Source organism: Dehalobacter restrictus DSM 9455, from assembly GCF_000512895.1.
GTDB lineage: Bacteria > Bacillota > Desulfitobacteriia > Desulfitobacteriales > Syntrophobotulaceae > Dehalobacter > Dehalobacter restrictus.
Genome location: NZ_CP007033.1, coordinates 1030085 through 1145427 on the forward strand (window position 1 = coordinate 1030085; position 115343 = coordinate 1145427).

Annotated in this window: 114 protein-coding genes and 2 pseudogenes (2 of these 116 running past the window's edge); 98 read left to right on the forward strand and 18 right to left on the reverse strand. The window is 45.5% G+C overall.

The genetic code is table 11. The annotated features are described in order from the left end of the window. Both rpe and DEHRE_RS04895 read left to right on the forward strand, forming a co-directional pair. On the forward strand, positions 1-506 hold the 3' portion of the coding sequence (gene rpe / locus DEHRE_RS04890) for a ribulose-phosphate 3-epimerase (RefSeq protein WP_019226420.1). The gene continues 199 nt to the left of window position 1, outside the view; 506 of the gene's 705 nt are visible here — the last part of the coding sequence; its start codon lies off the left edge, out of view; it ends in the stop codon at positions 504-506. Beyond that, positions 503-1162 carry a thiamine diphosphokinase gene (locus DEHRE_RS04895; RefSeq protein ID WP_019226421.1) on the forward strand — a complete coding sequence of 220 codons (660 nt, stop codon included), beginning with the start codon at positions 503-505 and terminating at the stop codon, positions 1160-1162. The genes rpe and DEHRE_RS04895 overlap by 4 nt, the downstream gene beginning before the upstream one ends. A gap of 96 nt (positions 1163-1258) precedes the next feature. Here DEHRE_RS04895 and rpmB read toward each other — a convergent pair whose 3' ends face one another. Beyond that, complete coding sequence (gene rpmB / locus DEHRE_RS14350; RefSeq protein WP_015044215.1) at positions 1259-1450, reverse strand: 50S ribosomal protein L28; 192 nt, start codon at positions 1448-1450, stop codon at positions 1259-1261. A 400-nt stretch (positions 1451-1850) separates the two neighbouring features. Between rpmB and DEHRE_RS15630 the strand changes: the two are divergent. Further along, a pseudogene (locus tag DEHRE_RS15630) lies at positions 1851-1943 on the forward strand (hypothetical protein); the annotation flags it as partial. Here DEHRE_RS15630 and DEHRE_RS15210 read toward each other — a convergent pair. Then, a complete protein-coding gene (locus tag DEHRE_RS15210) occupies positions 1923-2180 on the reverse strand; it encodes a hypothetical protein (RefSeq protein WP_068883406.1) in 258 nt (85 codons plus the stop codon). The pseudogene DEHRE_RS15630 and the gene DEHRE_RS15210 overlap by 21 nt on opposite strands. A gap of 50 nt (positions 2181-2230) precedes the next feature. Between DEHRE_RS15210 and DEHRE_RS14770 the strand changes: the two genes are divergently transcribed. The 7 genes from DEHRE_RS14770 to DEHRE_RS14360 all read left to right on the forward strand — a co-directional run bounded on the left by DEHRE_RS14770 (position 2231) and on the right by DEHRE_RS14360 (position 10197). Next, positions 2231-3166 carry an IS30 family transposase gene (locus tag DEHRE_RS14770; protein ID WP_242837040.1) on the forward strand — a complete coding sequence of 312 codons (936 nt, stop codon included), beginning with the start codon at positions 2231-2233 and terminating at the stop codon, positions 3164-3166. 406 nt (positions 3167-3572) lie between these two features. Continuing rightward, on the forward strand, positions 3573-3929 hold the full coding sequence (locus tag DEHRE_RS04905; RefSeq protein ID WP_025205365.1) for an Asp23/Gls24 family envelope stress response protein: 357 nt from the start codon (positions 3573-3575) through the stop codon (positions 3927-3929). A gap of 46 nt (positions 3930-3975) precedes the next feature. Continuing rightward, positions 3976-5700 carry a DAK2 domain-containing protein gene (locus tag DEHRE_RS04910; protein WP_019225662.1) on the forward strand — a complete coding sequence of 575 codons (1725 nt, stop codon included), beginning with the start codon at positions 3976-3978 and terminating at the stop codon, positions 5698-5700. A gap of 287 nt (positions 5701-5987) precedes the next feature. Further along, complete coding sequence (gene sdaAB, locus DEHRE_RS04915) at positions 5988-6665, forward strand: L-serine ammonia-lyase, iron-sulfur-dependent subunit beta (protein ID WP_025205366.1); 678 nt, start codon at positions 5988-5990, stop codon at positions 6663-6665. A 16-nt stretch (positions 6666-6681) separates the two neighbouring features. After that, a complete protein-coding gene (sdaAA, locus tag DEHRE_RS04920) occupies positions 6682-7548 on the forward strand; it encodes an L-serine ammonia-lyase, iron-sulfur-dependent, subunit alpha (RefSeq protein WP_019225661.1) in 867 nt (288 codons plus the stop codon). Positions 7549-7552: 4 nt separating this feature from the next. After that, positions 7553-9934 (forward strand): ATP-dependent DNA helicase RecG, encoded by a 2382-nt coding sequence (gene recG / locus DEHRE_RS04925; RefSeq protein WP_019225660.1) that lies wholly within the window; start codon positions 7553-7555, stop codon positions 9932-9934. Between the two features lie 128 nt (positions 9935-10062). Beyond that, positions 10063-10197 (forward strand): small, acid-soluble spore protein, alpha/beta type, encoded by a 135-nt coding sequence (locus DEHRE_RS14360; RefSeq protein ID WP_019225659.1) that lies wholly within the window; start codon positions 10063-10065, stop codon positions 10195-10197. A 185-nt stretch (positions 10198-10382) separates the two neighbouring features. Here DEHRE_RS14360 and gpr read toward each other — a convergent pair whose 3' ends face one another. Then, positions 10383-11378 carry a GPR endopeptidase gene (gpr, locus tag DEHRE_RS04930; RefSeq protein ID WP_019225658.1) on the reverse strand — a complete coding sequence of 332 codons (996 nt, stop codon included), beginning with the start codon at positions 11376-11378 and terminating at the stop codon, positions 10383-10385. Positions 11379-11687: 309 nt separating this feature from the next. On the opposite strand from gpr, the gene rsmD reads away from it, so the two are divergent. Together rsmD and DEHRE_RS04940 are read left to right on the forward strand one after the other, a co-directional pair. Next, positions 11688-12251 (forward strand): 16S rRNA (guanine(966)-N(2))-methyltransferase RsmD, encoded by a 564-nt coding sequence (gene rsmD, locus DEHRE_RS04935; RefSeq protein WP_019225657.1) that lies wholly within the window; start codon positions 11688-11690, stop codon positions 12249-12251. Positions 12252-12256: 5 nt separating this feature from the next. Beyond that, positions 12257-12745 carry an SPFH domain-containing protein gene (locus DEHRE_RS04940; protein WP_015044203.1) on the forward strand — a complete coding sequence of 163 codons (489 nt, stop codon included), beginning with the start codon at positions 12257-12259 and terminating at the stop codon, positions 12743-12745. 11 nt (positions 12746-12756) lie between these two features. Here the strand turns inward: DEHRE_RS04940 and ylbJ are convergent, their stop codons facing one another. Beyond that, positions 12757-13935 carry a sporulation integral membrane protein YlbJ gene (gene ylbJ, locus DEHRE_RS04945; protein ID WP_019225656.1) on the reverse strand — a complete coding sequence of 393 codons (1179 nt, stop codon included), beginning with the start codon at positions 13933-13935 and terminating at the stop codon, positions 12757-12759. Positions 13936-14164: 229 nt separating this feature from the next. Here ylbJ and DEHRE_RS04950 point away from each other — a divergent pair, with 229 nt between their 5' ends. From DEHRE_RS04950 to DEHRE_RS05000, 11 genes are all read left to right on the forward strand, one after another. Continuing rightward, positions 14165-15367 carry an acetate/propionate family kinase gene (locus DEHRE_RS04950; RefSeq protein WP_019225655.1) on the forward strand — a complete coding sequence of 401 codons (1203 nt, stop codon included), beginning with the start codon at positions 14165-14167 and terminating at the stop codon, positions 15365-15367. 66 nt (positions 15368-15433) lie between these two features. After that, positions 15434-15946 carry a YceD family protein gene (locus tag DEHRE_RS04955; RefSeq protein WP_015044200.1) on the forward strand — a complete coding sequence of 171 codons (513 nt, stop codon included), beginning with the start codon at positions 15434-15436 and terminating at the stop codon, positions 15944-15946. 5 nt (positions 15947-15951) lie between these two features. Next, positions 15952-16131, forward strand: coding sequence for a 50S ribosomal protein L32 (gene rpmF / locus DEHRE_RS14365; protein WP_015044199.1), 180 nt, complete (start codon positions 15952-15954; stop codon positions 16129-16131). Positions 16132-16217: 86 nt separating this feature from the next. Further along, entirely contained in the window at positions 16218-17213 is a 996-nt protein-coding gene (gene plsX / locus DEHRE_RS04965) for a phosphate acyltransferase PlsX (RefSeq protein ID WP_025205368.1), read from the forward strand. Positions 17214-17333: 120 nt separating this feature from the next. Next, positions 17334-17561, forward strand: a complete 228-nt coding sequence (gene acpP, locus DEHRE_RS04970) for an acyl carrier protein (protein WP_015044197.1) — start codon at positions 17334-17336, stop codon at positions 17559-17561. A 71-nt stretch (positions 17562-17632) separates the two neighbouring features. After that, positions 17633-18379, forward strand: a complete 747-nt coding sequence (gene rnc, locus DEHRE_RS04975) for a ribonuclease III (RefSeq protein ID WP_019225653.1) — start codon at positions 17633-17635, stop codon at positions 18377-18379. A gap of 4 nt (positions 18380-18383) precedes the next feature. Further along, positions 18384-21977 carry a chromosome segregation protein SMC gene (gene smc / locus DEHRE_RS04980; RefSeq protein ID WP_025205369.1) on the forward strand — a complete coding sequence of 1198 codons (3594 nt, stop codon included), beginning with the start codon at positions 18384-18386 and terminating at the stop codon, positions 21975-21977. A 528-nt stretch (positions 21978-22505) separates the two neighbouring features. Beyond that, on the forward strand, positions 22506-23432 hold the full coding sequence (gene ftsY, locus DEHRE_RS04985; protein ID WP_025205370.1) for a signal recognition particle-docking protein FtsY: 927 nt from the start codon (positions 22506-22508) through the stop codon (positions 23430-23432). Between the two features lie 2 nt (positions 23433-23434). Continuing rightward, positions 23435-24217, forward strand: a complete 783-nt coding sequence (mtnP, locus tag DEHRE_RS04990; RefSeq protein ID WP_019225650.1) for an S-methyl-5'-thioadenosine phosphorylase — start codon at positions 23435-23437, stop codon at positions 24215-24217. Between the two features lie 43 nt (positions 24218-24260). Beyond that, positions 24261-25295 carry an S-methyl-5-thioribose-1-phosphate isomerase gene (mtnA, locus tag DEHRE_RS04995; RefSeq protein WP_019225649.1) on the forward strand — a complete coding sequence of 345 codons (1035 nt, stop codon included), beginning with the start codon at positions 24261-24263 and terminating at the stop codon, positions 25293-25295. Between the two features lie 114 nt (positions 25296-25409). Next, positions 25410-26708, forward strand: a complete 1299-nt coding sequence (locus tag DEHRE_RS05000) for an amidohydrolase (protein WP_019225648.1) — start codon at positions 25410-25412, stop codon at positions 26706-26708. 51 nt (positions 26709-26759) lie between these two features. Here the strand turns inward: DEHRE_RS05000 and DEHRE_RS05005 are convergent, their stop codons facing one another. Then, complete coding sequence (locus DEHRE_RS05005) at positions 26760-29171, reverse strand: putative bifunctional diguanylate cyclase/phosphodiesterase (protein WP_019225647.1); 2412 nt, start codon at positions 29169-29171, stop codon at positions 26760-26762. A gap of 359 nt (positions 29172-29530) precedes the next feature. On the opposite strand from DEHRE_RS05005, the gene ylxM reads away from it, so the two are divergent. From ylxM to DEHRE_RS05060, 11 genes are all read left to right on the forward strand, one after another. Further along, positions 29531-29896 carry a YlxM family DNA-binding protein gene (ylxM, locus tag DEHRE_RS05010; RefSeq protein ID WP_019225646.1) on the forward strand — a complete coding sequence of 122 codons (366 nt, stop codon included), beginning with the start codon at positions 29531-29533 and terminating at the stop codon, positions 29894-29896. A gap of 43 nt (positions 29897-29939) precedes the next feature. After that, on the forward strand, positions 29940-31322 hold the full coding sequence (gene ffh / locus DEHRE_RS05015; RefSeq protein ID WP_025205371.1) for a signal recognition particle protein: 1383 nt from the start codon (positions 29940-29942) through the stop codon (positions 31320-31322). Between the two features lie 117 nt (positions 31323-31439). Then, positions 31440-31703: a 30S ribosomal protein S16 gene (rpsP, locus tag DEHRE_RS05020; protein ID WP_015044187.1), complete on the forward strand. Its 264-nt coding sequence runs from the start codon at positions 31440-31442 to the stop codon at positions 31701-31703. Positions 31704-31720: 17 nt separating this feature from the next. Next, positions 31721-31951: a KH domain-containing protein gene (locus tag DEHRE_RS05025; RefSeq protein WP_015044186.1), complete on the forward strand. Its 231-nt coding sequence runs from the start codon at positions 31721-31723 to the stop codon at positions 31949-31951. A gap of 157 nt (positions 31952-32108) precedes the next feature. Then, positions 32109-32618 (forward strand): ribosome maturation factor RimM, encoded by a 510-nt coding sequence (rimM, locus tag DEHRE_RS05030; RefSeq protein WP_019225644.1) that lies wholly within the window; start codon positions 32109-32111, stop codon positions 32616-32618. A gap of 18 nt (positions 32619-32636) precedes the next feature. Further along, positions 32637-33440, forward strand: a complete 804-nt coding sequence (gene trmD / locus DEHRE_RS05035; RefSeq protein WP_019225643.1) for a tRNA (guanosine(37)-N1)-methyltransferase TrmD — start codon at positions 32637-32639, stop codon at positions 33438-33440. 305 nt (positions 33441-33745) lie between these two features. Beyond that, positions 33746-34306 carry an RNA methyltransferase gene (locus DEHRE_RS05040; protein ID WP_019225642.1) on the forward strand — a complete coding sequence of 187 codons (561 nt, stop codon included), beginning with the start codon at positions 33746-33748 and terminating at the stop codon, positions 34304-34306. A 75-nt stretch (positions 34307-34381) separates the two neighbouring features. After that, positions 34382-35527 (forward strand): NAD(P)/FAD-dependent oxidoreductase, encoded by a 1146-nt coding sequence (locus tag DEHRE_RS05045; protein ID WP_419724129.1) that lies wholly within the window; start codon positions 34382-34384, stop codon positions 35525-35527. 262 nt (positions 35528-35789) lie between these two features. Next, positions 35790-36131 (forward strand): 50S ribosomal protein L19, encoded by a 342-nt coding sequence (gene rplS, locus DEHRE_RS05050; RefSeq protein ID WP_015044180.1) that lies wholly within the window; start codon positions 35790-35792, stop codon positions 36129-36131. A 60-nt stretch (positions 36132-36191) separates the two neighbouring features. Beyond that, complete coding sequence (ylqF, locus tag DEHRE_RS05055; protein WP_019225639.1) at positions 36192-37013, forward strand: ribosome biogenesis GTPase YlqF; 822 nt, start codon at positions 36192-36194, stop codon at positions 37011-37013. 79 nt (positions 37014-37092) lie between these two features. After that, positions 37093-37740, forward strand: a complete 648-nt coding sequence (locus tag DEHRE_RS05060; protein ID WP_019225638.1) for a ribonuclease HII — start codon at positions 37093-37095, stop codon at positions 37738-37740. 431 nt (positions 37741-38171) lie between these two features. Here DEHRE_RS05060 and DEHRE_RS05065 read toward each other — a convergent pair whose 3' ends face one another. From DEHRE_RS05065 to DEHRE_RS05075, 3 genes are all read right to left on the reverse strand, one after another. After that, the gene (locus tag DEHRE_RS05065) at positions 38172-39698 is read right to left on the reverse strand and encodes a YifB family Mg chelatase-like AAA ATPase (protein ID WP_025205374.1); all 1527 of its coding nucleotides are present in this window, start codon (positions 39696-39698) and stop codon (positions 38172-38174) included. 168 nt (positions 39699-39866) lie between these two features. Then, positions 39867-40220, reverse strand: a complete 354-nt coding sequence (locus DEHRE_RS05070) for a YraN family protein (RefSeq protein WP_019225636.1) — start codon at positions 40218-40220, stop codon at positions 39867-39869. A 209-nt stretch (positions 40221-40429) separates the two neighbouring features. After that, the gene (locus DEHRE_RS05075; protein WP_019225635.1) at positions 40430-41380 is read right to left on the reverse strand and encodes a M15 family metallopeptidase; all 951 of its coding nucleotides are present in this window, start codon (positions 41378-41380) and stop codon (positions 40430-40432) included. A gap of 186 nt (positions 41381-41566) precedes the next feature. Between DEHRE_RS05075 and DEHRE_RS05080 the strand changes: the two genes are divergently transcribed. The 6 genes from DEHRE_RS05080 to DEHRE_RS05105 all read left to right on the forward strand — a co-directional run bounded on the left by DEHRE_RS05080 (position 41567) and on the right by DEHRE_RS05105 (position 49136). Further along, positions 41567-42508, forward strand: a complete 942-nt coding sequence (locus tag DEHRE_RS05080; RefSeq protein ID WP_025205375.1) for a hydrogenase small subunit — start codon at positions 41567-41569, stop codon at positions 42506-42508. 121 nt (positions 42509-42629) lie between these two features. Continuing rightward, complete coding sequence (locus DEHRE_RS05085) at positions 42630-44033, forward strand: nickel-dependent hydrogenase large subunit (protein ID WP_019225634.1); 1404 nt, start codon at positions 42630-42632, stop codon at positions 44031-44033. Beyond that, on the forward strand, positions 44030-44602 hold the full coding sequence (locus DEHRE_RS05090) for a cytochrome b/b6 domain-containing protein (RefSeq protein WP_019225633.1): 573 nt from the start codon (positions 44030-44032) through the stop codon (positions 44600-44602). The genes DEHRE_RS05085 and DEHRE_RS05090 overlap by 4 nt, the downstream gene beginning before the upstream one ends. 275 nt (positions 44603-44877) lie before the next feature. Beyond that, positions 44878-45243, forward strand: coding sequence for an ArsR/SmtB family transcription factor (locus tag DEHRE_RS05095; protein ID WP_019225632.1), 366 nt, complete (start codon positions 44878-44880; stop codon positions 45241-45243). A 2-nt stretch (positions 45244-45245) separates the two neighbouring features. Then, positions 45246-47513 (forward strand): heavy metal translocating P-type ATPase, encoded by a 2268-nt coding sequence (locus DEHRE_RS05100; protein WP_019225631.1) that lies wholly within the window; start codon positions 45246-45248, stop codon positions 47511-47513. A 36-nt stretch (positions 47514-47549) separates the two neighbouring features. Then, the gene (locus DEHRE_RS05105; RefSeq protein WP_019225630.1) at positions 47550-49136 is read left to right on the forward strand and encodes a peptide chain release factor 3; all 1587 of its coding nucleotides are present in this window, start codon (positions 47550-47552) and stop codon (positions 49134-49136) included. A 149-nt stretch (positions 49137-49285) separates the two neighbouring features. Here DEHRE_RS05105 and ligD (DEHRE_RS05110) read toward each other — a convergent pair whose 3' ends face one another. The 3 genes from ligD (DEHRE_RS05110) to ku are packed head-to-tail and all read right to left on the reverse strand — an operon-like array spanning position 49286 to position 52043. Beyond that, the gene (gene ligD / locus DEHRE_RS05110; protein WP_019225629.1) at positions 49286-50176 is read right to left on the reverse strand and encodes a non-homologous end-joining DNA ligase; all 891 of its coding nucleotides are present in this window, start codon (positions 50174-50176) and stop codon (positions 49286-49288) included. Beyond that, complete coding sequence (gene ligD, locus DEHRE_RS05115) at positions 50173-51114, reverse strand: non-homologous end-joining DNA ligase (protein ID WP_019225628.1); 942 nt, start codon at positions 51112-51114, stop codon at positions 50173-50175. Before ligD (DEHRE_RS05115) ends, ligD (DEHRE_RS05110) begins: the two co-directional genes overlap by 4 nt. A 50-nt stretch (positions 51115-51164) precedes the next feature. Beyond that, on the reverse strand, positions 51165-52043 hold the full coding sequence (ku, locus tag DEHRE_RS05120) for a non-homologous end joining protein Ku (protein WP_025205378.1): 879 nt from the start codon (positions 52041-52043) through the stop codon (positions 51165-51167). Positions 52044-52326: 283 nt separating this feature from the next. Here ku and DEHRE_RS05125 point away from each other — a divergent pair, with 283 nt between their 5' ends. Continuing rightward, a complete protein-coding gene (locus tag DEHRE_RS05125; RefSeq protein WP_019225626.1) occupies positions 52327-53280 on the forward strand; it encodes an NAD(P)H-dependent flavin oxidoreductase in 954 nt (317 codons plus the stop codon). A gap of 41 nt (positions 53281-53321) precedes the next feature. Here the strand turns inward: DEHRE_RS05125 and DEHRE_RS05130 are convergent, their stop codons facing one another. Then, positions 53322-53546: an alpha/beta-type small acid-soluble spore protein gene (locus DEHRE_RS05130; RefSeq protein ID WP_025205380.1), complete on the reverse strand. Its 225-nt coding sequence runs from the start codon at positions 53544-53546 to the stop codon at positions 53322-53324. Positions 53547-53916: 370 nt separating this feature from the next. On the opposite strand from DEHRE_RS05130, the gene DEHRE_RS05140 reads away from it, so the two are divergent. The 7 genes from DEHRE_RS05140 (at position 53917) to DEHRE_RS05170 (ending at position 60140) form a co-directional block, all read left to right on the forward strand. After that, the gene (locus tag DEHRE_RS05140; protein WP_019225623.1) at positions 53917-54579 is read left to right on the forward strand and encodes a C40 family peptidase; all 663 of its coding nucleotides are present in this window, start codon (positions 53917-53919) and stop codon (positions 54577-54579) included. 183 nt (positions 54580-54762) lie between these two features. After that, positions 54763-56355 (forward strand): phosphoglycerate dehydrogenase, encoded by a 1593-nt coding sequence (gene serA / locus DEHRE_RS05145; RefSeq protein WP_019225622.1) that lies wholly within the window; start codon positions 54763-54765, stop codon positions 56353-56355. Positions 56356-56367: 12 nt separating this feature from the next. Then, positions 56368-57207, forward strand: a complete 840-nt coding sequence (locus DEHRE_RS05150) for a TIM barrel protein (RefSeq protein WP_019225621.1) — start codon at positions 56368-56370, stop codon at positions 57205-57207. A gap of 344 nt (positions 57208-57551) precedes the next feature. After that, a complete protein-coding gene (locus DEHRE_RS05155) occupies positions 57552-58301 on the forward strand; it encodes a hypothetical protein (protein WP_019225620.1) in 750 nt (249 codons plus the stop codon). 258 nt (positions 58302-58559) lie between these two features. Next, complete coding sequence (locus tag DEHRE_RS05160; RefSeq protein ID WP_019225619.1) at positions 58560-58976, forward strand: hypothetical protein; 417 nt, start codon at positions 58560-58562, stop codon at positions 58974-58976. A 485-nt stretch (positions 58977-59461) separates the two neighbouring features. After that, positions 59462-59671, forward strand: coding sequence for a helix-turn-helix transcriptional regulator (locus tag DEHRE_RS05165; RefSeq protein ID WP_019225618.1), 210 nt, complete (start codon positions 59462-59464; stop codon positions 59669-59671). Continuing rightward, complete coding sequence (locus DEHRE_RS05170) at positions 59664-60140, forward strand: DUF6773 family protein (protein ID WP_019225617.1); 477 nt, start codon at positions 59664-59666, stop codon at positions 60138-60140. Before DEHRE_RS05165 ends, DEHRE_RS05170 begins: the two co-directional genes overlap by 8 nt. Positions 60141-60167: 27 nt before the next feature. On the opposite strand, the gene DEHRE_RS05175 is transcribed toward DEHRE_RS05170, so the two are convergent. Then, positions 60168-60707: a type II toxin-antitoxin system HicB family antitoxin gene (locus DEHRE_RS05175; RefSeq protein WP_242837043.1), complete on the reverse strand. Its 540-nt coding sequence runs from the start codon at positions 60705-60707 to the stop codon at positions 60168-60170. After that, positions 60646-61587 carry a DUF3102 domain-containing protein gene (locus DEHRE_RS05180; protein ID WP_019225615.1) on the reverse strand — a complete coding sequence of 314 codons (942 nt, stop codon included), beginning with the start codon at positions 61585-61587 and terminating at the stop codon, positions 60646-60648. The genes DEHRE_RS05175 and DEHRE_RS05180 overlap by 62 nt, the downstream gene beginning before the upstream one ends. A gap of 208 nt (positions 61588-61795) precedes the next feature. Here DEHRE_RS05180 and DEHRE_RS05185 point away from each other — a divergent pair, with 208 nt between their 5' ends. The 47 genes and pseudogenes from DEHRE_RS05185 (at position 61796) to DEHRE_RS05420 (ending at position 109725) form a co-directional block, all read left to right on the forward strand. Further along, entirely contained in the window at positions 61796-62020 is a 225-nt protein-coding gene (locus tag DEHRE_RS05185; RefSeq protein WP_019225614.1) for a DUF1659 domain-containing protein, read from the forward strand. Positions 62021-62098: 78 nt separating this feature from the next. Then, positions 62099-62347, forward strand: coding sequence for a DUF2922 domain-containing protein (locus DEHRE_RS05190; protein WP_019225613.1), 249 nt, complete (start codon positions 62099-62101; stop codon positions 62345-62347). A 215-nt stretch (positions 62348-62562) separates the two neighbouring features. Further along, positions 62563-63690, forward strand: a complete 1128-nt coding sequence (dprA, locus tag DEHRE_RS05195; protein WP_019225612.1) for a DNA-processing protein DprA — start codon at positions 62563-62565, stop codon at positions 63688-63690. A 198-nt stretch (positions 63691-63888) separates the two neighbouring features. Further along, entirely contained in the window at positions 63889-65982 is a 2094-nt protein-coding gene (gene topA / locus DEHRE_RS05200) for a type I DNA topoisomerase (RefSeq protein WP_019225611.1), read from the forward strand. A 43-nt stretch (positions 65983-66025) separates the two neighbouring features. Continuing rightward, complete coding sequence (gene trmFO, locus DEHRE_RS05205; protein WP_019225610.1) at positions 66026-67336, forward strand: methylenetetrahydrofolate--tRNA-(uracil(54)-C(5))-methyltransferase (FADH(2)-oxidizing) TrmFO; 1311 nt, start codon at positions 66026-66028, stop codon at positions 67334-67336. Positions 67337-67573: 237 nt separating this feature from the next. Then, positions 67574-68464, forward strand: coding sequence for a tyrosine recombinase XerC (gene xerC, locus DEHRE_RS05210; protein ID WP_019225609.1), 891 nt, complete (start codon positions 67574-67576; stop codon positions 68462-68464). 102 nt (positions 68465-68566) lie between these two features. Next, complete coding sequence (hslV, locus tag DEHRE_RS05215; RefSeq protein ID WP_019225608.1) at positions 68567-69109, forward strand: ATP-dependent protease subunit HslV; 543 nt, start codon at positions 68567-68569, stop codon at positions 69107-69109. Next, positions 69109-70491, forward strand: a complete 1383-nt coding sequence (gene hslU / locus DEHRE_RS05220) for an ATP-dependent protease ATPase subunit HslU (protein WP_025205392.1) — start codon at positions 69109-69111, stop codon at positions 70489-70491. The genes hslV and hslU overlap by 1 nt, the downstream gene beginning before the upstream one ends. 83 nt (positions 70492-70574) lie before the next feature. Further along, on the forward strand, positions 70575-71366 hold the full coding sequence (codY, locus tag DEHRE_RS05225; RefSeq protein ID WP_019225606.1) for a GTP-sensing pleiotropic transcriptional regulator CodY: 792 nt from the start codon (positions 70575-70577) through the stop codon (positions 71364-71366). A 45-nt stretch (positions 71367-71411) separates the two neighbouring features. Further along, complete coding sequence (locus DEHRE_RS05230; RefSeq protein ID WP_242837044.1) at positions 71412-71843, forward strand: hypothetical protein; 432 nt, start codon at positions 71412-71414, stop codon at positions 71841-71843. A gap of 159 nt (positions 71844-72002) precedes the next feature. After that, a complete protein-coding gene (gene rpsB / locus DEHRE_RS05235) occupies positions 72003-72740 on the forward strand; it encodes a 30S ribosomal protein S2 (RefSeq protein ID WP_015044137.1) in 738 nt (245 codons plus the stop codon). Between the two features lie 92 nt (positions 72741-72832). Then, complete coding sequence (gene tsf / locus DEHRE_RS05240; protein ID WP_025205395.1) at positions 72833-73486, forward strand: translation elongation factor Ts; 654 nt, start codon at positions 72833-72835, stop codon at positions 73484-73486. A 129-nt stretch (positions 73487-73615) separates the two neighbouring features. Further along, positions 73616-74332 (forward strand): UMP kinase, encoded by a 717-nt coding sequence (gene pyrH / locus DEHRE_RS05245; protein ID WP_025205397.1) that lies wholly within the window; start codon positions 73616-73618, stop codon positions 74330-74332. A gap of 6 nt (positions 74333-74338) precedes the next feature. Continuing rightward, entirely contained in the window at positions 74339-74896 is a 558-nt protein-coding gene (gene frr, locus DEHRE_RS05250) for a ribosome recycling factor (RefSeq protein ID WP_025205398.1), read from the forward strand. Between the two features lie 305 nt (positions 74897-75201). Beyond that, complete coding sequence (gene uppS / locus DEHRE_RS05260) at positions 75202-75963, forward strand: undecaprenyl pyrophosphate synthase (RefSeq protein WP_025205400.1); 762 nt, start codon at positions 75202-75204, stop codon at positions 75961-75963. A 10-nt stretch (positions 75964-75973) separates the two neighbouring features. Beyond that, positions 75974-76756, forward strand: coding sequence for a phosphatidate cytidylyltransferase (locus DEHRE_RS05265; protein WP_025205402.1), 783 nt, complete (start codon positions 75974-75976; stop codon positions 76754-76756). A gap of 2 nt (positions 76757-76758) precedes the next feature. Next, positions 76759-77862: a sporulation integral membrane protein YtvI gene (gene ytvI, locus DEHRE_RS05270; RefSeq protein ID WP_025205403.1), complete on the forward strand. Its 1104-nt coding sequence runs from the start codon at positions 76759-76761 to the stop codon at positions 77860-77862. A 115-nt stretch (positions 77863-77977) separates the two neighbouring features. After that, the gene (locus DEHRE_RS05275; RefSeq protein WP_025205404.1) at positions 77978-79126 is read left to right on the forward strand and encodes a 1-deoxy-D-xylulose-5-phosphate reductoisomerase; all 1149 of its coding nucleotides are present in this window, start codon (positions 77978-77980) and stop codon (positions 79124-79126) included. 1 nt (position 79127) lies between these two features. Next, positions 79128-80207 carry an RIP metalloprotease RseP gene (rseP, locus tag DEHRE_RS05280; RefSeq protein WP_242837045.1) on the forward strand — a complete coding sequence of 360 codons (1080 nt, stop codon included), beginning with the start codon at positions 79128-79130 and terminating at the stop codon, positions 80205-80207. Positions 80208-80865: 658 nt separating this feature from the next. Continuing rightward, on the forward strand, positions 80866-81945 hold the full coding sequence (gene ispG, locus DEHRE_RS05285) for a flavodoxin-dependent (E)-4-hydroxy-3-methylbut-2-enyl-diphosphate synthase (RefSeq protein ID WP_025205406.1): 1080 nt from the start codon (positions 80866-80868) through the stop codon (positions 81943-81945). 128 nt (positions 81946-82073) lie between these two features. Beyond that, positions 82074-83798 carry a proline--tRNA ligase gene (locus tag DEHRE_RS05290; protein ID WP_025205407.1) on the forward strand — a complete coding sequence of 575 codons (1725 nt, stop codon included), beginning with the start codon at positions 82074-82076 and terminating at the stop codon, positions 83796-83798. Positions 83799-84364: 566 nt separating this feature from the next. Continuing rightward, positions 84365-88078 (forward strand): PolC-type DNA polymerase III, encoded by a 3714-nt coding sequence (locus tag DEHRE_RS05295; RefSeq protein ID WP_025205409.1) that lies wholly within the window; start codon positions 84365-84367, stop codon positions 88076-88078. 158 nt (positions 88079-88236) lie between these two features. Then, entirely contained in the window at positions 88237-88695 is a 459-nt protein-coding gene (locus DEHRE_RS05300; RefSeq protein ID WP_025205410.1) for a ribosome maturation factor RimP, read from the forward strand. Positions 88696-88722: 27 nt separating this feature from the next. Then, complete coding sequence (nusA, locus tag DEHRE_RS05305) at positions 88723-90195, forward strand: transcription termination factor NusA (protein ID WP_025205411.1); 1473 nt, start codon at positions 88723-88725, stop codon at positions 90193-90195. Between the two features lie 38 nt (positions 90196-90233). Beyond that, positions 90234-90500 (forward strand): RNase P modulator RnpM, encoded by a 267-nt coding sequence (gene rnpM / locus DEHRE_RS05310; protein WP_025205412.1) that lies wholly within the window; start codon positions 90234-90236, stop codon positions 90498-90500. Then, on the forward strand, positions 90497-90814 hold the full coding sequence (locus DEHRE_RS05315) for a L7Ae/L30e/S12e/Gadd45 family ribosomal protein (protein WP_015044122.1): 318 nt from the start codon (positions 90497-90499) through the stop codon (positions 90812-90814). Before rnpM ends, DEHRE_RS05315 begins: the two co-directional genes overlap by 4 nt. Before the next feature lie 459 nt (positions 90815-91273). After that, positions 91274-94064 (forward strand): annotated as a pseudogene (infB, locus tag DEHRE_RS05325) (translation initiation factor IF-2). Positions 94065-94086: 22 nt separating this feature from the next. Continuing rightward, complete coding sequence (rbfA, locus tag DEHRE_RS05330) at positions 94087-94461, forward strand: 30S ribosome-binding factor RbfA (RefSeq protein WP_015044118.1); 375 nt, start codon at positions 94087-94089, stop codon at positions 94459-94461. Next, positions 94442-95437, forward strand: a complete 996-nt coding sequence (locus DEHRE_RS05335) for a DHH family phosphoesterase (protein ID WP_025205413.1) — start codon at positions 94442-94444, stop codon at positions 95435-95437. Before rbfA ends, DEHRE_RS05335 begins: the two co-directional genes overlap by 20 nt. Next, a complete protein-coding gene (gene truB / locus DEHRE_RS05340) occupies positions 95421-96305 on the forward strand; it encodes a tRNA pseudouridine(55) synthase TruB (RefSeq protein ID WP_025205415.1) in 885 nt (294 codons plus the stop codon). Before DEHRE_RS05335 ends, truB begins: the two co-directional genes overlap by 17 nt. A 34-nt stretch (positions 96306-96339) precedes the next feature. Then, complete coding sequence (locus DEHRE_RS05345) at positions 96340-97284, forward strand: bifunctional riboflavin kinase/FAD synthetase (RefSeq protein ID WP_025205416.1); 945 nt, start codon at positions 96340-96342, stop codon at positions 97282-97284. A gap of 95 nt (positions 97285-97379) precedes the next feature. Further along, positions 97380-97646: a 30S ribosomal protein S15 gene (gene rpsO, locus DEHRE_RS05350; RefSeq protein ID WP_015044114.1), complete on the forward strand. Its 267-nt coding sequence runs from the start codon at positions 97380-97382 to the stop codon at positions 97644-97646. 219 nt (positions 97647-97865) lie between these two features. Further along, entirely contained in the window at positions 97866-100004 is a 2139-nt protein-coding gene (locus DEHRE_RS05355; protein WP_025205418.1) for a polyribonucleotide nucleotidyltransferase, read from the forward strand. Between the two features lie 249 nt (positions 100005-100253). Further along, the gene (locus tag DEHRE_RS05360; RefSeq protein WP_019226876.1) at positions 100254-101009 is read left to right on the forward strand and encodes a polysaccharide deacetylase family protein; all 756 of its coding nucleotides are present in this window, start codon (positions 100254-100256) and stop codon (positions 101007-101009) included. Positions 101010-101022: 13 nt separating this feature from the next. Beyond that, complete coding sequence (locus tag DEHRE_RS05365; protein WP_242837046.1) at positions 101023-102231, forward strand: D-alanyl-D-alanine carboxypeptidase family protein; 1209 nt, start codon at positions 101023-101025, stop codon at positions 102229-102231. 41 nt (positions 102232-102272) lie between these two features. Beyond that, positions 102273-103535 carry a M16 family metallopeptidase gene (locus tag DEHRE_RS05370; RefSeq protein WP_019226878.1) on the forward strand — a complete coding sequence of 421 codons (1263 nt, stop codon included), beginning with the start codon at positions 102273-102275 and terminating at the stop codon, positions 103533-103535. 77 nt (positions 103536-103612) lie between these two features. Next, complete coding sequence (dut, locus tag DEHRE_RS05375) at positions 103613-104074, forward strand: dUTP diphosphatase (RefSeq protein ID WP_019226879.1); 462 nt, start codon at positions 103613-103615, stop codon at positions 104072-104074. Between the two features lie 180 nt (positions 104075-104254). Next, positions 104255-105001, forward strand: a complete 747-nt coding sequence (locus tag DEHRE_RS05380; protein ID WP_144284040.1) for a LytR/AlgR family response regulator transcription factor — start codon at positions 104255-104257, stop codon at positions 104999-105001. After that, the gene (locus DEHRE_RS05385; protein WP_025205420.1) at positions 104986-105486 is read left to right on the forward strand and encodes a hypothetical protein; all 501 of its coding nucleotides are present in this window, start codon (positions 104986-104988) and stop codon (positions 105484-105486) included. Before DEHRE_RS05380 ends, DEHRE_RS05385 begins: the two co-directional genes overlap by 16 nt. Continuing rightward, positions 105467-106330, forward strand: coding sequence for a sensor histidine kinase (locus DEHRE_RS05390; protein WP_019226882.1), 864 nt, complete (start codon positions 105467-105469; stop codon positions 106328-106330). Before DEHRE_RS05385 ends, DEHRE_RS05390 begins: the two co-directional genes overlap by 20 nt. 4 nt (positions 106331-106334) lie before the next feature. Beyond that, positions 106335-106787 carry an accessory gene regulator B family protein gene (locus DEHRE_RS05395; RefSeq protein ID WP_025205421.1) on the forward strand — a complete coding sequence of 151 codons (453 nt, stop codon included), beginning with the start codon at positions 106335-106337 and terminating at the stop codon, positions 106785-106787. Between the two features lie 118 nt (positions 106788-106905). Beyond that, positions 106906-107037 (forward strand): cyclic lactone autoinducer peptide, encoded by a 132-nt coding sequence (locus DEHRE_RS14375; protein WP_083221836.1) that lies wholly within the window; start codon positions 106906-106908, stop codon positions 107035-107037. Positions 107038-107084: 47 nt separating this feature from the next. Further along, complete coding sequence (locus DEHRE_RS05400; RefSeq protein WP_019226932.1) at positions 107085-107624, forward strand: SH3 domain-containing protein; 540 nt, start codon at positions 107085-107087, stop codon at positions 107622-107624. 25 nt (positions 107625-107649) lie between these two features. Beyond that, positions 107650-108216: a hypothetical protein gene (locus DEHRE_RS14090; protein ID WP_019226931.1), complete on the forward strand. Its 567-nt coding sequence runs from the start codon at positions 107650-107652 to the stop codon at positions 108214-108216. Positions 108217-108674: 458 nt separating this feature from the next. Next, positions 108675-108806 (forward strand): cyclic lactone autoinducer peptide, encoded by a 132-nt coding sequence (locus DEHRE_RS14380; RefSeq protein WP_083221837.1) that lies wholly within the window; start codon positions 108675-108677, stop codon positions 108804-108806. A gap of 108 nt (positions 108807-108914) precedes the next feature. Next, positions 108915-109361, forward strand: a complete 447-nt coding sequence (locus DEHRE_RS05415) for a hypothetical protein (RefSeq protein ID WP_019226742.1) — start codon at positions 108915-108917, stop codon at positions 109359-109361. 1 nt (position 109362) lies between these two features. Further along, on the forward strand, positions 109363-109725 hold the full coding sequence (locus DEHRE_RS05420; RefSeq protein WP_019226743.1) for a hypothetical protein: 363 nt from the start codon (positions 109363-109365) through the stop codon (positions 109723-109725). Positions 109726-110153: 428 nt separating this feature from the next. On the opposite strand, the gene tnpC is transcribed toward DEHRE_RS05420, so the two are convergent. The 4 genes from tnpC to DEHRE_RS05440 form a co-directional block, all read right to left on the reverse strand. Next, positions 110154-111689 carry an IS66 family transposase gene (gene tnpC / locus DEHRE_RS05425; protein ID WP_019226744.1) on the reverse strand — a complete coding sequence of 512 codons (1536 nt, stop codon included), beginning with the start codon at positions 111687-111689 and terminating at the stop codon, positions 110154-110156. Positions 111690-111789: 100 nt separating this feature from the next. Further along, positions 111790-112152, reverse strand: a complete 363-nt coding sequence (gene tnpB / locus DEHRE_RS05430; protein WP_019226745.1) for an IS66 family insertion sequence element accessory protein TnpB — start codon at positions 112150-112152, stop codon at positions 111790-111792. After that, complete coding sequence (tnpA, locus tag DEHRE_RS05435) at positions 112142-112510, reverse strand: IS66 family insertion sequence element accessory protein TnpA (RefSeq protein WP_019226746.1); 369 nt, start codon at positions 112508-112510, stop codon at positions 112142-112144. The genes tnpB and tnpA overlap by 11 nt, the downstream gene beginning before the upstream one ends. Positions 112511-112671: 161 nt before the next feature. Beyond that, positions 112672-113880: an L-lactate MFS transporter gene (locus DEHRE_RS05440; protein WP_025205426.1), complete on the reverse strand. Its 1209-nt coding sequence runs from the start codon at positions 113878-113880 to the stop codon at positions 112672-112674. Positions 113881-114113: 233 nt separating this feature from the next. Here DEHRE_RS05440 and DEHRE_RS05445 point away from each other — a divergent pair, with 233 nt between their 5' ends. From DEHRE_RS05445 to dapB, 3 genes are all read left to right on the forward strand, one after another. After that, positions 114114-114428, forward strand: coding sequence for a hypothetical protein (locus tag DEHRE_RS05445; RefSeq protein ID WP_019226748.1), 315 nt, complete (start codon positions 114114-114116; stop codon positions 114426-114428). Between the two features lies 1 nt (position 114429). Further along, positions 114430-114681, forward strand: a complete 252-nt coding sequence (locus DEHRE_RS05450) for a YlmC/YmxH family sporulation protein (protein ID WP_019226749.1) — start codon at positions 114430-114432, stop codon at positions 114679-114681. Positions 114682-114834: 153 nt separating this feature from the next. Beyond that, on the forward strand, positions 114835-115343 hold the 5' portion of the coding sequence (gene dapB / locus DEHRE_RS05455) for a 4-hydroxy-tetrahydrodipicolinate reductase (RefSeq protein WP_019226750.1). The gene runs 295 nt beyond the window's last position; the window shows 509 of its 804 coding nt (coding positions 1-509); the start codon lies at positions 114835-114837; its stop codon lies beyond the right edge, outside the window.

Consider the following 115343-nt stretch of genomic DNA (forward strand, 5'->3'; position numbering starts at 1 on the left):
TGATGATTGAACATCCTGAAAAGTATGTTGAAGATTTTGTGAAGGCAGGTGCCGACTCGATCACAATTCATGCTGAGGCGACCAGGCACCTTCACCGGGTCATCCAGCTGATCAAATCCCTGGGGGCGAATGTGGGCGTTGCACTGAACCCTGCAACCCCGCTGGAAATGCTGACATATGTTTTGCAGGAACTTGATGTTGTGCTGCTGATGACTGTGAACCCTGGTTTTGGCGGCCAAAAGTTTATTCAGGAAGTCTTGCCGAAAATCGTAGCACTGTCGGGGATATTGAAGGAAGTAAACCCGCTTTGCCGTATTGAGGTGGATGGCGGAATTAATGTTGAGACAGCCCGTCTGGTAAGCAAAGCCGGGGCCGAGATATTAGTAGCTGGTGCAGCTGTATTTAGTTCTCCGGATCCGCAGCAGGCGATTTACGATATCCTTGAAGCAGCCAAAGAGGAACAGCGTGACAACAAAAATAAAAGATTCCGGGGGATCAAGCAATGAAGGTTGCAGTCGTGGCAAACGGAGAATGGGATGCTGCGTGGGGCCGCGGCGAACTCGCCGGGAATCATATCGAGATGTTGATCTGCGCGGACGGAGGCGGCAACAAGGCCATCGCTTCAGACAGAATCCCTGATGTATTGATCGGGGACCTCGATTCCATTACAAAAGAAAATCTGGAAAAATGTATAGCGGCCAAAACAACCGTCAAACAATATCCTTGCGAAAAAAATGAGACGGATTTAGAGCTCGCTGTGGCCTATGCAGATACATATTTAGATTCTCAGGGATGTTTCCAGGACGAAATCGTCCTTTATGCCGCCGGCGGTAAAAGGCTGGATCACCTGATGGGGAATATCTCAATCATGATTGCGTATGCTGAGAAAGGCAGACGGCTGAAGATGAAAGACCCGAAATCTGATGCTTGGGTGATGCTTCAGGGTAAAGAGAACATCAAGGGCAGCATTGGTCAGCAGTTGTCGATCGTCGCCTTATCCGATGATGCGCGGGTATCTGCCGAAGGGCTGTACTATCAGCTGGATATGCTAAATCTTGCGCATAATTCTCCGCGTGGAATCAGCAATGTGTTTACGGATAAAGATATTTCGATTGAAATTCATGAAGGCAAAGTTCTGATCTATGTTCAAATGCCTTGTTAATCTTAAAACTTACTCCTTAAAATGGGTTGAAAAGCAAAAACCCCGGCTTTAAAGTCGGGGTTGTTTTAATCCAATCACAGTCGTTTCACGATGAAGTTAGATTGCTCGTTTCACTTTACCTGAACGAAGGCATCTTGTGCAGACTTTGACATGGGTGGGAGTACCGTTCACTACAGCACGGACACGCTGGAGGTTTGGTTTCCAGGTACGCTTGGAGCGAATATGGGAGTGACTGACACTCATCCCGGAAGAAACTCCTTTTCCGCAAACATCACAAATACTAGCCATGATTTCTTCTACCTCCTTTTCACCCAAAAATGACACTATTACAGTTTAGCAGAACTTAAAAGAATTGGCAAGAGCAGGTTTTTATTATCTGACGAGGTTTATATAGGTCTTATACAATCCTGCAAATGCAAATATTTTACTCATATATTATACTACATTTACCGGGTACTGATAAGAAAAAATAAGGAGTTGTTCCCTGAGGTATTCACATAGCCTCAATTGACTTTGTAAATGCAACCTATACATTACTGGGTGATTGCATTTAAATCTTCAAACAGGATAGTGGCATTAAGTCTTACAATCGAAAGTCTCCTTTTTCTTCACTCCCCCATGGGGGAGTGATTGCATTTAGTCTGGCAATATTCCGACAAGAACTTTAGGATGTGTTCTGCGGGAATCTTTGAGTCAAAGGAGAATTTACCATGGCAAAAACAAGCATCTCACTGATTCGGAGCGTCTACAAATTGAGCAGCTACTGCGAGAGGGCGTATCTCTTAAGCGGATTGCCGTCACCCTTGAAAAAAGCGCATCCACCATTTCCCGTGAAATTCGCGCCCGCGCCATTGAAAGCAATAAATATGCGCCATACCGTATCCATAACCGCTGCGCCAATCTCAATGTCTGCCAAAAAATGCAGATCTGCTCCGACAAGCCTAATTGCACAAGAAAGTGTTCCCGCTGTAATTACTGCAATGCCGTATGCGAGGAATTCGAGGAGCGACGCTGCCACAGGCTTTATGATCCACCGTATGTCTGCAACGGTTGTCTTGAAGCTTACCAGTGTGTCCTACGGAAAAGTATTACCTCCACAGAAATGCTCATGAGGCATACCGAGAGATGCTGGTGGAATCCCGCTCCGGTGCAAATATTACCGAGGATGAACTGCTCTACCTTGACGAATGGATCAGTCCCCTCATCCAGCGTGGGCAATCTGTTCATCACATCGCAGTCCACAATGCCGACAGGCTTATCGTCAGTGAGAAATCCATCTACCGCTATGTTTCCGGCGGACTCTTTAAGGCGAGAAACATTGACATGCCCCGGGTCTGCCGCCTTAAGCCCAGAAAAACCAAAACGGTGGAGCATAAAATCGACAGCACCTGCAGGCTTGGCCGCACCTACGCCGACTTCCTGGCCTTTACGGAAGCATCAGACGCTCCGGTCGTTGAGATAGATTCAGTTATCGGGCGTGTCGGTGGAAAGGTCCTGCTCACGATGATGTTCAAGTCCTGTGACTTGATGCTGGCCTTCATCAGGGAACGCAATACCTCCCAGTCCGTTATCGACGTCTTCAACTGCCTAGACGAAACTCTTAGCAGAGAGGTGTTCAGCCGCCTTCTTTCCGTTTGCCTCGCTGACAACGGTTCAGAGTTTTCAAACCCGAAAGCTTTGGAGTATGATGCACAGGGCCGCCGCAGGACGCGGCTGTACTACTGCGACCCATTCGCATCATACCAGAAGCCCAACGTGGAGTTGAACCACGAGTTCATTAGGAAAATATTGCCCAAAGGCACATCGTTTGACGCCCTGTGCCAAGGGGATATTGACCTTATGATGTCGCATATCAACTCCTATTCCAGGGAGAAACTGGGCGACAAATCGCCGTTGGATGTGTTTAACTTCATCTACGGGTACGATGATGTCCTTAAAAAGCTGAGAATCAGCAGGATTCCTGCTAATGAAATCCTGCTGAAGCCGTCGCTTTTGAAAAAATAATTTCAGTATCATTTAACCCGCAGAACACATCCATACCGATCCTGATCAAGGGGACGCGGTTACTCTGTCCGAAAAACGGTTTCCGGGTACCCCTTTTATTAGTATACTCTTTTTTAGAACTCGGCTGGCAGATTTTCGCTCCATATAATCTGAATCGGCTATTTTTAACAGGTACTATACCTGTTATTCCCAGTATTTTGACAGACTCAATGAAACCCCACTATATTTACTCTGTCAAAGGTTGCATTTACTTTGACCGCTCACCGTATTCACATAGTATTTGACGAAAGCTACCGCGTATATTATCCTAATTATATTAAAGGAAACGATGAATCTTTCAAAATGGAATTTTATCATGCAAAAGATTAAATTGATGCCGGATTATTGGGAAAGCGAGGTTGAAAAGATGGCAAAGCTGATGGAAACAAAACTGGGAAATGTAGAAATATCAGAAGATGTTATAGCTACGATCTCAGGTGCGGCGGCAATCGAGTGCTATGGATTGGTGGGTATGGCTTCAAGAAAGATTTCGGACGGCGTTTCAGGTTTGCTTAAAAGGGAAAACTTATCCAAAGGGGTGAGCGTCACCCTTCAGGAAGAGGACTTGATCATAGACCTTAACATCATTGTGGGATACGGAATTAAAATATCGGAGGTTGCCTCCAATGTAATGGACCGGGTCCGTTACACTGTCGAGACAATGACAGGTCTAAAAGTGGCTGAAGTAAACGTAAATGTTCAAGGGGTAAGATTTTTAGAATAGTTGAGAATACACTCAGATGATCTTAGGATGAGTAGGAGGATAAATTTTGAAAGCCGTGTCGGACACTATAGCTCAAAAAATTGACGGAAACGTATTAAAAGATATGATAAGGTCGGGGTCTCGTCTGCTGGAGCAAAGGAAGAAGGAAATTGATGCTTTGAATGTATTTCCGGTCCCGGACGGGGATACGGGTACAAATATGAATTTGACATTCAAAGCAGCATCATTAGCAGCAGACAAGGTAACGGGCAATTCTGTGCATGAAGTCGCAAGTGCCGCTTCTACAGGTTCCCTGATGGGTGCTAGGGGGAATTCAGGTGTTATTTTGTCTCAGATCATGAGAGGGATTGCCAGGGGCTTGGAAGGTCTTAACGAAGCAAATGCTCTCCAGATGGCTCATGCGCTGCAAACCGGTGTTGAAAGCGCGTACAAGGCAGTAATGAAACCGGTCGAAGGAACAATTCTTACTGTATCCAGGGAGACTGCCCGGGGTGCATATCTTAAAGCAAAAAGCGGAACGACTGATATTCTGGAAGTTTTGAGGGCTGGTTGTGAAAAAGGTGAAGAGGCGCTGGCCAGGACGCCTGAGATGCTGCCTGTTCTGAAACAGGCAGGTGTGGTTGATGCCGGCGGTCAGGGCTTCCTGACTATTCTATACGGCTGGATCTTGGCTTTGGAAGGCAAGGAAATTGGTTATGCTGAGGTACAGCAGGAGGAGGTCCAGATTCCTGCGGTTTCAGGTATTATTGCCGTTGGAAGCTTGGAATTTCCATATTGTACTGAGTTTCTGGTGAAAGGAAATGGCCTTGATCCCGATATTATAAGACAGGCACTCCTGGACAAAGGTGACTGCTTGTTGGTCGTGGGCACGGAGGATGTGGTCAAGATCCATATTCACACCCGGAACCCCGGACTTATTTTGGATTATGCCATCAAATATGGTTCTCTGCATGAAGTTCAGATTCACAATATGCTTGCCCAGAATGAGCTGGCTGCCCATCAGGCCAAAAATGTGCCTGAAAGCAGTGAAGCTGCTTATACCGGCGGGCTTGAGGATGCTTCATCAGGGGCTCCTGCAGACCAGGCGGCTTCGGCCGGGACAACAAAGGTCAAGGACTATGGGATCGTTGCCGTCGCCATGGGAGAAGGTATTGCCCAAATCTTCACCAGTCTGGGTGTCGATGAGGTTGTTTTCGGCGGTCAGACGATGAATCCGAGTACCAGTGATCTTGCCGAAGCGATTAGGAAAGTTCCCGCCCGCCATATTTTCCTTCTGCCGAACAACAGTAACATCATCATGGCGGCCGGTCAGGTCAACGAACTGATTGAAGACAAGGAAATCTACGTTATTCCGACTAAGACAATACCGCAGGCGATCGCTTCTTTACTTGCTTTCAATTCCGACAGCCTTCCGGAGGAAAACGTTCAAAATATGACAACGGCATTCAAACAGGTAAGTTCGGGAGAAGTAACTTATGCAGTCAGAAATTCGCAGTATGGCGAGCTGGAGATTGCCGAAGGGGATATTCTTGGCCTGATTGAGGGAACAATAAAGACGACAGGCAGAGATATTCTCGACGTTGCCAAAAATGTTCTGGAGGAAATGAATTGGCGCGAAAAGGATCTTGTCACCATTTTTTACGGTAAAGACATGGCTGAAGAAGATGTAAGCCTGCTTACGGACTGGCTTAGCGAGGAAAAACCGGAGATTGAAGTCGAGGTTTATTCAGGGAAACAGCCATTATATTATTATATTCTCGGGGTTGAATAAACAAAAAAACTTCGGCTTCGGCCGAAGTTTTTTTTATCCAAGCCGGTTTCTCGATGTAGGTCTTCGAAAGCATCTTGTTAGGGCAGATCTCCTAAGCCAATCTGCTAGGGTAAGTCTGCATGCCACAATACCGCTTTCGGCTATTGCGTCTTCCTTGACGCAAAAAGCCACACTACGCCATCCAGACTTACCCTAGCATAATGGTTTTGTAAGTAACTAAGCTATCGTAAATGTATGAATGAAAGAGAAAAGATTACCCCAAGTTATTACTGAAGGAAGGTGAGCGGGTGAAGGTTGGGAGTGTTTTTGATTTGCTGGGGCCGGTAATGGTCGGGCCATCAAGTTCCCATACGGCGGGGGCGGTCAGGCTTGGTCTGATGGCTGCTAAAATACTTGGCGCCGAAGTGAAGCAGGCCCGTATCCAGCTGCACGGTTCTTTCGCTGAGACGGGGAAGGGACATGGAACTCATCTTGCCTTGACAGCAGGGCTGCTCGGGATGAAGCCGGATGATAGCCGGATCAGGGAGGCTTCGAGGATTGCACTAGAGGCTGGGATGGAAACGGTATTTGAAAATGTCAATCTGGGTGATGTACACCCGAATTCGGTTCGTTTCCTGCTAACCGGCTGGGGTGGGGAAAAAGCTGAAATCAATGGTTCATCGCTGGGCGGCGGGAAAATTCTGATTACTGCGGTTAATGACTTTAACGTGGAGTTTACCGGGGAATATCCTGCCTTAATTGCGATCTATATGGATTACCCGGGAATGATAGCTGAAATAACCAAACTGCTTGCGGGCAAAGGAATCAATATTGCCCAGATGAAAGTATCCAGAGAAGGCAAAGGGCAAAATGCGCTGGCGGTTATTGAGACGGATGAGCCGATCACGGATATTCTTAGCAGCGAAATGAAAAAGATGCCGATGATCGAGCAGGTGATGTTTATTGAACCCATCATAGACATTTGACGCGGGGGGTTGACAGATGCGTTCTTATGGTGAATTAGTGGAAAAAACCGAAAAGCTTAATAAAAAAATCAGTGATATGGTTCTTCAGGAGGAATGTCTGAGGACAGGTATACCGGCTGAACAGCTGTTAAAAAAAATGAAGAACCATTATGCCGTGATGCGGGAATCAGTTGAAAGTGGAATGACCGGAGAATGGAAATCATTGTCAGGACTTGTAGGAGGAGAAGCTGCTCTTTTGGAGAAATATAGAGAAAGCGGCAAGTCGATTCTGGGTAATCTGGTGAACAAGGCAGCAGCCAGAGCAATGGCCGTAGCTGAGGTAAACGCCGGTATGGGCAGGATCGTTGCAGCACCGACAGCAGGATCGTGCGGCGTGTTGCCCGCTGTACTGCTGACAGTTCAGGAAATGTCGGATGCAACGGAAGAAGATGCCGTTCAGACTCTTTTTACATCTGCCGGCCTTGGGATGGTCATTGCGGAAAGAGCTAGTGTCTCAGGTGCAGAAGGCGGGTGTCAGGCTGAGATAGGTTCAGCGGCTGCCATGGCTGCAGCGGCAGCAGTGGAATTGTGCGGCGGATCGCCCGATCAAACAGCGCAGGCAGCAGCATTGGCTTTGAAAAGTTTTCTTGGTTTAGTCTGTGACCCTGTAGCCGGGCTGGTCGAGGTGCCCTGTGTAAAAAGGAATGCCATGGCAGCAGTTATAGCATTAACCGCAGCCGAAATGGCTTTGGCTGGAATCAAAAGTGCGATCCCATTGGATGAGGTCATTGATGCAATGGCTTCAATCGGCAGGGAGATGTCCTGCAGCCTTAAGGAAACGTCCCGGGGGGGACTCGCCGTCACTCCTGCGGCTCAGAAATATAAAGATCATTTGGCAAGGTGAGAATGTGCTGCAATCAGATCATTGGCGAAACAGCGTGAATAGGGCGATGAAAGCCGAGGAAAAACAGGGATTTATTAATACAGGCGCAGTCGGCGGCTTCAGCAGCTTTTTACTGGACTTGCTTGCTGAACTGGACGGTGTTTTTTCCGCGGAAAACCTCGCCTCAATGCAACGAATAGCAGAAGAGTATCATGAAGTCAGCCCGTATAAACGACGGGCTTTATGGCGTGAACTCCAGGAACTACTGGATAAAACAACATCTTCAGATGCTCCTGGACTAGCTTCTGGAGCAATCTGCGGAACAACATCGGAAGAAGCATCAGGAACCTTTCGTACCACAGAGAAAGTCTTAACCAGCCTTGAAGTTCAGACAGGAAGCATCTGTCATCCCCAAAATCTGCAGTATATCAAAGGTGTCGGACCGCAAAGAGCCAAACAGTTCGAAAATATGGGGATTTATACGGCTGAGGATCTTCTGCGGCATTATCCGCGCAAATATGAAATCCGATCGAAACGGCGGATTCAGGATATTCAGGACGGGGAGTATGTTACGATTGACGGGATTGTAACTGGAAGCCAGGTTACCAAAGGCAAAGTCAAGGTCGTCAAATTAAATATTAAACAGGACGGCAGAAGCATTCATGCCGTCTGGTTCAATCAAATACATATTCCAAAACAATACCCGGACGGAACAAAGGTCACTGTGACAGGAAAAGCACAATGGCGCACCAGGATCCCGGAATTGCTTGCGTCCGAAATCAGGAAAGGACTTTACGAGGGTCCTGCTCAAAAAATGGTTCCAGTATATTCGGAAACAGCCCGTCTCAATTCGAAAACTATCCGGGAGATCATCCAGGTTATTTTGCCGCAGGCTGACCGAATCTTTGACGAGTTCTTTCCGTATGAGGAAAATAATTTGATGGAACGGCGACAAGCCATCAAAGAAATTCATTTTCCGCACTCCGCAGAAACCCTGAAAAAGGCACGTGAAAGACTGGTCGTTGAGGAAATCCTTCTGCTTCAGCTGGCGTTGGCTAGGCTTCGTTCCCCCGGGCCTCAGAAAGCAGGTCTCGTTTTAAACCAGGGTGGAGCTTTGGTCCAAAAATTTGCTTCCGGGCTTCCTTTTCGGCTGACCGGTGCCCAGCAAAGAGTCATCCGGGAAATATTCCGAGATATGGGGAGCATTGAAAAGCCGATGGCCCGTTTGCTTCAGGGCGATGTTGGATCAGGTAAAACCGTGGTAGCGATGGCTGCCCTGCTGCAGGCTGTGGGCTCGGGTTTTCAGGCCGCTATGATGGCGCCGACTGAGGTGCTTGCCCAGCAGCACTATGAATCGCTGCAGGCCGCATTTGAACCTTTAGGGGTAAAAGTTGTATTCCTTGTCGGGAACCAGAGTAAGCCTGAAAGGGAACAAATCTTAGGGCAGATTTTGAGCGGAAAAGCGCAGGTTGTCGTCGGAACCCAGACCCTCATTCAGGAATCCGTCCGGTTCAACGCCCTCGGTCTTGCCATTACCGATGAACAGCACCGGTTTGGCGTCAGACAGCGGACTCTATTGCAGGACAAAGGCGAGAATCCGCATGTCCTGGTGATGACCGCTACCCCGATCCCGAGGACGCTTGCGCTGACTTTATACGGCGATCTTCGGCTTTCGGTGCTAGACGAGCTGCCTGCTGGCAGGAAGCCGATTATCACCAGGAAAATTTCAGACCGCAGCCGCTCTAGCATGGAAAAATTTCTGAAGCAGCATGTCGCTGCGGGTCGGCAGATCTATGTCGTTTGTCCGCTTGTCGAGGAAACAGAAAAATCGGATTTTGTTTCAGCAACCCAAAAGGCTGATGAATTAAGCCGCATTTTTGAAGGAAGCAGTGTTGCGCTTCTGCACGGAAGAATGAAAGGACAGGAGAAAGAGGAGATCATGCAGCGCTTCCGACGCGGGGAGATTGATATCCTGGTTACGACAACTGTCGTCGAAGTCGGAGTCAATGTACCGAATGCGTCTGTGATGGTGATCGAGGATGCTGAAAGATTCGGGCTTGCCCAGCTTCACCAACTTCGCGGAAGAGTCGGACGCGGACAAGAACAGTCGTATTGTCTTCTGATCAGCAATACCCGGGACAGTGCCCGGCTGAATGTTCTTTGTGAGACAGAGGACGGCTTCCGGATTGCCGAGGAGGATTTGAAGATCCGGGGCCCGGGAGAGCTGCTTGGGCTTCGCCAGCATGGCGTACCGGAGTTAAAGCTTACAGACCTGGGAACTGACGGAAGACTGGTTGAAAAAGCCTATCAACTGCTTCAAAAGGTTCTGAAAGATCCTCAGAAATACGAAAAAGCCTATCAGGAAGTCAGCCGCCTTTATCCCAAAGAAAAAATCGGAGTGAATTAGTGCTGAGAACAATTTTATACTAATAAACAAGTCACAGTACGTATGATTTTTTTGCACAGGCTCATACTATTCCTTGTCGGCACATTCCAGTCACGGATTGATGCAGAACTTTCAAGGAGGCAGAGGGTATGACAGAGGCGAAAAAAGATACGGCAAGTGAATTGGAAAATCTTAAATATGAAATTGCGCAAGAGATGGGTCTTCCCCAGAAAAAAACAAAAAGAAAAAGTAAAAACAGAGAAGACGTAAAGAATAAAGAATAAAGAATGGCGAATAACGAATTACGAATTACGAATTACGAATTACGAATGACGAGATACGGAATAAAAAACCTTCTGTTGAAGCATTGATTGATATGCTGCAACAAAAGGTTTTTTAGTTACGGTTAAAGGATATGTTTCTCTTATAATCATTATAGTTATTCGGGTCGATGTAAAAAGTAGATTGTTTAATGAAGGTAGGTCTCAAAATTATGGCTGTCAATTCCGGAATGAATGCTCTGGTTGATTGCTGCAGCAATAATTTTAGCGCTTCTTTCAATTAATTCATCGACTTCCTTGGGTGTAACCATCAGGCTGCCCTCGTAGGGCGACAAGGCTTTCTGCATGACATTCATCAAAACCTGTTCATTTTCCTGTTGATAGATTTTGGCCAGGGAAGGTTCGGATTCCATTTGTTCAAAAAGCTCTTCGATGGTCTTATGCGCGATGATTGCAGCATTGACAACAGTGGGAACGCCGATAGCAATGACTTTGCAGCCAAGGGTTTCTTCATTGAGCCCTTTGCGGTGATTACCAATTCCGGAACCAGGATTGATCCCGGTATCCGCTAATTGAATGGTTGTGCCGATTCTATCCAGTGCACCTGCGGCTAGGGCATCGATCGCGATCACGTAATCCGGGCGGACATGTTCAACCAGTCCGCGGATTACCTCCGCCGTCTCGATTCCGGTCAGGCCAAGCACACCAGGTGATATCGCTGACACTTGGCGCATTTTCCCCTCAATTTCTTCGGGGGTATAATGAAAAAGGTGACGGGTGACCATGATTTTCTCGACAACTTTGGGCCCAAGCGCGTCTGGAGTTGCCTGCCAGTTGCCAAGACCAACGATCAAAAAACTGGTATCTTCCTTAAAATTAAACAATCCGGCGAGATGCCTTGCTAATACTGCAACGATTTTATTGTGCTGCTGGTAGTTGTTTTCTTTGATATCCGGAGCATCAATTGTAATATAATTTCCTTTAGGCCTGCCCAATTCTTTTTCGCCTTTGGCATTTATGATTTGAATTGCGGTGACAGTTGCCTCTTGAAGTTCTTCTTTTTTCATGATGACGCCCGCTATCTCCTGGCCGCTTTCTCCCCGCAGCAAGTCATGGGCTTCCACCGCCAGGTCGAGAGAAATATTCATTTTTTTTAGAAAGCTTGATTTGTTCGATAATTTCATATCGGCAGCAGCTCCTTTTTAAATCTGTTTTAGTATGTTGGATTTCTAACACAGATATTCAAATAAGGAAGATTGATGAGTAAAAAATAAAGTGGCAAATTCAAATTGCGTATCAAATAAAATATTAATTGGAGATTCAAGTCGGAGATTCATTAGATACTGGAATGGAATAATATGTTTTTCGTTTGGAATCAGATATGATATACTTAAAAAATGGGAGTATCCTGTAAAAAAATATTTAAATCAGGTTAGATCACTGTATAATAAAAGGATAAAGTGAAGACATCATATCCAGAGGACTAAAACATCGTGCGAATTATTTCTGGGCAATGGAAAGGCCGCAATTTAAAAACTGTTAAAGGCATGGATACCCGTCCGACTTCCGATAAAGTCAAAGGGGCGATTTTCAATATTCTTGCCGGCAAGGTAATGAACGCCAGAGTCCTGGATCTTTTTGCGGGAACCGGAAACCTTTCCTTTGAAGCTTTGTCCAGGGGGGCCCGTCATGCTGTTCTGGTTGAGAAAGATACTTCAGCCCTGGAGACAATCAGAAAGAATGCCGAAATTCTCGGGGCAGCACCAAGGACCAGCATACTCCGGATGGACGCAATGAATTTTTTTAAACAAGCAGTTCAGGAACGCTTTGACTTAATTTTTCTTGATCCGCCTTATCGGCGGGGACTGGCCGACATGGCCCTTGCCTATTTGCAGACGCACACTGTCTTAAATCCCAGTGGAGTCATTATCATTGAAACTTCTTCAGACGAAACCATTGATGATGCGATAGATCCTCTGGAGATAAGGTTAACAAGAGAATATGGAGATACCAGGTTATGGTTTATTCAGAACAAAGAAGAGCATGAGGAGGGATAATTCCTTTGGAAAATCATTTGATTGATCTCATTGAACAGTTGGAAGAAGTGCTTGACCATGGAACCAAGGTGCCTTTAACCGGCAAGATCATGGTTGATGAAGAAACAGTATTAGAAATATTGGATGGAATCCGTTCCGTTCTGCCGGAGGAAATTAAACAGGCGAATTATGTTTTGGCTGAAAGAGACCGCTATATGGAAGAAGCCCGCAGCGATGGGCAGAGAATTGTAGACCGGGCGCAAAAGCAGGCTGACCAGCTGCTTCAGGAAAATGAGATCGTTGCTCAATCCCGGGCCTATGCCGAAGAAATTGTCTTAAAGGCGCAGCAGTATTCCCGAGAAGTAAAATTAGGCGCTTTGAAATATTCCGATGATCTGCTTCAGGATATTGAATCAAAAATGGGAGAGGCTTTTCAATCCATCAAAGCCAGCCGGGAAGAATTAAATGCTATGGCCCGTTGGGATGAACGGGTTCAGACCATGGAGCAGGAATAAACAAATTTATCTTAATGGCGGTGCACTTTTTTCCATATTCCAATCATGAAGACAATGAAAAGCAGGGCCAAACTGCATAGGCAAAAATACAGGCTGCTCCATCTTAAGGACAACAGCCAGGAAGCATCACCCCCAGTTGGCTGTACAGGGAGGCCGGAGGTTGGAATATGGCTGAATTTTAGCAGTAGCTGACTGATCAGAAGCGCCAAAAAGGAATGGATAGTTCTACCGGCTATAAATGGAAGGAGCCGAAGATCTGTCGACGCCGTAAAGCTGGATACCTGTGCAAAAACAGAAATCCCCCCCCATCCAAGCAGCAAGGCAAGGACCCCAATCTTGCTGTTCAGGGATGAAAAGGCCTGGACGGCTGCATTACAGCCCAAGGTGGTTTCCAAGAATCCCTGGATGATGGCATTTGCTTCCAGAATAGAAATGGACCCGGCCGAGAGGAAATGGAATGTGTCGGCTAGAACGGAGCTTAGATGCGTTACTGTTAGAAGATGGGTTATTACAGAGAAAAAAATGATATATCCTCCAACCAGGATAATCGTTGACGTACTTTCCCTGACTGCATCAGCCAATAATGCGCCAATGGTTTTATTGTTTTGTTGGAGGTTTTTTAATTCACGCAAAGCCTTTCTCCAGGAAGAATTCGTTCTTGGAATAGCCTTTTCGGATGAAACACCATAATTACGAAAAATCAAACCGACCAGCAGGTTGGCCAGATAAACAGATCCTGCAATAATAATGCCCAGGGCAGGGTTTCCAAGCATCCCCGACGCCACTGCCCCGAACATAAAACCTGGACTGGGATTGCTAGTAAAAGCAAGAAGTCTTTCCCCTTCGATCCGTGTAATATCTCCGTTTTTCCTTAGTTTGCATGTCAGTATCGCTCCGATCGGAATCCCCGAAGTATGTGTCATGGCCAAAACAAAAGAGGCTTTGCCCGGCAGGCGAAAAACAGGACGCATCAGTGGTTCGAGCAAGACTCCCAGAAAGTTGACTAGGCCAAGCTGCAGAAGAAGTTCAGAGACAATGAAGAATGGAAATAAGGCCGGCAAGATATAATTTACCCAAAGCGTTAAGCCTTTGGCGGCAGAACTCAATACTTCCTGAGGATAAATGAACATACAGGCGGCAAGTATTAAAAAGAGCAGGATTCTCAGGAATGGCAAGGCAGTCGTCACCATCCTTTAGCGTATTTAGAACGGAACACCAAAAGGGGTTGACAGGGCACAAAGATATGATAGACTCTTTATAATCAGTTCATATATTGTTTACTTTATTTCACTCATATTTAGGGTATTCCTATATGTGATTTATATAACCGGAGTATACAAAGATAAGAAAGAGAAAAAAATACAATATTATATAGGCAATGTATCTTGATTGGTGGAAGAGAGTAAAGGAGTGTAATTTGTGAAGATTCTCGTGCTAAATTGCGGCAGCTCATCGCTCAAATACCAGATGATGGATATGGAAACGAAGAGTGCGATGGCAAAAGGCCTGGTGGAAAGAATCGGGCTTCCCGGAGCGATGCTTACGCATCGTCCGAAAGGTGGAGAAAAAGAGGTCATTATTGCTGATTTGCCGGATCATACAGCTGCGATCAAATTGGTTTTACAGGCTGTGATCGATCCGAATTTTGGTGTTTTAACGTCACTGGAAGAAATTGATGCAGTAGGGCACAGAGTGCTCCATGGTGGAGAAAAAGTGTCCGGCTCCGTGCTTGTGAATGCAGAGGTCAAACAGGCGATTGAAGAGTGTTTTGAACTTGGACCGCTTCATAATCCAGCCAACCTGGCGGGGATTATTGCTTGCGAACAGATGATGTCGGGGACACCTCAGGTTGCGGTGTTTGATACGGCATTCCATCAAACGATGCCTCCGGAGGCTTATATCTACGGGATACCTTACGAGCTGTATGAAAAGTACAAGATCCGCAGATACGGTTTCCATGGGACCTCACATAAGTATGTCAGCCAGCGGGCCGCGGTGGTCATGGGCAAACCGCTGGAAAAGTTAAAGCTGATCAGCTGCCATCTGGGTAACGGATCTTCACTTACGGCTGTAAAATATGGGAAATCAGTTGAAAATTCCATGGGGTTCACACCGCTGGAGGGGCTGATGATGGGCACTCGGTCGGGGGATCTTGATCCGGCCATTGTTCCGTTTATCATGAAAAAAGAAAGGATCTCCGGGGACGCAGTCAATGCGCTGTTAAACAAGAAAAGCGGCGTACTTGGCCTTTCGGGAGTCAGCAGTGATTTTCGCGATTTACAGAAAGCTGCTGACGAAGGCAATTACCGTGCCCAGCTTGCCCTGGATGTTTTTGTTCATGACGTTAAAAAATACATTGGTGCCTATGCTGCAATTCTAGACGGCGTCGACGGGATCATATTTACAGCCGGACTGGGAGAAAACTCTCCTTTAATTCGCCGGTCAATCTGTGATACGCTGGGCTGCATCGGTGTCAGTATTGACGATGAGAAAAATGAAGCGGCCGTAGGGCAAGAAGTGGACATTTCCAAGTGGGGAGCCAGATGCAAGGTTATGGTTATCCCGACAAACGAAGAACTTATGATTGCCTTGGATACTGAGGAAATCATCCAGAAGATGTAATCCTTTCTTGACAAAGAAAAAAGTGATAACTATAATTACAGTTGTTGCATATCGAGGTGATTGCTGGTGATCGTCAATGTTTTTCAATTAAGGCGGGCCGAGGGTGGGTCAAAAACTTTTAGTTTTAATGAAGAAAATTTTCCACCTTTGCAGCTCGGAAATGAGTCTTATCGTTTCTTATCCCCGCTTGAAGTGGAATTAAAAGCTGAAAATGTTGGCAAATCACTCTTGGTGAATGGGAAAATATCGTCTGTGATTGCTGTTAGTTGTTCCAGATGTCTGAAAGAATTCCCGTATAATCTGAAGATTGTTTTTGAAGACGAATGGGTCCCGGCAGAATTTGCTTCTGAAGCCAAAGACGACAGCATACTGGTTTTTGAAAAGGACGAATTCCCGATTGACGACAGGATTGTAGAGCATATGCTGCTGCAGCTTCCTTTAAAGTTCTTATGTTCTGAAGACTGCAGGGGGCTCTGTCTGAAATGCGGCGCTGACCGCAATGTGAATCCTTGTTCGTGCTCCACTGAGGATATTGATCCTCGCTTAGAAATATTATCCAAATGGAATAAGGGGGTGTAATATCAATGGGTGTTCATCAAAATAAACAATCCAAATCTAGAGTCCGCAGGCGCAGAGCAATGGATAAGCTGTCCGTTCCTAATCTTGTGGAATGCCCCCAGTGCCATCAACAGAAGCTTCAGCATCATATTTGTGCGAACTGCGGCTATTACAATGGCAAAGAAGTCATCTCTATGGGTGAATAATAAGTTAGAGTACTCGAAAAAACAGATCAAAGCTTGGCGTCAGCCAAGTTTTCTGTATATAATGAGAGAAAGGGGGTATGTCGTGGATGAAAATCGCCGTTGATGCCATGGGCGGAGATCATGCGCCCGGAGAGATTGTCAAAGGCGCCTTAAAAGCGGCCAAGATTCTTCCGGATATCCAGATCATCCTTGTCGGACAGAAAGACAAGATAGACTTACATATACCTGAAGACTTAAAAAGCACGATTGAGATTTATGAATGTTCCGAAGTCATTGAGATGGATGAACATCCGGCCGCTGCGATTAAGAAGAAAAAAGATGCCTCTATTGTTGTCGCCACGAGACTCGTGAAGGAAGGATATGCGAATGCTCTGGTGTCAGCAGGCAGCACCGGAGCACAGATGGCTTCAGCTTTGCTGGGCTTAGGCAGAATTAAAGGAATTAACCGGCCTGCAATCTGTACGGTCCTGCCGACGCTTCAAGGCGGAAAGCTGCTGCTCGATGTCGGTGCCAATCCGGATGCCAAACCGGAAAACCTTCTGCAGTATGCGATGATGGGAAGTATCTACGCCGAAAAGATTCTGGGGCTTAAAAGTCCCAAGGTCGCCTTGCTGAATATTGGCAGTGAAGAGGGTAAAGGGAACGAACTTGTTCAGGCTGCTTATGACCTGCTAAAACAATCTTCCCTGAATTTTGCCGGAAATATTGAAGGCAGGGACATTCCCTATGGGACTGCAGATGTCATTGTCTGTGATGCTTTTGTCGGCAACATTGTACTAAAAACCATTGAAGGAATGTCATCATCGCTTTTCCAGCTGATTATGCAAAAAATTACAGCTAGCACTATCAGGAAAATAGGAGCAATACTGGTTAAACCCGGATTGAAAGAAATTGCACACATGCTGGATTATTCTGAGTACGGTGGGGCCCCGCTTCTCGGAGTGGACGGTACAAGTATTATCTGTCACGGAAGTTCCAAAGAAAATGCTATTTTTAATGCTGTTCGTGTAGCCAAAGAATGTATCGAAGGACAAATTATTGAAAAAATCGTCGATGGTTTAGAAAAAAGTACGCAAAAATAGACTGCTGCCATGAAAAAGTTGCTTGCATTATTGATAAATACTGGTACAATTCTGAATAAAAGACTTTACTGCTCAGAATAATAGGGTAAGAAATAAACTATCTGAGAGGGGGTGGCATAAATGGATGTATACGAAAAGGTAAAAGCAATCGTTATTGATCAACTGGGAGTAGGCGAAGATGAAATTACTCCTACCACGACGTTCCAAGCTTTAAACGCAGATTCTCTGGACATTGTTGAGCTTGTCATGGCACTTGAAGAGGAATTCAACCTTGATATTGCCGATGAAGAGGTGGAAAATATTCAGTCCATTGCTGATGTTGTGAAGTATGTGCAAGAGAACCAATAAGCCTAGTTTCGAGGCCCCGTAGTTAGGCTACTACGGGGCTTTTAACTCATTCAGGATGAAAGGAGCAATACATGGCCAAAAGAAACCGCCGCGCGTATTTCCATAAGAGCTCCCGGAATAAATACCTTGAACAAACGGGAGAAGTTGAATCCTTTATCAGGCAGTTAGGGCTGGAAAACCTGCAAAGCGAACTGATTTTTACTGCGCTGACGCATCCTTCTTTTACTTTTGAAAATCCCAACAGCGGGTTGGAGAATAATCAGCGGCTGGAGTTTTTAGGCGATGCCGTTTTGGATTTTATCATTGGCGAGTATCTCTATCAGAACTATCCGGATAAGCCTGAAGGTGAACTTACCAAAATGAGGGCTGCAGTTGTCAATGAAACGACGCTGGCTAGAAAAGCCCGCAGTATTAACTTGGGCCAGGCGCTCTTTCTGGGTAAAGGGGAACAATCCTCTGGCGGCAGGGACAGGCCGTCCATCATTGCTGATGCGCTGGAGGCAGTCATTGGAGCGATTTATTTGCAGTATGGCTTTGAAAAAGTTCGTAAATTCATACTCGACATGCTTGTTCCGGAGATTCTGGAACTTAACGAAGGAAATTATGGAGATTTCAAAACCATGCTTCAGGAAAAAGCGCAAAAGAAGGAATATGAGGTTTGCTACAGGATCATTGAAGAGACAGGACCCGACCACGATAAGCGGTTTACTGCAGGGGTCTATCTTCATGGTGAACTGCAGGGAAAAGGAATCGGTAAGACCAAAAAAGAAGCAGAGCAGCAGGCAGCCCATTTTGCGCTGAAAGCATGGGAGGTATAAATTGGTGATACCTGGAATGGACGCGGAATTATTTCTCAAATCGATTCATATTCAGGGATTTAAGTCTTTTGCAGATAAAACAAAAATTGACCTGCAGCCGGGCATGAGCGTCATTATCGGACCAAACGGCAGCGGCAAGAGCAACGTCGCCGATGCTGTACGCTGGGTGCTTGGTGAACAAAGTGCCAAGAGTCTCCGCGGAAGCAAAATGGAAGATGTCATTTTTTCCGGAAGCTCGTCCCGCAGGCCTGTAGGGATGGCGGAAGTATCTCTGCTCTTTGATAATGCTTCAGGTCTTTTTCCGTTGGATTATGAGGAAGTTGTCATTACCCGCCGGGTTTACCGGGATGGAGAAGGGCAGTATTTTATCAACCGGACGCCTTGCAGGTTAAAAGATATTCAGGAACTTTTTCTTGATACCGGCTCGGGAAAAGAAGGATTTTCAATTATCGGACAGGGCAGGATTGAGGAGATTCTAAATCTGAAATCTGATGAAAGGCGTCTCCTGATTGAAGAGGTCGCCGGCATCAGTAAGTTCCGCCTGCGCAAGAGAGAAGCTTTGAGAAAACTTGAGGATACCCGGCAAAATGTCGATCGTCTCAGCGATATCATCGCCGAAGTCGAAGCCAGAATCGAGCCGTTAGCCGAACAAGCCGAAACAGCCAGGACAAGCAAGGAATTAATCTCAGGTCTGGAAAAGCTCGAGATTAATTTAATCGTTAATGAACTTTCTGATATACACAGTAAACTGACCAATGCCCAGACCTCTGAAGAGACGCTGCGTCAGGAATTTACGGCACTGACAACGAGGGTCAATGAAGAAGAAAACCTGAGCGTACGCGGCAGGTACGAACTGAATCAATTGGAACAACGCGTTCAGGACCTGCAGGGGGAAATATACGCTCTCGAAAATAAAATGAACGAAGCAGAGCACGAATTATCCCTGCTTTCCGAGAGAAGCGGCTATATCCAGGAACAATTTGGGCGCCTGCAAAAAGAACTGGCGGTCGCACAGGAAACGATGGCCGCATCCGTTGAGAAAAAGAAAAACCTTACTGCAAAGCAAACACTTCTGCAGGAGATCCTCCAAAATGCAGCTAGGGATATAAAAGAGAAAGAACAACAGCTGGAAGAGCTTCGGAAATTAAGCGGGGAAGCACGTCTGGAAGAGCTGAAAACGGAAATCTTTGAAGAACTCTCCAACAAGAGCAAACTGGCTAGTGAAATTGCTGAAATTAATCAAAAAAAAGAAGCTCTTCTTCAACAAGAGAAACAATATACCCGAAATATCAAAGCCAAAGAAGCAGAGAAGGAATCTGTGCTTCAGGAGATTACTGCCCAAATTGAGGAAAAACAAAAACTGGAAGCCAGAGAGATCGAACTTCTGAGAAAAATAGAAAATATCAGGAAGACGATCCAAAACAACAGGCTGGAAGAACAAAATGCCGAGACTGCGTGCTCGGAGCTTCAACGTAAAATTGACCAGGCTGGGGCGAGACTTCATGCCCTCCATACACTCCAGGACAGTCTGGAGGGGTATAACAGGGGTGTCAAGGAGACGGTTCTGGCTTACCGGAAAGGCCAAATTACCTGTGAGACTATATTCGGTACAGTGGCCGACAATATCGAAGTAGAAGCCAAATATGAGCTTGCAGTGGAAACCGCTTTGGGAAGTTCTTTGCAGAACATTATTGTGGAAAAAACCGAGGACGGGAAAAAGTGTATTGAGTACTTGAAAAAGACGAACAGCGGCCGCGCCACTTTCCTGCCTTTGGATGCAATCCGCGGAACGAGGCAGTCCCTTGATGACAAAACGAGACGGCATCACGGTTTTCAGGGGTTGGCGGTTGATCTGGTCAAGTTTGAGCCACGTTTTAAAGATATTATGGAGTCGCTGCTTGGAAGAATTCTGGTTGCAGACAATCTGGATTCTGCGATTGAGCTGGCTAAAGCTAACCAATACCGGGTTAGGGTAGTGACGCTCTTGGGTGACCAGGTCAACATCGGCGGTTCGCTTACCGGCGGAAGCACAAGATCTCAAAGCAGCGGCCTCTTAAGCAGAGCAAGAGAAATTGAAGAACTGTCTCTGAAGACTAAGGACATGCAGGCCGAACTGGAAGAAAAGAAGCAGCGATACACTGCCATAAAGAAAGAAATGGAAGGCCTCGAGGAAGCGAAAGAAACCATTGATATGGAATTGCTGAAAATTAATGGGGCTAAAGATATCATCGATGTGGACAGCAAACACCACGAGGAAAGAATGAACCGGCTGGAACAGGATTTCCGGGTTATCCGGTATGAACTGGATGAAGTCTGCAGTGAACTGACAGCATTTGCTGTCAAATATGAAGAAACCAGACACTTACTGAACGAAACAGAACAGAAGATTCTGGCTCTGCAGTCAGAGCAGACCGAGCAGGAACAACTGCTGAAAGAAAAAACTTCAGAGGCGCAGGAAATCTCGGAAAAGATTACTGCGGCCAAAGTTGAGGCTGCCAGATCGGAGCAGGAGTTTAACCAGATCATTCAGCAGATCACTGAGGAAAATGAGCGAATTCTAGTTAATAAAGACCTGATCGCAGAAAAGAACAAGGAGATCGTCGGGCTTCAACAGGCTGAGCAGGAACTGTATTCCGGCAAGGAACAACAAGAAAATAGTGTTCAGGAATACACGGCCCAAATTGATGCTCAGAAATTCAAGCTTATCGAACTGCGCAGGGAAAAAGAATCTTTCTCAGCGAATAATCTCAAGCAGGAACAGGATATTCAGATGCTGCGGAGTCAGGCCAGGGACATGGAACAGCAGATTCATCAGAATGAGCTCCGAATTGCCCGCTGGCAGGGTGAATGGGAATCCGGAAATGACCGCCTTCAGGAAGAATACCACTTGGCTTGGAAAGACGCGTTAGGCTATCTTTCGCCTGAAAAGAAAGACTCTTTACAGGAGAAGATTGCTTTTTACAAACAAAAAATCGAAGAACTTGGACCCGTAAATTATACAGCTCTTGAGGAATACCCGGAAACGCTGAAACGATTTGAATTCCTGTCCACCCAGAAAAATGATCTGGATGAGGCCGGAAGGACACTTCAGGAGCTGATCGGGGAACTAGACAAGAGCATGATCGAACGTTTTCAGGAAGGCTTTACGGCCGTCAATGAAGCGTTCAAAGAAGTATTTAAACAGCTTTTCAACGGCGGACAAGCTGAACTGTTACTGGATGATCCGGACAATCTTCTGGAGACCGGAGTCAGGATCATGGCCCAGCCCCCGGGCAAAAGGGCACAGCTCCTGTCGCTTCTGTCAGGCGGGGAGAGGTCATTTACGGCAATTGCCTTGCTGTTTGCGTTCCTGAAAGTCAAACCGAGTCCGTTTTGCCTCCTGGATGAGATTGAGGCGGCACTGGATGAAGTCAACGTCAAAAGATTTGTGCAGTATCTGCGCAAACTATCCAAACATACGCAGTTTATTATTATCTCGCACCGCAGGGGAACCATGGAATCCGCGGACAGGCTGTATGGAATCACCATGGAAGAATCCGGCGTATCGAAGCTTTTGACTGTTGAGCTTGAAGACAGAATAGAGGCTCCGGCAATTTAAAATTAGCTTTGTACAATTAGCTTTGCTTGGGTTAGTCTCCATGATGGATAGCCGCTTTCGGCAGATTGCGCCCTCCGTGGCGCAAACAGCCGCGCTCCGCACTCCATGCTCCGCTTGACGCTGGCTATCCATCACGGAGACTTAATTTGGAGTAAGTCAAAGTTTTTTATGCTAGTGTTATTCGGAGTCGTGGGACTAGTAAAACATAGGGAAATACCATACAAAACATGATCTGCATTCTGGCATGCAGATCTGCTTAAATGACCCTATGATCAGTCTGGGGGCCACAGTTCCGCTGTGAGCGGAGCAGGATAGCGCAGCGCGGCCTTTTGTGCCATGGATGGCACAACGGCCGGAAAGCGGTATTGTGGCCACCAGACTTACCCAAGATTAATTTAATAGTTTGTAAATAAATTTCAGAATGTATGTTCCAGCCTCAGGGTTGGTCGAATGGACCGAGTTGTTAGAATTAACCGAGTGTGCTAAAATTTCAGTTGTGCCAATATTGCTTTGATAGGAGAAGATGAAGTGGCAGGAATATTTTCCAGACTTAAAGAGCGCCTGACCAAAACCAGAGAAGGTTTTGTCGGCAAAGTTGAACAGCTTTTTACCGGCTCAGGCAAAATTGATGAAGATCTTTATGAAGAATTGGAAGAGATTCTACTTCAATCAGATGTGGGTGTCAATACAACGCTGAAATTGGTTGGAATGCTGCGTGCATCCGTCAAAGAACAAAAAATTAACGACCGCTCCGGGCTGAGGGATGTACTGCAGGAACATATTACTGCGCTATTGGGTGAAGAGATTCCCTTGTCTTTTGCAGATTCCAAGCCCACCGTCTATCTGATCGTTGGTGTCAACGGTGTAGGAAAAACGACCACGATCGGCAAGCTGGCCAAAAATCTGCAGGGCCAGGGTAAAAATGTTTTGCTGGCGGCAGGGGATACTTTCCGAGCAGCAGCGATCGAGCAATTGGAAGTATGGGGAGAACGGTCCGGGACAGAGGTCATCAAACAGTCGGAGGGGGCTGATCCTGCTGCGGTGGCTTTCGATGCACTTCATGCGGCAAGATCCCGGAATACAGATGTCCTATTGATCGATACTGCCGGAAGACTGCACAATAAAGTGAATCTGATGAAAGAATTGACCAAGATCAAAAAGGTGGTCGAGCGCGAAGTTCCGGATGCCCCGCACGAGGTGCTGCTGGTACTCGATGCGACGACCGGACAGAACGCCATCCAGCAGGTGAAACTGTTCAAGGAAGCAGTCGATGTGACAGGAATCATACTCACCAAGTTGGACGGCACAGCTAAAGGCGGTGTAATCCTGGGGATCCGGAATGAAGCGGATATCCCGGTAAAATTGATTGGAATCGGTGAAGGGGCAGAAGATTTAAGGCCTTTTGAACCGAGAGAATTTGCCAGGGCCTTGTTTGACCGTTCTGAGGAGGAATAGTCTTGGATTTTGCACTGATTGGCGGTACCGGAATTGAAAATCTGGCGCTTGACGATAGGACCGAGGAGACAGTTGAAACGCCGTATGGTTTTGTTCCGCTGGCTGAAGGGTTCATCGGCGGGATTGGAATGGTGTTTTTAAAAAGACATGGTGCAAAGCATACCTACCCGCCTCACCTGATTAATTACCGGGCCAATATCTGGGCCCTCAAAAAAATAGGCGTGAAAAAGATTCTGTCGACAGGTGCAGTAGGCTCCCTGTCTGAAGCTTATCGAATCGGTGATATTGTCTTGCCGGACCAGTTCCTCGATTTTACGAAAAGCCGCGCGGCGACTTTTTTTGAGGATGGGGAACAGGGGGTTTTGCATGTCGATGTTTCGGAACCTTACTGTCCCGATGTGCGTAATCATATCATAGAAGGTGCAGCAAGATCTGGCCTAAACGTGAAAAACGGCGGGGTCTATGTCTGTACCGAAGGTCCCCGTTTTGAAACTCCGGCGGAAATAAACATGTTCCGGATGCTGGGCGGGCACCTGGTAGGAATGACCGGAGTTCCGGAAGTGGTATTGGCCAGGGAACTTGGAATGTGCTATGCGACCATGGCCCTCGTAACCAATCAGGCTGCGGGCATTAAAAAAGACCCATTGACACATGCCGAAGTAATCGCTACTATGGACTTGTTGAGCAAAACTGTGGCAGCATTGGTGGAAAGCACCTGTAAGATCATGGATCATGACCAGCGGTGTTACTGTACTACCGGAAGCAAAGAAGCAGGCTTATTTTAAAGGTTGACACCAGCCAAGTTTTCTTAAGAAAGGCGGAAATCGTGTGAAAGCGCTTCAATGGCAGGGAGATCATTTGTTGATACTCGATCAGACGAAATTGCCGTTTGTCGAACAATACCGCGAAATACATTCTTACAAAGAAATGGCAGAGGCAATAAAAAATATGGAAGTTCGCGGAGCTCCGGCAATCGGGGCGGCTGCAGCCTACGGCTTTGCGCTGGGGGCTGCCGAATACCGCGGAAGCGGTGAAGACTTTAAAGATTATATGGATGAGGTTCGAGCCGTTTTGGAAGGAACACGTCCAACTGCTGTAAACCTTTTTTGGGCACTTAGAAAAATGGAAGATAAATTCAGAGAATTTCTGAATATGAATGATATCGGAAATATTCGGGCAGCTTTAATCAATGAAGCGAATGAAATTGCCGAAGATGACCGCAGAATGAATAAACGTATTGGGGAATATGGCAACACGCTGATTCCGGAAAAAGCAAATATCCTGACGCACTGCAATACAGGCAGTCTTGCTACGGTTGAATTTGGGACAGCTCTGGGGATTATTAGGACTGCACATGAATCCGGGAAAAAAATTCATGTCTTTGCAGGCGAAACGAGACCCCTTTTACAGGGAGCTAGATTAACGGCCTGGGAGCTCCTTCAGGATCAGATCCCGTTGACGTTGATTACGGATAATATGGCCGGCTATCTGATGCAGCAGGGGAAAGTCGATATGGTTATCGTAGGGGCGGACCGTATCGCCGCCAACGGCGATACGGCCAACAAGATCGGAACCTATTCGCTGGCCGTGCTGGCTGCTGCTCATCAAATTCCGTTTTATGTGGCGGCACCGACAACGACCATTGATTTGAAAATATCTGGAGGGGACGAGATCCCTGTGGAAGAGCGGGACGATCAGGAAGTTCGAAAAATCATGGATGTACGGATTGTTCCCGATGAAGTCAGTGTGTACAATCCTGCTTTTGATATTACGTTGGCAAAATATATTACCGGGATTATTACGGAAAAAGGGATCATATCCCCGCCCTACTCTGTAAATATGGTGAAGATGCTGGTAAGATAATACAAAATAGAAAAAAACATTCGGCTCAAATGGATTTCTGTACAGGTTCATTTAAGCCGTTTTTTTCTGCAAACAGGGGTCAAATAATATAGAAGAGAAAGAAGGTAACAAACAATGTCCAGGTATCTAATCAGAGCGATGATTTTGCCGATGACCGATGCGCAGGATTTCTACCCGCAGGGAGAAATTGCGATAGACGGGGACCGGATTGTTTCTGTCGGGGAGAGAGGAACAGCCCCGGCGGGTTTTAATCCGGACAGAGTCCTGGATTTAACCAACCATGTCGTGATGCCCGGACTTATTAACACGCACACGCATGCTGCAATGACACTGCTGCGCGGCTATGCCGATGATATGCCGCTTATGCCTTGGCTGCAGGAAAAGGTCTGGCCTTTTGAAGATAAAATGACACCGGAAGATATCTACTGGGGGAGTTCGCTTGCTCTTTGTGAGATGCTCCGTTCCGGTACGACGACCATGACGGATATGTATATTAGTGAAGAAGAAACGGCCAGGGCAGTTTTGGAATCAGGGACCAGAGCACTGCTGTCCCGCGGCATGATTGATCATAATAAAGAAGCCGGCAACAGATCGCTGCAGGAAAATATTGAATTATTCCGGAAATATCATAATGCCGGGGACGGACGAATTAAGATTATGTTTGGCCCGCATGCCCCGTATACTTGTTCCGGAGAATTTCTGCTGACTGTAAAACAGGAGGCCGATAAGTTAGGAGCCGGCATCCATATCCATCTCGCGGAGACAGAATCCGAAATCGCTACAATCAGGGAGAGATATGGAACAACGCCGCTCTGCTGGCTGGAACAACAGGGTATACTGGGAGGACAGATTATTGCTGCCCATTGTGTTTACCTGAATGATGCCGAACTTGATATCCTTAAAAGGTATAACGTAGGGGTTGCCCATAACCCGGAAAGCAACATGAAGCTGAGCAGCGGAACAGCGCGGATTCCGGAAATGCTTAAGCGGGGGATTGCTGTCGGACTCGGAACAGATGGTGCTTCCAGCAATAATGATCTTGATATGTTTGGGGAAATGCGTTCGGCTTCCTTCCAGCAAAAATTGCTTGGCTCCCCTGAAGACCTCAAAGCCTATGAAGTTCTGAAAATGGCGACGGACGGAGGGGCAACCGTGGCAGGATTGAAGGATCTAGGCAAACTTCAGCCCGGCTATAAAGCGGATATGATTTCGATTGACTTTGATCAGCCGCATTTCTATCCGAGGTTCTCAATACCTTCGCATCTGGTTTACTGTGCCAGGGGCGGGGATGTCAGAACGGTGATCGTCGACGGAAAGATCCTGATGGAAGACGGGAGACTGCTGACACTTGATGAGCAGAAAATCTGCCGCGAAGCAGAAAAAAGAGCCAGGAGAATAGCGTCTGAAGTCTGAGCTTTTCGCTATCCTGCCGACTCAGTAAAACAAGGGAAATCCTGTAAAATTTCATAAAGAAATGATTGAAGAATTTACTGAAGAATTTTCTAAAATAAGTTGCTGGGGCAGGCTGAAAAATACTTTTTCGAACTCTTTAGCCGGCATAGGCTTGGCCAGATAGTAGCCTTGAATCTGATCACAACCCAATTCTTTGAGCACGTCGTATTGGGCTGCAGTTTCAACGCCTTCGGCGATGGTTTTAATTTTCATAAAATTCGCCAGCACAATAATCGAACGCACAATTTCTTTGTCAAACTCATCATTGACAATATGATCAATTGAGAGCTTGGAAAATTTTATGCGGTCGAATGGGAACATCTTCAAATGATTTAAAGAGGAATAACCGGTCCCAAAGTCATCAATTGAGACAGAGATTCCGATATCCCTGATCGTTTTGGTAATCTCGTGAATATCGTAGGCATCTTCGATTGCTATGCTTTCAGTGATCTCCATATCAATCCATTCCGGAGGAACAGCATAGAACTTGATTGCTGATTTGATCATTTCCCCAAATTCTTTATGATTTAGCTGTTTGATCGAAACGTTGATGCCCATTTTCAGAGTGGTCTGATAACGGTTGTTCCATTCGGCAATTTGGCGGATCGCCCTGTTCATCACCCATTCTCCAAGCGGAATAATCAGGTCTGTCTCTTCTGCAATCGAAATGAATTCGCTCGGAGGAATTGAACCTTCAGCTGGACTATTCCAGCGGAGCAGTGCTTCAATCCCGATAAGACTGTTATCCGGTATGCTGAACTGGGGCTGGTAATGAAGTGAAAATTCTTTATCATAGATCGCTTTTCGCAATAAAATTTCAAGCTTTAGATTCCTTTGGAGGATCGCATTGATTTGCTCATTGAAAAAGACGTATTTATTGAACCCTATTTTTTTGGCCTCATACATCGCTATATCGGAATTCTGGATCAGGGCGTCAAGACTTGAAGCATCATGCGGGTAAATGGAGATCCCGACACTGATCGTTATGTGGAATGTATATTTACTGAGTTGGATTGGTTCTGCACAGATGGCGATGATACTTTGAGCCAGGTTCTCAATATCTCCGTTGTGATATTTGCCATGGAACGCCAGCACAAATTCATCACCGCCGAAGCGGGCCAGCAGGTCATGTTCAGGATCGATAAATTTCTGGAGACGCTTGGAAAGTGCAATGATCAGTTTATCTCCGATAATATGGCCATAAACATCATTAATTGTTTTAAACCGGTCAATATCGAGAAATAACAGGACGAGAATATGATCGTCCTGGCAGCTTTTGATTTTTTCCTGCACAGCTTCCAGAAAGAAGCGGCGGTTATAAAGCTTGGTTACGATATCTTGACTGGAAAGATAATGTAGCTGGCGGTTTTTCTTCTCGAGTTCTCTGGCTTTTTCCGAAAGCTCCCGTGTGCGTTCATCAATACGCTTTTCAAGTTCAGCGTTCAGCTCCTTTTCTCTTCTTAAGAGATGCTGGTCTCTGATGGAATTCTGAATATGATTGCTCAGTATTCCATGAAGAAAGATAATGATGAGATAAATCAATAAGCTCTGAATATCGAATCCAACGAAAAACAGAATGATAATTGGACCTACCAATAAGAGCAGCCCCTGATTCCGGTAACCTTCGTTGGAATAATCCCCATAAAGCTCAGTATCATCAGCCCCTGCTTTTATATCCTCGGGTGTTATAAGCGCACTGAGCGCAATGCCTAGCAATGTCGCCATATAAACCGAATCAATCACTGAATTCGGAATATAAAGATCATGCAGATAGAGATAATAATAGACCAGATCGATCAAAGCAAAGGCCAAAACGGCACCTGTTGCAAGCCGGACGGAGGGTGCGATATTACCGGCCCGGATTGAGAAGAACCAGATGGCTATACCGGTCATCATGCCAATATCAAGAAGAATGCTCATAGCTGAAGTCCAGCCGCCTCTGGAAACGAGATAAAGGTTCTCGTAGTTCGCATCAAAGTAAATGATCCAAATCAACAGCAGAATGGAAACAGACATCGCCAGACTGTCAATCAGTAGCTGCAGGACATTCCATCTTCTGAAACGGTTTAGGGCAAAGATGACAGAACCGATCGAAAGAAAAAGATTGGTGCCAAAATACAGGGCTGCAACAAACAAATCATCTATTGGATCAATTCCAAGTATCCAAACAGAATAGTCCCACATAAAGTCACCGACTGCCCAAAAAAGGGAAGCAAAAGAAAAAAACAGCCAGATGGTACGAACATACTTTGGCTGGCTTGATTTATAATAGGCCTGCAAAAGCAGAAAAAATGAAATCAGTGCACCAACCGGCGAGAGAATATTTCCCCAAAAATCGGATTGGCTAATGGTCGCAGTAAGGTAAAAAAGATAATAAACAGCAATGAAAACAAAAATCAGTGTCTTATTCTTTGTTACTTTCATATTTATTTCTCCGTACAGTATTTATCAATCATATTATCGGAATTTTCTTTGATTTTCTGAAATATATGTAATATATTACCACGAAAAAATAGCAATTTATACATTAAAATGTAAATACATTGATCATAAAGTCAATTATACGCATAAATAATAAAAGATAATAAATAAAGTGAACCAGTTCTAAAAATGCTAAAACCAGACAATGATTTACAAATTTCTTATTATTTTGACTTGCTAATCCCAATCCAACAGTAAGTGAAAAACACACGCAAGTAAAAAACTTGACACCGAAGGTATTTTTGGATAAGATACAGATGGTGTAAAGCAAAAATACTTTACAGTGAGGCCGGAATATCAAAATGAAAGAAATCGCTGAAAAAGCCTTGTTATTTGATTTTTATGGCCCCTTGCTGACAGAAAAGCAAGGAAAAATATGGGATCTGTACTATCAGCAGGATTACTCACTGTCTGAGATTGCTGCCGAAGAAGGCATCAGCCGCCAGGCAGTTTATGATTTACTCAAAAGAACTGAAAAGATTCTGGAGGGATATGAGCACAAGCTTGGACTCATTTTCCGATTTATCCAGGAAAGAGATAAATTCCACCGCATAGAGTCTTTGCTGGAAGAAGCAAAACAAGAAGATTTCTCCAGCGGATCTGCCTGGAAACGTCAGTTGGATATAAATATGCGGATCAAAGAGATTATCGCAGATACACTCGAATAGCGAATAAAAATACGATGGGGAAAGAAGGGACGCCGGGATGGCAATGTTTGAGGGTCTAAGCGAAAAACTCCAGGCTACTTTCAAAAGACTTAGAGGAAAAGGTAAATTAACCGAAGCCGATGTTACAGAGGCCCTGCGTGAAGTTAGAATTGCGCTGCTTGAAGCAGATGTCAATTTCAAGGTCGTCAAAGAACTGATTGCCCGGATCAAGGAGAGGTCTGTAGGTCAGGAAGTACTGGAATCCCTTACTCCCGGGCAGCATGTGATAAAAATTGTCCACGAAGAGATTATCCGTCTGATGGGTGGGAGTGAAAGCAAAATATCGATTTCCTCCAAACCGCCGACAATTATTATGCTGGTGGGACTGCAGGGAGCCGGAAAAACCACTCATGGCGCCAAGCTCGCCAATATGCTGAAAAAGCAGGGGAAGCACCCGCTGCTGGTCGCCTGTGACATCTATCGTCCTGCTGCAATTAAACAGCTGGAAGTTTTGGGGGAACAGATCAAGGTTCCGGTTTTTTCTCTTGGTCAGGAAAATCCCGTGAAGATCGCTTCCGAGAGTCTGGTATTCTCGAGAAAAAATGGCAATGATGTCGTCATCATCGATACTGCCGGACGGCTGCATATTAATGAAGAACTCATGGATGAACTGTCCAGAATCAAAGGAAATGTCAAACCGCATGAAATATTGTTGGTTGTCGACGCCATGACAGGTCAGGATGCAGTGAATGCTGCCGATGCTTTCCACCAACAGCTCGGACTTGACGGTGTCATTCTTTCCAAGCTTGACGGGGATACCCGCGGCGGTGCGGCGCTTTCCGTCAAAGCAGTGACCGGCTGCCCGATCAAATTTGCCGGAACCGGTGAAAAAATGGATGCTTTGGAAGTTTTTCACCCTGACCGGATCGCGTCCAGGATTTTAGGTATGGGCGATGTGCTTACTCTGATCGAGAGAGCCCAGCAGAATGTCGACGAGAAAAAAGCCAGGGAACTGGAAGAGAAAATCCGTAAACAAGAGCTTACGCTGGATGACTATCTTGATCAGATCAAACAGCTGCGCTCGATGGGTCCTTTGTCGTCTGTGCTGGAAATGCTGCCTGGAATCGGCAAGCAGCTGAAAGGCGTCGAGATCGATGAGAAAGAGTTCTACAAGGCGGAAGCCATCATCTGTTCGATGACAGCGGATGAAAGAAGAAAACCGATCCTGATCAAGGACTCCCGTAAAAAAAGGATAGCGAAAGGGAGCGGAACAACGGTTGTCGATGTTGGAAGGCTTCTTAAGCAATATGAACAAACCAAGAAAATGATGAAACAGCTTTCCGGACTCCCAGGGATGGGAGGAGCCGTCAAAGGCGGTACGAAGAAAGGGAAAAAAGGGAAAAAACAGGGCAAGAAATCTTTCCCAAAATTCCCTTTCCAGATATAGTGCCGATTTAAACACAATTTAAACAATCAGATATTCCTTTTAAATCATTGCGGACTCCCAAATATCATTGATGTTGTTGAATATATGGGTTTAGAGTTTGTTGGAGGAGGTGAAATTATGGCAACAACGATTCGTTTGCGCCGCATGGGTGCAAAGAAAAATCCTTTCTACCGTCTTGTAGTATGCGACTCAGCATCCCGCCGTGATGGCAGGGCAATTGAGGAAATTGGTTATTATGATCCTACCAAAAATCCTCATGAAATCAAGATAGATGAGATCAAAGCGCTGGAATGGCTGACTCAGGGAGCTCAACCTTCGGATACCGCAAAATCTCTGCTCAGTCAGGCCGGAATTATGGAGAAATTTCATAAATCCAAGTAAGCATGGAGGTGACTCCTGTGAAAGAAGTCGTAGAGGTACTAGCTAAGGCATTGGTGGATCATCCTGAAGAAGTTATTGTGGTTCAGAATGCTACAGAGAGAACTGTGCACCTTCAATTGACAGTTGCTCAGGAAGATATGGGCAAAGTGATCGGTAAACAGGGTAAGATCGCTAACGCTATCCGGACAATTGTCAAGGCTGCGGCCGTGAAAGACGGACGCAGGGTTATTGTTGATATTGACCAGTAAGGTTGGAAAGGGCTCAGGCCCTTTTTGACTTTACTGGTTTAGAAAAACGCTAAGTGCTTTCTGAACCATCTAAGGGCAGCTAAAACTGACGACGGCCAAGTTTTCTTTAAATGGGATGATGGATCGCGGAACTCTATAAAGGAAAGGGCGTAACGCCTTGGAAAGTGTATTAATTGGAGAGGTCCTAAAACCGCAGGGTGTCAAAGGAGAAATCAAGGTATATCCGATTACGGATAATACGGAGCGGTTCAGGGATCTGAAAGAAATTTATCTGTCTGATGGAAGGACTGAAAAAAAATTTCATGTCCAGGGGGTAAGGATTGATCCGAAAGGTATCGTGTTCTTGACTTTGGAAGGCATTGCTACTAGGGAGGATGCTGAAAAGATCCGTGGATTTGAGGTCAGACTAGACCGATCGGAGATTCCTCCGCTGCAAGACCGCTGGTATTACTTTGAGCTTGAGGGAATGCAGGTTTACGAGAATGATATTCTGCTGGGGACTTTGATAAGAGTTCAGGAAACTGGTTCGAACGATATCTATATTGTCCGCGGCGAAAAAACCGAATTCTGTGTTCCGGCTTTAAAAACCGTTGTCAAAAAGGTGGATGTCCCGGCGAAAAGAATGGATGTCATTTTGCCTCCGGGGTTACTCGATGATGAGTCTTAGCATAAAGAGAGGCTGCGTATGAAGTTTACGGTACTGACGATTTTTCCGGAAATGTTTGCGCCATTAAAAGAAAGCATTCTGAAAAGGGCTCAGGAAGCGGGCCTGCTTGAGATAGCGCTTGTTAATTTCCGCGATTATGCCGAGAGCAAACATAAAAATGTGGATGATATCCCGTATGGCGGGGGCTCGGGAATGGTTCTAAAGCCGGAGCCTCTGTTCAAGGCTGTCCGGAATTTGCCGGAGCCTGCAGGAAGCCGCCGAATTATTTTGCTCTCGCCTCAGGGAAAAAAATTTGAGCAGCGGGAAGCTTTGAGACTGGCTGGATATGATGAGTTAGTTCTTTTGTGCGGCCATTATGAAGGATTTGACGAGAGAATACGCGTCCTGGTCGATGAGGAGATGTCCATCGGAGATTATGTTTTAACGGGAGGAGAACTTGCTGCGATGGTGATGATTGATTCGGTGGCAAGGCTCTTGCCGGGCGTTCTCGGGAACAGTGTTTCTCAGGAGGATGATTCCCACAGTCAGGGTCTGCTCGAGTATCCTCAGTATACACGTCCTCCCGACTTTGAAGGAATGCAGGTGCCCGAGGTTCTGCTTTCAGGACATCACGCCAATATTGAGCGCTGGCGTAGAAAAGAGTCTCTGAGAAGGACTCTCCTGAAAAGAAGTGATTTAATCCCGCAGATAGAGTTTCAGCAAACAGATTATCCGCTTTTAGAGGAACTTACGCTCGATCATCCGGAGATTAAGATTTATCGCGAGAAATGGGAGCATTTAAAGCCTGCTCTGAAGCGGAGACAACGAATTAAGAGCGAGTAGTATAAAGACCTATTGTGGCAGGTCTGCTTGCCAAAACTACCGCTATCGGCTATTGTGCCCTCCGTGGCGTTTCTAGTGCCGTCTTACGAAGTGAATGCTTATGCGTCTGAAGAAAGATCTGCATTCTGGCATGCAGATCTGCGTAAATAATCCTACGATCAGTCTGGGGGCCACAGTTCCGCTGTGAGCGGAGCAGGATTGCGTAGCGCGGCCTTTTGTGTCAAGGATGACACAACGGCCGAAAAGCGGTATTGTGACCCACAGACTAACCCTAGATTACTATTTAATAAGATCTGGAGGAAATAATGGGAGAACTATATGTAGCCCTTATTCACGCACCTGTCTACAACAAAAATATGGAGCAGATCGCAACGTCGATAACCAACCTTGACTTGCACGATATTGCCCGAAGCTCAACTACTTATGGAGTGAATACCTATTATGTTGTCCATCCCGGTCCGGCTCAGCAGGATCTAGCCCGGCGGATCATGGGCTTTTGGCGGGAAGGGTATGGCGCTGAATATAATCCCAATAGATATGAAGCTTTTGAGAAAGTGAAGCTTGCCTCGACGCTGGAAGAAGCTGTCCAGGAAATCAAAATCAAGAATCCCGGCAAGAAATTATTCACGGTTGCAACGGATGCGAGACTGTACCGGAATACGATTGAATATTCCGACCTGCGCCGGAAGCTCGAGGAAACTGATGAGGACTTTCTGCTGCTTTTCGGAACAGGTTGGGGCATCATAAAGGAAGAAATGGAAAAAGCAGATTATATTCTGAAGCCGGTTTACGGTTTCGGAGACTATAATCATCTGTCTGTCCGTTCAGCTGCGGCAATTATTTTGGACAGGCTCAGAGGCCATTAATTGGTTATTTTTTGAATTGACAAGGCACAAGAATAAAGTGTTTTTTTTCGGAGAAAATAGTGCTGGGGTGAGCTTATGAAAAACACTTTAATTCTGGGTGGGGGAATCGGCGGTATTGTTGCCTCCAATATTCTTAAAAATGTGGCGGGGGATTCCATGCAGGTAACGGTCGTGGACCGGGAACTCAATCATCACTTTGCAGCCTCTTATCCACTCCTTATGATCGGTCAGCGAAAACCAGCGGATATAACAAGGAAGTTAACCAATTTAAAAAAGAAGAATATCCATGTTTTGCATCAGGAAGTACAAAAAATTGATTTAACCGGACATCAGGTCTCAACAAATCAGGGAGTCTTGCCTTTTGACTATTTGATTATTTCTTTGGGAGTGGAGTATCACACGGAGACCGTACCCGGATTCACAGAATATGCTTTAAATGCTTATGATTTTGATGGGGTAAGAAAGATAAATCAGCAATTAAACAATTTCTCCTCCGGACGAATTGTTTTTTTTATATCCAGCTTGCCATACAAATGTCCATCTGCTCCTTATGAAATAATGTTTCTTTTGGACCAGTTTTTTCGGAAAAGGGGAATTCAAAATAAAATTGAGCTTACCTTGGTGACGCCAGATTACTCCCCGGAGCCATTAGCCAAGCCCAAGGTTGGGCAAAGTGTAAGGAAAATGCTTGCTGAAAAAGGGATAAAATTGATCACGGAAGCGAAAGTGCTCAGGATTGAGGAAAAAGCTTTGATCCTGGATCATGACACGAAAATTGCTGCGGATCTTTTGTTAGGTATTGCGCCTCACTGGACCCCGGAGGTATTACGAAAGTCAAATTTGGTGGATAGCAGCGGATTTGTTCAAGTAGACCTTCACACTTTGGAAACAAATTACCCGACAATCTATGCCATTGGTGATGCTGCAGCGGTAAAGCTTCCGGTAATGGGGGCCTACGCACCGAAAGCCGGTGCGTTTGCGCATTACCAGGCGGATGTTGTGGCAAGAAATATCTATCTTCTGTCCAGGGGGGCAAAGCCGGAATATACCTATAAAGGAAAGGGTACCTGAATCATGAATACCGGGTTCGGTCGGGCCCGATATTCATCGGTTCAGTATTATAAAAAACCAAGCCCATCGATCTCTCTATGGAAGCCAACGCGGACAGCCTATTTGGCAAAACTTGGATTTGAAAAATACTGGTTTGGCCGTTTTATATAATCCTGGAATCAGAAAGATCAGAAAAACAGAAATGAAAAGCAGATATGAAGGACAAGCAAAAATTGACGCTGTATCGAAAACTTGAAGAAATTAACTAGAGGAAATTAACTAGAGGAAATTAACTAGAGATTTAGTAAAAAAGATATAGCATATTGCGCATTTTTGGTGTGTGTGGTAATATGATACAGTGTAAAAAACGGATGGTCCTCTGGCTTGATGTAAGAAGTTAAGAACATCTAGGCAAGGAAGGGGGTAATTTATTATGGATTATATTCGTATGATTGAAGAGCAGCAGCTTAAAGATAATATTCCTTCATTCCGTCCTGGAGATACAGTCAAAGTACATGTACGTATTATCGAGGGTACTCGTGAGCGTATTCAGGTCTTTGAAGGGCTTGTGATTAAAAGGAAGGGCGATGGCTTAAGGGAGACTTTCACCGTGCGCCGTGTTTCCAACGGAGTAGGTGTAGAAAGAACATTCCCCCTTCATTCTCCGCGTATTGACAAGATTGAAGTTGTACGTAAAGGTATTGTCCGCAGAGCGAAACTTTACTATCTGCGTGACCGTTACGGCAAATCGGCCAGAATCAGAGAACGCCGCTAATAACAGAGAAGATGGAAAAGAGCTGGAGAAATTCAGCTCTTTTGTTTTCTATGGAGGATTATGAACATTCAATGGTATCCTGGTCATATGACCAGAGCGAAAAGAAAGCTCGAAGAACAACTGGCTTGGGTTGATATTGTCATGGAACTGGGAGACGCTCGTTTGCCACTGAGCAGCAGGAATCCTCTGCTGAAGCAGCTGCTTGGGAACAAGCTCCGCTTGCTTTTGCTCAACAAATCGGACCTTGCTGACAAAAAGAGGATTGACCAGTGGCTTGTGAAACTTGGCAAGGAAGGACCTGTTTTAGCGATTAGTTCCATGACCAATGTTGGCGTCAAAAAAATTGTCCCGCTGCTCGAGGAACTGATGACGGATAAAAGAGAACGGCTGGCCGCCAGGGGAGTGCGGGGAAGACCTATTCGCGTCATGGTTGTTGGTATACCCAATATTGGCAAGTCTACGCTGATTAATCAGCTGACCGGCGGTTCACAAGCCAAGACGGGCAACAAACCAGGTGTTACGCGCGGCAACCAGTGGATCAGGATACATGATAAAGTCGAGCTGCTTGATACTCCGGGTATGCTTTGGCCCAAATTTGATGATCCTGAAGTAGGCAGGAAACTCGCTGTGACCGGTGCGGTAAGAGATGAAGTGTTCGATCAGGAAGAACTTGCTCAGTGGCTGCTCGCCTGGCTTAAACAGAATTATCCTCTGGAACTGCAAAGCTTTTACAAACTTGGGGAAAACGAGACCGATCTTGAAGGGATTGGCCGCAGAAGGGGCTGTCTAGTCAGCGGTGGCAGAATTGATACCTTCAAAGCCGCCCAGATCTTTCTTCGTGAATTCCGCAGCGGTAAGATTGCCAAAGTGACTATGGACTAAAAATTTGACGCTTCTATACATTACGGAGACTGGTCTCTAGAGTATGTGCCACATTTTATTCAGCTGGGGAGATGAAGGAATGGATGAAATCGAAAGGATAGGGAAACTCCTGGAGATAGAAAAAGGTTTGTTTGCTGAAGGATATTCACGGATTGCCGGTATAGATGAAGCAGGAAGAGGTCCGCTTGCCGGTCCTGTCATTGCCGCTGCTTGTATCTTGCCAAGGGAGTTTGAGCTTCCCGGCCTGAATGACTCGAAGAAATTATCGGAAAAGAAAAGAAGGAACTTAGCTGAAGAAATCAAAAAGCAGGCTGTTGCTTTTGCACTGGGAAGTGCGACGCCCGGCGAAATTGACCTGTTAAACATATTAAGGGCCACAAAGCTGGCGATGATAAGGGCCCTGGAAAACCTGAAAATCAACCCTGATTACGTCATTATTGACGGCAGGGACATGCTGAATATGGATACGGCTCAGAAAGCCATTATTGGTGGAGACGCTCTTAGTGCGAGTATTGCCGCAGCTTCAATTCTGGCCAAGGTTACCAGGGATGCGCTGATGGATGAGATGCATCAGATTTATCCGGAATATCATTTTGATCAACACAAGGGTTATGGAACCAAGCTGCACATGGAGGTAATAAACCGCTTTGGTCCTTGTCCAATCCACAGGCAGAGTTTCTCGCCGATCAAAGAGATAATCGCCGGGACACAGTATAAACTCGGGTAATATCTGAGATTGGGACCGGCATACAGTGTACATAAAAAAGATTTGAGACTTAAGGATTACAATAGAATTTATTTCAGTAACAGATAAGGAATAGCTGCATTGTACGCGGCTATTCCTTTTTGATTTTTATTCAATGACGTATCCAATATTTCCAACTATTTTACTCTGATTCTTTCACCAACATAAATACGATGTCTGCGCTTTCTTAAATGGGGATTCAAATTTAATAAGATGATGACAGTCACGCCGTGCTGGCGTGCAATCTTAGATAAATTGTCTCCCTTGTGAACCTGATGATGCAAACGGATCACTCCTTTAACTGAACTATATATCCATATTATGGAGTGACCCAGATTGTTCGTGTATGTACATATGGATTATCTTTTGTAATTAAATTTATGATTATACTTTGCTGAACTTATTTGATTACTTCATTGATTCGTCTTCGTTCTGTCCAAAGCCCTGTACTGCAATGATTCGGCTAGATGTTCCGCCTGTATATTATCAGATTCGGCCATATCGGCGATCGTTCTGGCTACACGCAGGATACGGTCGTGGGCCCGGGCACTGAAGAGGTTTTTATCAAAAACTTTTTGCAGGAGGGATTCACCGGCGCTGTCCAATTGGCACAGCACTTTTGTTTCGCGACCGGTCATCTCGGAATTTGTCCGGCTTCCTTTTAATCTTTTTTGCTGGAGTTCTCTGACTTTGATCACCCGTTCCTGAACCATAACGGAGGTTTCCCGGTTATCCCCGCGCTTTAGCTCGCCATAGCTTAAACGAGGGACTTCCAGCTGGATGTCAAACCGGTCCAGTAGGGGTCCGGAAACCTTTCCGCGGTAGTGGCTGATTTGAAGTGGCGTGCAGGAACATTCCCGGCCATTCTCTCCAAAATAGCCGCACGGACACGGATTCATCGAAGCGATGACACAAATGCGTGTCGGAAACTCCATTCTGCCTCTCAGACGGATTAACGTCAGTTTTCGGTCCTCGAGCGGCTGACGGAGTGCTTCGAGGACTTCCCGGGAAAACTCAGGCAGCTCATCCAGAAAGAGAACACCGTGATTGGCCAGGGCAAGTTCCCCGGGCTTAATTTTCTGTCCCCCGCCGATGATTCCGGCAACTGTAGCCGTATGGTGAGGGCTGCGGAAAGGCCTTTGCGTAATCAGCTGCCCATTTCCCCGGATAATACCAGTCAGGCTGTGAAGCTGAGTCACATCAAGACTCTCCTCAACCGTGAGCGGCGGCAGAACCCCGGCAAATGCTCTGGCCAGCAGCGTTTTCCCAGAGCCGGGCGGACCAACCATCAACAGGTTGTGCCCCCCGCAGGCGGCAATTTCCAGTCCGCGTTTGACCTGCATCTGCCCGTGAATATCCGACCAGTCCACAGATACCTTTTCAAAGATTTCAGCAGAGGGCGGGGAAGGAATAACGGAAAAATGATCTTCTCCGTTCAGAATCCCCACTAACTCAGCAAGACTGATTACGCTTGCACTTTCTATTTCGGTTACAAGCCTTGCTTCGGCCAGATTCGCAGGCGGTATAATCAGGACTTGTTTTTCCGGCCCGCTTTTTAAAGCCAGCGCCATGGTCAGAACACCTGGTATCGGACGTAAAAGGCCTTCCAGGGAAAGTTCACCGGCAAAAACATAGCGGTTCAATACGGAGTTATTCAGTTCTTCCATGGCAGCCAATATACCCAAAGCGATCGGTAAATCCAGACCGGAGCCTTCTTTGCGCAGGTCTGCAGGAGCAAGATTAACTGTAATTTTTTTCAAAGGGAAATCGAAGCCTGAGTTTTTCAACGCTGACCGGACTCTGTCTCTGGCCTCTTTCACAGCAGTGGCCGCAAGGCCTACAATTTCCAGACAGGGAAGACCATTGGCAATATCCACTTCGACACTGACCGGCTGGGCTGAGAGATTGTCGACAGACATTCCGCTGACAGAAGCAAACATTTTTTTCACCTCAAAAACAAAATTCGCTTCTGACAGCAAATATCCTTCTATAAAGTTACATTAATGGATTAATATAGTTGAATTTTGGCGATATTTATGGAATCAGACAGAATGTCAGACAAAAACATTAGACAGAACATTAGACAGAAACGGAAAGAAAATAAGCATTTATAGTGCCCCTTGGATCCAGTTGAACTCGGGAACGCCTTCAGCCATGTTAATGGCGAAAATATCAAACCTGATTTGCGGCCATTGATGATAGTGTTGTTCCAGAAGATAATACGAGGCAATACTTTTAAGCCTTTGGATTTTCCAGAGGCCGATGCTTTCTTCTGCGGATCCCCGGATATTGGAGCTCCTCAGTCTGACTTCGATAAATACAATTGTTTTCCCATCCCTGGCGATAATGTCGATCTCTCCCTTGGGACAGCGATAATTGCGCTGGATAATGTTCAATCCGGCTTCCTTAATATGTTCCAAAGCCATATCTTCGCCCCGCTGCCCCAACTGTCTTTTATTCAATGTTTCAGGACCTCCTAAGAGTAAAAACTCCCGTACATATTCAACGTAACAGATCAACTTGTATATAATGATTAATATTACCAAAAATGGGATGAAATAGTAATGTATTATTTGTGAATAATTGTATCATGAAAGAAAAAATACCGCCAGGATGTTCACGATTCAGTGTTGTTCGCAATTCAGGTTGACTGAACGATAAGCATATAAAGCTACAGGCTTTCTTCAATCAGCCAGATATATTCCCAGGCTTCCTGGCTGCTTTGCAAACCGTCATACCATGGAATCCCCGAGACGGGTCTTTCGGAAAAATAACGCGCTTTCAGAATGATTTCCGGACGGTATTCGTAATGCATAATATCGAAATTTCCCCATTTGCCGCCCCAGATAAAACCATATTTTTCAAAGATAGCAGAGACCTCCTGGGGATAGGCATTAAGCCTTTTCTGACCTTCTTCACGGGTGGACCAGCGCCAATAATCGTATTTATTACTGTTAAGATCGATTGCGATACCGTAGGCATGGGAACTCAGCCTGTTTGTACCGCCGATCAGCCGGTAATTGAAAGCCCCGCTGCTTGGAAAAGAAGCAGCGTACACCTTATGGCTTTGGCGGGACAACGGAAGCAGTTCTTTCATAACCGCCTTTAAGGATTCTGCAGCTTTATTGTTCCCGTTAAACTCTACATACTTGTAGCCAATGCTGACTTTGATCAGATTGGACAGGATTGATTTCTTGCTCATTCCGTAGACTTCTTTCAGAAGCGGATAAACTCTTGCACAGCCAGGGTTGTAGTAATTAGGCAAAACTTCGGTAATCTTGGACAATGAGTAGAGCTGATCCATCATATCCTGGAGATCGGGGTTTCCCGATTTCTGCCAGGCGTTTTTTTCTTTTCTGTCATCATATAAGATTTTTTTCCCGGATTTTAAAAGGACATAGACCTCATTTCCGGATACTTTATCCACACCGGTAATGGTTTCGGGATAGGCCAGCATCAGACATAGAATATCCCTTTTCATTACGGCCTCATATTCCCAATCGGAAACTGGGGATACTGCGGCTGCGTTTACGGTTATTAAATGTCTATTCCAGATGATTTTGCAGCCTGTAATTAACAAGACAATCACAATCAGACTTAAGATAAATCGTTTAAAGTTCATGGCTCGTTCATCCTTCCGGGGAACCTTGAGAAAGGCTAATCATAATTATTTATGCCTGAACAAAACAGGATAGACCTGCAAATCTCGTATAGTGCAATAGCATGCGGTAATAATATTCTTTGAACTGAAAAAATCGCAAAGTATAAGATAACAGGGTACGAAAGACCGCAGAAGGGATGTAAGGGTATGGTGAATAAAGATGTTCCAGCAAAACCTCTCATTATCTGGCTCGGGACGAATACCTGTGCCGGCGACATGCTTTCCCTTCTTAATGCCAAGGATCCGGGCTACCAGGAGTTGATCAGCAGCATTGCAGAGCTTCGTTTTGATTATCTTTTGGGGGCGTCCGAAGGCAGTGATGCCATCAATGTTCTTGATGATCTCCAGAAAAATCATAAAGCGGCATACATCCTGGTGGTTGAAGGGAGCATCCCAACGAGATCCAATGGCCTGTATTCTGTGATCGGTTATCGGAACGGCAAGGCTTGGACGGCTTTGCAGGCAGTGCGGGAACTGGGTGCTGAAGCTCGTTACGTGGTTGCTGCCGGTACCTGCGCAGCGTTCGGAGGGATCTATGCTGCAGCTCCGAACCCTTCTAAATGTGTATCATTACAGGCTGCTCTAGACAGAAAAGTTATCAATGTGCCTGGATGCCCAATCAACCCCGAATGGATGATGGGCACTTTGAACCATTTAATTCAGTACGGTGAGCCAGCACTTGATGATTATAGCCGGCCCAAACTTTTCTATGGAGAAACAATCCATAACCTTTGCCAGCGGCGGGATTATTTTGACAACAGCATCTTTGCCGCTAAGCCGGGAGAACCGTGGTGCATGTATAAGATTGGCTGTAAAGGGCCGGTCACCTATGCAGATTGCCCTGTCCGCCAGTGGAACGGAGAGCATCTAAGCTGGCCGGTAAAAGCCAATACCCCTTGTATCGGCTGTGCCAGCCCGGAGTTTCCCGATGGAGACGTTCCATTCTTTGAACACTTACCAGATGTAAAGCTTCCTGGGATCAAAGTAACGGCAAATAGGGTGGGCCTATTGACAGGGGTTGTGACCGCGCTTGGTATTGGCGCTCATCTGTTAGGAAGCATCCTGACCGGCAGATTGCGGAAACACTGAAAAAGGATCTTCCAGGCGGAAGCAAGCCAAAAATCAAGGCTCAACTTAAAAAGGTCATAAGTAAGAAAACGGCAGGTAAAAGATTGTATGAAAACGCGAATAAAGGAAAAGGACTGACTTCATGAAAAAGATTGTCATAGGGCCGCTTACCAGGGCTAACAACTCCTGCGCCGTAGAGGTCACAGTTGAAGACAAAAAGGTGGTAGATGCCCGCTGCAGCGGGATCTTTTTCAGAGGATTCGAATTGATACTGCAAGGAAAAGATCCGCAGGACGCCGCGTACCTTACGGAAAGAATCTGCGGGATCTGTTCATCTCTGCATGGAGCAGCTGCCTCCTACGCCTTGGAAGACGCTGCCGGGATCAGACCGCCCCGCAATGCCAACATTTTGCGAAACCTGATCATCGGGGCAGATATGCTTCAGAATCATATCCGTCATCAGTATTTGTTTTCCCTGGTGGATTATTTGACTTTGCCAGAGAGGGCCCCTTTTGTTCCAGGTTATACCAAAGATAAGCGACTGAAAAAAAAGAAAAACGACGCGATGGTGCAGAATATGTATTTAGCGCTGGAAATAAGCCGCCTGGCTCACGAAATGGTGGCCCTGCTAGGCGGAAAAGCTCCGTTTCCTCATGGGATATTGGCTGGAGGGGCTACAGTTCCGCCTTCTGCCGATGTGGTCATGAATTTCCGGTCGAAGCTCCAAAAAATCAATCGGTTTATCCAGAGTCAGATGGTACCCGATGTATACATCCTTGCAGAAGCTTACAGTGATTACTTTGAACTCGGCCAAAGAACCCCAAATATGCTTGAGTACGGACTGTTTCCATGCACTGAGCAAGATCGGGGGAGATATTTTCCCGGTGGAGCAATGCTGAACGGCCAAATCCAGAAGCTTGATCTGGCGTTGATTAAAGAACATACGGCAAGGTCCTGGTATGCAGCAGAGTCCGGACCGCGAAACCCATCTGGAGGCCAGACAGTCCCTGAACGGGAAAAAGAAGACGCCTACTCTTGGATAAAGGCGCCCCGTTATTCCGGTGTGCCACTGGAAGGGGGACCGCTGGCCAGGCTCTGGATCAAAGGAGATTACCGAAAGGGCATATCGACGATGGACCGGATGATCGCCAGGGCACTTGAGGCCCAAAAAATAGGGGCCTTGATGGAATCCTGGCTCGATGAGCTTGAGCCGGAGGGACGCATATTCGTACCCTTTGAAGTGCCGAAAAATGCCGAGGGTATTGGCCTCACCGGAGCAATGCGCGGTCCGCTCGGACACTGGCTGCGGATTGAAAACGGCAGGATTGCCCAATACCAGATCATTACACCCAGTGCCTGGAATTTTTCGCCTCGGGATAATCAGAATTGCAGAGGACCGGTCGAGGAAGCGCTGATCGGAATTCCAATTGCGGATGAAAAACAGCCCATTGAAATCGGCCGGGTGATCAGGGCATTTGACATCTGCTCCTCTTGTTCGACGCATTTAATAACCACCAGAACATCGATCGGGGAGATCATGATATGAACTGGAAAAAGCAACGTCATTCAGGAACAGCCAGACTGCTTCACTGGGTTTATGCGCCAGCTGTATTGGCTTTAATTCTTAGCGGGCTTTACATTCACAGCCCATCGCGCGCTTTTGGTTTCAAACGGATGGACTCAGCCCGGAAGACACACGCCGTCGCCCAGTTTTTACTGTTGAATTCGTATCTGGCACGGATTTGCTACGGGATGAAAGACAAAAACTATAAAGAGATCATTCCGAACCGCAAGACCTTAAAGGCAATGCCCGGATTTTTAAAATACGAATTCTTCCTATCCGGAAAAAAGAAGAAGTATCCCAAATACAATCCAGGTCAGAAAATATTGATCACCTCGCTCGCAGGATTGATCCCGGTCCAAATTATTACCGGGATGGCCCTCTACTTTAAGCCCCTGCAGAGAGCGGTCAAACCGACAGGAGGATTAAACCCTGTACGCTGGCGGCATTATCTGGCGGCATTAATGACGGCCTCATCTGTATCCGTTCATCTTTATTTTGCTCTGACGAATGGCCTTAAAAAACTTAAATCAATATTTACAGGCTATGCGTAGATTCCGATTCAAAGAGCGTGGCGTTTGAACCCAAGGCAGAAAAGGCTAAAAAAGAATCATGCAGAGAATCGTACAAGGAAAAAATTAGAAAAGTAGAAAATAGAGAAGTAGAAAAATAGAAAAATAAATTGACCATAAAAAATATAAGGTATATGATAATATATGAACAAGTATTCAAGTATTCAAGTATTCAAGTATTCAAGTATTCAAGTATTCAAGTATTCAAGTATTCAAGTATTCAAATAAGCGTAATTGCAAAGGAGCGGTTTGTTTTGATGGAGGGGAAAGCGGAGAATTTGCGGTGTGACTGCCTGGTTATTCATGAAGAAATTGTCGGTAAGGTTAAAGAAGCGATGCCGCAGGAAGAAAATCTGTATGATCTTGCCGAACTGTTTAAAGTATTCGGTGATACGACAAGGATAAAAATTCTCTGGGCGCTTTCCGAAGCAGAAATGTGTGTCTGCGACCTGGCCTTTCTATTGGATATGACCCAGTCGGCAATTTCCCATCAGCTGCGGATTCTTAAGCAATGCAGGCTGGTAAAAAACAGAAAAGAAGGAAAAATCGTATTCTATGCGCTGGATGACGAGCATATCAAAGGCATTTTCAGCCAGGGAATGCTCCATGTCAAAGAAGGATAAGGATGCGTGAGGAGAAAAAAGATATGGCTATAAAAAGTCAGGAAGCAGTCATCCTGCTTGCCGGTCTTGGCTGTGCAAACTGCTCGGTTAAAATCGAACAGGAAGTAAGGAAGCTGGATGGCATAATAACTGCAAATATTGATTTTGCAGGCAGTAAACTCTATCTAGAGGTAAATGATTCTGAAAAAATCACAGATATTGCCGTCCAAATTGAAAAAATCGCTTCCGGGATTGAGGCCGGGGTAAGCATTACTGGGATCAGGTCCAAAGATATGGGTGCAGCCAGTAAAGAAGAGAAAACCACGGAACAAGAAAAACAAAAAGAACAAAAAGAACAGAAGGAACAAAGAGAACAAAGAGAACAAAAAAAACAGAAAGTTAATGCCGAGCTGTTTTGCTTTGTCATTGGAGCCGTTATTTTTGCTGCTGCGTTTCTGCTAAAATTGAAACCTGCCGTTGAAATTGTATTGTTTCTGATCAGCTATTTATTGGTTGGCAGTCAGATTATCTGGGCGGCGCTTCGGAATTTTGTCCGCGGCAAGTTTCTCGATGAAAACTTTCTGATGCTGATTGCTACAGTTGGGGCGCTGGCTATTCAGGAATATCCCGAGGCGGTAGCTGTGATGCTGTTCTACCGGGTCGGTGAATTTTTCCAGGACAGTGCTGTCAACCGTTCCCGCCGCTCGATCAGTGAACTGATGGATATTCGTCCGGACTATGCGAATTTAATGAAGGGAGATTCCATAAGCAAAGTGCCGCCGGAGGAAGTCAGGGAAGGCCAGATGATTCTGATCAAACCAGGAGAGAAAGTTCCCCTCGATGGCACAGTGCTTGTGGGCAGGTCTGTTTTGGATACCTCGGCGCTCACCGGAGAATTTATTCCGAGGGAGGTCGAAGCCGGCAGCAGCATTCTGGCTGGTTTTATTAATAAGACCGGGGTCTTAACCGTAAAAGTTACGAAGGTTTATGAGCAGAGCACGGTTGCACGGGTTCTGGATCTGGTGGAAAAGGCCACCTCTAAAAAAGCTAAGACAGAAAATTTCATGACAACATTTGCGCGTGTCTATACACCGGTTATTGTGCTCGGAGCTGCACTTTTAGCTTTTCTGCCCCCGCTGTTTATTGAGGGGGCCACGTTCAGCGAATGGCTGAACCGGGCTTTGGTCTTTCTCGTGGTGTCATGTCCCTGCGCACTGGTGATCTCCATTCCGTTAAGCTTTTTTGGGGGTATCGGAGGCGCTTCCCGAAACGGCATCCTGATCAAGGGAAGCAACTACCTGGAAGGCCTGAATCAAGTGCGTACGGTTGTCTTCGATAAGACTGGTACGCTAACTGAAGGTGTATTTGAAGTTACCGGAATACAAGTTGCTCAGGGGTTTGATGAAGATACTTTGCTGGAATATGCTGCCGCGGCTGAATATTTTTCAGGTCATCCCATTGCGGCCTCGATTTTGAAACGATACACCGAAGATGATACAAAAAAACTGAACACGAAGGGCATTGATCAGAAGGATATCCATCAGTACCAAGAAATACCAGGTTATGGCGTAAAAACAGTATATCAGGGAAAAGAAGTCATGGCCGGCAGCGCTAGGCTCCTGACTGAGGAAGGAATCTCCCTGACGCAAATACCCGAGGTTGGAACGATTGCCTATATCGCGATTGACCGTCAATATGCCGGCTATATCCTGATTACGGACAGAGTCAAAAAAGATGTTCAGGAGGCTTTGCGGGGCTTGAGACAGGCAGGGGTCAAGAAATTGGTTATGCTGACCGGAGACACGAAGGCGATCAGTGAACAGGTTGGACAGCAGTTGGGGTTTGACCAAGTTTACGCTGAATTGCTTCCCGATCAAAAGGTTGCTGTTCTGGAAGAACTGGAGGAGCAGAAGGAAAACGGCAGTAAACTCGTTTTTGTCGGAGATGGGGTCAATGATGCGCCGGTCCTGGCCAGGGCCGATATCGGGGTTGCCATGGGCGGACTCGGGTCGGATGCAGCGATTGAGGCCGCGGATATTGTCCTGATGACGGACGAACCTGCCAAACTGCTCGAGGCAATCCGGATTGCCCGGAAAACGAAAGGAATTGTCTGGCAAAATATTGGTTTTGCGCTCGGAATAAAGATAGGTGTCCTCATCCTTGGAGCGATGGGTGCCGCGACAATGTGGGAAGCTGTATTTGCTGATGTAGGCGTGGCTGTGATTGCGATCCTGAATGCAATGCGGGTGTTAAAGAAGAAAAAAGTTAAGGAATATGATATAGTAATATAGGCAAAAACACGCACGTAAAAAAGGAAAGGGAACTTGATGGAAAAGACGACGAACCAGAATCAGATTAAACCCAGAAGGACATTTGCAATTATTTCTCACCCGGATGCTGGGAAAACGACCTTAACAGAAAAGCTGCTGTTTTTTGGCGGGGCTATCCGGCTGGCTGGTACGGTAAAAGGAAGAAAAGCAGCCAAGTATGCAACTTCCGACTGGATGCAGATTGAAAAAGAACGTGGCATTTCCGTAACTTCGAGCGCCATGCAGTTTTCATATAACGGAATTCATATCAATATTTTAGATACACCCGGGCACGAAGATTTTAGTGAAGATACCTATCGCACGCTGATGGCAGCCGACAGCGCCGTCATGCTAATCGATCTGGTCAAAGGTGTCGAAGCCCAGACCATCAAGCTGTTTAAAGTCTGCCGGATGAGAGGCATACCGATTTTTACGTTTATTAACAAGCTGGACCGTTTTGGCAAAGACCCGCTGGATGTCCTTCAAGAGATTGAGGATGTTTTAGGCATTAATACGGTTCCTTTGAATTGGCCGGTCGGAATGGGAAAAGATTTCAGTGCAATCTACGACCGGCGGCATCAATGTCTGGAGCTTTACCGGGACGGCGAACGGAAACGGATTGAGGCGGGCGAACGCGGACTTGAAGATCCCGCTCTCAAAGACTGTCTCGAACCTGCCTTATATGATAAGCTTCGCGAAGATCTGGAATTATTGGATATTGCAGGGGATCCGTTTGACGAGGAAATGATTCAGGAGGGGATGCTGTCTCCGGTCTTCTTCGGCAGCGCGCTGAGCAGTATTGGCGTCCAAACTTTTCTGGAGCAGTTCCTGGAAATGGCGCCTGAGCCAAGACCGCAAAAAAGTTCGGTTGGCTACATTCAGCCGACCGATCCTCAATTTTCAGGTTTCATTTTTAAGATTCAGGCCAATATGAACCCGGCCCACAGGGACCGGATTGCGTTTATGCGGGTCTGTTCGGGCAGGTTCGAACGCGGAATGGCAGCCAATCATGTCCGAAGCGGCAAGAAGATCAAGCTTCCACAACCACAGCAGTTCTTGGCACAGGAACGCGATATCCTGGAAGAGGCATATCCCGGAGATGTGGTGGGTTTGTTTGATCCGGGCATTTTTCGGATCGGCGATACCCTGAGTGAGGAAGGGACCTTTGAATTCGAAAAGCTGCCGCAGTTTGCGCCGGAGTATTTTGCCAAGATTATCAATCTGGATTTTTCCAAGTACAAACAGTTTCAGAAGGGAATCAAGCAGCTGACGGAAGAAGGGACAGTGCAGGTCTTCCGGACCTTTATGGATGGGCCGGAGGAACTGATTGTCGGCGTTGTGGGAAAGCTTCAGTTTGAAGTCCTGGAATACCGCCTCGAAAATGAATATGGAACAAGAATTCAGCTTCATCATCTTCTGCATCATATGGCCCGCTGGGTCAGAAGCGACAAACTTGTTGATCCGGCCAATTTGCGCGGACTCCGTAATCTGTGCGTCAAAGATCAGGATGACCAGATGGTCGTTCTTCTTGAGGACGAATACTACCTGGACAGACTGAAGGATAAGTACCCGGAGATTACGTTCCATACATCCTCTAACGACTAGTATACCGTTCTCTAAATAACCAGACATTTAAACCTTCATAGCTGGGTCTGTGTGCCACAGTTCCAGCGTAAGCGGAGCATGAATGCGGAGCGCGGCTGTCTGTCATGATACATCCAAATTTTTACAATCTGCGAAATAAAGGTAAATGATTAAATTTTTTCAAGGATAAAGTCGAGATCTTGGCAGCTCCTGCTGTTCTGTCCATTTTTCAGCGGAGCAAAGAGATCTCCTTTATCTTTCAGCCTGCTGCTGATATTCAGCAGATTAAGATCCTGGGGTTTGACCCCGTGCCGCAGCTCCCCCCATTCCAGCGGAGCGGCAACGGAGGCGTAGGCCGTTGCCCTTGGAGAATAAGGACTGATGATGGTTTTACCCTGCCACATCTGCAGATAGTCAAAATAGAGCTTATGGCCTCTTTTGGCGACACTGCGCTCCAGGGTAATTTGCCGGGGGTATTTCTGGCTGAAATAAACCGCAAAAAATTCGTTGATTTTTCTGGCGGTATCGTAATCATACTTCCCGCCTGTCGGAATATGGATCTGAAGTCCGCTTGCCCCGGAAGTTTTGATATAGCTTGTAATCTGAAGCGCTTGAAGCTCTTCAAAAATCAGCAGGGCCGCTTCCGTGACATCCTCAAAGGTCTGACCTTCGGAAGGGTCCAGATCGAAAACCAGTGCAGAAGGATACTGATCCCTGTCATAGGGGTTAAATGGAATGTGGAATTCCAGACAGGCCTGGTTTCCGAGCCAAATGAGGATTGCTTCTGATGCTAAAATGATATACTGATTATCCCGCCATTCGATCGTCGGAATCCACCCAGGGGCATAATCAGGGATGTTTTTCTGAAAGAAGGACTTGCCCTGGAAACCATCAGGATAACGGATCGTCGTCAGTAGACGGTCTTTGACGTGAGGCAGAAGGTACGGGGCTAATTCCAGCAGGATTTTCAAATAATCAAGCTTGCGGATACCGAGGTCAGGCCATAATAATTTTTCAGGATTGGTTATAGTGAGCGTTTTGCCGTCAACTTCCAGGTTCATTCCGTGATGAATTCCTTTCCTTGGGCTTCAGAGGCAGGATCTTTGCTGAAACCAATAATTTTAGGGTGGCGGAGACTCCTGCTGTCTGTCCATTCCAGGAAACTTACCCAGCAGGTCAAGACCGGTTTGAGCCAGGTCGTATCCTTCATTTTTTTAAGGTTGTCGAACGGGCTGCTTTCCTGGGTATAATCCGAAGCGTAAGCCTTGAGAAGCTGGAAGTCTTTCTGGGCCAGTCCAAGACTCGCATTCCCGATGTAGAGGTACTGGTCTCCCTGGAAGATACCAAGCAGCAGTGAGTTTGGAAATTGCTCTTTCCAGGATAATCCGCCGACAATGGCCAGGATTTTTTTGCTGATTTTGGTTTTGAACCAGTCATTATGTTTTTTGCCAGCTTGGTAACGGCTGTTCTTTCTCTTGCTAACGATTCCCTCGTAATTTCTTTCTTTCATTAGCTTAAACAGAGCTGAACCGTCCGTAAAATCATCGGTAACCGTGATGTTGGAAGAAGATGACACCTTGGTCCGAAGAAGATCTTGTCTCTCTTCTAGAGGACGGTTACGCAAGTCTGTGCCATTAAAGAACAAAAGATCAAACAAGATGTAGCAGACCGGGTATTTTTGCTGATAGACGGGCAGATTAGAACTGTTTCTGAGGCGTTCCCGATTCATGATCAGATGAAAGGATGGTCTGTTCCCGGTATTGAAAACAACCAGTTCACCATCCAGTACGGCCTGATGGCCGTTCAGCAGTTTTGGAGCTATCTGGATTTCAGGATAGAAAGAAGTTCGCTCCCTGCCACTTTTGGTGTAGATCTGGACGCTGCCGTCTTCAATATAGGATAACCCTCTGATACCGTCCCATTTAATCTGGTGGATCCACGCATCACCTGTCCTGATTTCAGATGACAGCACAGGCTCCATTACTTCCAGCAGTTTCATAAAAATCTCCAGGCACATTAAGTTTGACGTCTATGGATAGATTAATATGTTTATTTTAGAGTTGACAAGGTACTAGCTTGCGGTTGTCTTTTTCTCTTCCTGGGCATCAGTATCCGGGTTGGTTTTTCTGCAGTCTTTGTTTTGCCCCTGGAAGGTTTCTTCTTGGTTTCTTTTAAACTGGCCTGAAGGGCTTCCATCAAGTCAATGACATTACGGTGGGGCGCTTCAGGTGCGACTTCTATTTCCCTGCCTTCAATCTTTTTGTTGATCAGCTCTCTCAGTGCTTCCCGGTAATTATCCTTATATTTTTCCGGCTCGAATGGTGCAGTTAAGTTGGTAATCAGCTGGGTCGCGATATCAAGCTCTTTTTCGTTGACACCCTGCTGCTCGCTGATTCCCGGTACCTCGCTGACGGGTCTTATTTCATCTGGATAGAAAATGGTTTCCAGGACCAGGACCTTATTGTAAACCCTTAAGGCAGCCAGCGTCTGTTTATTGCGGATAGTCATTTTAGCCAGGGCAATTTTGCCGGTATCATTCATGGACTGTCGCAGGAGATGATAGGCTTTGCCGCCGGTATCCTGCGGTGCTAGGTAATAGGATTTGTCGTAATAAATCGGATCAATTTCTGCAAGATTAATAAAATCAAGGATTTCAATTGACTTCTCTTCCACTTCAGATTTTAAGGCAATAAGATCTGTCTCATTGATAATAATAAAATGACCGGTTTCATATTCGTACCCACGAACGATTTCCTCTTCTTTTACTTCTTTGTTACATGTCGGACAATGCTTTTCATACTTAAGAGGGGTACTGCACTCCTTATGGATGTATCTGAAATGGATGTCCTTCTCTTCGGTAGCAGCAAACATTTTGATGGGAATATTGACCAAACCAAAACTTATGGAACCTTTCCACATTGTATGCATCCTGTTCAGCCCTCCATTTTTCAGATATAGGTAGTATGAACATTACGCGGTAAAAATATGAAAAAGCCTGATGTTGGTGGAACAGACAGAAAGAGCATGTATAGCGCTGAGTAATGAACTTGAATAGTGGCTCAAAAAGAGGTAGAATCAAAGAGAAAATTACTTTGAATATCAAAATAATTTGAAATTTGAAAATTAATTAATGAAGAAAACTGTTAGAAAGAATTAATGTTTGCAAAAATTATTCAAGAAATTGTTGAAGAAATTATTGGAGGGCTGTATTTTGAAGTTACCTGTGTTAAGAGTAGGAGGTCTGATCCCGAAGTATCCGATCATCCAGGGCGGGATGGCTATTAGAATTTCCACTTTTCAGCTGGCTGCGGCTGTGGCCAACGCTGGTGGAATAGGGATTATTGCTGCGACGTCTTTGGATGAAACTGAGTTAAAAGGTGAAATCAGGAAGGCCAGGGAGAAATCCAAAGGAATCATCGGAATAAATATTATGTTTGCAGCAACGCGTTTCAAAGAACTTGTCTGCGCTGCGTTGGAAGAAGGCATTGACCTGATTATCCAGGGAGCCGGTTTTTCCAGGGATATTTTTCGCTGGTGCGCTGAGGCAAAAACCCCTTTAGTCCCGATTGTATCGACGGCCAAGCTTGCCAGGATTTCTGAAAGCTTGGGAGCGGCAGCGGTCGTAGTAGAAGGGAAAGAAGCGGGAGGACATCTCGGAACAGATCAGTCCATGAGAATTCTTGTTCCTGAGGTCAAGGCGGCTATTTCTATCCCGGTCATTGCGGCAGGAGGCATTGTGGATACGGGAGATTTACAGGAGGCGTTTAGCCTTGGTGCTGACGGCGTGCAAATGGGGATCCGTTTTGCAGCCAGTGAAGAGGCGAACGGAGCACCGGCCCTCAAAGAAGCTTATCTGAGAGCAACGGCAGAAGATATTGTCATCATTCAAAGTCCCGTCGGGCTGCCCGGGAGAGCAATCCGAAATAAATTTACAGATGAAATCCTTTCGGGGAAAGTAAAATCCCCACAAATATGTGAGGGCTGTTTAAAAAAATGCACAGCAACTTTTTGCATAAAGGAGGCCTTGATCAATGCTCAACAGGGTAATTTGGATCAGGGACTGATTTTTTCAGGACAATATATTGAAAAGATAACTGAAATCCTACCTGCAGGGAAAATGATCAGTGATTTGGTTAAAGAATATGAGGAAATTGAGGAAATGTGATCATTTAAAGAAGAGGATGGAAACCATCCTCTTGATCAGTACTAGAGTCTTCCACCGTTGTTCACCATGTTACTTTCGGCAAATTCAATCATCTTTTTAACCATATTTCCACCGATTTTTCCGCCAATTTGACCGCCAATCCGGCCGGCATCCCTTGATGTGATGTCTCCGTTATATCCCTTGTTTAACTGGATGCCCAATTCATTGGCTACTTCATATTTGGCGTTGTTCAGATACTGCGCATATTCCTGCGGTCCGCTGTTCATGATACCCAACTCCTTGGAAACTTCATATTTTAGTTGATTCAAATCAGAATTTGATTTTCTCCCCAAACTAAATCACCTCTTTATATTTTTCTTATTTTAGTTTGTTCAATTCTACAACACAAATACGATGAAATGTTTTGCTATTCAGGCAAAAAAATGACAAATCTTTTTATGAGGAAGAATTACAGAAGAAGATAAAACAATGAAGAAAATAAAACAAAGGAAAAAAATGCAAAAAATATAAGAATGATATGAATGTGCAGACAACCTTTTTCTTTGCCTGGCCGGATAAAAAGCATAATCCATCTCCTTACTGCATAAAAAAATGATATAGACTGTCTGGATTTTATTTGGAAAGGAGTTTCGAATCATGCAAGTTGCGCTCCCTTTGGCAGAATCCAATCAGCCCACCTTCGTTCCAAAACAGGTGATTGGCCTAACAGCACTTCTACTGGCCGGAACTGCCGTAGTCCCCTCAAATCCTTATGCCCTGCAGGAAATTGCCTCCTTGCGTACTAAGATTACGGCAGCTCCTGCTAAAACGGTTGACGAAAGCCCTATGCAGACCGACAATATTAGAATCATGGAGGAAAAAGCTGGCGAGAGCAGCTTTTCTTGTGTAAATGTCAGTACCCTTTCCCTCATAGAAGCAAGCAAAGAAAAAGCAGAAATTCAGGCCGGTATCGTAGCTTCGGTACTAAACTGGAATGGGACTGCCTATAAATGGGGCGGCCGGTCGAGATCCGGTGTCGACTGTTCAGGGCTGGTTCAAAGAGTATTTCTTGAGAATGGAATTCAACTTCCAAGGACATCGTATGAACAATTCAGAGAGGGGGTCGGAATACCCAAAACAAGATTAGAACCTGGTGATCTGATCTTTTTTCATACCAACGGAGCCGGAGCAAGTCATGTTGGAATCTATCTCGGTGATAACAAGTTTATTTCTGCGGCCAAGCATTGCGTTCAGGTTTCTTCACTGGATGAACGTTACTGGGCGGAGCATTACCGGGGCAGCAGAAGAGTGATCGCATGACACTGAGGACAGTCAGCTGCCAAGTATGTTGATTCAAAAGACGGATTCTTGACAGAAGAATCAATAAACTCTATAATCAAAATAACCTAAAATTTAGGCAAATCGCTGCAAGGGAAGGTATTACCTCTCGTCTCCATGGGGATGGGAGGTTTAGTTTATTTCAGATACTGGGGGTAGAGTCAGATGAAGATTTTGGTGAATAACAAAGTGGCAGAGGCTGGAATTCAACTGCTGCGTGAAGAACATGACGTGGATACATATTGTACATTATCTCAGGAAGAACTGATCAAAATGATTCCGAAATATGATGCTCTGGTCATCAGAGGCGATACGATTGTCAGCAGTGAAGTCATTGAAGCCGGCAGGAATTTGAAAGTAATCGGAAGGGCTGGTCTGGAAGTTGAGCATATCGATATTCAGGCAGCCACAAAGCAGGGGATTGTTGTCCTGAATGCCCCTCAGGGCAACAGTGCTTCTTCCATTGAATATACCATCGGGATGATCCTGGCTCTGGCCAGAAGGATTCCTCAGGCTTATTCCTCTGTCAAGCGCGGAGAGTGGCAAAGACAGAAGTTCCTAGGAATGGAGCTGAAAGAAAAGGTCTTGGGCATCATCGGCCTGGGGCGGGTCGGCATGGGCGTGGCCAAGCGGGCCAAAGCGTTCGATATGAAAGTGATTGCCTATGACCCGTTTTTAAGTGATGATAAAGGCAGAGAGCTGGGGATTGAGCTGGTGGATCTGGATGAGATCTTAAGTAAAGCAGATTACCTGACACTGCATATTCCGGCGACAGTTGACACGCGCAATCTGCTGAATAAAGATGCGTTTTCCAAAATGAAAAAGGGCATCAAGATTATTAACTGTGCCAGAGGCGGAATCATTGATGAGGAAGCTTTGATCTGGGCACTGCAGGAAGAGATTGTGTCCGGGGCAGCTTTGGATGCGTTTGCTGAAGAACCTCTTCAGCCAGATCATCCGCTGGTGAAGATGGAGAATGTGGTCTGCACTCCCAGGATTGCCTCCCGGACGCAGGAAGCTGAAAACGAGGTTGCGGTTTGCGCAGCCCGCGGCGTGCTCGCTGCGCTGAGATCCGAACCGGTTTCAACTTCACTGAATATTCCGCCTGTATCAAGAGATGTCATGAATATGATCAAGCCTTACCTTCACTTGATGCAAAAAATGTGTGTTCTGGCTGTCAAACTGACTGAAGGAAGAATAAAAAACATTGAAGTCCGCTATAATGGAGATATCAGCACTGCGGATACCAAAATGCTGACGTTGGCAGCCATAAAAGAGGTCTTAAATCCAATCCTTCAGGAAGAGGTCAATATTGTCAACGCGCCTGAAGTTGCGAAAGAACGCGGCATAACCGTCAAGGAGATCAAAAGCAAAGAGGCACAAAGCTTTGTTGATCTGATCAGCATTACCGTTAAAACTGATTTGACTGAGCATAAGGTAGCAAGTACGCTTTTCGGCAAAAGTGAACAGCGGATTGTGGAGATCGACGATTTCAGGGTTGAAATAGATCCTTCGGGATGGTTCCTGCTTATCTCACATGAGGATTATCCGGGAATGATCGGCAAAGTCGGGACTGTATTGGGTGAGCATAACATCAACATTACCAGTATGCAGGTTGGCAAAATCAGTTCCATGAGCAGAAACATTATGATTGTTGGTATTCAAACCGAAGCCGATTCGGAAGTCATCGGCAAATTGAAAGAGATTAAGGGAACCGAAAATGTTGAAGAGATTTTCTTCAATAAATATCTGTCCTAAGGGGAGATCGGCATGAGCATCAAGTTTGGCACGGCCGGAGTGCCTTTGTCTTCCGCGGAAACATCCACCGAGGCCGGAATCCTAAGAATCAGGGAACTTGGAATGGATGCGATGGAAGTCGAGTTCGTTCACGGGGTCAGAATGAAGGAAGATAAAGCGTTAAAGACCGGGGGAACTGCGAAAAAAGAACGCGTATCCCTGTCTTGTCATGCGCCTTACTATATCAACCTGAACTCCAGTGAAACGGAAAAAATTGAGGCAAGCAAAACAAGGATTATTCATACTGCCAGGATTGGCAGGATACTTGGGGCCGGAAGCATCGTCTTTCATCCGGCATTTTATTCCGGGGATACTTCGGCTACCGTCTTAGCCAGAGTAGTCAAAGAACTCAGCGATGTCCGGCAGGAACTTGATCAGGAAGGCAATCAAGTCATCCTGAGGCCTGAAACGACAGGCAAACCCTCCCAGTTTGGCGATCTCGGTGAAACGATCAAAATAGCGCAGGAGGTTCCGGGTGTATTGCCCTGTATTGATTTCAGCCATCTGCATGCCAGAGCCAATGGTCAATTCAATAGCTATGACGAGTTCTGCGCGATTCTTGAGCAGACAGCCGAAGGGCTTGGTGAGAAGTGGACAAGCAATGCGCATTTCCATATTTCCGGGATTGAATATGGTCCGAAAGGCGAAAAGAGACATCTCGTTTTGCAGGAAGCTGACCTGAAATACCGGGAAATCCTTAAAGCCTGCCTGAGCTTTGGCATCCAGGGAACCGTGATTTGTGAAAGTCCGAAGCTTGAGGAGGATGCTCTGATCCTGCAAAAGACCTATCAGGAGCTAAAGGCGGAGCATTAACGAAGAATTTATTTGACCGTTTTGATAGGCTTAATTGCTTATAGGCAGACATATTGAAGAACAGAACTTAGGACGCTTACAGCCGTTTAGGGTATCCCCTGGACGGCTGTATTGTTTTGTTCACCTGCATATTGTTTTTTGAATCCAGGTTAATGTATTCTTTTGGACTTATGCAGAATACCACTATGATGATCAAATTTTGTTGAAAATAGATAAATAAGCGCAATAGCATTTACATATATTTGATAATATGGCAATATATGAGATATTGATATTTATTGGAGGTGATATATGTAATATTAAAGAATTTAATCAAAAAGCAATTTTTTAAGGAGGAGAATAAAATGTTTAAAGCAAAAAGGATGTTATGTCTTGTTCTGAGCTTATTAATGTTGATTTGTTTTACTATACCGGTTTATGCAATCGAGTCAACAAATAAAGTTATTCAACTTTCGCCAGATGCACAAACAGAAAAAATACTGGATAATGTTGAATTAATTATTAACACAGACAGTGCAACGTTAACTGTAAAGGATCATAAAGAGAAAGATGCAGGGCTAGAATCTTATACCGTTACCATTGACAAAGAAAATAATACGTATAAAGCTAGGAAAGCAACAGGTAAAGAATTAGAAAAAATTACAAGCACAATTGAAAGGAACAGTCCTTCTTCTAAGTCTTGTTTATCCAGTCGAGGATCATATTCTTTAAGAGTTGCTGCAACAACATTTGATCCTCCTGGGTATGTTCTATGCCAAACTTATAATGAGTTATATTGGTATAATGAAGGGACTACTAGTTATTTACAAAGCAGATATGAAGACTATTATGCGGCTAATCCATCACCTCCTGGTACACATTGGTACTGTAATGGTCTTTATTGGACAGGCTTAAGTCAGGGGGTGCCTTCAGTAACTAGCTCAAATACTGCTGATTTTTATAACTGGGACTTCATGTTACCTAATTATGCAACATATGTAAACCATAGCATAACTTGTCAAGGTGGTTGGAATGGGAGTGCTTATTATACGGCTTCAACTACAAGGAGTGGAGAGGATTATTTTTTATTAAGCTTTAATTACACGACATATTAACTTTGGGTTTAATTGATGTATCTAAATATTTTACCAAAAACCTTCATTTATTGGAGGTTTTTGAATATAAACAATTGTTTAATTAATATTTCTTTCGGATTCAGCATTGAGTAAACTGATCGTAACAGAGTTGTTAAAACCGTGGTCTTGAATCATAAGAAAATTATTTGATTCAATGTCGGCTATTCACGACAATATTGGAGTATAATCAATTAACATTTTTTTATTTTTCTTTTCAATTTACGAGGAGGTAAGTCTATGAAGTTTCCCTCTTATCGAATACAAAGTAATTATTATCAGAAAGTTGGAGCTTTATTTGGAATTTGTGGCTCGGTAATATCTATTACATTATGGGTATTTATTATCTTTTTTGCGAAAGGACAACATACTTCGAAGCTATACATAATAACCCAAATTCTACCTGGGATTGTAGGGATAGTATCTTCTGTTTTGAAAAAAGTATGGCCTTTAATCATAGTATTCTTAATCTTATTGCCATTAGGTTTATACATGACAATGACCCCTAGTATTTTTAGGTATTTTGGATTAGCTCTAGCTTTTTATCTGTTCTCGATTATATTACTATTGGCTGGAAATAGGATAAGAAAGAAAAAGTTACCTGAATTTGAAGATCAAGATATCGTAATAGAACAAAATAACGATGATATTCATTAGAAATCTTGACTTAGGGAAATAATGTAATTCCGACTATACCGCACCCCGTTGTCAAGACACATTTTGAAAATCTAAGGGAACACTGATTTAATCGACTGTGTCGCAGAAGAATAGTAAATTCAGGCGGAGGTGTTAGCAAATAATTTAATAAACCTAATTATCAAAATCAACTAACCGATGAAAGCATACACTATAGATCAGTACCAGATGTTTCATTTTTTGGTGATGCCTCTAAAGGTGTAACTATATATTGCAGTAAATACGTAACAGTGAAAGTTATGCAGCGTCCCCTTTGGCGTTTACGGATGGCCTAATGCTGCGGCCATGGATGCTTTTGCAATGTTTTGCTCCTTACAGCGTCTTACATGGAATGAGTCCACTAGGACCAGTTTGAATACAGCCGATGTCATACTGCACATTAATAATTGTAATGTATATTTGACATTTATTAATATATATATTATTCTTATCTTGGAGGCGATGACATGGGTAGAAACATTAAAATCAAGGTTGCCCGCGCGGAGCTGGATATGACACAAAAGGCTCTGGCAGAGCAAGTTGGAATATCAAGGCAAACGATGAACGCCATCGAACAGGGCGAATATAATCCGACGATCAAGCTGTGCCGCGCCATCTGCAAAGCGCTGGGGAAAAGCCTGGATGAACTGTTTGGAGAGGAGAATGAAAATGCCTAAAAACCTTCTGGATGAAATGCAGGAACAAAGATTACTGAAAATAGAGCATTACGGTGTATGGTTTTGCTTTTGGGCGCTGGGGGTGGCAATCATTGTTCAACAATTGTTGGGTTTGCCGTTTGTCCAATATGCTGGGGAGATGATCATTTTCACGATCCTTGCTGTGTATCTGCTGGTTAGCTGCCTGAAAGCGGGGATATGGGACCGTCATTTGCGGCCCACGCTCAAAACGAACCTGATCATCAGCACGATTACGGCGATCGTGTTCAGCTCGGTAGTGACAGTCATGAAATATATCAGATATGAGGCTTGTCGCGAAAACCTATTTCTAACGTTGGGGATATTTGTCATTATAGCTGTTCAACTCTTTATTTTATGCTTTATCGCCTTGTGGCTGACCAGCCGCATTTATAAGAAAAGAAGAAATTGCTTGGAGGATAACTGCGAAATAGAGAAAAATGATCGATGAAATTACAGCCCGTAGATAGATTGTAAATTAAAACGACCCGTCTTCATTCCCGAACACTTCAGATAAATCATGAGCGTTTTCAGGCAGCATGTCAATCCCCAGCTTTTCCCTCAATACCTCCCGCATGTTCTGCACAGACATCGGCTCGTCTTTTTTCCCTAATTGGAAAAGCCAGCTGGGAAACCCGATGACTTTTCTGGCGAATTTTGGGCCGAACATTCTCCGGTACTCCGGCAGACCGGCCGCTACCTGAACAACGACAGCGTCCGCCGCGATTTCCCAGCCTGAAGTATCTGAAGCTTCTGGGATGTGCTCATACGCTTTGTCCATCCTATATAAATGATACTCCAGCCTGGGACCGGCCCAGTAATAGGCCTGGATAAAATCCTCTGCTTCGAAGCCGCAACCCGGCAAGTCCGGGAAAATAACCATATATTTGCCACTTATTTTATCTGGCTCAATAATGGCCGGGAAAACATATTTGCTCTTCATCTTCCACCATTCTTTACTGCGCATCTCCGCCGGGGTGAGCTTGCCTGCTCCACGTCTCGTCTTTAAGCCATACATTTAGAAGATCGTGAACTTTATTCTTATAAATGATGTACGCCTCCTTGTCACTAGGGGCGATCTGGAGCAGCTTATGCTTTACTTCCTTCATGGTTTGATCCAAGTTTTCACAGAGGAAGGCGATATGGTTGGCCCTGACTTTGAGCGACGTATTAATAAAGTTTGTTTTCATTCGCTCGTAGCCCTTGGCGGCTGAGCTTTTTTGGAGCGATTCCAGCGAATCATTCAGCTGTCTGGCCGTTTTAGCGAGTTCTTCTTTGGACGTCTTGACGTTCTCCAATTGGACCTTTAGATTGGCGAGTTCCGCTGTCAGCCCGGTGATGATACCGCTTTGGTCTTCCAATGCTTTCTGGAGATCTGTGTTCTCCTGCAGGGCTAGGTCTTTTTCCTGTAAGGCCTGGTCTTTTTCTTGCCGGGCCTGCGTCCGTTCCTTGACCGCTTTTCTGAGTTCCTGATTCGTCATGCCTTCGACATCCAGATCGACGATGAATTGCGCCCGTTCCTCCTTCGGGATACCTAAAAGAAGCACCGCCTGGCTGTAGTTCAAATTCGGATCCGGATCCGAATTTGAGGAGGTAAGCTGTCCGGCTCCGTACTCTGTGAAGATACGCATCAGTTTATTGGCCCGGCTCTGGGAGAAATCGACCGACTCCTCCAGCCACTTGCCCCATTCTCCATGCTTAAGCAGGCCCTTGGCCTCCGTCAGCCGCCTTCCAATCTCGACAGCGGCGGCAAGGTAGATCCTCTCCGTCTGGTATTTGATCATGTTAATTTCAGCCGCAATGACATGCGGCGTGCGTTCGCTGATGATATCTGTTGCTGTATTAGATACTGGATTAGTTACTGAATTAGTTATTGGATTAGTTACTGGATCAGTCATGATATCCACACTCCTTGGGGCTGATTTCACTCATAGGATACGTGGCCAGGCTTAAAAGTGTGACAAGCTCAGTCGTCAGACTTTTTATTTTAGGAAAGTACCTTTTTTATTTCCCCAAATCTTTAACATTGGACAATCTTTCTCATAGTATATAAGGTCGGGAACGAACAAGCCCGGCTTATCATACTGTTGAAGGGAGGGATGAACCATGGCAGTGACAGAAATAACGTTGGATTCGATCGTGTCAACAAAATACCAAACCGGGACTTTGCCGGCAGGCGGCCCGGTGACCCAGAAGAAAAGCCTGAATTATGTGAAGCCTACTGCCACGAGTCAAGACATCTATGATGTTGTAGCGGCTCTATCCAGTCTGAGCCAGTATCCGCTGCTGAATGTTGTGCTCAGCAAAAACTGGGAGCTTACGAATGAATAAGCAGCGGGAAATCTATCTGAAAGACTAGCTAGCTAAAGTGTGAATGCCAAGGCGATTGTCAAGGCAAATCTTTAGGAGGTGATTGAAATCGCGATTATTACAAGCAAGGTGTTAAAGCTAACGTTTCTTACCACCGGCGGCAAATCCTTCATTATTTCCGTCCCCCAGCCGAGGGAGAACCTGACGCTGGCTGAGGCCCAAACCGTGATGGAAACGGTTATAGCTAAAAATATAATTAACAGCTCCAGCGGTGAACTGGCCGCGATACGGGATATACGGGTGATTGACATGACTACTAACGATCTATACGATCCACCGGTAGCGTAAGCAATTTACCCATAGAAAAGGAGGCGCCTTTTGAACTGTACCCAGTTCTTAAGGCGCTGCCCCTTTCTTCGTTCTCTTCATTCCCAAACATCCCAGATAAATCATGAGCGGCCAACTTACCCTCGTTGATATCCTGGATGGACAAAATGATACAAAATGAATGCTTTAGGCAGGAAAAATATGGAATATGTAGAATCGCTGTTGTTGGAGGGATCATGATGAGGATAATTCAGGAAAAAATCTTTCGAGCAAGTATTTTGACCATTTCAGGGATAGGTAGTCAAAGACTGCGTCAGCTGATAGCCTATTTTGGGAGTGCTGCTGAAGCTCTGGAAGCGCCTGCCGGTGCTTTTTCCGAGTTAGTCCATCTCGTTTGGGTGCAAGAATTTCTGCAGCACAGAGCAGAACTTGATCCTGGAGCGTTTCAGGAAAGACTTCGGAGGGAAGGTATATCCTTGGTTATGCCGGGAGAGTCAGCGTACCCATATTTACTGGCCGAGTGTCCGGATGCGCCTGCCGTGTTGTTTTACAAAGGTGTGCTTCAGGCTCAGCAGGAGGGAATAGCGGTAGTGGGTGCGAGAAAGGCTTCATCCTATGGCAAAGCGGCGGCATCTTTTTTAGCCGGCGGGATTGCCGGAGAAGGTTATGCTGTGGTCAGTGGTCTGGCCCGAGGCATTGACACGGCGGCGCATCAAGGGGCGCTTGAAGCTGGTGGAATCACGTGGGCCTTTATGGCCGGAGGACTCGATACGATCTATCCACACGAAAATACGAAGCTCGCAAATTCCATCATTGAAAAAGGCGCACTATTAAGTGAGTATCCACCGGGTATTCCGCCCGAGCCAGGACAGTTTCCGGCCAGGAACAGGCTGATCAGCGGTTCGTCCCGCGGCGTCATTGTGGTCGAAGCAGCTGAAAAAAGTGGCGCGCTGATTACAGCTGACTGTGCCCTGGAACAGGGACGGGAGGTGTACGCTGTTCCAGGTCCGATCTTCAGCGAGCTAAGCCGGGGAACACATCAGCTGCTGCGGATGGGCGCAAAAGTAACGGAGGACATGAGGGATGTACTGAGCGAACTGGCTCCGTTCACACCCGAAAGCAGGCTAGCAGAAGTTCCAGCATGTCTAGAAGGAATGACTCGGGTAAGGTCTAAGGGAATGATGCAAACAGAATCGAAATGGGCTGAAATCCTGGGGTGCTTAAGCGATGTCCCGCTGCATATTGACCGGTTGGCTGTCTTATGCCGGCTTCCGGCTCAGGACATTGCACTGGGACTGCTGGAGCTCCAGCTTGCCGGAGAGATTTTGCAGCTGCCAGGCCAGCATTATGTCCTTCAACGTTAAAAATGCTATTCATTTTTATAATATTTTGTTTTACCATTGTGGTTTTAAAAATAAATGGTATAATTTGTGTTGCTATTTTTTTAAGGGTTAAATCAGAAACGATGCATAGGATTAAGGAAGATAAATTCGTAATATTAATCAAATTTTAAACAATATAGATACAATAGAATTACATTGAGAGAAATCATGAGGTGAAGCATGTCGAAAACTTTGGTTATCGTTGAATCCCCGGCCAAGGCAAAATCTATCAGCAAATTCTTGTCTAAGAATTATACGGTCAAAGCTTCCATGGGGCATTTGCGGGATTTGCCAAAGAGCCAGATCGGGGTTGATGTCGATCATAATTATGAGCCGAAATACATTGCAATCAGAGGACGCGGCGATTTGGTCAAAGAGCTTAAAGCTGCAGCTAAAACTGCCGATCGTGTTTTGCTGGCGTCCGACCCCGACAGGGAAGGTGAAGCGATTGCCTGGCACTTGACGCACTTGCTCGGTCTGAATCCCGAAGAGTTGAGCAGGATCGAATTTCATGAAATAACAAAACCAACGATTCAAAATGCCGTAAAGAATCCCCGTAAACTGGATATACATCTCGTAGATGCCCAGCAGGCGCGCAGGGTTTTGGACAGACTGGTGGGCTACAAATTAAGCCCGCTTCTGTGGCGGAAAGTTAAAAAAGGTTTAAGTGCCGGACGTGTTCAATCTGTTGCGGTCAGAATGATCTGTGACAGAGAAGAAGAAATCCGCAACTTTGAACCGGAAGAGTACTGGACTCTGGATGCGGATTTTTTGTGTCGGGGCGGCAGTTTTGTTGCCAAACTGCTTCATAAGCAGGGCAAAAAGATGACAATTTCGAGCCGCGAGCAGATGGAAGAAGTATTGCAGGAACTCCGGGCGGCCGCATTCACGGTCGGAGAGGTGAAAACGAAGGAAAAACGAAAACAGCCGGCACCTCCTTTTACGACCAGCAGTCTTCAGCAGGAGGCCTACCGCAAATTAAACTTTACACCTAAAAAGACGATGATGCTGGCCCAGCAGCTCTATGAAGGACTTGATCTCGGGAAGACCGGTACGGTCGGATTAATTTCGTATATGCGTACGGACTCTGTCCGGATCGCCGACACTGCACAGGAAGAGGCCAAAGGTTTTATCATCGAGACTTACGGCGAAACCTATTATCCCGAGGAGCCGAGGAAATTTGCCAGCAAAGGCCGGACCCAGGAAGCGCACGAGGCAATCAGACCGACATCCGCTCTCAGAACGCCTGAATCCGTCAAAGGCTTTCTCGGACGAGAGCAGTTCAAGCTTTACCGGCTGATCTGGGACCGTTTTGTCGCCAGTCAGATGAGTGCGGCGGTTTATGATACGATTACCGTAGACGTTCTGGCCGGTGATTACCTTTTAAGAGCCAATGCTTCAGCCGTGAAGTTTCCGGGATATCTCACTGTCTATGAAGAAAGCACCGATGAACCGGAAAAACTGGATAATGAGGAAAACTGCTTGAAAGGAGATCTCGCCATCGGGCAGAAGCTGCAGTTAAGGCAGCTTCAGGAGAAGCAGCATTTCACCGAACCCCCGGCGCGTTTTACTGAGGCAACCTTGGTCCGAAAAATGGAGGAAGAGGGGATCGGGCGTCCGAGTACGTATGCGCCGACGATTGAAACGATTCAAACGAGGGGCTATGTAGCAAAGGAAGACAAGAAACTTGTTCCAACCGAACTAGGTGAAATTGTGATTAACTTGCTGAAAGAGCATTTTCCGGATATTGTCGACCAGGAGTTTACAGCCAACATGGAGGAGAAACTTGACGATATCGAAGACGGAAAATCGGATTGGAAGAAAATTGTCGGAGAATTTTACGGCCCGTTTGCCGAGACACTTGATAAAGCTGAGCAGAAGATCGGCAAAATCAAAGTTGAGGATGAAGTTTCAGATGAGGTCTGTGAACTTTGCGGCAGGAATATGGTCATCAAGATGGGACGGTTCGGAAAGTTTTTGGCTTGCCCTGGTTTTCCTGACTGCCGGAATGCGCGACCTTTACTCGAGGAAATCGGCGTGAACTGCCCGAAATGCGGAGAAAAACTTGTCGTCAGGAGATCGAAAAAAGGACGTAAGTTTTACGGCTGCAGCAAATACCCGGACTGTGATTTTATTTCCTGGGAGAAACCGGCACCTCACCCTTGTCCGGAGTGCGGCGGGGTAATGACCGAGAAAAGTACCAGAAAAAACAAAAAATATGTCTGCACCAATCATGACTGCAGGTTTACCGAAGAAATCAAGGAAACAGAATAAAAATAGAATCTAAGAACGATACTACACGACTAGGATGGGTACTATGGCAAAAGCGACAATCATTGGCGCGGGCCTTGCGGGGCCCGAAGCTGCCTGGCAGATGGCCCAGCGCGGGATTGACGTCGATCTTTATGAAATGCGTCCGCTGAAAAACACACCGGTTCATCAAACGGAACAATTTGCCGAGCTGGTCTGCAGCAATTCGCTGAGGGCTGCCGGCCTTGAAAATGCTGTCGGGCTGCTCAAGGAAGAAATGAGGCGTCTGAATTCGCTGATCATGGCGGCAGCAGACCAGACTTCTGTACCGGCCGGAGGGGCTTTAGCTGTTGACAGGAATCTTTTTGCGCAAATGGTTACCGATAAGATCTCCGGTCATCCGAATATTAATATCATCCGCGAGGAAGTGAAAGCGATTCCGGCGGACGAAAAAGTGATCATTGCCACAGGGCCGCTGACAACGGATGAACTTGCTGCGGATATTCTGCGACTGACCGGGAAAGAGGCGTTGTCTTTCTTTGATGCGGCGGCACCGATTGTCGATCTTGGGACCGTTGATCTGTCCAAAGCTTTTTGGGCATCCCGCTATGACAAAGGCGAGGCGGATTATCTGAATTGCCCGCTCAGCAAAGAAGCGTATGAAACTTTTTATGAGGCCCTGATTCAAGCCGAAGCTGCCGAGGTTCAGGGTTTTGAAAAAAATCTGGTGTTTGAAGGTTGTATGCCGATCGAGGTCATGGCTCAGCGCGGGCCCATGACGATGGCGTTCGGGCCGTTAAAACCTGTCGGGATTATGAACCCGCATACCGGTAAACAACCGTTTGCTGTTGTTCAGCTGCGGAAAGAAAATATCCAGGGAAGCCTTTTGAATTTAGTTGGCTTCCAGACGCATTTAAAGTGGAGCGAACAAAAACGCGTGTTCAGGCTGATACCAGGCTTAGAACACGCTGAGTTCGTACGTTACGGCGTCATGCACAGGAATTCGTTCCTGAATGCGCCTGAAGTCCTAAATGCTGATTTTAGCTGCCGGGTGAAACCGGATCTGTTTTTTGCCGGTCAGATTACAGGTGTGGAAGGCTATGTCGAATCAGCAGCCAGCGGGCTTTTAGCCGGATTGAATATGGCCCGCCTGCTGAATGGACAGGATACGCTTGTCTTCCCGCCTGAAACAGCGCTTGGCGGACTCGCCCGCCATTTAGAAGGCTCACCCAGTGTTCATTTTCAGCCGATGAATATGAACTTTGGTCTAATCACTCCTCTTGGAGAACGAATCAAAGGAAAACGGGAAAAAAACGCAAGGTTATCGGCAAGGGCGCTGCACGAGCTGGAAAGATTCATCGAAGAAAAACAACTCTAGAATAGGGTTTCAGAATAACGCTAACTCCAAAAAAGCTTATACTACTCCAGACAAGTCTCCGTAATGGATGTCCAGCGTCAAGCGGAGCATGGATTGCGCAGCGCGGCTTTTTGTGCCATGGATGGCACAACAGCCGAAAGCGGTCATCCATTACGGAGACTAACCCGAACCATAGGCTTTACGGTCTACTACATTATAAAACGGTCTACTACATTATAAATACGGGTGGTGAAACAGGTGCTGGCAGATAAGGCCCTTGATTTGTTCTCCGCTTACCTCAAAACCAGAAATTCCTCCGAACTGACGCTTGCCGCTTATCAGAGTGATATCATTCAGTTCATGGAATTCTCTGCCCATGAACTCGGAATTGAAACCGAAAGTCTTGAAGTTAACCAGATTGATAAATATATTGTCCGCAGTTACATTGGTCAGATGACGGAAAGGGAACTGAAAAGAAAAAGCATTGCTCGAAAAATCGCTGCAATGCGTTCTTTTTTTAAATTTCTCTGCCGTGAAGAAATTGTCAGCCAGAACCCTGTACAGAAAATTGCAACGCCCAAAGTCGGCAAAAATCTCCCGCGTTTTCTTTTCCAGGAGCATATGGAAAAGCTTCTGGAAGCTTCAAATCAGGATGAAAAGAACGGACTGCGCGACCAGGTGATTGTCGAACTGCTTTATGGTTCAGGACTTAGAGTAAGCGAGCTTGTCAACTTGAATAAACCGGATGTGGATCTTGATGGCAGCCTGATCAGGGTGTTCGGGAAAGGGAAAAAGGAGCGGATCGTTCCTTTGACGGAACCGGCGGAAGAGGCAATCAAAAGATACCTACTGCAGCGGGATGATCAACAGGAAGCGCTGATTTTAAACTACAAAGATATGCGGCTAAGTTCGCGCTCAGTGCGCCGGATCCTGGACAAACTGGAGAAAACCGCTAAGCTTAATCAGCATGTTCATCCGCATATGCTCCGTCATACATTTGCAACGCACCTGCTGGAGGGCGGCGCGGATTTAAGAAGTGTTCAGGAGCTGCTGGGGCATAAAAAATTGTCTTCAACCCAGATTTACACGCACCTGTCCAGGGAAAAACTTCGGAGCGTCTACCTGAAAGCTCATCCGAGAGCAAAATGAAGTAATATTTAGAATATTCATAAAAGCTACTGCATTTTTGAAAATTACCCTTGACTCTTCAGAAAATAATAAGTACACTGCAAATTGAGGGGGAACATATTCATGTTTCATGCAACGACGATTATCGCAATCAAAAAGGAATCAAAAGTGGCTATTGCAGGTGACGGCCAGGTTACCATGGGACAAGCGACAGTGATGAAGCATACGGCCCGTAAGATTCGCCGTTTGTATCAAGGAAAAGTCTTGGCGGGATTTGCTGGTTCTGTGGCCGATGCTTTTACGCTTTTCGAAAAATTCGAAGGAAAGCTCGAGGAATATCACGGCAATTTGCAGAGAGCGTCTGTGGAGTTGGCCAAAGAATGGCGGACGGACAGGATGCTCAGAAACCTTGAGGCATTGCTGATCGTGGCCGATAAAAATACGATTTTGCTGATTTCCGGCTCAGGGGAAGTCATTGAGCCTGACGACGGTATTGCCGCGATTGGATCAGGCGGGAATTACGCGCTGGCTGCGGCGCGCGCCCTGAATACACATACGGATCTTAACGCGGGAGAGCTTGTCAGGGAAGCCATGAAAGTGGCTGCCTCTATTTGTGTTTATACCAATGAAAATATTGTCGTGGAAGAACTGGAGGACGTGGACTGATGGAACAGCTTACACCAAAGGAAATCGTCGCCGAACTGGATAAATATATCGTTGGGCAAAAACAGGCCAAAAGAGCCGTAGCCATTGCCCTGCGCAACAGATACCGCCGCTCGCTTCTGCCTGCAGCCCTGCAGGAGGATGTTCTTCCGAAGAATATTTTAATGATCGGGCCTACGGGGGTGGGCAAGACAGAGATTGCCCGGCGCCTGGCTAAGCTCGTCAAGGCTCCGTTTACCAAAGTGGAAGCCACGAAGTTTACCGAAGTCGGCTATGTCGGCAGGGACGTTGAATCGATTATCCGGGATTTGACCGAGATCGCTTTACGCATGGTCAAAAGCGAAAAAATGCAAGAAGTTGAAGCTCAGGCTGAGGTGAACGCGGAGAAACGTCTTTTAACAATACTTGTCCCGGGCAAAAAGAAAGAATCATCCAATATTAATCCATTTCAGTATTTATTCAACCAGGATAATGAACCGGAAAAAGAAAGCCCTGCTTCTCCGGAAGTAGAAAAAGACAGGGAATTCCTCAAAGAAAAGCTTCAAAAAGGAGAGCTCGAGGAGCATACCCTTGAGATCGAAGTTGAAGAAAGTTCTCAATATACGGATATGCTTGGTGCTTCAGGCATGGAGCTCGGCGTCAACATTCAGGACATGATGGCCGGAATGTTTCCGAAGAAACGCAAAAAACGCAAAGTAACAGTCAAAGAAGCCCGCAGAATTCTAGCTCAGGAAGAGGCTCAGAATCTGATTGACCAAGATGAGGCGGTGCAGGAAGCCATTCGTCGGACAGAGCAGGAAGGCATTGTTTTTATCGACGAAATTGATAAGATTGCCGGCAAGGAATCTTCAGGCGGTCCTGATGTTTCCCGCGGTGGGGTTCAGCGAGATATTCTGCCGCTGATTGAAGGATCCACCGTAATGACCAAGTACGGTCCTGTCCGTACGGATCATATTCTGTTTATTGCTGCAGGCGCTTTCCACGTAGCGAAACCTTCCGATCTGATACCGGAACTCCAGGGAAGACTGCCGATCCGTGTCGAGCTGGAATCGTTGAGTGTTGCAGATTTTAAACGGATTCTGATTGAACCGCAGGCTTCACTGATTAAACAGTATGGCGCACTGCTCTCTACAGAGGGCATAGACGTCATTTTTTCCGAGAATGCGATTGAAGAAATAGCCCAGATCGCTTACAATGTCAACGCTTACACGGAAAATATCGGGGCACGGAGACTGCATACCATCGTCGAAAAAGTCTTGGAGGAGCTTTCGTTCGAAGCTTCAGAACTGCCGGAGGATTATTCCATCACCATTAACCGGGAGTATATCCAGAAACGGGTCGGCGATGTTGCGAAGAATCAGGATCTGTCAAATTATATTCTTTAAAAATCGTATTTGTTTCAAAATTATTAACATCCATATAGTTCAAGTTTTTGAGTTCTAAGTACCAAGAATAAGGGGGGTAACCTGTGGAAATTTTACTAGAAAAGACCAGGAAAATTAGCGGACTCATTCAGCGTGCTGCCGGAAAACCTGTGGATTTTGCCGAGATGGCCAAGGTACTGAGTCAGGAGATCGCTGCCAACTGTTATATTGTCGGACGCAGAGGAAAAATTCTGAGCTATAGCTTCATAGGAGATTTCCACTGCGGGGAAATGGAACAAATCGTTCTTCATACGGAAAGATTTCCGGAAAGCTACAATGAAGGTCTGCTAAAAACAACAGAAACAAAAGCAAACACAACGCAAGTTGCGAATGCCTGTGTATTCAGCAAACATCATGAGTGTGTTTTCGGCAATAAGATGACAACGGTTGTGCCTATCCTTGGAGGTGGCGATAGGGTTGGGACGCTCGTTCTGGCCAAGTTTGGCGAGCAGTTCCGGCCGGAGGATCTGATCCTTGCTGAATATGGCGCTACCGTGATTGGTATGGAAATCCTACGGGTCAAGGCTGAGTATGCAGAGGAAGAAGCACGCAAGAAAGCTGCAGTCCAAATTGCGGTGGGAACACTGTCTTACTCGGAACTCGAGGCAGTTGAGCATATTTTTGCTGAACTGGGCGGTGGCGAGGGGCTGCTGGTAGCCAGCAAAATTGCCGACAGGGTTGGCATTACCCGTTCGGTAATTGTCAACGCGCTGCGCAAGTTTGAATCAGCAGGCGTGATTGAATCAAAGTCTCTCGGAATGAAAGGCACGTATATCAAGGTTCTGAATGACTATCTGCTGGACGAGCTGGATAAGTACATTAAACGGCATCGTTAAAGAGAAGGGTAAATGATTATGGATGCGCAAGAATATGGTTACCGCATGAAACCTTTGGTAATTCCGGGAGTGCTATATATCATCCTATATCCGTTGCTGATCGGAGGGATACTGTTTTTGTATACCTTGCCAGAGCTTTATTTGCTGATCCTTTCCGGAATTTATGCAGTTTCGATTCTCTTGATCCTGTTGATCTGGTTGACGGCGAAAACGAAACGGATTGTTATTGATGATCAGGCGATCATCTTCCGGTCCTTGTTCCGAAAAAAGACATTTGAACCGAAAGATATCCGTAAAGCCTCATTCTTTTGGACCAAAAACAATGAAGAAATTGTGCTGCTTAAAGCCGGGAATAATAAAGTATATTACCTTACTGATCTTTATTTCCCCTATAATGAACTGCTTACAGATTTAGAGGAGTTTATCATCTCTCATAATATCCGGTCCAATCTGGCCGCCCATTACGGGATTAATTAAAGTTGCATTCGGGAGTAGGGTATGATATTCTATTCGCAGTGTGATTTTTTGGAGTACACACGCAGTGGGACTTAGCGTACAGGTTCTTTGCGCAAGCAAAGGGTACCAGGAATGAACCTGCGGAGGAAAAAAACAAATGAAGAGAGGAGGTGTAACACAATGGCTGTAATTTCTATGAAGCAACTCTTAGAAGCCGGTGTACACTTCGGGCACCAGACCCGCCGCTGGAATCCTAAAATGGCTCGTTACATTTTTACGGAGAGAAATGGTATCTATATCATTGACCTTCAGAAAACCGTTAAAAAAGTTGACGAGGCCTTCAATTTTATCCGGGATGCCGCAGTAAACGGCGGAACTGTGCTGTTTGTAGGTACAAAAAAGCAGGCTCAGGAATCTGTGAAAGAAGAAGCTGAACGTTGCGGCATGTATTTCGTTAACGAGCGCTGGCTCGGCGGAATGCTGACGAACTTCCAGACGATTCAAAAGAGAGTTCAGAGACTGCATCAGCTCGAAAGAATGGAAGCAGAAGGCGTTTTTGAAGTTCTTCCTAAGAAGGAAGTCGCTGCGCTGCGCCATGAAATGGGTAAGCTGGAAAGATTCCTTGGCGGCATCAAAAACATGAAAAAACTTCCTGATGTTTTATTCATCGTTGATCCGCGCAAAGAAAGAATTGCCGTTGCTGAGGCAAGAAGATTAAATATTCCGATCGTAGGAATTGTCGATACCAACTGTGATCCTGACGAGATCGATGTTGTGATTCCTGCCAATGATGACGCGATCCGGGCTGTAAAACTGCTCACCGCGAAAATGGCTGATGCCATCATCGAAGGACAACAGGGAAGTCTTGACAATACCGAAGAAGTTGAAGAGAGCAATCAAACCGAAGACGAAGAATAGTTAATAAAACAGGGTGAGATTGGGGTATGTTCTTCATGACTTACCCTGTTTTTATATGTGTCGTGAAGTATTCAATAAAGGAGGGTTACCGTATGGCTGAAGTTACTTCTTCTCAGGTGAAAGAACTCAGGGAAAGAACCGGAGCCGGAATGATGGACTGCAAAAAGGCATTGACCGAATGTAATGCCGATATGGACAAAGCGATAGATTTCTTAAGAGAAAAAGGGCTGGCTGCTGCTGCGAAAAAAGAAGGACGAATTGCTGCCGAAGGGACTGTAGAAGCCTACATTCATGGGGGCGGTAGAATTGGTGTTTTGCTCGAATTAAACTGCGAAACCGACTTTGTGTCCCGTGGAGATGAATTTAAGCAGCTGACTAAGGATATTGCGATGCAGATCGCCGCAGCTAAACCGCTTTATGTCAATAAAGAAGATGTTCCGGCTGACGTTGTTGCCCATGAAAAAGAAATATTTAGGGCTCAGGCATTGAATGAAGGGAAACCGGAAAAAATCGTCGACAAGATGGTTGACGGTCGCATAGAGAAGTTCTATAAGGAAGTTTGTCTTGTAGAACAGCCTTTTATCAAGGACCCCGATGTTTTAGTCAAAGACCTGATCATGGCTAAGATTGCCAAGATCGGTGAGAAAATAGCTATTCGCAGATTTACCCGCTATGAGTTGGGTGAAGGAATTGAAAAGCGCCAGGATAATTTTGCCGATGAAGTCATGAAAGAAATAAATCGATAAGAGAACACTTCGGTGTTCTCTTTTTTAGGGGGATCAGAAAGGTTCATTGCTTTCTATTATATCTAAGTGCAGCGGACAAGAGGATTTTTATCTTTGGTGTAGAAATAAACTAAGTACGGAGGTTCGTTTATGACAGATGCACGTTACCGCCGCATAGTGTTGAAACTAAGCGGAGAAGCACTTGCCGGGGAGCAGGGTTTTGGAATTGCGCACAGCATGCTGGAGTCTGTTGCCAGACAGATTTCTGAAGTTCAGAAGCTTGGTGTGGAAATGGCACTGGTCGTTGGCGGAGGAAATATTTGGCGGGGCATCGCCGGGAGTTCTCAGGGAATAGACCGGACAACTGCTGATTATATGGGAATGCTCGCTACTGTAATGAATGCCCTAGCGCTGCAGGATGTTCTGGAACAACACAATATTGTCACGAGAGTATTGTCGGCGATTGAGATGAGGCAGGTAGCAGAACCTTATATCAGAAGAAGAGCGATCCGCCATATGGAAAAGGGCCGTATTATCATTTTTGCAGCAGGGACAGGCAATCCCTATTTTTCGACAGATACGACGGCGGCTTTGCGGGCTGCGGAGATTGAAGCAGACGTTATTTTAATGGCCAAACAGGTTGACGGCGTATTTGACAGTGATCCGATGAAGAATCCTGATGCCAAAAAATTTGAAAGACTGACCTATCTTGATGTGCTCAGCAAAGGGCTGGGTGTGATGGACTCGACAGCAACTTCGTTGTGTATGGACAATGACATTCCAATCATTGTTTTTAACTTGAAAGAAAATGGCAATATTATTAAAGCACTTAAGGGAGAACCGATAGGTACCTATGTAGGGAGGTAACGAAAAATGCTCAATGATTTTCTGAATGACGCTGAAGAAAAAATGCATAAAACAGAGGAGGTACTCAAGAAGGACCTCGCATCTGTCAGGGCAGGAAGGGCGAATCCGGCAGTTCTGGACAAAGTTTCTGTTGATTATTACGGGACTCCTACCCCGATTAACCAGCTGGCCAATGTCTCAGTTCCTGACCCACGGATGATCACCATTCAGCCCTGGGATAAATCTTCGATTAAGGATATTGAGAAGGCGATTCTTAAATCCGATCTTGGACTTACGCCTTCGAATGACGGCATGGTCATCAGGCTAAATATTCCGCAATTGACAGCGGAACGCCGTGCAGAGATTGTCAAGACGGTTAAGAAGAAAGCGGAAGATGCTAAGGTTGCTGTCCGGAATATCAGACGGGAGCTTATTGATGATATAAAACAGCTCGAGAAGGACAAAACTGTCTCTGAGGACGATTCTAAAAAAGGACAGGAAAAAGCGCAGAAACTTACCGATAAAACTGTGAAGGATATTGACGAGATCCTCGAGAAAAAAGAAAAAGAAATTATGGAAGTGTAGCGTGTTGCGCTGGCTCGGAAAAAAGTGGGACGACGTTGAAGGGGAATTGACACAAGAAAGCGCGAATTTCTGTTATGAGATAACCAGCCCTGTAGGAAAGGCTGTTCCCTGTGGAGATTTACGTGTGGCCAGAATAAGTTGTACCAATGGTTATTTGAAATTTATTCTAATCCATGATAGATTTATAAGGTAGTTTTTTATTTGGCCCCCTACGGAACAGGGGGTCTTTCCGCAGCCGTTCCAGTATCTTGTCAGCTCTAAAATGCATGACATGGTACTAAGTACAGATATAAAGAGGAATGCTTGTGATAATGTGGAAAAAAGACAGTGGAGATGTTCAGCTGAAAAACATTGATATGAAAAGAATCCCTCGACATCTGGCAATCATTATGGACGGAAACGGAAGATGGGCCCAGCAGAAAGGATTGCCTCGTTCTGTCGGTCACCGGGCCGGAGTAGAAGCACTGCGGGAGGTCGTCAGGGGCAGTGATGAGCTTGGAATCAAATATCTGACCGTATATGCTTTTTCGACCGAGAACTGGAAAAGGCCGCAGTCGGAGATCGGGATTCTTATGTCGCTCTTGAAGGAGTATATCCGCAAAGAGCTTGCGGAGCTGCATGCGAACAATGTTAAGATATGCATTTTCGGGCAGGAAGAAGATATACCGAAGGATGTCCTGAAGGCTTATAACGAGGCTTGTGAAAAAACAAAGAACAATACCGGATTAGTGCTGAATGTAGCTCTGAATTACGGAAGCAGGATCGAAATCCTCAAAGCAGTCAAGGAAGTTGCGCAGGAGGTCCAAAGCGGAGCGTTGAATGTTCAGCAAATTACCGAGGAAATATTTGAAAAGCATTTGTATACGAAAGATTGTCCTGATCCGGAGCTTCTTGTCAGGACTTCAGGTGAAATGCGCTTAAGCAATTATCTGCTCTGGCAGGCCGCCTATTCAGAAATCGTGATTGTGAATGAATGCTGGCCGGATTTTAACAGAGCATTATTATTTGAAACGATTCGGATTTTTCAAAACCGGGAACGCAGGTTTGGCGGCGTAAAAGAAGGTTGAGGGATAGAAAATGGTTAAGAGAATCTTGAGTGCTCTGATCGGAGCCCCCCTTTTATTGGTTTTAACTTGGCTCGGAGGATGGTATTTGTCCATTGCTGTTGTGATTCTCGCTTTACTTGGACTTAAAGAGTTTTTGCAGATTGGACAAAAAGCCGGTTTAGTAAACAAGTTATGGCCAGCGGTCGTGTACAGCATCTTGTGGCTGGCTATTTTTCTTCTTGGCCGCACGGAATGGATGCTGCCGCTGGCGATCATATGGTTCATGCTGACATTTGGAAGTTATGCGCTGCGCTATCCAAATCAGTCTTTAGCGTCTTCAACGTATTATTTTCTGGCGCTGATTTATCCGGTCTTTCTGTTTACCTATCTCTACTCCTTAAGAGAATTTGGCGTTTCTTGGTGTTTTCTTGTTTTCTTACTGGTCTGGCTCACAGATACCGGAGCTTTTTTTGTCGGCAATACGTTTGGCAAAAGAAAGCTTGCCCCGAAAGTCAGCCCGAACAAGACAGTCGAAGGGGCTGTTGGCGGCCTGGTGATGGCTTTAGCCTGCGGTTTTGTTTTCTGGTTGATTACCAAGCAAGCAACGCTCCCGGCTATCCTTGTCCTGTCACTCTTGACCGGCATTGCCTCCCAGATCGGTGATCTTTTTGAATCCGCACTGAAACGGACTGCCGGGGTGAAGGATTCCGGCAGGCTGATCCCAGGCCATGGCGGTATCCTGGATCGCTTTGACAGCTTTTTGTTTGCGCTGCCATTGGTGTTTTTTTCTATTAACCTAGGATTGGTGGGATAAGCATGAACGATACGACCAAGAACTCCCTAAGGGTGAATCTGAACAGGTTGGTTATGATTGCAGCTGCATTACTCGGCCTGAAACTTTTTACCTATACGATCGTCGAGTTTTTCCCTGTCTTTGGCTCAACGCTTGGAACAGTGGTCTCGGCTCTGTTGCCCTTTATTTTGGCATTTATCATTTCTTTTCTGCTGGAACCGCTTATATTAAAACTGATTAATGTGCTCAAAATCAAGAGAACCTACGCATCTTTGGTTGTAGTTGTCCTGGTTTTAATTATATTTGTGCTGCTGCTGGTTTTGTTCGGGAGCCGGATATACCGCGAGTTAGCCGAATTATATACCGCTTTTCCGATGATTTATCAGCAGACCTTGGCAATGCTGACAGAAAAGATCGGCTTAGTTCAGCAGTTTATTCAGCTGAATCCTGAGATCAACAGTGCGATTCAGTCCAATATGGAAAAAATACTCGCGGCACTCCAGGTCATTCTTAAAAACGGCAGTCTTGGCTTGCTGAATTTTCTGGGTGCGCTGCCGGGCTTGATGTTTGTGATTGTGATTACAACTGTAGCAACACTGCTGACGAGCATGAGTTTTCCGGCCGTTAAGGAATGGCTGTTTGGCAGGGTAAAAGGGAAATATCTTGGCAGAACCAGACAAATTGCTGCAGACCTTGGTTCAGCACTGGTAGGATTCTTAAGAGCTCAGACCTTTCTTGTCTGCATCACATTCGCTGTGATCACAATTGGACTGTTGATCATCGGTAATAGCTATGCCTTTACGCTTGGCATTCTGGCCGGCCTGCTCGATCTGATACCGGTTATCGGACCGGCCCTCATATTTATCCCGTGGATCCTGGTGCTGCTTTTTACCGGCAGTATTGCCTCAGCAGTCAAACTCTTGGTCATCTACCTTGCCGCTACAGTGATCCGGCAGGCCCTGGAACCAAAGATTTTGTCTCAAAATATCGGGCTGCATCCGCTAGCCACCCTGATGTCCATGTATATTGGATTGAATCTTTTCGGAGCAGTAGGACTGATCATCGGCCCCGCTCTGGTCGTCATGTATGAAGCCGTCAGGAAAGCCGGCTTTTTTAAGGGAGAGTAGCAAAGCTATTCTCTAACCTAGATAGATTATGTACTAGGTAGACCATCGCTATTTTTAAGTAAAACTTAAGCATGATGAATTAAGCTAGATTGAAATTTGAATTGGAGATATCAAAGTGAAAATAATTTCGGTCTTAGGTTCCACCGGTTCAATTGGCACGCAGACACTGGATGTGGTCAGAAACTCGGAAGGAAAATTAGCTGTCTATGCTTTGTCGGCCAATTCTCGGGCCGACCTTTTTGAACAGCAGATCCGCGAGTTCAGGCCGAGGATTGCCGTAATGATGCAGGAAGAAAAAGCACTTTACCTGAAACAACAGGTTGTTGACCTGCCTGTTAAGGTGCTGGTAGGTATGGAGGGACTGCTTGAGGCAGCGACTGCAGCAGAGGTTGACACGGTTGTGACCGCAGTCAGCGGCAGTATTGGTCTTGAACCTACACTGGCTGCACTGAACGCAGGAAAAAATATTGCGCTGGCCAACAAAGAAACGCTCGTTGCCGCAGGGGAACTTGTAATGCAGACAGCAGAACGGAACGGCTGTTCCATCATTCCTGTTGACAGTGAGCACTCTGCTGTGTTCCAGTGTCTCAGCGGCAACGAAAATGCAGTTAAGAAAATCATTCTGACTGCTTCAGGCGGCCCTTTCAGAGGATGGAGCAGGGAAAGGCTGGCTGAGGTAACACCGGTAATGGCGCTGAAACATCCGAACTGGAATATGGGCGCCAAGATCACCATTGATTCGGCAACCATGATGAACAAAGGTTTGGAAGTTATTGAGGCAAAATTTCTTTTCGGCGTAGATTATGACCAAATTGATGTCTTGGTTCATCCTCAGAGCATTGTTCACTCGATGGTTGAATTCCGTGACGGCACTGTTCTTGCCCAGCTTGGCATACCGGATATGCGCATTCCGATTCAGTATGCGCTGACCTATCCCGAACGCTGGGAAAACCGTTTGCCGGAACTTTCGCTTGCCGGAAAGAGCTTAACGTTTGAGAAGCCCGATTTGGCTGCTTTCCCATTTTTGAAATTCGCTTGTTCCTGCGGTCAGACGGGAGGGACACTTCCTGCTGTCATGAATGCTGCCAACGAAATCTGTGTACATGCTTTCTTGGCAGGACGCATAAAATATCTTGAGATGCACGAACTTGTGGAACGCACTTGTCAGGCCCATCAGGTTCTGGAGATAAAGGACCTGGATACCGTACTGACTGCGGACAGATGGGCTAGGGAGTATGCTGCATCACAAATAAATTTGGGTTGAGGTGAATGGTTTGTTTGAAATATTGAAAACGGTAATTGCTTTTATCGTAATATTTGGCGTTTTGGTATTTGTGCATGAATTTGGGCATTTTATCATAGCCAAGAGATCGGGGATCAAAGTGCTGGAATTTGCTTTTGGCATTGGGCCAAAGCTTTTTGGGTTCCAGGGTAAGGAAACGCTTTACTCCGTCAGGATACTGCCTCTGGGAGGGTTTTGCAGATTCTTAAGTGCTGAAGAAGTCGAAGAAAGCGATCAGGTCAGCAGGGAGGAACTGTTGGCCCGAAGTTTTGAAAGCAAATCAATCTGGAAGAGAATGGCCGTCATTGTGGCCGGACCGCTCATGAACTTCATCCTCGGTGCGGTGCTTTTTGTGGTTGCTTTTGCCTTTTTTGGTGTAGCCGTAGCCGATAACCAGAACCTAATCGGTGAGGTGTCACTGGGTAAACCTGCAGCCACGGCGGGACTCGCCGCCGGAGACAGAATTATTGCGATCAATGGCACAGAGACTCCAGACTGGAATTCTGTAACGCAGCAAATTCACACCAACCCCGGAGAAAAGATGTCGTTTGCCGTAGAAAAAGCGGATACGAAACAAATTGTCACGATTGAGATTACCCCGGCCTATGATCAGGAGCTTGGAAAAGGATTGATCGGGATTGCGCCTTCTTATACCATGCAGAAAGTATCCGTCCTGAAATCCATTCAATATGGTTTTCTGCAGACGGTAGAGTTTACTAGACAACTCGTCCTTTATCTGATTCATATGATTACCGGTAAGGCGCCGGTTGAACTTTCGGGTCCGATTGGTGTTGCCCAGGTCATCGGGGAAGGCGTAAAACAGGGCATGTCATCGCTATTTACCCTGGCTGCTGTGCTCAGCATCAACTTTGGTGTATTAAATATTCTGCCGCTGCCGGCGCTCGATGGCGGTCAGCTGGCCGTGATGACTTTTGAAGGAATCCGGCGTAAGCCTTTAAGTATCGAAAAGAAAGGCTGGATTCAGCTGACAGGCTTTGCGCTGCTCATTGCGCTGATGATCGCGGTGACGTATCAGGATATACTGAGGATTGTTACGAAGTAGACTTTTTTGGTTTAAGAAAAGCGGATATGTCTCTATAGCGTTTGAATTATGAATGTTATTTGAAACCCTATTGTTTGGGCAAGGCTGCGGGCCACAATATCGCTTTTCGGCCGTTGTGTCCTCCTTGACACAAAAGCCGCGCTACGCAATCCTTGCTCCGCTCACAGCGAAACTGTGGCCCGTAGCCTGATTTTTAGGGTAATTGGCATGACTTATACGGAAGTTGCAGTTCTTCTATGTAGAGAATACAATTATAGTTCTCTTGCTGGGAATTCATACTAGATTTTAATCACGAATAAAAAGCGTGTTTATCTGATTTGATTTAAGCACGGATTATTCTTTAGCCTTTAAGTTCCCAACGCTATGCAAACGAATGACGTTAGCTAGGTCAATCATCATCTGAATGCATCCAATCGATGATATCAGAGCGCTTGAAGGAGCTTGGCAGGCTTCTTCTTCATAGAGATACTTTCTGGCTCCTTGATCTAGCTTGCAAATTAAACTTAAGAATTAGTCTGGGGGCCACAGTTCCGCTGTCAGCGGAGCACGATGCGGAGCGCGGCTTTTTGTGCCACGGAGGGCACAACAGCCGAGAAGCGGCATTGTGGCCCACAGACTAGCCCAAGATAAACTACGTCAAAATAGGAGGGTTAATCGATTGAAACGTAGGATTACGCGAGAAGTGAAAATCGGATCGGTGGCGATTGGCGGTAGTAATCCGGTCGTGATTCAGTCGATGACCAATACGGATACCCGGGATGTTCAAGCCACCCTCAATCAGATCAGGCACTTGGCTGGCATTGGCTGTGAGATTATCCGGATAGCTGTCTTAAATGAGCAGGCTGCGCTTGCATTGAAAGACATCTGCAGCCTAAGTCCGATCCCGGTAGTTGCGGATATTCACTTTGACTACCGGCTTGCACTTAAAGCTGTTGCAAATGGGGTTCATGGACTCCGGATCAATCCGGGAAATATTGGTGAGCGCTGGAAAGTACAAGAGGTGATCAACGCGGTCCGCGAAAGAAACATCCCGATCCGGATCGGAGTCAATACCGGATCTCTGGAAAAGGAAATCCTTGAGAAATACGGCGGACCGACCGCGGAAGGGATGGTCGAAAGCGCTTTGGGCCATGTCGGCATCCTGGAACAGGAAAACTATCATCATATCAAGATCTCCCTGAAATCGTCCCATGTTCCGTTGATGATTGACGCTTACCGCATGATTGCCCATCGGGTGGACTATCCGCTGCATGTCGGGGTAACCGAAGCCGGTACGGTCAGATCCGGGGTGGTAAAGTCTGCAATCGGCATAGGAACACTTCTGGCTGAAGGCATCGGCGATACGATCAGAGTCTCACTGACAGGCGATCCTGCAGCAGAGATTCCGGTTGCCCAGCAGATTCTGCGGGTACTGGATCTTAAGAAAGGCGGATTCGAATTAATCAGTTGTCCGACCTGCGGCAGGACTCAGGTGGATTTAGTTCATCTGGCAGAGGAAGTAGAACAGAGACTTGAAGCTTTACCGGCACCATCCAAGAGCGTATCCATAGCCGTGATGGGCTGTGTGGTCAATGGCCCTGGGGAAGCCCGGGAAGCCGATTTTGGCATTGCAGGAGGAAAAGGCAGGGGGCTGCTTTTTGCACGGGGTGAGGTCATCGCACAGCTGCCTGAAGATGAATTAGTGCCGGCTTTGATGGAGAAAATCGAAGACGATTTAAGTCTATCAGAAAAACACTAAACATTTTCTGATAGATCTTTAAAAATAAATCAGCGGTTTTCCGGTTGTTTAATCCTGTGTGAAAATGGTAATATTGAAGAGCAAGAACTTTTTAAGAGCAAGCACTTGTTGAAAGGAAGAAATAAACAATGAAAGTTAGCCAATTATTGAATCCGACCTTGCGGGAAGTGCCTGCAGAAGCCGAAGTGATCAGTCACCAGCTCATGCTGAGAGCCGGATTTATCCGCAAAGCTGCAGCCGGGATTTATACATATCTTCCTCTGGGACTCAGAGTAATTAAAAAGATCGAGCAAATCGTGCGCGAAGAGATGGATGCCAAAGGCGGGCAGGAAGTCATGCTGCCGATTGTCCAGCCGGCTGAGCTGTGGAAAGAAACCGGACGCTGGGATGTCTATGGTCCGGAGATGTTCCGATTAAAAGACCGGCATGACCGGGAATTCTGTCTCGGACCCACGCATGAAGAAGTCATCACCGACTTGGTCAGAAGTGAAGTCCGTTCCTACAAACAGCTGCCGCTCCTTCTGTACCAGATTCAAAATAAATACCGTGATGAAAGAAGACCACGTTTCGGACTGATGCGCGGCAGAGAATTTATCATGAAGGACTTATATTCTTTTGACAGGGATCCTGAAGGTTCCAGGGAAAGCTACCGCAAGATGTATGAGGCTTATGAACGGATTTTTACGCGCTGTGGGCTGACTTTCCGTGCTGTCGAGGCAGATGCCGGTGCGATTGGCGGAACAGGCGGAACCCATGAATTTATGGTGCTGGCCGAATCCGGAGAGGCTGCGGTGGTATTCTGTCCAGATTGCGATTATGCCGCCAATGTCGAGAAAGCTGAATGTCTGCCGCATCCAGACACTGATCAGGATATTCTGGCAGGCCGGACAGGTGAGGTTCATACCCCCAATATTAAAACGATTGACCAGCTGGCTGATTTCTTAAAAATCAACAAGTCTTCTCTGATAAAAACGCTTTTGTATAAAGGCGACGACCGTTTTATACTTGTCCTGGTTAGGGGAGACCGGGAAGTCAATGAAATCAAGGTCAATAATATGCTCGGACCGTTCCTGAACCTCAGAATGGCTGACCCGGAGGAAGTCCGAGAGGTTTTCAACTGCGAGCACGGGTTCATCGGACCGGTTGGACTTAAGGATGTCTATGTTGCCGCAGACCTTGAAGTAGCTGAGATGAAACAGGGAGTCTGCGGAGCCAATAAAAAAGATTATCATCTGCTCGGTGTTGCTTGCGGAAAGGATTTTATTCCTGCCAAAATAGCAGACCTCAGAATGGTAACGCCGGGTGAACCCTGCCCGAAATGCCAGGGACGGCTCCAGGAAGCCCGTGGGATTGAAGTCGGACAAGTCTTCAACCTTGGCACGAAATACAGTCAGGCCCTTCAGGCAACCTACCTCGACGATACTGGTAAGGAAAAGGTCTGCTATATGGGCTGCTATGGGATAGGCGTCAGCAGAACAATGGCTGCCGCCATTGAGCAGAATTATGATGAGAACGGAATTATCTGGCCGATGCCGATTGCCCCGTATCATTGTATTATCGTCCCGGTTTCCTTAAAGGACGAAAATGTCGTTGCCACTGCTGAACGGCTTTATGAAGAATTAAAAGCCCTCGGAATCGAGACAGTATACGATGACAGGGACGAACGTCCCGGCGTAAAATTCAAGGATGCGGATCTCGTCGGATATCCTCTAAGACTGACCATCGGCGCTAAAGCACTCGCTGAAGGCAAAGTTGAACTGTACAACAGAAGCACCCGGCAAGTTGAGCTGGTTGAGGCGGACCGCGTTTGCAGTCTTGTAACAGAAATTATCAAAGAAGCCTGTCGTGTCTAGAGCCACGTTTTCAAAATCTTACACAAATTGTTGATTATTGAGTATTAAAAAACCGTTATGTATGGCAGGTCTGGGGGCCACAATACCGCTTTTCGGCCGTTGCGTCTTCCTTGACGCGTCGCTCCTTGCCATCCATGGCCGTCAAAAGGCCGTGCTTCGCCATCCAGGCGCGGGAACTGTGGCCCCCAGACTGATCTTAGGGTTATTCAAGCAAGTCTGCATGTCAGAATGTAGATTATTCTTGAGAATTTATTAAAAGAAAAGAACAGTGTACTCGTTATACTTCTCAAAGTTACATGCTTAATTTAAGCAAACATTATAATCTTATTATCCAAAGATTATCCAAAGATTATCCAAAGATTATCCAAAGATTCAGTCTGTGTGCCACAATTCCAGCGTCAAGCGGAGCATGGAGTGCGAAGCGCGGCCTTTTGTGTCATGGATGACACAACGGCCGAAAGCGGATTTGTGGCATACAGACCAACCCCAAATAAGTTACATAGTAAGTTACATAGTAATATGCAGTGATGTGAAATTGCGTTTGGATACAGAGGAGGCATTCATTGGTGTTAAATGCGGCAGTCAAACTGGAAGCAACACCGTTTTATCAGGAACTACCAAGTGATGTCAGCATGAGGCTGGATACTTTTCTAAATTACATACTGCTGGAGAGGGTGGAGATTGTTCCTGAACAAAGAAAGTGGATACTCCATCTTTCTTTATCCTGTCCGGTCCAGGAAGAGATTCTGGGCCTCTTAACTGAATCCCTAAAGAAAAGATTAAATAGTGGGAACGAAAATAACGGAATCACGATTGAGATAAAAACAAAAATGTCTCCCGATTTTACCCTAGAGATGCTTTGTCAAGAACATTGGCTGCAAATCATCCAGGATATTCACGAGAAAGTGCCTTCCCTTAAGGTCTGGCTGAATGCTTCCGTAAAATACGAGGTTGTTAATAACAGATTGACCTTCTTCGTTCCGAGCATGATGGCGATGGAATATTGTCAGTTGAAACAGGATAGTCTGGAAAGCTTCTTTCAGCAGAAATATGGTATGGAGGCAAGAATTTTCTGGGAAATTGAAGAGACTGCTGCTGAAGAAGAAATCTATTTTGACGCGGAAAAAGAAGAGCAGAAGTATGTAGAGGAAATCCTGTCCAAAAAGTCTGAAGAGAAAAAAGAGAAGAAAGAGCAGAATGCTGTTTTGCTTGGCAGAGAGATAAAGGGTACGCCGGCTCCGTTAGCCGATATTCATGACGAGGAGAAACAGGTCATTGTAGAGGGTGAGGTCTGCGAAACAGAAATCAGACGATTAAAAAGCGGACGTCAATTATTGTCGTTCGGGTTGACAGACAAGACAAACTCAATAGGCTGCAAACTGTTCTTTGACGAAGGGAAAAAACCTCTGGAAATCAACAAAGGTGACTGGCTCAGAGTGAAAGGGGCCGTGCAGTTCGATCGTTATACGACCGAGCTGACGTTGATGCCAAGGGATATGATGACTGTTTCGAAGACGTCCAAGCCGGATCTTGCGGAAGAGAAACGGGTTGAACTGCATCTGCACACCAAGCATTCGGAAATGGATGGTGTTTCATCGATCCAAAACATGGTGAAGCGAGCCGGTGAATGGGGACATACCGCGATTGCTGTAACAGACCACGGGGTCGTTCAGGCTTTCCCGGATGCAGCTGAAGCCGGGAAAAAGTACGGTGTCAAAATCATCTATGGCATGGAAGGCTATTTGGTCGAGGATGCTGGAACTAATCCGGTCGAGTTGAGCCGCAGCCGTTCTTTTCATATTATTATTCTGGCTAAGGATTATATCGGCTTAAAAAATCTGTATAAACTTGTTACCGCTTCCCATATGGAGTATTTTTACAGACGTCCCCGCATTCCACGTTCACTGCTTGATGCCCACAGGGAAGGTTTGATCCTTGGTTCGGCCTGCGAATCAGGAGAACTGATGCGGGCAATCTTGCAAAAAAAAGATGCGGCAGAAATCAAAAAAATTGCTTTGTATTACGATTATCTGGAAATCCAGCCGCTGGGGAACAATCAGTTTATGCTGAAAAACGGTGAGGTTTCCAGTGAACAAGAATTGATCGATATTAATCGGCGCATTGTCTCTCTTAGCAAGGAACTTGGTATTCCTGTCGCGGCTACCTGTGACGTCCATTTTCTTGATAAGGAAGATGAAGTTTACCGAAGAATTTTGATGGCCGGGAAAGGCTTTGCCGATGCCGATGAGCAGGCTCCGCTGTATTTCAGGTCAACGGATGAAATGCTCAAGGAATTTGCTTATCTTGATGAAGAGGATGCCTATCGGGCGGTAGTTGCAACACCGAGAATGATTGCTGAACAGGTCGCTGAAATCAAACCGTTCCCGGACGACTTTTTTGAACCGAAGATTGAAGGCGCTGCCGATAAAATCCGGGATATGACGATGACCAGAGCGTATGAGCTGTACGGCAATCCTTTGCCGGAAATGGTTCAGAAAACCTTAAATAAGGAACTGGATTCCATTATCGGCAACGGTTTTGCTGTGTTGTACCTGATTGCGCATCTGCTCGTAAAAAGATCGAACGAGGATGGTTATCTGGTCGGATCAAGGGGTTCCGTCGGTTCATCACTCGTCGCAACTTTTACCGGCATCACGGAGGTCAATCCGCTTCCGCCACACTATCGTTGTGCTAACCCGGAGTGTCTTTATTCAGAGTTTGTGACGGACGGAATCGCCGGAGCAGGTGTGGATCTGCCGGATAAAATATGTCCGCAGTGCGGCAGGGAACTGGTCAAAGACGGACATGACATCCCGTTTGAAACCTTCCTGGGCTTTAAAGGAGACAAGGTTCCTGATATCGATCTAAATTTCTCGGGAGAATATCAGCCCAGAGCTATGAAATACACCGAGGAGATATTTGGCAAGGAAAATGTTTTTCGGGCCGGAACGATCTCCACGATTGCTGAAAAAACTGCCTATGGTTTTGTGAAAAATTACCTTGAAGAAAGAAAGGTCAAATATAACCAGACAGAACTGAACCGGCTGGTTAACGGCTGTACGGGCGTAAAAAGAACAACAGGACAGCACCCGGGAGGATTAATGGTTATCCCGAAAGAATGCGATGTCTTTGATTTTACCCCGCTGCAAAGGCCAGCTAACGACACCTCCTCAGATATTATTACGACCCACTTCGACTACCATTCCATCTCCGGGCGTTTAACCAAACTGGACCTGCTCGGTCATGACGATCCGACGTCGATTAAAATGCTGGAGGACCTGACAGGGCTTGATGCCAAGAAAATCCGACTCGATGACACGCAAACCCTCTCACTTTTTTCGAGTACGGATGCGCTTGACGTGACTGCGGAGGAAATCGGGTCCACGACCGGAACACTCGGTATCCCGGAATTTGGTACAAAATTTGTAAGACAGATGCTGGAAGACACCAAACCTTCAAGCTTTTCCCATTTGGTCAGAATATCCGGACTTTCCCATGGTACGAATGTCTGGGTTGGCAATGCCCAGGACCTTGTCTTAAACGGTACAGCTGACATCTCCAACATTATTGCCTGCCGTGATGACATTATGATCTATTTGATTCAGATGGGACTTAATTCCAGCCATGCCTTTAAAATTATGGAGTCGGTCCGCAAGGGTAAAGGACTCAAAGATGAAGATATTGAGGCTATGAAAAAACAAAATGTTCCGGATTGGTATATTGACTCTTGTCAGAAGATCAGCTATATGTTTCCGAAGGCCCATGCTGTAGCTTATGTGACAATGGCTTTCAGGATCGCTTGGTTTAAGATCAATTATCCTGAAGCGTTTTATGCCACATTTTTTACCGTCAGGGCAGATGAGTTTGATGCGGAACTGATCTGCAGCGGTGTGAAAAAGTGCCGGGAGGCTATCAAAGAAATTGCCGCCAAAGGCAACAATGCAACGGCTAAGGACAAGAACCTGCAGACGATCCTTGAGATTGTGGTGGAAATGTACTGCCGGAAGATTAAGCTGCGCAAGGTTAATCTGTGGGAATCAGATGCGGTACGTTTTCAGGTAACACCTGATGGGCTCCTGCCGCCACTGTCATCCCTGCAGGGAGTCGGTGAAACGGCTGCGGCGAGTTTGGTCAAACTCAGGGAACATGGAACGATCAAATCTGTCGAAGATATCCAGGCCCGATCCAACGGAAAGATCAGCAAAACCGTCATTGAAACGCTTCAGCAGCACGGGTGTCTGGAAGGGCTGCCCGATAAAAATCAGCTGAGTTTGTTTTAAACTGGACATTAGGAATATTGCAGACGGAAACAGTATATGATATAGTAAAAGCAGGAATTTTATTCTAAGCAGATTTTTGGTTCAGAGTGGGGATTACCCACTCTTTCATTTGGTATGATGAAAAAATAAAAAATGCTTAACTCTAAAAGGAGTACACGATGAGCAATTCTATTCTAAACAAAGTTAGAAGTTTGGCAGAGCCACTCGTAATGGAGCTGGGACTGGAATTCGTCGATGTCGAGTATGTTAAGGAAGGTGCTTACTGGTATCTGCGATTATATATTGATAAGGAAGGCGGAGTAGAGATTGACGACTGTGCCGAGGTAAGCCATCAAATTAATGAGGTTCTGGATAAAGAAAACCCGATTCCTCAGGCCTATATGCTGGAAGTCTCTTCTCCCGGAATTGAGAGACCGCTTAAAAAGAGAGAAGATTATATTAAATATACAGGAAAGCTTGTCAGTATTAATACGACAGAAGTGTTTGAGGGATACAGCCGCTTTACCGGAAATTTAAAAGGACTGGCTGATGACCAGGTTATCCTAGAATATGAGGGGCGGAAGATTGCCATTCCTTTGTCGCTAATTGAAAAGGCCCATCTTACTTTTGATTTTTAAAATGATTTTGAGGAGGGATTCAGACAGATGAACATGGAGTTCATTGAGGCAATTCACGAATTAGAAAAAGAAAAAGGTATTTCGACAGAGATATTGTTTGAAGCGATTGAAGCTGCTCTGATATCGGCATATAAAAAGAACTTTTCCTCTTTACAGAATGTAAGGATCCATATAGACCGCTTGAATGGAGAAATTAAAGTATATGCCCGCAAAAACGTTGTGGAAATTGCGGATGATCCTCGCACCCAAATATCATTAGAAGAAGCTAAAAAAATGGACCCGAACTATTCAACTGAAGATATTGTTGAATTTGAAGTCACCCCGCGTGACTTTGGCCGCATCGCAGCGCAGACTGCTAAGCAGGTTGTTGTCCAAAGAATACGTGAGGCTGAACGTGGATTAATATACGATGAATATATTAATCGCGAGGGAGATATTGTCACCGGTATTGTCCAACGCTATGAACAGCGTAACGTCATTGTGGATCTTGGCAAGGTGGAGGCCGTACTGCCTGCCTCAGAGCAGAATCCCGGAGTAAACTACCAGCCTTTTGAAAGAATCAAGGCCTATGTTGTTGAAGTGAAGAAAACGACCAAAGGCCCCCAAATTTTACTTTCCCGCACCCATCCAGGACTGATCAAACGATTGTTTGAGCTGGAAGTTCCGGAGATTCACGATGGAATTGTAGAAATCAAAGCAGTTGCAAGGGAAGCAGGTGCACGCTCTAAAATTGCCGTTTACTCGAAAGACAAAAACGTTGATCCGGTTGGAGCGTGTGTTGGACCAAAGGGCAGCAGGGTACAGAATATTGTGAATGAACTGAAAGGCGAAAAAATGGACATCATCAACTGGTCGGCTGATCCGATTGATTTTGTCTCCAATGCGCTTTCCCCGGCCAGAGTCCTGGGTGTTTATCCGCGGTATGAAGACAAGGTAACGTTGGTGGTCGTGCCGGACTATCAATTATCCCTCGCTATCGGGAAAGAAGGACAGAACGCCAGACTGGCTGCAAAGCTGACCGGCTGGAAAATCGATATTAAGAACGAAACGCAGGCGCTCGCTCAGAATTTGATCCCGGAAGACAGCTATCAGGATGAAGAATATGAGAGTGAGTACTATGAACAGGCGTATGAACCCTATGAAGAAGGAGAATATACAGATTATGAAGACGAACCCTACGGCGATTATGTAGAAGGCGAGTATGAAGAATCTGAAGAAGAATATCAGGAATATGATGAAGGCTATCAGGACTACACAGAAGAAGGATACGATGAATATGGTGACGGGAGTTATCAGGAGGACGAGGATAGCCAATACTACGATGAATACGATGAATCTGCAGAATATGACGGCGATGAAAATGCCCGAAATGAAAACAGTGATGCTGATGTGTCATATTCAGAATTAGAATCACCTGCTAATGAAGCTTCCCAAGTAGATGAACAGCAGGAAGCAGAGAAACCCAAGAAAAAGGCCAAATCTTCAAGCAAGAAAAAATAGGCTTCAGTGACCAAAAGTAATTCCTGAAAGGTGAGAAAATGAAGGTACGAAAAATCCCTCTGCGCATGTGTCTTGGCTGCCAGGAAATGAAACCAAAAAAAGAATTATTGAGAATCGTGAAAACATCTGAGGGAGTATTGGAATTTGATCCTTCTTCCAAGAAAAATGGGCGTGGAGCTTACCTTTGCCAGTGTCCAGATTGTCTGATAAAAGCTCTGAAACAAAACCGTTTTGAAAAAACTTTTGGCATCAAACCGACCAAAGAGATGCTGGCCGAAATTGAAAGGCAGATGAATTCTTCTTGACACCAAAAATATTATCATTGCTTGGAATGGCAAGGAGAGCCGGGAAAATTTCTTCCGGAGAATCACAGGTTGAAGCATTCTTAAAAAAACAAAAGGGCTCGTTATTGATTATTGCAGAAGATTCACCGGGCTCTATCACCAAGTACACGCAATGGGCCGATGATCTTCATATTCCGGTTATGATCTGCAGCACGAAACAAGAACTCGGGACGGCTGTCGGATTATCACCAAGAGCACTTATACTGATTATGGATGACGGTTTCGCCAAAGCAATCATCAGGTTGGGGGACACACCTGAAAATGAGCGGGTTTAAATGTTTTAATGTCCCCAGTAAGAGATAAGGAGTTGAAAGGTTATATTTCTATTTTCGTTTTTGGGGGGTGACAATGTGACCAATATTCGAGTTCACGAACTGGCTAAAGAATTGAATATATCCAGCAAGGCTTTAATGGAAAAGTTTAATGATATTGGGGTACCAGTGAAAAACCACTTAAGTGCGGTATCCACGGAGGAAGTTGAAAAAGTTAAAAAAGCGCTGACCAAGACAGGCGAATCACAGCAAAAAGAAGTAAGCAAGCCGGTTAAGGCTGCCGGGGCTGAGGAAAAAGTCCCTGCCAGAAAAAGGACCGAAGAAGATATTCCCCCGGAAAGCTTCAGAGATGCAGAAGGTCACAAAAAAAGTCAGGATCAAAGACCGTCAGGTGAGATGAGACCGCAGGGTCAAAGACCGCCAGGCGAGATGAGACCGCAGGGCCAAAGACCGCCAGGTGAGATGAGACCGCAGGGCCAAAGACCGCCAGGCGAGATGAGACCGCAGGGCCAAAGACCGCCAGGCGAGATGAGACCGCAGGGCCAAAGACCGCCAGGCGAGATGAGACCGCAGGGCCAAAGACCGCCAGGCGAGATGAGACCGCAGGGCCAAAGACCGCCAGGCGAGATGAGACCGCAGGGCCAAAGACCGCCAGGCGAGATGAGACCGCAGGGCCAAAGACCGCCAGGCGAGATGAGACCGCAGGGCCAAAGACCGCCAGGCGAGATGAGACCGCAGGGCCAAAGACCGCCAGGCGAGATGAGACCGCAGGGCCAAAGACCGCCAGGCGAGATGAGACCGCAGGGCCAAAGACCGCCAGGTGAGATGAGACCGCAGGGTCAAAGACCGCCAGGTGAGATGAGACCGCAGGGCCAAAGACCGCCAGGTGAATTCAGACCGCAGGGTCAAAGACCGCCGGGTGAGATGAGACCGCAGGGCCAAAGACCGCCGGGTGAATTCAGACCGCAGGGCCAAAGACCGCCAGGTGAATTCAGACCGCAGGGCCAAAGACCGCCAGGTGAATTCAGACCGCAGGGCCAAAGACCGCCAGGCGAGATGAGACCGCAGGGTCAAAGACCACCAGGAGAATTCAGACCGCAGGGTCAAAGACCGCCGATGAGCGGTGACCGGCCGTATGCGCCGAGACCGCAGGGTGATTTCCGTCCATCACAGCGTCCTGCAGGTGATGACCGGAGACCGCAGGGCGGCGGACGTCCGTTCTCCGACACAGGAAGAAGACCTTCCCAGGGACAGCGTCCGGGAGCAGATAAAAAAGCCCCTACAAACTCAGAGGATCAAGATTGAAGGAAAATCCGTTGAGCTTACTGTCGCCGAGCAGCCGGTAAAACGCCAGCCACCGGAGAAAAAGAAAGCCCATGAGAATAAAGAGTTTTTATTTGATAAACGGCGCAATGATGAAAAAGATTTTTCTTCCATCTTAAGAAAAAATGACCGGAATCAACCAAATCGGAACCAACCCAATAAGATGGTTAAAGAAGTGGTTCCCAAGCATATTATTATTCCTGAGTCCTTGTCAGTTCAGGAACTGGCGCTCAGAATGAGCCGCAAAGCCGGTGAAGTCATCAAGGAATTAATGAAGCTTGGTGTTATGGCGACCATCAATCAGGAAATTGATGCTGATACAGCAACGATTGTCGCTACTGAAATGGGCATGACGCTTGAGGTTAGAGCCGAAAAATCCATGGCAGTCATTGAGGAAGTAGAAGATGATGCGTCCACGCTCAAATTCCGTCCTCCGGTTGTCACGGTCATGGGCCACGTCGACCATGGAAAAACATCTTTGCTCGATGCGATTCGTTCCGCCAATGTCACCGAATCTGAAGCTGGTGGGATTACGCAGCATATCGGTGCTTATCAGGTAGAAATTAAAAATCAAAAAATTACTTTCCTGGATACTCCTGGTCACGAGGCTTTTACAGCCATGAGAGCGAGAGGGGCCCAGGTCACAGATATTGCCATACTGGTTGTTGCTGCGGATGATGGTGTCATGCCCCAGACTGTGGAAGCGATCAACCATGCCAAAGCGGCCAATGTCCCCATCATTGTTGCTATCAATAAAATTGATAAAGAAAATGCCAATCCGGACCGTGTCAAACAGGAACTGACCGAGTACGGCTTAGTTGTTGAAGAATGGGGCGGGGATACGATCACGGTACCGGTCTCAGCCAAAGCTAGACTCAACATTGACACTCTGCTGGAAATGGTCCTGCTTGTTGCAGAGATGAAAGATCTGAAAGCTAATCCGAACCGGAAGGCAACCGGAACCGTTATTGAAGCGAAGCTCGATAAAGGCAAGGGGCCTGTAGCAACTGTCCTGGTATCCAAAGGTACGCTGAATATCGGTGACATTATTGTTGCCGGGCATTCCTTTGGCCGAATCAGGGGGATGGTTGACGACAAAGGCCGCAGAGTAAAAAAAGCGGGACCTTCCATGCCTGTGGAGGTTCAGGGATTGTCTGAAGTTCCGCCGGCGGGAGAAATCTTCAACGTTGTTAACGATGAGAAACTCGCCCGCAGCGTTACCGAAGCCAGAATGGATGAGAAAAAAGCGGAAGAAGTCAAACAAAAATCTAGGATTAGCCTTGATGATCTTTTCGATAAGATCAAAGAAGGCGAAGTCAAAGATTTGAATATCATTATTAAAGCTGACGTTCAGGGCTCTGTCGAAGCTATTAAGCAGTCTCTGGACAAGCTGACGACCTCAGAAGTACGCGTAAACATCATTCACGGCGGAGTCGGTGCGATCAGTGAATCCGACGTGATGCTCGCTGCTGCTTCCAATGCGATCATTATTGGCTTTAATGTCAGACATGATTCCAACACAAAATCGACAGCAGAACTCCAGGGTGTGGACATCAGGATGTACAGAGTCATCTATGATGCGATTGATGACATTAAGGCAGCGATGGAGGGCCTGCTCGAACCGACCTTCAAGGAAGTCATACAGGGTAAAGCGGAAGTCCGTCAGATTTTCAAGGTGCCAAAGGCTGGAACTGTCGCTGGAAGCTATATAACTGACGGCAAGATTCATCGGTCGGATAAGATCAGGGTAATCAGAGATGGAGTTGTCGTTCACGAGGGAGACCTGGAATCTCTGAGACGTTTCAAGGATGATGCCAAGGAAGTTGCGGAAGGATACGAATGCGGGATTGGCTTAAAGAACTTCAATGATCTTAAAGAAGGAGATATCTTGGAAGCCTTTACGATGGAGGAAGTTAAAAGAGAGCTCTAGACCAGCATTGGAGGTTTTCTGAATGGCTAAACACAGGGCTTTTCGCCTGGCAGAATCGATCAAAGCAGAAGTGGCACAAATGATCCGGGAGGATATCAAAGACCCGCGGCTTGGATTCGTGACCGTCACGGATGTGGAGGTAGCTGACGATTTAAGGCATGCCAAAATATTCGTCAGCGTATTGGGAACAGAAGAAGAAATGAAAAGCAGTTTAGATGTTTTAAATAAAGCATCCGGATATCTGCGCAGCGAACTGGGTAAAATCATCAGCCTGCGCTATTTTCCCGAGATCACTTTCAAGTATGATCAGTCTATCGAACATGGCGCCCATATTTCCAAGCTGCTTCGTGAGGTTGGCGCGAAAGGTGAATCCAGCGATGGACAAGACGACGAATAAGGTGATCTCAGAACTGGCTAAAAAATTGGATACAATCTCCGAGGCTGCACTGCTTACGCATATATCCCCGGATGGGGACTGCATTGGTTCAATGCTTGCTTTGGGGATTGCCTTAGAAGGTCTGAACAAAAAAATATGTTATTATAATCCTGGGTTTCTGCCGGTGAATTTGAAGTTTCTTCCGGGTGTGGACAAGATATGTTCTGTTCTGCCTCCGGAAGAGTTTCCAGAAACCCTTATTTTTATTGACTGCGCTGAAGCGGAAAGGGCGTACAGTGGTCTTTGCCCGGAGTTTCTTCAGGGGAAAACGGTGATTAATATCGATCATCATATTTCCAATAACGGTTTTGGTACGGTTAATTGGATTGACGCCGGCGCAGCCGCCACAGGTGAAATGATTTTTCACCTGCTGGGTGAAATGGGAGTTTCCATGACCAAAGAAATTGCAGAGAATCTCTATACTGCGATCATCACGGATACAGGCAGATTCAGCTACAGCAATACCACAGTCGAAAGTTTCAGGATTGCTGCGGAATTGCTCAAAACAGGCCTTGATCTTGTTCAGATCAACAATATACTGTTTGAACAGAAAAGCTTGGCTCAGACCAGACTGCTGCAAAAAGCACTGACGAACCTGGAACTTCATCAGCAGGGAACGATGGCTGTCATTGTTCTGACCAGAGAAGACTTTGAAGAAACAGGTGCAGATGAGAGCTTGAGTGAAGGCTTGGTGAACTATGCACGCAATATTGAAAAGGTGGAAGCTGCTGCGCTGTTAAAAGAAATTGCCCCGGATGAAATCAAAGTCAGTTTCCGATCCAATACCTGGCTTGATGTAAATCAAGTTGCGAGCCGGTTCGGCGGAGGCGGACACCGGCGGGCATCAGGCTGTTCTATTAATGGAACAATGGGTCAAGCCAGGCAAATGATTGTATCCGCACTTGAGGAGGCCCTGAACGTTGGACGGGATCATTAATGTTTTAAAACCTGTTGGCATGACCTCCACAGACGTTGTTAGGTGGCTGCTTCGAAAAACAAAAGCCGGCAAGGCAGGCCATATTGGGACGCTGGATCCCGGAGCTACCGGGGTGCTTCCGATTTGCCTTGGCAAGGCAACGCGGCTGGCAGAATACCATAGCGACCAGGGAAAAAGTTATAGAGCTGAGATTACACTCGGAATCACGACAGATACGCAGGATACTTTCGGACAGGAACTATCGAGGATTGTGCCTATAGTATCACGAGAGCAATTTGTAAATACACTGGAGAATTTTCTTGGTGTCATTGAACAAGAACCACCGATGTATTCCGCTGTCAGAAAAAATGGCAGGCGTCTGTACGAATATGCCCGCCAGGGGATCGATGTTGCAAGAGAAAAAAGACAGGTTGAGATCAAGCGGCTGGATCTGGTGGAATGGCATGAAGAGAAGTTTCCAAGAGTTCTATTCGATGTGGAATGCTCCAAAGGAACGTATATACGCACTTTATGTCACGATATTGGCGCTGCCCTGGGTTGCGGTGCACATATGTCCTTTTTGCTTAGATTAAGCGCAGGCAAGTTTACGCTGGATTCCACCTACACACTGGAAGAGATTGACCAGGCGCTTGCCGACGGCGATGAACACATGCTCCTGGCTCCGGAATGGGGACTCACACTGCCAAAGGCAAGTATACCGGCCTATCGGCTTGCCGCTTTCCGAAACGGGCTTTCTACCGGAGGGGATCTTGTTAATGCTGAAGTGTACGGGGAACAGCTTCCTGTTCAGGTATTTTGTGAGGGACGTTTTATTGGCGTAGGGAATTGGGAAAACGGATGTTTATGCCCCAATAAGGTCATGGGTTAGCAAAGGTTAACAAGGTACTAGGGGGTAAAGGTTTTTGGAAGTTTGCACTTTGATTCCGGGACAAAAATTTGAGCCGACTGTGCTTGCTCTGGGGAATTTTGACGGTATACACCTAGGACACCAGGAGCTGTTGAAGGACGGCTTGGAGAAAGCACGTTCACTGAAGACATTGTTTTCAGTTTTACTTTTTGATCCCCATCCGCTGAAGGTACTTCATCCAGATAGAAAACTGGAATTGATTACTGGCAAGGATGAGAAAATTATGCTATTTGAGAAATTTGGCGTAGACAAAGTGTTCTTATTGCCTTTCTCTCTGGAATTTGCCGAGACAACACCGCAGGAATTCGTTGAAAATATTCTGCTGAAAATCGGGGTCGTTCATGTTACCGTTGGTTTCAACTACTCCTTCGGCTGTCATGGCAAAGGAAAACCTGGCGACCTCGAAAAGTTTGGTGAAGCTTACAATTTTGGGGTAAGTGTTGTCCAAGCCCAGATGCTTGACGACAGAGTGATTTCTTCGACCGAAATCAGACGTGCACTTCTGAACGGGGATATCGATCTAGCCAAGTCGATGATGGGACGCGCACCTACGATTATCGGAACGGTGGTTCACGGTGACGGGCGGGGCAGAGATATTGGATTTCCGACAGCCAACATAGAGACGCATGAGGACTTGCTAATCCCGAAAAATGGTGTGTATGCCGTTACTGCAGAAATTGACGGTAGGATCTACGGCGGGATGATGAATATCGGGATTGTACCGACCTTTAAAACCGGCCAGGAGAAGATCATTGAAATCCATTTTTTTGATTTTCACGGAGATTTATATCGGAAGGACTTATTTATAGATATTCAGGCCAGACTGCGCGCTGAAAAGAAATTCAGCGGAGTCAGGGAAATCACAGAGCAACTCGGCAAAGACATGGAAGCGGCAAAACAAAAGCTGCAAAAACAAAACTTTACAAAATTTATGGAATAAGTTAAAATGACAAAGGTAACCGCTGACTGGGTTCGACGAATCTCCACCGTCTTACTTGGCAGCAGGCGCTTAAAAAATATGGAGGTGCAGAACCAATGCTTACACCGGAGAAAAAGAAGGATATCATTGCGAAGTTTCAGCAGCATGAAGGAGACACAGGTTCACCCGAGGTTCAGATCGCTCTTCTCACTACAAGAATCAGTGAGTTGACAGAACACTTCAAGACCCATAAGAAAGATCATCATTCCCGCCGGGGTCTTTTTAAATTGATTGGACAACGCCGTGCAATGCTGAACTACCTCAAGAAATCCGATTTTAACCGTTACCGCACAGTAGTCACAGAACTCGGCTTACGTCACTAAAAGCCATCGAAAATATTTTGGTCATTCAATTTATATGTTGATATTTACAGGAGCGTGTTCAGCGCTCTTTGTATTTATGTATTAGGGTATTTATCCTTAAGAAAAATTGTCCGGATTGTTTTTTTTGTTCGGGTGCAGGAAATAATAAATAATATGTCGAACACATTCCGGATATAAAAAATTGTGAATAAAAGAAGCGTATTTAAGGAGGTTTCCAAAGTGACTCAAGAAGTCTTGGAACGCTCGCTACAGGTTGGAGGCAGAAACCTGTCGTTTGAAACCGGTATCATAGGTCGTCAAGCCGGTGGGGCAATTTATGCCAGATATGGAGACACAGTCATATCTGCATTTGCAACGACCAGTTCTAAACCACGAGAAGGGATCGACTTTTTCCCTTTGACTGTTGATTTGGAAGAACGTTTTTATGCCGTAGGAAAGATTCCCGGTGGATTCATCAAAAGAGAAGGCAGACCTAGTGAGAGGTCCATATTGTCGTCAAGACTGATAGACAGACCGGTCCGTCCGCTTTTCCCGGACGGTTACCGCAACGATGTACAGATCAGTGCGATGGTCATGTCCGTCGATCAGGACTGTGCACCGGACGTAACGGCTATCAACGCAGTTTCGGCTGCGCTCACGATTTCCGATATTCCTTTTCTGGGTCCTATTGCCGCCGTGGTTGTCGGGCTTGTCGACGGCGAGTTTGTCGTTAACCCGACGGTAGCCCAAGCGGAAATCAGCAAAATGCAGCTGACTGTTGCTGGAACCAAAGATGCGATTATGATGGTCGAGGCTGGTGCCAAGGAAGTTCCCGAGGATCAGATGCTCGAAGCGATCATGTTTGCGCACGAAGAAATTAAAAAGATAGCAGAATTCATTGAGAGATACAGGGAAGCAGCCCTGGAAGTGGGACTTGCCAAGGCTAAAAGAGAAGTCACTCCGGTCGAGATCCCTGCGGAAATATCCGAAAAGGTCCTGGCGTGGGGTCATGACAAGCTCGATCAGGCTATCCGTATTGAAGAAAAACTGGCCCGCCAGGAAGCTGTTGACAAGGTCAAAGCAGACGCGCTCGAAGTTTTCGCCGAGGAATTTCCTGAGGACTTAAAATTAGTTACGAAAATATTGGATGACCTGACCCATAAAATTATCCGCAAGCTGATTACCCACGAACATATCAGACCTGATGGCCGTGCTTTGGATGAGATCAGACCGATTACGATTGAAGTCGGACGTCTGCCGAGAACACACGGCACCGGTTTGTTTACGCGCGGACAGACACAGGTACTCACGGTTGCGACATTAGGAGCTGCCGGTGATGAGCAAATCATCGACGGTCTGGGATTGGAAGATTCCAAACGTTATATGCATCATTATAATTTCCCGGCCTTCAGTGTCGGCGAAGTCCGTCCGAACAGGGGACCGGGCAGACGTGAGATTGGTCACGGCGCTTTGGCTGAACGTGCCCTGCTGCCGATGATTCCTCCGGAAAGTGAATTCCCGTATACGCTGCGTCTGGTTTCCGAAGTATTGGAATCCAACGGATCGAGCTCCATGGCTTCCGTCTGCGGCAGCACACTCGCTCTAATGGATGCTGGGGTTCCGATTAAGGCTCCGGTAGCTGGGATTGCGATGGGATTGATCAAAGAAGAAGACCATTTTGCGATTCTTACCGATATTCAGGGTTTAGAAGACCACGACGGTGATATGGACTTTAAAGTAGCCGGTACTGCCGAGGGCATTACAGCACTGCAGATGGATATCAAGATCAAAGGCGTCAACCGTGAAATCCTCGCTCAGGCTCTGGCTCAGGCCAAGGCTGGCAGGATGTTCATCCTGGATAAAATGCTGCAGGTCCTGCCGCAGCCCAGACCGAATCTCTCGCCATTTGCACCGCGAATTATTACCTTTACCATTCATCCTGACAAAATCAGAGATGTCATCGGACCAGGCGGCAAGATCATTAAGAAGATCGTAGAAGAAACCAAGGTCAAGATCGATATCGAAGATGACGGACAGGTATTTATTGCTGCGGTTGACGGTGAAGCCGGAGACAAGGCAGCTGAGATTATTCGCTCTTTGACGCGGGACATTGAAGTCGGGAAGATCTACAAAGGCAAAGTTGTCCGGATCATGGATTTTGGCGCCTTTGTCGAAGTCATTCCAGGTGTGCTTGGACTTCCGGGAAAAGACGGCCTTGTGCATATCTCCCAGCTCGATGTGAACCGCGTGAACAAAGTAGAAGATGTCGTCAAACTTGGCGACGAGATCATCGTCAAGGCTACCGGCATTGACAAGCAGGGCAGATTGAACCTGTCCCGTAAAGAAGCTCTCGGACAGAGCCAGGGCCAGAAAGAATAAGGAATTTTTGCGAGCTTAGGCCTGCAATCATTAATTAACAAAGCTGACTAACTTCAGCTTACAGAAGGCGTCTCATATAATTGAGGCGTCTTTTTTCTATCTGGGCGTTATGGTACTGAAATTAATGTCTCCGTAATGCATAACCAGCGTCAAGCGGAGCACCCGCCTCAAATAAGTATTTAATAGTCAATATAGAATAACGTCTGTATTACTTCTCATCGTCATATTAATGTAGGGGAGGGGATGCAGATGTCATTTTTTCCTCTGACTAAGATCAAATTTAAAGTAATTACCCTGCTGGTTGTGTTTATCGGTCTTACCTTGATGCAAAGCCGGGTCGTTGGAGTCAGCAACCAGAATTTGCCTGTTCCGATCGATCAAGTTCAGACAGATAATAAAATCATTGCGCTGACAATCAATGTCGATTGGGGGGAATCGTATATCCCGGAAATACTGGATATCCTCGACCGTTATCAGGCCAAGGCAACTTTTTTTGTGACGGGGAAATGGGCCGCCAAACATCCCGAACTCATTCAGCAGATTGCAGCAAAAGGCCATTTGCTCGGCAATCACAGCTATTCCCATCCGCATCCGGACAACCTGACTGTGGTTCAAAATAAAGAAGAGTTAAGCAAGACGGAAAATATAATTAAAGAAGTGACCGGGTGCAAAACAATATACTATGCCCCTCCGTATGGGGAAAAAGGGAAAAATGGACTTCAGGCAGCAGATGAACTGGGCTATACGACCATCCTCTGGACGCTGGACACGATTGACTGGAAGCTGGAGAGCACGCCGGAACTGATAACCCAGAGAATTCTGGATCCTAAAATACGATATGGCGTAAAACCGGAGAAAAAAGGTGCCATTGTCCTGATGCATCCCAAGAAAAATACAGTCAAGGCGTTGCCCGATATCTTAGCCGGTTTAAAAAATGAAGGTTTTAGTTTCGTAACGATAGAAAAATTAATAACAACTGGATTAACAGGAAATACTACTCCTTGAGCAAAATGAAGGGGTGGTACAATTGAAAAAAAGATTCTTGGGCATAATTCTGAGTTTGCTGACCATGATGCTGACAGCAGGCAGTCCTCTATATGCCCAAAATACCAGGTTGTCCGGAGAAATGACGATCGAGACGTCCAGTTTATCCAGCGGAAAATGGACGCTTCCATATGTAACAGCGCATTCGGCAGTGCTGCTTGACGCGGAAACAGGAGAGCTACTATATGACAGAGACGGGAATGTCCAACGGCCACCCGCCAGCACCACCAAGATTATGACCGCAATCCTGGCTCTGGAGCTGACAGAGCCTGAGGAGATAACCACGGTCAGTGAGAAAGCAGGCGGTGTTGGGGAATCTTCTATCTATCTGGACAAGGGGGACAAGATTAAGATTGGAGAGTTGCTGGAAGGGGCGCTCTTAAGCTCCGGCAATGATGCGTGTGTCGCGCTCGCTGAAAAGACCGCGGGAAGCCAGGATGAGTTCATCCGGCTGATGAATCAGAAAGCAGCCTCACTGGGCGCTTATCGCACAAATTTTGTAAATCCGAACGGTCTGCCCGATCCAAATCATTATTCCACGGCGTTTGACCTGGCCCTCATCACCAGATATGCGATGAATGCCCCTCAATTTGCCGAAATTGTAAGCCAAAAATATTCAGTCATTAACTTTGAGGAGCCCCGTAAGTCTCAAAATGCCAAAAACACCAATAAACTTCTGTGGAATTACCCTTTGGCGGATGGTGTAAAAACGGGAACGACCAATGCAGCCGGGAAATGCCTGGTCGCGTCAGCCAGTAAAGACGGGCGGAGACTGATCTGCGTTGTACTGAATGCCCCGGATCGTTTCGGAGATGCCCAAAGACTTCTGCAATGGGGCTTTGATTATACCGGAATCATTGAAATAGGGAAAAAAGGGGACGTTGCAGGCAACTTTCCGATTTCAGATACGGAAATTCCGCTGGTTCTAAGCGAAGATATCCGGCTCTGTCTTGAAAAAGACATGATCAAAGGCCTTAAAATGCAGATAAACCTAAGGACGGAAATTGACTATCCAATTAAAGAGGGAGACATTTTGGGTCATTATCAAATTTATGCAGAGAATAAACTTCTTAAAGAAGTACCGCTCCTGGCACAGCATGATGGGGAAAACCCAGGTAATCTTCCCGGAAAAGTCCGAATCTTTGTGGACGATTTACTGGATTTCTTTTCTAAGAAAGGATAAACTAAATAGAGCGTTATCAAAGTGCTTAAGGAGGAAGATCATTGCATCGAAAACACGTATTGCCTAACGGGGTCCGAATCATCACCGAAGAGATTGATTATGTCCGTTCCGTGGCGATTGGGATCTGGGTCGGAACAGGATCCCGCAATGAAACGGAAGGGTATGAAGGTATTTCTCATTTCATTGAACATATGTTTTTCAAAGGAACCGTAAAACGAAGTGCACGTCAGCTTGCAGAATCTCTGGAAGCAGTCGGCGGCCAGATTAATGCGTTTACGACCAAGGAGCTTACCTGTTATTATGCCAAAGTGCTCGATGAGGACATCTCACTGGCGATTGATGTCTTAAGTGATATGTTTTTTAACTCTCTCTTTGATCCGAAGGAGATGGATAAAGAAAAAAATGTTGTCATTGAAGAAATCAAAATGTATCAGGATTCTCCGGATGAGCTGATCCATGATCTCTTTTCCCAGTATGTCTGGCATAAAGACCCGCTGGGCAAACCGATCCTCGGTATTGAAGAAACCATTCATGGTTTAAGCAGTGAGAAGGTCAGGCATTATCTAGAGACGCACTATACACCTGATCAGGTCGTCATTGCGGTAGCCGGAAAAATCAAGCATGAGGATATCATCCGCCAGCTAGCCATGTTCGGTGATTTTCAGAGACAAAGAACAGATTCCATCAAGGAAAACCCTCAGGGGACGACCTTCCGAAAAACAATGGGCAAAGATACCGAGCAGATGCACCTGATTGTCGGGGTTCCGGGTCTTGGGCAGGATCATGAGGATATCTATGTGATGCATGTGATCAACAGCATCTTAGGTGGAGGGCTTAGTTCACGCCTTTTTCAGGAAATCAGGGAACAGAGAGGTCTGGCTTATTCCGTCTATTCCTATCACTCCACCTATGCCGACACCGGTCTGTTTGCGGTGTATGCAGGCACGAGCCCCGGGAATACGGATGAAGTCATCAAATGCATTCTCGATGAATTGAATAAATTAAAAAGAGAAGGATTAACTGAAGAGGAACTCATGAAAACGAAAGCCCAGATCAAGGGCAACCTTTATTTGGGGCTAGAATCTGTCAGTAGTAGAATGAGCAGACTCGGCAAAACAGAGCTGTCTTTCGGCGAAGTAAAAACACCGGAAGAGGCAGTCGAAAAACTGGAAAAGGTCACCACGGCCGATATTACGAGAGTGATGGAGCGTCTCTGGCAGAAAGACAAAATCAGCATCCTCACGCTGGGACAGAAGGATTATCATTCGGATATTGAAAAACTAGTTGATGAAGCCTTTGCCTAATTACTAGGTGAAAAGACAGAATGAAGAAATAAAAGAGATAAAAACAGATAAAGGAATAAAGAAGAGGAAAAATTAGGATGGAAGAAACGGTTAAAGTTAGATTTAAACGAATTTCGGCCGGGGATACCCAAAAGCCTGAAATACCATTGTATGCAACCGCGGGGGCTGCCGGCGCAGATCTATATGCCTGTCTGGACCAGAAAATGGTGGTGCGACCAGGGGAAAGAGTGAGAGTCCCGACCGGTATCGCTATAGAGCTGCCAGGTCCGCAAATCGCAGCTTTTGTATTTGCCCGCAGCGGCCTAGCGGATAAAAAAGGGCTTACCTTGAGTAACGGTGTCGGTGTTATTGATTCTGATTTCCGGGGTGAAATCAAAGTATTAATGATCAATCTCGGGCAGGAAGACGTTACGATCAGCAACGGCGATCGAATTGCCCAGATCGCATTTATACCCGTCTGTAGGACTGCTTTTTACGAAGTAGAAGACCTTGGGGATACAGCCAGAGGTGAAGGGGGCTTTGGGTCGACGGGAGTCTAAGAATTATGTGAACAAGACGAAGCATAAATAAAAAATAATTAGGTAACGACCCTCTTAGTATGGGTCGTATTTTTTTTACTAAGTTTCTGAGAATATAAGAGGCCGTTAAAGAAGGATATACCATATTTGCATAGAATTGTAAAAGATATATGGATATTTTTACATTATAGTTGTTGGAAGGTGATTTTGTTGTATAAAGCCGTTATTGTAGAAGATGATGTATTTTTTCGGCAGAAACTCGCAACGGTGATTTCCTCCACTTTAGATATTGAAGTCGTCTGCACATTTTCCAGCGGGGAAGAGTTCCTGATGCAAATCAACAAAATGCATCCTGATATTCTGTTTTTGGATATTGGTTTGCCAGGAATCTCCGGAATACAGGTAGCTGAATTAGTCAGGGAGGATTATCCGTACATGGAGATCATCCTGATCACAGCGGATGAACATTATCTCCAAGAGGCTGTACGCCTTTATGCCTCCGACTTCATCACCAAACCACTGGATATCGCAAGACTGAACCAAACGATGAGCAGAATTATGAAAAAGTCATTGATTCCAGGCTTACTGATTGAATTAAAAACGACTGATTCAGTGGAGATATTAAGGCAGGAGGAGATTTGTTTTGTGGAAGCAATGGCGAAAAAGAGTATCATTTATACCATGAAAAAAACCCTCACCTGTCTTCATCTGATACGGGAATTAGAGGAACGTTTGGATAAAAGACAGTTCTTTAGAAGCAATCGCTCCTATTTAGTCAATCTGCGATGGATTGATGCGGTCAGACCAACCTCCAGAACAACTTTTCAAATTACTTTTCAAGGTATAAAAGAAAGCGCTTATCTTCAAAAGAAACGCTATCCAGAATTCCGGGAACGTTTGAAACTATTTTTAGGAGAAGGTGGACAGAGTCAATGGCGCAGCGTTTAATAGAGATTATTATTTTTTCGATTCCTGAATCTATTGTGATCCTTTATTTAGCTTTTAGTATATTGGGTAAGAAAATTAACATGCTTAAAATGATAGAAATGGGATCCGTACTCGGGGTTGCTGTGTATATCTCACGTTGGATAACGGGAAGTTTTATCTTAAATATTGTAATATCCGCGTTAATGATTATTTTCCTTCTAAAGACCTTGGCCTCAATCCCGGTTTTTGAAGCGGCAGCCGTCGGTTTATTAGCTATTTCTTCGTATTTATCGATCGAATTTGTCAATGTGAAGACCTGGCAGATTTTTTCAGGTGTCAGCCCAAATTTGATCGAAGAAGATTTACTTCTTAAAATTGTCTGGTTCATCCCCCAAATCCTTGTGATGTTGGGACTTCAGTTGCTCATCGGGCATTTTACCCGAAATAAAAAAACAATAAACCGAAAAAGTTCAAAGGAATTCAGGCATGAAGATCAATATTTATAAAATATCTATTTTTGTTTTCGTTATACAGGCTCTATTCACCGTGATTCTGCTGAACAATGGTTATATGAAAAGTTATTCCTTCCTTCAGCCTGTGCATGCAGAATTACTGGAGTTGATTTTTGGCTTTATCATTATTTTATTAAATTTAGTTGCCGTAGTTGTTGTCAAATCTTTGTACATGAAAGGGCTGGAAGATGAGAAACTGAAGTCAACTGAAATAAAATATGCCAACCTGATTGAGCAAAATCGCATTTACCGTCAGCATCATCATGATTTGAAAAACCATCTCACCGTCATTCATGGCTTACTGAGTCTTGAAAAATACACTGAATTAAGTGAATACCTGGATTCTTACATTCACTCTATAAACGATGTTTTATTGAAGGTCGATACAGGCGTTGATGAAATGGATATCCTTTTTACTTCTGAAATTCAAGAAGCGAAGCATAAAAATATTGAAGTCAATTTAGTCCTGAAAACGAAAATCAAATGCAGCAAAAGGCATGTTCTAGATCTTGTAGGGATATTAGGGAATCTATTCAACAATGCAATAGAAGCCGTTCAGGAATTGGATCTTTCTTCCAGAAAAATCAGTATTATTTTTTACCAAGATCCCTTAGAATACACATTCCAATTCATTAATCCAATGTCTGCGACAAACGCCAACTCTGATAGACTTTTTGTAAAAGAAGGTTTTAGTACCAAAGGAGAAGACAGGGGACAAGGTTTAGCGATCGTAAGTAAGCTTGTTGAGCGATTGGATGGCAGTATAAACATTGACACTGCCAATCATCAATTTAGAATCATGGTAGAAATCCCCAAACATAACCTGGAGGAAGGGTGAGAAATTGTTCAGTTTAGAGGAGATTGCTCATCATCTGACTGCAAATATGACTAAAGACAGCACGATGGATACTGCTCAAAAAGCGAAAATAGAATACGGATTATCCTTGACACTTGGCGTGATGATCGAATTTGTTTTGACGGTAGGTATATCCGCTTTTTTAGGGTCAACTGTTTATACACTCGTAATAATGCTTTCAGCTTTAGTTTTAAGGGTGTTTACCGGCGGGTCCCATTGCTCCAGTTACCGGCGTTGTCTTGTGTTTACAATACTAATTTTTGTCGGTTTATCATTAATTACCAAAATAATTGCAGTCAATACTCCTTTCAATGGAATAATTGAAATGTTCTTATTCCCTGCGATTATCGGCATAGCCGTTCAGGGATTTATGTTGACTGGCATCGGTAAAAAGTTTGTAACAGCCAGTGATAGGGGCATGCAAAGAATGAAGATTTAATCTGAGATGTCATTTCATTCCATCAAATGATAATTTCATTCCAAAATCAACCATCCATTGTATATTTCATATAAACTATGACTACAGCATCCAAAAATATACAAAGGAGTTGAAAGGTATGGGGACTACGAAGAAATTCAGATTTTCAATTATTTTACCCGTATTGGCGTTTATCGGGGCTATCGGGATCATAACGCCGAATTGCCTGGGATGGTTTTATGAACCGAAGAGACCTAAAAAGCTGAATTAAGAAAAAGTACATTTACAATTTACTTTATTAAAGGAGGTAAAGATACAATGAAAAGAACAAAAAGAACAATGTTTACATTTGCTTTTGTTCTTCTACTTTTATTAGGCTTACAAGTTCCGACATATGCAGCACAAGACGGACAAATAAGAAAAGTTACTACTGGTGGAGTTAATATGCGTTCAGGACCTGGTAGTTCATATTCAGTTATAATGACATTGTCTCAAGGTGAAGCACTTGCTTACCAAAGCACAAGTGGCGATTGGGATTATTTTAAAGGATGGAAGTATACAACAAGTTCTATCGTAAATGGTTATGTCCCTTCCGGGTCTGCTGTATCGTTTACTTTAGCAACAGCCAAATATGCTTTAAGCATTTATTCATCAGAAAGCGACTCAAGTTATGTTGGTTATGATGTACCTGCAAATGCGTATCTAAATGTTGATACAATGGCGTTCAACAGTTATTCCAATCTCTACTATCTAAGATTAACATCGTATGTTTCCGGAGGAACTTTGAATTATCAAAACGGGTATGTTCACACTAATTTTAGAACGTCTTCACCGTCAAATTATTATATAAACATATAGTTTTTTAAAAGAAGGAGGGATTTACATGAAATTTTCGTTTAACAAAATAGCTATTGTATTAACAATAGTCGCGATCATGTTAATCGGGAGTATAGCTGTTTATGCAAGTAGTAATATACAATCACCCAAGATTGCTTCAATAACCAAGGTAGAACCAAATAAAGTCCTTCGTGGCACTTGGAATTTAACTGTGACAGAAATAGCATTTTATCCAGGAAGCACAGTTCCAGATCAAAAGGGTGCGTCTATTACAATTAAGATGGACAATGTTGATGGACCAGGGAAATCTTTTCTGCCAACTGGCTTCATTACTGCTTTAGTCGGAGAAAGTGGCAAAGTTTATGAATTGGACACGAATCATCCGTTTGATAAATTATATACCTCTAGTCAAGATGCTATGAAAATGGAAGCGAAAGAAAAGGGGATGAATTACGAACCGGGAGTCTTTAAAATTAAAGCACACTTGATGGTTGATAGAAGCGAAAAAAACATTTCCAAAGTAATCTATCAAAATGAGAAAGGAGAAAAAATAGAAATACCTATTCAAGGGATTACGCCGGTAGATGTTCAGCCTAATTCAGACGCAAAATAAATAAAGTAGGAAGAAAGGCTGCGGATTTGAACGTAGCCTTTTTTAACAAGCACTATTATCATGAGTTCGTACATGTTCATGTCTGGGAGGAAAGCGTGAGAAAAAAGTGACCTTTTCTCGATAAAACGGGCACTGGGTTTTCTAACGAATTCTCATGAACTCTCAATATTTCGATTTGGAAGCAGAAGACCGCCCTCGCCGGGTGGCAGAAGGCCATTGTCATTGAAATGTGCTTATCGCCTGCGATTATCGGCATAACCGTTCAGGGATTTATGTTGACTGGTATTGGCAAAAAGTTTGTAACAGCCAGTGATAGGGGCATGCAAAGAATGAGATTTAATCTCAGATGTTATTTCATTCCATCAAATGATAATTTCATTCCAAAATCAACCATCCATTGTATATTTCATATAAACTATGACTACAGCATCCAAAAATATACAAAGGAGTTGAAAGGTATGGGGACTACGAAGAAATTCAGATTTTCAATTATTTTACCCGTATTGGCGTTTATCGGGGCTATCGGGATCATAACGCCCAATTGCCTAGGATGGTTCTATGAACCGAACAGACCCAAAGAGTTAAGGTAAACACTACAATCTAGGGCGCTTGATACAAAAGAAGTTTTGTTGTCAATTTATGGAGAAAGTATCTGAATAGTAGATCCTGTTTTTGAATAATGGAAAGAGGTGATAAACATGAATAAAAAGAAACTAGTTTCAAGGATTGGATTATGTGTTGGAGCATTAGCCCTCGTATTGATTGTGGGGTATTCGGGAAGCGCTTTTTCCGATAGCAATAACAAGTATTTAGATAAAGAATACTCCGTCAAAGAATCAATTCAAAGATCTTTTGACTTGGACAATCAAGGCCTAAAGCCAATTTATTTAAGAGATCTATTTGATGATAGCATTGCAACAGAAAGTGATGAAGTTAGATCAAAGCTTATTTCATGTTATAAAATGCTACGTCAAGAAAATGAGATTGCCCAAGGAGACTTTAAGCCCATATTTTACCTGGACGGAAAAGAAAAAGTATTTATAGGGGTATTGCATCCGAATGATAGCATTACTCTTACCGAATTTGATATATCAAAAGATAAACCTGAAAAAATCGATAAAAAGGTAAAGGAGGCAGCGAAATAAGATGAAAAAGAAGCTAATTCCTTTATTAACTTTAACTATTATCTTATGTTCTTCAGTAGCAGCTTACGCTGTAACAATGTCAGGTAGCTCTTCAATTCAAACTGGATATATCAATATGACCTGCACATCAACTACCACTACAAGTGAATCGTGGGCGAAATGGGTTTTAAACGATTTTTATCAAGATGGCATACTTCGGAATAACAGTGAAAATAGTAATTTGACTGGAACGTCTGTATCTACTTCATGTAATGCACTTAATATTCCAGGAACTCAAGTTTGGGAATGCTATGGGGAACATGGAATAGGTCTTGATGACGGCACTGAATTAATTAAATATTCATATGCAACTAAGAATTGGTAAAGAATACCACGAAATACACCATTCAAACGAAAACATATGATACAGTGGAAGCTGTATTACAGGGAAAATAACATTATAGAAAAATCTAATGTTTAATATTTTTAACTAGTACAGAAGTATAGATTTCAGAGCTGATAAAAATTAATTATATGACTACTTTTAGTCTACTGCTTACGCCTGATAATGGTTACGGCAGTAGGCTGTTTTCTAATGTATCTAGTTCAATTCATTCTTTCAATATTTATCATATCTGGGAGGAAAGGATATGCATTTTTCGACGTCGTCGTCTTTGGGACAAACCTGAGCGTATAAAACGAAGACTCCATGATGTCAACCGATTTCCCACGAGAATGTTTTTCCGCTGTAACCGTCAAATAAGCGGGTGTATAGAAATAGAGCAAAGAACAGTGTAAACTGAAATCTTTGCTCTATTTGCAGATAGCTTGAATTTTCGGATTCCACGGAAGATAACTTTCAAGAATCTCTGGATACTGCCCAAACGGTTCACCCGGTAAGCGATCAAAAATATAATCAAGGTATTTGTATGGGCTTAATCCATTAGCCTTGGCGCTTTCCACTATGCTGTAGACTGCAGCACTAGCCTCGGCACCTTTGGGACTGCCACTAAATAGCCAATTCTTGCGGCCAATTGTAAAAGGCCGAATGCAATTTTCAGCGAGATTATTGGAAATTGAGCAATTTCCATCCTTCAGGTAATTTATCAGATCTGGTTTACGGCTTAAGTCATAATTTATTGCCTGGCTCAGTTTGGATTTTGGTAGAACTTTATCCGCAGTGGAATCAGCCCATTCCCAAAAAGCATCAAGTACCGGTACTTCCTGCTCCAGTCGCTTAAGTCTTCGTTCATCACTTGTCAGATTCTCCAGTGTTTTTTCTATCTCAAAAAGCTTATTGCAATAATTTATTCCTTGACCCGAAAGGGTATCATCCGGTCCGCGAATATCCTTCGGCAGGGCATCAACGAAGTTTCTTCTCAGATGCGACCAGCAAAGGCAGCGGGTAATGCGCTCAACTTTTTGGTAACCACTGTAGGCATCCGTATGTAAAAATCCCGTAAATCCTTTAAGAAACTCCTGCGGGTAAATTCCATTTCTTCCTGGCTCATACTCAAATATTCGAATGGGATGTCCCGCATCTTTTGCTGTAGTGTATACCCACATATAGGAATCGCTCGTATTCTTCCGGCCTTCTTCATTCATGACCTGTACAGGTGTTTCATCGGCATGTAGATAGCGTTCCTTAAGAAGTTCAGTATGCATCAGGTTTAGGATGGGGCTAAGCCAGTCACGGGATGCGACCATAATCCAATTCGCCATGGTTGCGCGGCTTAAAGACAAACCGAGTGTCTTCCATTCTTTTTCCTGCCGATATAGCGGCATAGCATTTACGAATTTCTGATGCATGACCCAAGCTACTGTGGAAGATGTCGCCAGAGAGTGTTGAATAACGGGATCTGGCATTGGGGATTTTTCCATATAGGGCAAACCATTTTTGCGGCAGCTACGGCATTCGAAGGTCTCCCGGTAAACATCGATCACTTTCAGTTTAGCCGGAATATATTCTACCTCTGTACGTACGAACTCTTCGCCTACCGAGACCAAAGCTGTGCTGCATGTCTCACAGAAGCGTTCTTCTTCGACAAGCGTGCAGAGTTTCTTCTCATGCGGCAGGTTTTCTAAAAGCTCCATTCGCCCATCTTTTGCTTTTTTTCTCTGGTACCCATTAACTCTTTTTAAGTCAGGTTCTTTAACCTTTGGATCGGATTCCATTTCCGCTTCATTAAAAAGAGACATCTGTCCTAAAGATAGGGCGGATGTCTTCTCTGAACTGCGGCCATATAGTTTGCGTGTAAGATGGTGAACAGTTTCCAGGAGAAGTCTGTTTTCCTTCTCCAATTCGGATATGCGATTTTCCAGAGTCTTAATCTCTTGAGACGTACTCATTAATCACAAAATCCTTTACGTTTTTACTGTAATAATTGTACCATAAAAATGCCGAAGAATCCAGTATTTATGCGGATTTTCGGCACTGCTAGCACTAATTTTACAGAGAAAAACACTGCTCGGTATTGAGTTTTTTTACAGCCCTGGGCTGGTCAATGGACAGCCCTTCCATAAGCCAGCGAAATTCCTGGACAGTGACGCTGCGGACAGCCTCAGCATTCCTCGGCCACTTAAATTTGCCGGTTTCCAGCCGCTTGTACAATAACACGAAGCCATCGCCTTCCCAATAAAGCGCTTTGAGCCGGTCATGACGGTGTCCACAGAATAGAAATAAGCTGTTTTGAAATGGGTTTAATTGAAAGTTCTGCTGGACGAGAGCGGCCAGCCCGTTAATGGATTTGCGCATGTCGGTATACCCGCAAGCGATATAAATTTTCTCTGCTTTGGATATATCACCGAACATTTTGAAGGGCCCTCAAGGTGTTTTCAATCAAGGTCTGAGATGCGTTGTTATGGATTTCCAAAGTCATAGCATCACAACGAATGATGATATCCGGAAATACTTGCCGATCGGCAGACTCAGCAGCAACTCGCGCGATCGGAATATTTAGCGGCACAATGGAGTTGTTTCCTTCATTCATTGAAGGGAGGGCTTCGCAGGCAGCCTTACGGATACGCCTTAGCCAATAAAAGTATGTGGTCTCCTTGATGTTATGCTCAGCGCACCAGCAAGTTACTGTTTGACCACTACTTCGGCATTCGCGGATTTGCTGGGTCCATTGACTCAGTCGGTATTGCTGTGCAACTTTCCTGGTGTCCAACCCTAAGCCTCCTTTCAAAGTTTTTACAGTTTACTTGAAAAACTTTGAATTACTTTAACTTAGAGTTTATTGTCCCATAATCCCATAGGAGTTTCTATACACTGTCTCCTTTGACGCTTACTTTCCGCTAAACATTCTCGTGGGAAAGTTAAGTTAATTAATTATTGCTTAAGCCTTTTCGGCTTTTTCAAAAAGAAAGTCAAAAAGACTGCTAACAAACATAGGATACACGAAATGGTAAACGCAAGTGAATAGCTTTTTGTGGCATCGGCGATTCGGGCTGCCATTAGGGGGCCAAAGACACCCCCGACACCCCAGGCAGTAAAGACAAAACCATAATTTACTCCGGCATGTTTTGTACCAAAATAGTCATAGGTTGCTGATGGGAAGAGTGAAAGCAAAGAACCGTAGCCTAATCCTGCAATCGCTGCACCCAACGCAATTAATACCGGAGTATTGTAAGTGCTGAAAGCGAGCATGTTGAGTGCCTGGATCAAAAAGAAAATACGCATCGACCAGGAACGCCCTATTTTATCGGAAAGCCAACCGGCAATAACCCTGCCGGAGGCATTGAAAACGGCCAGTAAAGCGACCATCGCGTACCCCCAGGAAATACCGGCCTGCGTCTTGGCAATTGAAGAAAGCTGGCTGATGATCATCAGCCCGGCGCTGGCTCCTGCCGCATACATCACCCAAAGCAGATAGAATTCCCGTCTTATAAGCATTTGCTGCCAGTTTAGGCCTCCTGTCGAGGCAGTAGCCGCTGAAGGGGAAGCCGTACTGCTCTGAGATTGGCCACTTAAAGTGGAAGGGACAGTCAGCAGCTGGGCAAGCAAAACAATAATTAGTAAGAACAGGATCCCTTCAATACGGAAGGTGCTCTCTATGCCAAACTTTCTCAGCAATGCATTGGTTAATGGTGCGATATAAAGAGAAGCCAAACCAAAGCCGGCAACAACGACACCCGAGATCAGACCTTTTTTCTCTGGGGGAAACCATTTGACTGCGGCAGGTGTCGCAGCCGAGTATCCGAGACCGATCCCCATCCCGGCAATTAAACCGAAAGTAACGATCAGCATGGTCAGTGAGTGCGTAAAGCTGCTCAGGATTAAGCCACTGCCTGCCATGATTCCGCCAAGGGCAGCAATCCAGCGGGGGCCGTACCGGTCTTGAAGATATCCGCCGGGAACCATCATCAAGGCAAACACTGCGCAGGCGACCATATACGGAACAGAAGCCGCTGTCTTAGTCCAGTGAAATTGCTCAATCAGGGCAGCTGCAAAGACGCTCCAGGTGTAAAGGACACCAAGGGCCAAATTAATACCTGTTCCGGCCAAAGTAACTGTCCAACCTTGTTTCGCTCTGTTCATCATTATCTTCCTTTCTTTATCTGTCCGTCGATCCTGATAGAATCCGGCCAGCGTTATCTTTTTACGTATCTTATCAGAAAAGAGATCGAAGGTTTGTGATTCTGACTGCAAAAGCAGTATTCCGCACGTCAACGGAAGATAATAAAGCGTTACCCGTTTACGGAAGAATAATGCCGTTTTTTCCCTCATAGATATGCTTAGGGGGGATTCCTAATGAAAGCCCTGAAGCGTTTATGAGTATTCTATATAGTGTTCTGCTGGCGCTCGGGATTGCTGTATCATTGAGAACCAGAGTAAAAGTCATGATGTGGAGGTCTCCTGAGGCACCTAATCGTTTGGCCAAAGCCATTACCCAGCTGGTCGGGACTGCGGGTGGAATTTATATTTCTTTGGAACTGCTACTGACCTTTCTAGGAATACCAGAAAACATCTGGAATCCCTCATCGGTTTATTTTATAAAGCCACTGGCTGTTTTTTCGCTGATCATTGCGATACTGCAGCCCTATGGTCAAAAAATATGGGAAACGGTCCGGGGCAGGAGTGTGTAATATGCTTTTAAGTGAACTGTCAGGAAAAGAAATTATTAATCTTCATGATGGCGCGAAGCTCGGTTCAATTGGTGAGAGTGATATTAAAATTAGCCCCGAAGGAAAAATCGAGGCAATCATCATCGATTCAAGAGCGGGATACGGAAGATTCTTTAATAAGAACAGTGAAAAAGAAGGCGGGTATGTGGTCGTCCCCTGGAAAGCCATTAAAAAAGTAGGCAGTGAAGTGATCATCGTAGATATCGATATGTAGGACCGCTCTTTGCCGTCCGTGGCATCGCGGCATTAGGCCATCCGTGGCCATCGTTTGACAGGTTTCTATTGATATAATAGAATAAGAAGTGTATTAAACCCCGAAAGGCTTCTGGCGCGGGGTTTTACGTTATCGTATTCAGGAGGGGTATATTTGGACAAAATACGCGTATTTGTTGCCGGAGCATGTGGCAAAGTGGGCATGGAAACAGTCAGGACAATACGTCTGCAGAACGATATGGAGCTTGCAGGGGTATCAGATATTCAGAATCAAGGAAAGGATATTGGATTAGTCCTTGGACAGCAGCCATTCGACCTACAGATTTCCGGCCAGATGGAAATAGAAAAATTAAAAGAACTGCAAGTAGATATTCTCGTTGATTTTACGAATCCCCAATCAGTATTTTCCAATGCCAAAACTGCAATTAAAGCGGGGGTTGTTCCTGTTATTGGGGCGACTGGGTTGGACGGTCACGAAATCAGTGAATTGGAGGATCTCTCCAAAGCGACCGGCACAGGGGTTTTTATTGCACCGAATTTTGCGCTTGGCGCAATCCTGATGATGAAGTTTGCGAAAGAAACCGCGAAATACTTTCATCATGTCGATATCATTGAATATCATCATGATCAGAAGCTGGATGCACCTTCCGGCACTGCTTTGAA

What these genes read in the sequence shown, in the direction of transcription:
- DEHRE_RS14090 (WP_019226931.1), top strand. Translation starts at nt 107,650, where the DNA reads ATGAAATTTTCGTTTAACAAAATAGCTATTGTATTAACAATAGTCGCG.
- ylqF (WP_019225639.1), top strand. Translation starts at nt 36,192, where the DNA reads ATGAACATTCAATGGTATCCTGGTCATATGACCAGAGCGAAAAGAAAG.
- DEHRE_RS05300 (WP_025205410.1), top strand. Translation starts at nt 88,237, where the DNA reads ATGAGCAATTCTATTCTAAACAAAGTTAGAAGTTTGGCAGAGCCACTC.
- DEHRE_RS05155 (WP_019225620.1), top strand. Translation starts at nt 57,552, where the DNA reads ATGTTTAAAGCAAAAAGGATGTTATGTCTTGTTCTGAGCTTATTAATG.
- DEHRE_RS05170 (WP_019225617.1), top strand. Translation starts at nt 59,664, where the DNA reads ATGCCTAAAAACCTTCTGGATGAAATGCAGGAACAAAGATTACTGAAA.
- DEHRE_RS05140 (WP_019225623.1), top strand. Translation starts at nt 53,917, where the DNA reads ATGCAAGTTGCGCTCCCTTTGGCAGAATCCAATCAGCCCACCTTCGTT.
- DEHRE_RS05335 (WP_025205413.1), top strand. Translation starts at nt 94,442, where the DNA reads ATGGACAAGACGACGAATAAGGTGATCTCAGAACTGGCTAAAAAATTG.
- ku (WP_025205378.1), bottom strand. Translation starts at nt 52,043, where the DNA reads ATGCATACAATGTGGAAAGGTTCCATAAGTTTTGGTTTGGTCAATATT.
- plsX (WP_025205368.1), top strand. Translation starts at nt 16,218, where the DNA reads ATGAAAATCGCCGTTGATGCCATGGGCGGAGATCATGCGCCCGGAGAG.
- DEHRE_RS05105 (WP_019225630.1), top strand. Translation starts at nt 47,550, where the DNA reads ATGGAAAAGACGACGAACCAGAATCAGATTAAACCCAGAAGGACATTT.
- rpsP (WP_015044187.1), top strand. Translation starts at nt 31,440, where the DNA reads ATGGCAACAACGATTCGTTTGCGCCGCATGGGTGCAAAGAAAAATCCT.
- rpsO (WP_015044114.1), top strand. Translation starts at nt 97,380, where the DNA reads ATGCTTACACCGGAGAAAAAGAAGGATATCATTGCGAAGTTTCAGCAG.
- ylxM (WP_019225646.1), top strand. Translation starts at nt 29,531, where the DNA reads ATGAAAGAAATCGCTGAAAAAGCCTTGTTATTTGATTTTTATGGCCCC.
- DEHRE_RS05080 (WP_025205375.1), top strand. Translation starts at nt 41,567, where the DNA reads ATGGTGAATAAAGATGTTCCAGCAAAACCTCTCATTATCTGGCTCGGG.
- DEHRE_RS05060 (WP_019225638.1), top strand. Translation starts at nt 37,093, where the DNA reads ATGGATGAAATCGAAAGGATAGGGAAACTCCTGGAGATAGAAAAAGGT.
- DEHRE_RS05230 (WP_242837044.1), top strand. Translation starts at nt 71,412, where the DNA reads ATGAAACCTTTGGTAATTCCGGGAGTGCTATATATCATCCTATATCCG.
- DEHRE_RS05445 (WP_019226748.1), top strand. Translation starts at nt 114,114, where the DNA reads ATGAGTATTCTATATAGTGTTCTGCTGGCGCTCGGGATTGCTGTATCA.
- rnpM (WP_025205412.1), top strand. Translation starts at nt 90,234, where the DNA reads ATGAAGGTACGAAAAATCCCTCTGCGCATGTGTCTTGGCTGCCAGGAA.
- DEHRE_RS05130 (WP_025205380.1), bottom strand. Translation starts at nt 53,546, where the DNA reads ATGAACAGCGGACCGCAGGAATATGCGCAGTATCTGAACAACGCCAAA.
- DEHRE_RS04895 (WP_019226421.1), top strand. Translation starts at nt 503, where the DNA reads ATGAAGGTTGCAGTCGTGGCAAACGGAGAATGGGATGCTGCGTGGGGC.
- dut (WP_019226879.1), top strand. Translation starts at nt 103,613, where the DNA reads ATGGAAGAAACGGTTAAAGTTAGATTTAAACGAATTTCGGCCGGGGAT.
- DEHRE_RS14380 (WP_083221837.1), top strand. Translation starts at nt 108,675, where the DNA reads ATGGGGACTACGAAGAAATTCAGATTTTCAATTATTTTACCCGTATTG.
- trmD (WP_019225643.1), top strand. Translation starts at nt 32,637, where the DNA reads ATGAAGTTTACGGTACTGACGATTTTTCCGGAAATGTTTGCGCCATTA.
- DEHRE_RS05085 (WP_019225634.1), top strand. Translation starts at nt 42,630, where the DNA reads ATGAAAAAGATTGTCATAGGGCCGCTTACCAGGGCTAACAACTCCTGC.
- hslV (WP_019225608.1), top strand. Translation starts at nt 68,567, where the DNA reads ATGTTTCATGCAACGACGATTATCGCAATCAAAAAGGAATCAAAAGTG.
- DEHRE_RS05065 (WP_025205374.1), bottom strand. Translation starts at nt 39,698, where the DNA reads ATGTTTGCTTCTGTCAGCGGAATGTCTGTCGACAATCTCTCAGCCCAG.
- DEHRE_RS05095 (WP_019225632.1), top strand. Translation starts at nt 44,878, where the DNA reads ATGGAGGGGAAAGCGGAGAATTTGCGGTGTGACTGCCTGGTTATTCAT.
- DEHRE_RS05415 (WP_019226742.1), top strand. Translation starts at nt 108,915, where the DNA reads ATGAATAAAAAGAAACTAGTTTCAAGGATTGGATTATGTGTTGGAGCA.
- rpmF (WP_015044199.1), top strand. Translation starts at nt 15,952, where the DNA reads ATGGGTGTTCATCAAAATAAACAATCCAAATCTAGAGTCCGCAGGCGC.
- DEHRE_RS05180 (WP_019225615.1), bottom strand. Translation starts at nt 61,587, where the DNA reads ATGACTGATCCAGTAACTAATCCAATAACTAATTCAGTAACTAATCCA.
- DEHRE_RS05385 (WP_025205420.1), top strand. Translation starts at nt 104,986, where the DNA reads ATGGCGCAGCGTTTAATAGAGATTATTATTTTTTCGATTCCTGAATCT.
- DEHRE_RS05265 (WP_025205402.1), top strand. Translation starts at nt 75,974, where the DNA reads ATGGTTAAGAGAATCTTGAGTGCTCTGATCGGAGCCCCCCTTTTATTG.
- rbfA (WP_015044118.1), top strand. Translation starts at nt 94,087, where the DNA reads ATGGCTAAACACAGGGCTTTTCGCCTGGCAGAATCGATCAAAGCAGAA.
- rnc (WP_019225653.1), top strand. Translation starts at nt 17,633, where the DNA reads ATGGCCAAAAGAAACCGCCGCGCGTATTTCCATAAGAGCTCCCGGAAT.
- tnpC (WP_019226744.1), bottom strand. Translation starts at nt 111,689, where the DNA reads ATGAGTACGTCTCAAGAGATTAAGACTCTGGAAAATCGCATATCCGAA.
- gpr (WP_019225658.1), bottom strand. Translation starts at nt 11,378, where the DNA reads ATGAAATTATCGAACAAATCAAGCTTTCTAAAAAAAATGAATATTTCT.
- DEHRE_RS05440 (WP_025205426.1), bottom strand. Translation starts at nt 113,880, where the DNA reads ATGAACAGAGCGAAACAAGGTTGGACAGTTACTTTGGCCGGAACAGGT.
- DEHRE_RS05290 (WP_025205407.1), top strand. Translation starts at nt 82,074, where the DNA reads ATGAAAGTTAGCCAATTATTGAATCCGACCTTGCGGGAAGTGCCTGCA.
- pyrH (WP_025205397.1), top strand. Translation starts at nt 73,616, where the DNA reads ATGACAGATGCACGTTACCGCCGCATAGTGTTGAAACTAAGCGGAGAA.
- DEHRE_RS05160 (WP_019225619.1), top strand. Translation starts at nt 58,560, where the DNA reads ATGAAGTTTCCCTCTTATCGAATACAAAGTAATTATTATCAGAAAGTT.
- DEHRE_RS05175 (WP_242837043.1), bottom strand. Translation starts at nt 60,707, where the DNA reads ATGTATGGCTTAAAGACGAGACGTGGAGCAGGCAAGCTCACCCCGGCG.
- tsf (WP_025205395.1), top strand. Translation starts at nt 72,833, where the DNA reads ATGGCTGAAGTTACTTCTTCTCAGGTGAAAGAACTCAGGGAAAGAACC.
- serA (WP_019225622.1), top strand. Translation starts at nt 54,763, where the DNA reads ATGAAGATTTTGGTGAATAACAAAGTGGCAGAGGCTGGAATTCAACTG.
- DEHRE_RS05420 (WP_019226743.1), top strand. Translation starts at nt 109,363, where the DNA reads ATGAAAAAGAAGCTAATTCCTTTATTAACTTTAACTATTATCTTATGT.
- DEHRE_RS05090 (WP_019225633.1), top strand. Translation starts at nt 44,030, where the DNA reads ATGAACTGGAAAAAGCAACGTCATTCAGGAACAGCCAGACTGCTTCAC.
- tnpB (WP_019226745.1), bottom strand. Translation starts at nt 112,152, where the DNA reads ATGTTCGGTGATATATCCAAAGCAGAGAAAATTTATATCGCTTGCGGG.
- rplS (WP_015044180.1), top strand. Translation starts at nt 35,790, where the DNA reads ATGGATTATATTCGTATGATTGAAGAGCAGCAGCTTAAAGATAATATT.
- DEHRE_RS05075 (WP_019225635.1), bottom strand. Translation starts at nt 41,380, where the DNA reads ATGAACTTTAAACGATTTATCTTAAGTCTGATTGTGATTGTCTTGTTA.
- dprA (WP_019225612.1), top strand. Translation starts at nt 62,563, where the DNA reads ATGATGAGGATAATTCAGGAAAAAATCTTTCGAGCAAGTATTTTGACC.
- DEHRE_RS05040 (WP_019225642.1), top strand. Translation starts at nt 33,746, where the DNA reads ATGGGAGAACTATATGTAGCCCTTATTCACGCACCTGTCTACAACAAA.
- DEHRE_RS05360 (WP_019226876.1), top strand. Translation starts at nt 100,254, where the DNA reads ATGTCATTTTTTCCTCTGACTAAGATCAAATTTAAAGTAATTACCCTG.
- DEHRE_RS05165 (WP_019225618.1), top strand. Translation starts at nt 59,462, where the DNA reads ATGGGTAGAAACATTAAAATCAAGGTTGCCCGCGCGGAGCTGGATATG.
- DEHRE_RS05000 (WP_019225648.1), top strand. Translation starts at nt 25,410, where the DNA reads ATGTCCAGGTATCTAATCAGAGCGATGATTTTGCCGATGACCGATGCG.
- DEHRE_RS05185 (WP_019225614.1), top strand. Translation starts at nt 61,796, where the DNA reads ATGGCAGTGACAGAAATAACGTTGGATTCGATCGTGTCAACAAAATAC.
- rpsB (WP_015044137.1), top strand. Translation starts at nt 72,003, where the DNA reads ATGGCTGTAATTTCTATGAAGCAACTCTTAGAAGCCGGTGTACACTTC.
- trmFO (WP_019225610.1), top strand. Translation starts at nt 66,026, where the DNA reads ATGGCAAAAGCGACAATCATTGGCGCGGGCCTTGCGGGGCCCGAAGCT.
- ligD (WP_019225628.1), bottom strand. Translation starts at nt 51,114, where the DNA reads ATGAAACTGCTGGAAGTAATGGAGCCTGTGCTGTCATCTGAAATCAGG.
- DEHRE_RS05100 (WP_019225631.1), top strand. Translation starts at nt 45,246, where the DNA reads ATGCGTGAGGAGAAAAAAGATATGGCTATAAAAAGTCAGGAAGCAGTC.
- DEHRE_RS05450 (WP_019226749.1), top strand. Translation starts at nt 114,430, where the DNA reads ATGCTTTTAAGTGAACTGTCAGGAAAAGAAATTATTAATCTTCATGAT.
- ligD (WP_019225629.1), bottom strand. Translation starts at nt 50,176, where the DNA reads ATGAACCTGGAAGTTGACGGCAAAACGCTCACTATAACCAATCCTGAA.
- ytvI (WP_025205403.1), top strand. Translation starts at nt 76,759, where the DNA reads ATGAACGATACGACCAAGAACTCCCTAAGGGTGAATCTGAACAGGTTG.
- DEHRE_RS14360 (WP_019225659.1), top strand. Translation starts at nt 10,063, where the DNA reads ATGACAGAGGCGAAAAAAGATACGGCAAGTGAATTGGAAAATCTTAAA.
- DEHRE_RS14375 (WP_083221836.1), top strand. Translation starts at nt 106,906, where the DNA reads ATGGGGACTACGAAGAAATTCAGATTTTCAATTATTTTACCCGTATTG.
- acpP (WP_015044197.1), top strand. Translation starts at nt 17,334, where the DNA reads ATGGATGTATACGAAAAGGTAAAAGCAATCGTTATTGATCAACTGGGA.
- rpmB (WP_015044215.1), bottom strand. Translation starts at nt 1,450, where the DNA reads ATGGCTAGTATTTGTGATGTTTGCGGAAAAGGAGTTTCTTCCGGGATG.
- DEHRE_RS05390 (WP_019226882.1), top strand. Translation starts at nt 105,467, where the DNA reads ATGAAGATCAATATTTATAAAATATCTATTTTTGTTTTCGTTATACAG.
- frr (WP_025205398.1), top strand. Translation starts at nt 74,339, where the DNA reads ATGCTCAATGATTTTCTGAATGACGCTGAAGAAAAAATGCATAAAACA.
- ffh (WP_025205371.1), top strand. Translation starts at nt 29,940, where the DNA reads ATGTTTGAGGGTCTAAGCGAAAAACTCCAGGCTACTTTCAAAAGACTT.
- DEHRE_RS04905 (WP_025205365.1), top strand. Translation starts at nt 3,573, where the DNA reads ATGGCAAAGCTGATGGAAACAAAACTGGGAAATGTAGAAATATCAGAA.
- sdaAA (WP_019225661.1), top strand. Translation starts at nt 6,682, where the DNA reads ATGCGTTCTTATGGTGAATTAGTGGAAAAAACCGAAAAGCTTAATAAA.
- DEHRE_RS05005 (WP_019225647.1), bottom strand. Translation starts at nt 29,171, where the DNA reads ATGAAAGTAACAAAGAATAAGACACTGATTTTTGTTTTCATTGCTGTT.
- hslU (WP_025205392.1), top strand. Translation starts at nt 69,109, where the DNA reads ATGGAACAGCTTACACCAAAGGAAATCGTCGCCGAACTGGATAAATAT.
- ylbJ (WP_019225656.1), bottom strand. Translation starts at nt 13,935, where the DNA reads ATGGTGACGACTGCCTTGCCATTCCTGAGAATCCTGCTCTTTTTAATA.
- topA (WP_019225611.1), top strand. Translation starts at nt 63,889, where the DNA reads ATGTCGAAAACTTTGGTTATCGTTGAATCCCCGGCCAAGGCAAAATCT.
- DEHRE_RS05150 (WP_019225621.1), top strand. Translation starts at nt 56,368, where the DNA reads ATGAGCATCAAGTTTGGCACGGCCGGAGTGCCTTTGTCTTCCGCGGAA.
- DEHRE_RS05400 (WP_019226932.1), top strand. Translation starts at nt 107,085, where the DNA reads ATGAAAAGAACAAAAAGAACAATGTTTACATTTGCTTTTGTTCTTCTA.
- nusA (WP_025205411.1), top strand. Translation starts at nt 88,723, where the DNA reads ATGAACATGGAGTTCATTGAGGCAATTCACGAATTAGAAAAAGAAAAA.